Source organism: Pseudomonas sp. HB05 (genome assembly GCF_016756915.1).
Taxonomy (GTDB): Bacteria; Pseudomonadota; Gammaproteobacteria; order Pseudomonadales; family Pseudomonadaceae; genus Aquipseudomonas; species Aquipseudomonas alvandae.
Map to the genome: position 1 here is coordinate 115,343 of NZ_JAESPG010000006.1, position 115,343 is coordinate 230,685.

Here is a 115,343-nt window from a genome sequence, read left to right on the forward strand (position 1 = left end):
TCGTCGCAGCCCAGCAGGAGGTTGTCTGCCGCACAGCGCACGGCATCGCCAAGGCGCGCCGGTGGAAGTGGCGGCAATTCGATGCAGGCAAGCAACGTGTCTTGAGGATGCAAGCAGAGCTCCATGGCTTTGCCTTGGGCCGCGCCGCTCAGCTCGAGCAGGGGTTGCCTCCCCTGTTCGACCAGCGCGCCCTTGCGATCGAGCCAGGCGAAGTCCAACGGGCTGTCGGCCGTCAACTGGGCCAGCGGCGCCAGCGCTATCCGTAGCAAGGTGCTCATGCGCCCACCCGCGACCAGACCACTTGCGGCCTGCGCTGCTCGCTGCGATAAAACAACGCTTCGACGCCGAAGCGGCGCTGTTCGACCGTGGCCTGCCCCCGCAATAGAAACCACTCGCTGGTAATGCCCAGGCGCAGCTGCTCGGTGCTCATCTGCGGCACGCGCAAGCGGTTGAGGAAATCCCCGCTGTTGATGAACCACTGGCCGCGGTCACGCTCGGTAATCAGCGCCTGCGCCTGCGCCACGCTCATGCCGGGCACTCGCGCGGCCAAGACCTGGGCCGTGGTGGTATTGCCATTCACCCAAGTGGGCGCCGGCAGCACCGTGACATAGGGGCGCAGGCGCTCAAGGGCCGCGAGGTCGATCCCGGGCAGGCCGGCCAGGTCATCGAGACCGCGCAACATCGGCCGGGTGGCGGGCAGCGGCTGGCTTTCGGCGTCCGGCGATGTCAGGCGACCGCTGTCGAACCCGGGTGCCGCGCTGGAGGCTGGCGGCGGTGGACGCAAGCGCTTGGGGTAGGCCTCCACCACGCGTTGGACGATACGGTTGGCCTGGGCCACGGGCACGCCCAGCTCGGCGCACAGGCGTTCGAATACGGCGACTTCCAATGTGTCGAGTTGGCCGTCGAGGATCAGGTTGCGCAGGTTGAACTTGCTTTGTTCATCGCTGACATGGCCGTCGAACACCCCGCTTTCAGCGTCCAGGCGCACCCCACGCAGGGGCAGCGCCCACGCCTGGTCCAAACGCGTCATGGGCTCGCGCAGGCGTTGCTGCCAGAGCGCCTGGCGGGTCCATTCCAGTACGCCATTGGACAGCCAGGCGCCCCGCACCCGCTGGCTTTCGCTTTCCACGCTGCGAGTCACCTGGACCTGTCGGGCGATCATGCCAGCGGCGATTACCGCGACCACGGTCGCCACCAGCAAGGCGCTGATCACCGCCATGCCACGCTGGGCTGAGCGATTCACGACTAGAGCTGCCAGGAGCCGATATCAGCGTTGACACCTTCGCCGTCGGGCTGCCCATCGGCGCCGAGGGAAAACACATCGACCTCACCGTTAGTGCCCGGATTGAGGTAGTTGTAGGCGCGGCCCCACGGGTCCTTGGGCAGCCGTTCCAGGTACGCGCGCCAATTGGCGCTGGTGGCGTTGGCGGGTTTTTCCGCCAGGGCCTTGAGCCCTTCGTTCATGGTCGGGTAGCGCCCTTGGTCGAGACGGAACAGCTTGAGCGCCTGCATCAGCCCCGCAACATCCTGGCGGGCCGCCGTGGCCCTGGCCTGGTCCGGGCGATCAAGCACCTTCGGCACGACCATGGCGGCAAGGATGCCGAGGATGACCACCACGACCATGATCTCGATCAGGGTAAAACCTTGCTGCCGGCGAGGGCCACGTGTGGGACGGCCAGACGATGCGACACCCATCTCGACACTCCTTGGCTGGCGCCGCGTTCTGGCGCTGGTTGAGGTTTCCATTCGCTGCGGATTGTTCCAGCGGCATATGTCACTGGTATAAAAATTCCTCAGGAGCTTTGGTCAGCAATCCGTAAAACGCGGGCATTAGGCTGAAGCACATTTCCCCGACGATGCTCATTGCCATGACCCGACAGGTACCCCGGCAACGCGGCTTTACCCTGATCGAAGTATTGGTGGCGCTGCTGATCGTGGCGGTGGCAATGTCAGCGGCTGTTCGCGCCAGTGCACAAATGAGCCAGAGCAACGCGCTGTTGCGGGATCGCTCGATGGCGCTGTTGGCGGCCCAGAACAGCCTGGCCGAATTGCGTCTGCGCGGGGCCACAGATAAGGGCAGCGCCATGCAACGCTGTGATCAAGGACGCTTGAAACTCAGCTGCGAGCAGCAGGTAACCCGCAGTGGCGACCTGCTGAGAGTGAAAGTGCTGGTGCATGAACGTGAACATGACGGACCGCCGCTGGCGCGCCTGGAAACGCTGCTCAGCCGCCCTGTCACCCCGCCATGAATCAGCGCAACGACGGCAGCGCCACCGGCAGACGAGCCATCGACAGGCGAGATTCAACGCCGGCCCGCTCGATGACCACGGCATCAGCCTCGATTCCGCGCAGTCGCACACCTTCGCCCAATGGCTCACCCGCACGAAAAGCCCGCGGCGGCGAGTCCTCGATGCTGAGAATTGCCACCGCGCCATGGGGTCCGGCCAGCAGGCCACTGAGCTTGATCTCCAGGTTCTGCGGGGAACTGGCGAACCATTGCGCCGCGGCTTGGCCAGTCGCTGCCAAGGGCGGCAAGGGTTCGCTATTGGCCTGGGCTTGCACGGGCGCCGAATCGTTGAGCAAGAAGCCCCAGGTGACAAGCCCCGCCACGCTGGCCAATACGGCGACAGCCTGGACCAGCGTGGCCGGATCGAGGCGATGGAAATGGCGCATGAGCGGATCCTCCGTGACGTCCAGTGCTTCAGGCTACCAGCGCTTTCTCACGGTTTTATTGCAAATTCACCCCAGCGAAAGGCGTAGCGACCATGAATGAATGGCGGCACCGACAACGCGGCTTCACGCTGATCGAATTGATGGTCGTGCTGGTGATCATCGGCATCGCCAGCGCCGCCATCAGCTTGAATATCCACGCCGACGCGGCAAGCGGCCTGCGCGAAGATGCCAAGCGCCTGGCCTTGCTGCTGGAAACCGCCCAGGCCGAAGCGCGCAGCGACGGTCGTCGCATCGCCTGGGTCGCCGACAGCCAGGGTTACCGTTTCGTGCGGCTGGACGCTGTCGGCGCACAGGATCGGGAGTTCATCAATGACCCGCAACTGCGCCCCAGGCATTGGAGCGCGGGACCGGTGCAGGTGCGCATCCACCCGGGCAAAACGCTGGTGCTCGATGCCGAATGGATTGCCGCGCCCCTGCAAGTCATTCTGTCCAGCAACCAGGCCAGCGTATCGGTGACGCGCACGGCGGCTGGCCGCATCGAGGTGCATTGATGGTCCGGCAGAACGGCTTCACGCTGATTGAAGTGATGGTCGCCATCCTGCTGATGACCATCGTCAGCCTGATCGCCTGGCGCGGGCTCGACGGCGTGACCCGCGCCGACGCCCACCTGCAGGACAGCGCCGAACAGCACGCGCAACTGATGCGCGCATTCAACCAGCTGCAGCGTGACTTCGCCCTGCGCGCCACCACTGAACTGGCCGAGCCGCCACCGCCCGATGAACCCGCCGCCACCCGCCCCCCGGCGCCTGCCGCGATCAGCATTCGCAGCAGCGACAGCGATCCTTTGCAGTTGGAATTGATACGCGCCGCGGCGGACCAGGACGGCAAGATGCAACGGGTGAGGTGGTGGATTGAAGGCGGCACGCTCTTCCGTGCCTCGGGCTTCGCCCGGTCACGCTATCCCCTCCCCGCGCCCAAGGAGCGTGTCGCGGTGTTGAGTGAGCTTGAGCGCGTTGATGTGCGTGTATGGCGCGCCGACCGGGGCTGGCGCCATCTGACTGGCAGCAAGGAGGAAAATCCTGCGGGTCTGGAAATCAGCTTCAGCCGCCGCACGGCGCACGGCACCGAGCGCTACCGCCAGGTGCTGGCACCGTTTCAATAGCAGCCCACTGGAATGAAAACGCTTAGCTGACCAGCACCACGCCGCCCGGTAGCTCGGTGATGGTGGCGCCGTAGGCATCGCGAATCAGTACGGCGACATTCGCCAGTTGCGCCAGGCTGAAGCGCGCCTGAACCTTGCGCCGCCCGAGCTCAGCGTTCATCAGCACGATCATGCCGGGACGGTAGCGGTTGATCTCATCGATCACGCTCGCGAGGGGGGCATCGTTGAACACCAGCATTTGCTGACGCCAAGCCATGACTTGCTGGGTATCGAAAGGGGTGGGTTGGCCTTGTCGCTGCGCGGTATAGGTCAATTGTCGGCCCTGCTCCAGGTTCAAGCGCCGCCCCTGATGCTTCAGTTGCAAGCGGCCCTCCAGGCACGTCACGCACACGCTACCCTCGGTGGCCCGCACATTGAACCGCGCGGCATCGGCGAACAACTCGCCATTGCCGGCAAGCACACGCAACGCCGTGCTGGCCTGGATTTCCACTTCACCGCTCAGTACTTCGATGGCGGCGTCACCAGGGGCCTCGCTGCGCTGGCTGATGCGCGTCTGGGTATTGAGTTCAAGCACCACGCCCTGCGTCAGGTCGACGTGGCGTTGCTCGCCGACACCGGTATGAAAATCCGCGCCCAAGGGCCAGCCATCCAGCAGTGACGGACGCGCGACCAGCACCGCAACCGACGCGGCAATCGCGCCGCCGAGAAACGCTCGGCGCCCGAAACGCCGCGGGTGGCTGACGACCTTTGCCGCCTGCTCCTGGCGGAGCTTCTGCTCCGCGGGCGCCATGGCCTGCCACAACTGGCGGGCCAGGAAAAAGGCACGGGCGTGCTCGGAACTTTGCGCACTCCAGCGCCGAAAAGCCTCGGCGTCGGCGTGGGTGGCGTGCCCTGAAGTCAAGCGCACCAGCCAATGGAACGCTTCTTCCCGGAGCTGGTTAGCCGTGGCACTGGCCGATTCAGATGCGCTTATAGACATGTTTTTCAAACGTGAAATGACTCAAGAAGGAATGCGCGACGAGCGCCTTATTACCTAAGACTGTTTTCCCGCGCCGGGACCGAACCGCTGAATCACTTTTCTTTCCAGGCGATCGGCACAGTATTGCAGCGCAGCCTTGAGTTCCTTCTCGACCATCCGGGTGGAGATGCCGAATCGCTGGGCGATCTCCTGATGCGGTGTCTGCTCCATGCGTGATGCCATCAATATTTGCCGGCGCCGGGGCGCAAGCTCGGTCAGCGCCTGCATCAGCGCGCGAATTTCAATCTGGCCACCGACGATCACCGCCGGGTCCTGATGTTCGTCGGCGGTTTGCATCAGTTCTTCGATTTCAGTGCCGGTGAGCAAGCGTGCATCCTGCGCACGACGGTCAGCCGCGATGTTCAGGGCCATGCGGAACAGGTAGGCGCCCGGCTTCTGCACATCTGCCGGAGGTTCCATGCGGTCTACCCGAAGATAGGTTTCGTGCAATACGTCGTTGGCCAGGTCATCGGAGCCCAGACGTCGGCGCAAGCGTGCGCGAAACACATCATAGGAAGCCAGGAACACCTTGAGCATGGCGCTCTGCTCCTTTTCCGTCATGGCTTTACCGCTCCTTCCCATGGGTTGCATTCCGTGCCTGCCGAAGCGGCGCCCGGCACCACCAGCACCGTCACCGGCTGCGGCAACGAAGACGGCGGGACACGGCCGATGTCCAATGTGCTCAGGCCCTCGATAATCGCCGCATCGCGCCGGGCGTCACCGGTGGACGCCAGCAAGCGACTCTTGCGCACTTCGCCCGATCCTCCGACCCACAGCTGTAGCGCCGCTCGATAATGGCCCGGACGCGTCACCGCAGAACGGCAAAGCGCCTGCTCCAACGCGACCTGCAACGCACGGGCAAAGTTATCCTCGCGCATAGGACCACCGTTGCGCGAAGACGCATCGGCGCGGCGGGTCAGCTTTGCCTCTTTCACGGTGAAAGCATCCGCACCGGTATAGAGCGCCGCCAAGCCGCTACCGGCCAGCAACTGTTCCAACGCCTGGCGGGCATTCAGACGCCCGTGCACCGCCGTCGACCGTCGCCCGTGCGCAAGTTGACGGTCTACCAGGATCGCCATCCCGCTGGCCCTGCTGTACAGGTCAAGGGCGACGGTCATTTCCTGGGCGGGTATCGCAAACTCGACAGAACGCGCCAGCCTGTCGCCCGCCTCGTGGGGCGCAGGCGTGGCAGACCACGCGTCGCGTTGCGGCATCAATGCGTGGAGCAACAGGAACAGTACCGTGGGCGCGAGGCAGCACCTGCTCAGCGCTTCTCTTGACATAGACATCTTCCGGCCCGAACGGCGTGTCGACGCCCTGCGTTGGCGCATCATGAGACGTGTACATGTCGTTTGTGTGACTGGCGCTGCAAAAAAAACATCGTCATACCTTGCTCCAATACGAGGTAGATTCAGGCTTCTACCGTTGGAAAAGGAGCTTCGCCATGGACTGTCGTGTATACGCGCTGCTGCTTGCTGCCCTTCCCTTGTGGGCCCAAGCCGCCGAGCCGGCGAATGAGGGATGCATCAATGTCGAGGTGAACGGCTACAAGGCGCTGTCCTACGAATGCCTGAGCGAACAGATGGCCAACCCGAAGGGTACGGCGGCAGCGCGCAAGAACCAGGAAGCGTTGAACGTGCCGATAGAGCAGCGAGCGCCGAACAAGCTGGGTCTGTACAACCAGTCGGCCACGCGGATTCGCATGGGCAATACGTTCGGCCACTCGGCGTTGCCGCAACGTCCGCCGCAGTAGGATGGACGTTTAATCCAGCGACAGAGTACCCGGTGTGTTTGCCCCCCTGATCGAATCGATCAACCAGGCCCTGAACGCCTCGACCTTTTTCGAGTGGGCTGCTTCGACGGGTGTCACCAGATAGAAACCGAGATCGGACTTCAACCTCAGGGCAAACGGCGCGACCAGTCGACCCGCCTTCAGATCGTCGTCGACGTAGGTCGAGCGGCCGATGCAAACGCCCAAGCCGTCGATGGCCGCCTGCACGGCCATCATCGCCAGGTCGAAGGTCAACCGTGAGCCTTCGGCCAGGGCGCTCGGTTGGCCGGCGGCCCCCAGCCAGAGGCTCCAATCGTCCCGCGTCATGCCACTGACCTGCAACAAGGTGTGATGGGTCAGATCGCCGGGCGCCTTCAGCGCATTGGGTCCCACCAGCAGATTCGGACTGCACACTGGAAAAACCTCATCGGACATTAGCCAGTCAGCGCGCAGGCCCTTCCAATCTCCGGAGCCGTAACGAATGGCCGCGTCGATTCCAACCTTGCGAAAATCCACCAGGTCGGTGGAAGCCGAGACACGTACATCGATGTTGGGATAGGCCTCCTGGAACGAGGCCAATCTAGGCAGCAGCCATTTTGATGCGAAGGACACCAGGGTACTCACCGTCAGCGCACTGTCATGGACCGAATCCAACAAGGTTTCGGTGCAATGACGCAACTCATGGAATGCCGAACGAACGCCTGGAAAATAGGCGCGACCTTCATCGGTCAATGCGAGGCCGTCCTTGAACCGCAGGAACAGGCGCACGCCCAGTTCGTCCTCCAGCCGCCGGATCTGATGACTGATCGCTGTCTGGGTGACATTCAACTCGAGGGAAGCCTGGGTGAAGCTCATGTGGCGCGCGGCTGATTCGAACGCCTTCAGGCCGTTGAGTGAGGGGATTTTGACAGCCATGGAGGTCAACGTTGCTCATGAGATTTTGTCATACGCTAGCACTCGAAATGTCCTTTGAAAATCTTCCGGTTCGCGCCGATCCTCAGCGGCACTCAACGCCATCAGGAAAATCCCATGAAATTGTATTTCGCGCCCATGACCTGTTCATTGTCCCCGCACATCGTGCTGCGGGAGCTGGGCATTGCCTTCGAGCTGATCCGCGTCGACAACAAGACCAAGCGAACCGTCGGCGGGCAGGACTTTCTTGCCATCAATCCCAAGGGCTACGTCGCGGCGCTGATGCTGGATAACGGTGAAGTGCTGACCGAAGGTCCCGCCATCGTCCAGTACCTGGCCGATCAGGTTCCGGGCAATCACTTGGCACCGGCCAATGGCACCTGGGAGCGGGTTCGGTTGCAGGAGTGGCTGAACTTCATCAGCTCGGAAATCCATGGCGGCTGTGCCCCGCTGTTCAACGCCGAGATCCCGGAAACGACCAAGGCCATCTTCAAGCAGAAGCTGTTCAAGCGGCTTGATTACCTGGCCGGCGCTCTCGAACAACACAGCTATTTGCAGGGGGATTTCGGCCTTGCCGACGCGTATTTGTTCACGGTGCTCAAATGGCTGCCGTTTTTCGCCATCGACATCGAGCATTGGCCGGCGCTGGCGTTGTATATGGCTCGGATCGAGACGCGCCCCAGCGTCAGGGCTGCGATCGAAGCCGAGGCGAACGCCGGCCAAGGCTGATCATTGGGCCACGAAAGGATAATGCTCGATACGACAAGGATGTTCGTTGCCGTCGCCTTTGCAGATGCCGTCCAGGTAGCGGTATTTGATCCGGATCGCCTGGTCTTTTACAGGCCATTTGCGCCGGGCAAGCGTGGCCTGGTAGTCAGCGGTTTCCGGGATGAAACTGATCACCGCACCCTCTTCCGGACATTCCACGTCGGGCGAGGCAGGGCTGGTTTTCAGAACCTGGGCGCGGAGACCGGGGAACGGCTGCTTCACCACCTCAGTGACCCGCAATTGCATGTCGCAGATTTGCCACGTCGCGGCGTGCACCGGGGCGCACAGGGCAGCGAACGTCAGGAGGAATGGCACGGAGTGCGCTGGGAACAGGTTCATCTCAGTCCTTTTTGTCGAGGGTGGCGTCGAATGCGCCATCCTCTCACACCACGATACGCAAGGCGCGCCGGACAAAAAAAGCCCCGCGACCGAATACGGTGCGGGGCAAGGGAATTGGTTGGTTGCGGCCAACCAAAGGAGCACGGAGAAAAGCGTTTACGGACCGGTCAGATGCAATCCTGGGCGGCGCGCTCAAAATTCGAAGGCAGGAAGTTGGAAGCCAGCAAATGCCGCTCATAGACGAACACCTTGCCGCCGCTACCCGCCTTGTAGGCTTCCAGCACGTTGTCCGCCGCCACTTTGCTCGGCACGACGATGCGATAGCTGCGCTGGGTCTGCGAGACCGTCGGATTCAGCGCGCGGTCCTGCAATTTCGGTACGACGCATTCGGCGTATTCGGCCGGCGTCTTGCTGGTCTGCAAGGTCAGGGTCGGATCGTTCGGAGCCGAGGCACATCCGGCCAGCAACAACGGGGGCAAAGCCAGGGCAAGGAAAAATAAGGGGCGCATGTTTCAGGTCCTGCGGTGTTGGGCTGCGTTTCGATGGGGCTGATTCTCCAATGAACGCCGGCAAAGCAGAACTTGCATTTCGTAATGGTCACTATTACTGATGGCAATAGTTGCAAGCCCTGAAAAACCCTATGAGGTATCTGATGAGAACATTTGATCTGATTCGCGGTGCGGTTTTGCCCGACTTCCGGGAACGGGTGGCGGAGTATCTGGTCCCGTACGAAACCGTGCTGCTGGGCGACACCGAAGCCGACCCGCAACTCAACCGGGACACGGCGAATCAACTGCGCGGTTATCTACGCGGCCTGAATACCACGCGAGTGTTGGGCATGGCGGACTGGGAGGAGCTGGACCGGCGGGTCGTTAATACCTGGCTATCCAGCTGAATGGCTGGCCCTCGGTGGAGAGAATCCGTCACTGGCCAAACGCAGGTAAACCTCTTAATCTGCGCCCCCCTGAAAGCGCTCGGCCAGGATGGCACCGATGGACCTCCCCGACGCAGTTGACTGACTCCACACTGATCAAGGACGTTCATGCTTCATCTATCCAGAATATCGACCGCCACGCTGCTGGCTGCCCTCTGCGCCTCGGCCCTGGTGGGCTGTGCGTCTCGATCCGATAAAATCGCCGAGCACAACAAGCGCGTGGCTGCCGAACGCGACGCGCAGAACCTGGCCATGACGGCCCGTGTACTGGCCCAGCCCCTGCCTTTGGATAACACCTTGCGAATGGGGCCCACCGCAGTGCTGATGGTCGACGTGCCCGCCGCGGGCACCCAGCCGGCCACCCAGGCGCGACTCTTCGCCAATTGCGAGGCCCTGATGTTAGCGATGGACTATCGCCAGGCAGAAGGCTGGTACAAGCCTTTCGTGTTGCCGGCGGACCGGCAGCAACCAGCACGCACCACGGCTCAGCAAATGTGCCAAGCAGTGGAGGACGGCGGATGGAGGCAGCTTCCTGGCGATGGTGAAGACATCTTAATGGTCGACTCCGGCAGCCTGGACCTGGACAATGCTCGACGCTCGATATGGGCAGGCATCGACTTTGCTCGCCTGCGCCTGGAGGCAAGCAAGACCTACGACCGTCAGCTTGAGCGAGTCGAGATCAATTGCTCTACACAGCAGGCCAACACCCGCCAGGTCTATCGCATGAGCAACCAAGGCCTGTTGCCGCCGCCTCTGCAGCCGCTCGACAGCGCTTTGAATGCGAAGCAACGTACGCGCTTGGTTGGCGCTGTTTGCGCCGAACCCGCCAAGCTGGCAAAACTCGACACAGTGGGCGCACTGCGCAAGAAACTACCGCCGGACATGCCTACACCAGAAATACCGTCAGCGTTGCTGGCACAAGTCAGCGCATTGCCCCAAGGACACCCGACCCGCACGCTCAGTCACCTGCAATTTACCTATGACGCCACTTCGCCCATGGCGCCGGGCGCCGTGGTCAAGAACACCCCTATGGATCTCTATTTGCAGCCAGGCCCGGCTCGCGGCATCTGGCGCGAGCAGGCCATGGGCGCATTGGGCAGCGAAAAGCTCAGCGTTCGCTGGCGCGGCCTGATCGAGCTTGCCTCGGCGAGTAGCGCTGAGCCAAAGGTTCCAGCCGAGCGAACAAGCCGTCTCATGCGGATCGATTTGAAGGGGGATTGGCAAAACCTCAAGCCAGGTAGCGCCATCGGCTACAGCAAGAGCTTTGTGAGCAGTGAGGGCAAGCCTTTCGAGCAGACCTTTGAATGTTCAGTCGGTGAGTCCTTTCCCGCCGCGCAGAAAGTTGCTTCGTTGCAAGGGTTGGCGCTTGACGTGAAGTGCAACGCGGACAATGGACTCAAAACCAGCAGTTCGTACCTCTATCTGGAGGCTTATGACCTGTTCGTGGAAACCGCCTATCGCTCCATGCTGCTTGTCCAAGAGAAAACCCTCAAGGCAGCGGATTGATGCCTCACGAAAATCCTGTGGCGAGGAAGCTTGCTCCCGCTGGGCTGTGCAGCAGCCCCAAAAAGGCCAGTCGGGATCAGCCTGGCTCACCGCAGTGATTGGCTCAGGGGCCGCTTCGCGGCCCAGCGGGAGCAAGCTCCCTCGCCACAAGAACCCCTCGTACTACTCGCCCGCCATATTCGTGCCTTGCTGATATTCTCGTGGCGTACAACCGAACTCCCGACGAAACACCGTGTGCAGGTACTGCGCCGACTTGAAGCCACAATTGCGGGCGATGTCGGCGATCGCTGAGTCGGTATTCTCCAGACCACTGGCCGCCGCAGCCAATTTGAAGCGCAGGATTTCGTCGTGAACGCTGCACCCGCGCACCTTGCGAAAATGCGCTTCCAGGGATGAACGCGACACGCCGACATACGCCGCCACCTGGGCGGTCTTGATGCCCTGGCAGGCGTATTGGCGGATGAACAACAGGGCCTGCATGACATAAGGATTGCCCAGCGGCTGGTGCAAGCTCGACGCCTGCACGTTGATCGCCTCCGGCGGAATCAGCACCTGCGTGCCCGTGGATGGCATGCCATGCAGCATCTGATGGAGCAGTCGCGCGGCGGTCCGGCCCATGGTTTCGGTGCCCTGCACCACCGAGCTCAGCGGCACTCGGGTCAGGCTGCGGGTCAGTGGATCGTTGTCGATGCCGATCAACGCCACCTGCTCCGGCACGGCAATGCCTGCGGTCAGGCAGGCCTGCAGCAGCTGCCGGGCCCGCGCGTCGCTGACGGCGATGATGCCGATGGGTTTGGGCAGGCTTTGCAGCCAGGCGATCTGCTGCTCGACAGCGCTGTCCCACAGCGGCGCGCTGGTGCCCATGCCGCGATAGACCTCGGCTTGCAGGCCGTCGCGTTGCATCAATCGGCGAAAGGCCTTCTCCCGTTCCTGGGCCCAGCGATTGGCTTGGGATTCCGGCAGGCTGAAGCAGGCGAAGCGCGTCAACCCGGCTTCGATCAGGTGCTCGTAGGCCAATTTGATCAGCGCATGGTTGTCCGTGGCGACATAGGGAATGCCCTTGGGATAGGCGCGCTCGTCCTGGTACGAGCCGCCCACGGCTACCACCGGCATCTTGATCCCGGCCAGCGCCTCGCCGATCAGCGGGTCGTCGAAATCGGCAATGATCCCGTCGCCCTGCCAGCGCTCGATCCCCTTCAACCGACAGAGGAAATCTTCCTCGAGGAACAAGTCCCAGGACGCGCGGGTGCTGCTCAGGTAGTTGCCGATGCCGCTGATGATGCCGCGGTCGTAGATCTTGCTGCCGTTGAACAACAGGGCGATGCGGTGGACGGGCGGGACGATTTTCATTATTTGAACCCTGGGCCGATGGACAGAGCCTAGGCGCGCCAGCGGCGAATCTCAATACTCAAAATCGAACTGCCTCTTGGTGATTTTCATAATCAGCAGGCCCAGGGCCGGCGTTAGTATCGGGACACCGCCAAGAATAAAAAGGAATCCGCCCATGTCGTACTTTCCAGATGTCCAGCCCATTCGCTTTGAGGGCCCAGGCAGCGATTCGCCGCTCGCTTTCCGCCACTACGACGCCAACAAGCTGATCCTCGGCAAACCCATGCGCGAACACCTGCGCATGGCTGTCTGCTACTGGCACACCTTTGTCTGGCCAGGGTCCGATGTGTTTGGCGCCGGCACCTTCAAGCGCCCCTGGCAGCACGCCGGCGATCCGATGGAGTTGGCGATCGGCAAGGCCGAGGCGGCGTTCGAGTTTTTCTCCAAGCTGGGCATTGACTACTACTGCTTCCACGACACCGATGTCGCGCCGGAAGGCCAGTCGCTGAAGGAATACCGCAACCACTTCGCGCAGATGGTCGATCACCTTGAGGGCCACCAGGAACGGACCGGGATCAAATTGCTCTGGGGCACCGCCAACTGTTTCAGCAACCCGCGTTTCGCCGCCGGCGCCGCCAGCAACCCGGACCCGCAAGTCTTCGCCTGCGCCGCCGCCCAGGTGTTCAGCGCCATGAACGCCACCCAGCGTCTCAAGGGCTCGAATTATGTGCTGTGGGGCGGTCGCGAAGGTTATGAAACCCTGCTCAATACCGATCTCAAGCGTGAGCGGGAACAGTTGGGCCGGTTCATGCGCATGGTGGTCGAGCACAAATACAAGATCGGCTTCAAGGGCGACCTGCTGATCGAGCCCAAGCCCCAGGAGCCGACCAAGCATCAGTACGATTACGACACCGCCACGGTGTTCGGCTTCCTGCAGCAGTTCGGCCTGGAGAAGGAGATCAAGGTCAACATCGAGGCCAACCACGCGACGCTCGCCGGGCACAGCTTCCACCATGAAATCGCCACCGCGGTCTCCCTGGGAATCTTCGGCAGCATCGATGCCAACCGGGGCGATCCGCAGAACGGCTGGGACACCGATCAGTTCCCCAACAGTGTCGAGGAAATGACCCTGGCCACTTATGAAATCCTCAAGGCCGGGGGCTTCGGCAACGGCGGTTTCAACTTCGATTCCAAGGTCCGTCGCCAAAGCGTCGACGGCGTCGATCTGTTCCACGGCCACGTTGCAGCCATGGACGTGCTCGCGCTCTCCCTGGAACGCGCGGCGGCCATGGTGCAGGACGATCAGTTGCAGAAATTCAAGGACCAGCGCTACGCCGGCTGGCAGCAGCCGTTTGGCAAGGCGCTGCTCGCAGGTGACTACAGCCTCGAAACCCTGGCCGAGCACGCATTTACCAACGACCTGAATCCGCAAGCCGTCAGCGGTCGCCAGGAGATGCTCGAAAACGTCGTCAACCGCTTCATTTACTCCTGACAGCGGACAACGTTGCGGGCGCGGCAAGGCTGTTACATTCGCGCGACAAATCTGTGCCCGCAACGCCAAGCAACGCTCTACAGTTCTACCGGCATCACGTTCATCGTCAGGCAGTGTCTTTCAAAAAACAATAAAAGGACGCACCACCATGAAAACATTCAAACGTACCCTGCTCGCCGGCGCGCTCGCCCTGCTATCGCTTCCCGTCATGGCCGACGCCGCCCACCCGAAAATCGGTTTCTCCATCGATGACCTGCGCCTGGAACGCTGGTCGCGGGACCGTGACTACTTTGTCGCGGCGGCGGAAAAACTCGACGCCAAGGTCTATGTCCAATCCGCCGATGCCAACGAGCAGAAGCAGATCTCCCAGATCGAAAACCTGATTTCCCGTGGCGTCGACGTGATCGTCATCGTGCCGTTCAACGCCACCGTGCTGACCAACGCCGTCGCCGAAGCCAAGAAAGCCGGGATCAAGGTCGTCTCCTATGACCGGCTGATCCTCAACGCCGACATCGATGCCTACATTTCCTTCGATAACGAAAAAGTCGGCGAGATGCAGGCCGGCGGTGTATTGAAGGCAGCGCCCAAGGGCAACTATTTCCTGCTAGGCGGCGCACCGACCGACAACAACGCGAAGATCCTGCGCGAAGGCCAGATGAAGGTGCTGCAACCGGCCATCGACAAGGGCGACATCAAGATTGTCGGCCAGCAATGGGTGAAGGAATGGAACCCCACCGAAGCCCTGAGCATCGTGGAGAACGCCCTGACCCGGAACAACAACAAGATCGATGGCATCGTCGCCTCCAACGACGCCACCGCCGGCGGCGCGATCCAGGCCCTGGCCGCGCAAAAGATGGCCGGCAAGGTGCCGATCTCCGGGCAGGACGCCGACCTGGCGGCGGTCAAGCGGGTGATCGACGGCACCCAGACCATGACCGTCTACAAGCCGCTGAAACTGATCGCCTCCGAGGCCGCCAAACTCTCGGTGCAACTGGCGCGCAATGAGAAACCCACCTACAGCTCCCAATACGACAACGGCAACAAAAAGGTCGACACCATCCTGCTCACGCCTACTGCGCTGACCAAGGACAACATCGACCTGCTGGAAAAGGACGGGTTCTACACCAAGGCGCAGATCGCCGGGCAGTGACCTGACCAGGCAATCAAGTGAAAAACTGTGGGAGCGAGCTTGCTCGCGATGACGGTGGTTCAGCTTGCATCAATGCTGGATGTACTGCCGCTATCGCGAGCAAGCTCGCTCCCACAGGTTCAGTGACGCCCGGAGCCCCTTTTTTACGAGCCCTCGCCATGTCCGAATACCTGCTGCAAATGAACGGCATCGTCAAGACCTTCGGCGGTGTCAAGGCCCTCAACGGCATCGACATCAAGGTCAGGCCGGGTGAGTGCGTCGGCCTGTGCGGCGAGAACGGTGCCGGCAAATCCACCTTGATGAAAGTCCTCTCGGCGGTCTATCCCTATGGCACCTGGGAGGGCGAAATCCTCTGGGACGGCCAGCCGCTGAAGGCGCAATCGATCAGCGAAACCGAAGCCGCCGGCATCGTGATCATCCACCAGGAACTGACCCTGGTCCCCGACCTGTCCGTGGCCGAGAACATCTTCATGGGCCACGAACTGACATTGCCCGGCGGCCGCATGAACTACCCGGCGATGATCCACCGCGCCGAAGCCCTGATGCGCGAACTCAAGGTGCCGGACATGAACGTCTCGCTGCCGGTCTCGCAGTACGGCGGCGGCTACCAGCAACTGGTGGAGATCGCCAAGGCCTTGAACAAGCAGGCGCGCCTGCTGATCCTCGACGAGCCCTCCTCGGCCCTGACCCGCTCGGAAATCGAAGTGCTGCTGGACATCATCCGCGACCTCAAGGCCAAGGGCGTGGCGTGTGTCTACATCTCCCACAAGCTCGATGAAGTGGCTGTCGTGTGCGACACCATTTCAGTGATCCGCGACGGCAAACACATCGCGACCACGGCCATGGCCGACATGGACATTCCGAAGATCATCACGCAAATGGTCGGGCGGGAAATGAGCAACCTCTACCCCACCGAACCCCATGAAATCGGCGAGGTAATCTTCGAGGCGCGCCACGTCACCTGCTACGACGTCGACAACCCCAGGCGCAAACGGGTCGATGACATTTCGTTCGTGCTCAAGCGCGGCGAAATCCTCGGCATCGCCGGGTTGGTCGGCGCCGGCCGCACTGAGCTCGTGTCAGCGCTGTTCGGCGCCTACCCCGGCCGCCATGAGGGCGAAGTCTGGCTGGACGGGCAGCTTATCGACACCAGCACGCCGCTCAAGTCGATCCGCGCCGGCCTGTGCATGGTCCCCGAAGATCGCAAGCGCCAAGGCATCATCCCGGACCTCGGCGTGGGCCAGAACATCACCCTGGCGGTGCTGGAAAATTTCTCGAGGATGACCCGCATCGACGCAGAAGCCGAGCTGGGTAGCATCGACCGGGAAATCTCGCGCATGCACCTCAAGACCGCGAGCCCGTTCCTGCCCATCACCAGCCTTTCCGGTGGCAACCAGCAGAAAGCCGTGTTGGCGAAGATGCTCCTGACCAAGCCCCGGGTACTGATTCTCGACGAGCCCACCCGAGGTGTGGACGTCGGTGCCAAGTACGAGATCTACAAGCTGATGGGCGCGCTGGCCGCCGAAGGCGTGTCGATCATCATGGTCTCCTCGGAGCTGGCCGAAGTGCTTGGGGTGTCCGACCGCGTGCTGGTGATCGGCGAGGGGCAACTGCGCGGCGATTTCATCAATCAGGAACTGACCCAGGAACAGGTGCTTGCCGCCGCGCTCAGCCATCCCGAAAGCAATAACAACAATGATCGGAAGTCCGCGTAGATGAATCAGGTCAAACAAGTCTTCACCCGCTACAAAATGCTCGCCCTGGTGATCGCCGTGGCGGTTATCTGGCTGTTCTTCAGTTGGCAGACCGAGGGCGGCTTCCTGACCCCGCGCAACCTCTCCAACCTGCTACGGCAGATGTCCATCACCGGCATTCTTGCCTGCGGCATGGTGCTGGTGATCATCAGCGGCGAGATCGATTTGTCGGTGGGTTCATTGCTCGGTTTGCTGGGGGGGCTGGCGGCGATACTGGATGTGGTCTATCACATTCCGCTGCTGGCAAACCTGAGCCTGGTCGTCCTGTGTGGACTGATGATCGGCCTGGCCAACGGCTATATGACCGCCTACCTGCGCATCCCCTCCTTCATCGTCGGCCTGGGCGGCATGCTGGCGTTTCGCGGGATCCTGCTGGGCATCACTGGCGGCACGACCATCGCCCCGGTGTCGCCGGAGCTGGTGTATGTGGGCCAGGGTTATCTACCTCACGCGGTCGGCACCGGCCTGGGCGTGTTGCTGTTCGCGCTGACGCTGTTCCTGACCTGGAAACAGCGCCGCAATCGCGCCCTCCACGGCCTGGCAGCTCATTCGCTGGTGCGTGACGTGGTGCGGGTGGTGTTGATCGGCGCGGTGTTGGCCGGGTTCGTCTACACGCTCAACAGCTATGACGGGATTCCGGTTCCGGTGCTGCTCCTGCTGGTCCTGCTGGGGGTGTTCAGCTACGTGACCAGCCAGACCGTGTTCGGCCGGCGCGTCTACTCCGTGGGCAGCAACATGGAGGCCACGCGCCTGTCCGGGATCAACGTGCAGGCGGTGAAACTGTGGATCTTCGGCATCATGGGCGTGATGTGCGCCCTCGCCGGCATGGTCAACACCGCGCGCCTGGCAGCCGGTTCGCCCTCGGCCGGCAATATGGGCGAACTGGACGCCATCGCCGCCTGCTTCATCGGCGGCACGTCCATGCGCGGTGGCTCGGGCACGGTCTATGGCGCGCTGCTGGGGGCGCTGGTCATCACCAGCCTGGACAACGGCATGTCGATGCTCGATGTCGACAGCTACTGGCAGATGATCGTCAAGGGCAGCATCCTGGTCCTGGCGGTGTGGGTGGACGTCAGCACCCGCACCGCCCGACGCTGATCCACGCCGGTTCGGGCGGCCATGGAAGGGCCGCCCCGCTCGCCCGTCATGATTGATCACAATCCGTGTGCAACGCCTTCACTCCCGTGCGCTTGATGCGACGGCGGCAGTCAATATGCTGTGTGCAGACCCGCCAGGAATGAAGAAGAGCCTGCATGAACAGCCCCCGAACGCTTTATCAGAAGCACATCGACAGCCATACCGTATGCTCGCTGGATGACCAGGGCCACGTGCTGCTGTACATCGACCGCCAGGTCGCCAACGAATACACCAGCCCTCAAGCCTTCAGCGGCCTGCGTGAAACCGGCCGCAGCGTGTGGCGGCCGAGCGCGACGCTGGCGGTGGTCGATCACGTCAACCCGACGTCGCCCCAGCGCATCGCAGCCATGCCGGATGCCGGCGGCGCCCGGCAGGTGTCGTACTTTGCGGAGAACTGTCGCGACTTCGGCATCGAGCTGTTCGATGTGCTGGACAAACGCCAGGGCATCGAGCATGTCGTCGCCCCTGAGCAGGGTTTCATCCTGCCGGGCATGGTGGTGGCCGCGGGCGACAGCCACACCACCACCTACGGTGCGCTGGGGGCTTTTGGCTTCGGCATCGGCACGTCTGAAATCGAGCATTTACTGGCGACGCAGACGCTGGTCTACAAGCGCCTGAAAACCTTGCGCGTCACGGTCAACGGCACGCTCGGGGCAGGCGTCACCGCCAAGGACATCATCATGGCGCTGATTGAAAGAATCGGTGCCTCGGGCGCCACCGGTTATGCGATCGAGTTCACCGGCCCGGCGATCACCGCCCTGAGTGTCGAAGCCCGCATGACCATTTGCAACATGGCCGTTGAAGCCGGCGCGAGGGGCGCGTTCATGGCGCCGGATGACAAGGTGTTTGACTATCTGCAAAGCAAACCCCGCGCCCCCCGTGGCGAGCTGTGGGAACGGGCCGTGACCAAATGGCGAGCGCTGCACAGCGATGCAGGTGCAGTCTTCGACCGGGAAGTGACGCTCGATGTTGATGCGCTGGAGCCCATGGTCACCTGGGGCACCAGCCCTGATCAGGCTGCAGCGATTGGCAGTCGTGTACCTGACCCTTCGACAGAACCCGACCTGATCCTGCGCCAAGGCCTGCAGCGCGCGCTCGATTATATGGGCCTTGAGCCAGGCATGCCGCTCGCCGACGTGGTGATCAACCATGCCTTCATCGGCTCGTGCACCAATGCGCGGATCGAAGATTTGCGCGATGCGGCATGGGTCGTACAGGGCAAGCACGTTGCCGCCCATGTGCGGGCGATGATCGTGCCCGGCTCGACCTTGGTCCGTGAGCAGGCCGAAGAGGAAGGCCTGGCGGCGATATTCCGCGACGCCGGTTTCGAATGGCGCCAATCCGGCTGTTCGATGTGCCTGGCGATGAACGATGACGTTCTCGCGCCTGGAGATCGCTGTGCCTCCAGTACCAATCGCAACTTCGAAGGACGCCAGGGCGCAGGCGCGCGCACCCACTTGATGAGCCCGGCCATGGTGGCCGCCGCCGCGATTGCCGGTCACTTGACCGACGTTCGTCCACTGTTGCCGGAGGCCTGAAGCATGCAACCTTTCACCATCGTACGCGGCACCGCCGCGCCGCTGCTGGCCGCCAACATCGACACCGACGTGATCATGCCCAAGCAGTTCCTCAAGGGCATCGACCGCAACGGGCTGGACCGTGGCGTGTTCTTTGACTTGATGTGGCTGGAGCCTGGCGTTCCCAACCCTGAATTCGTCCTCAACAAACCTGGCTGGCGCGGTGCAACGTTCCTGGTGGTGGGTGAGAATTTCGGCTGCGGCTCAAGCCGGGAACACGCGGTGTGGGGCCTGAAGCAAATCGGCATTCGGGCGCTCATCGGCAGCAGCTTTGCGGGGATCTTCTACGACAATTGCCAGCGCAACGGGGTGTTGCTGATTCAACTGCCTGAAGCGCAGCTCAGGAAAATCACACAAACGGTCAGCCGCGCCGAAACCGCCAGCATCAGCGTCGATCTGCCAGCGCAACAGATCAGGTTGTCCGGTGGCGAGGTGATTGCCTTCGAGATCGATGAACTGCGCAAGCAATCCTTGCTGCTCGGGCTGGATGCCATTGGCACGACGCTTCAACGAGCGGAGCAGATACGCCGCTTCGAAAGCAGGCACCTGGCGGAGAATCCCTGGCTGTAGCGCAAGGAAGACTGTGGGAGCGAGCCTGCTCGCGAAGAGGCCGGCATATCCAACATTGAAGTTGGCTGACAGACCGCTTTCGCGAGCAAGCTCGCTCCCACAGGGGTTGCGGTGCCCCTGCAACGCGTGGTCTGCCATAAATTCAATGTGGGAGCGAGCTTGCTCGCGATGGCGGTTTCGCTGTCGCCTCTACCCCTACCCAGCCGACAGATCCCGAAAATACGTCTCAAGAAACTCGACACACACCCGCAGCTTCGCCGACTGGCTGAGCCGGGTCGGATACACCGCCCAGACATTGGCACTTTGCGAATACGCCGGCAGCACCTGAACCAATCGCCCCTGTTCAAGCAGGGGCCCGGCGTCCCACATCGAGCGCAGCATGATGCCGCCGCCGCTCAACGCCCATTCCAGGACAATCTCACCATTGTTGGAAGACAACGGGCCACCGACGCGCACCGTCTCCTCCCGCCCGTTCTTGCTCAACGTCCAGATACCGAAGGCGTTGTCGCGCTCCTTGAGCACCAGGCAATCATGGCCCTTGAGGTCTTCCAGCGACTGCGGCGTGCCGCGTCGTTGCAAATATTCGGGAGCCGCGCAGAGCACGCGCCGATTGCTCACCAGCTTGCGGCCCAGGTGCTGGCCCGGCAGGTCATCGCCCACGCGGATTTCCAGGTCGAAGCCCTCGCCAACGATATCAACGACGCGGTCAAACACATCCAGGCGGATGTCGAGGCCAGGGTACGTCTGTGACAGCTTGCCGATGGCCGGCGCGACATGATTGCGGCCGAAACCGAAACTGCTGCAGATGTTCAGCGAGCCGGTGGGTTGATGACGTGCGTTGGCGATTTCGCCGACGAACTCTTCGAAATCCCCCAGCAGCCTTTCGGCCCAGATCCACACACGCTCGCCGTCGCCGGTCAAGGCAATGCGCCGGGTCGTGCGATGCAGTAACCGCGTGGACAACGTCGACTCCAGGACAGCAATGCGCTTGCTGACATAGGCCGGGGAATACCCCAGCGCCTCTGCGGCGTTGGCAAAGCCGTTTTTCCGAATGACGGTCACAAAGACCTTCAAGTCTTCCGGCGAGGGGAACTGGTGACGATTCGTGTTCATTGATCCAATCTCGGCGCTATTCTTCACGGATTTCGCGAAGAATAGCACCGAACCGGCACGGCTCAACCGCCGTATTTACCGAGCAGTTTCAGCGTTACCCCGTTCGTCCAGCCGAAGCCGTCCTGCAATTCATATTCACCGCCGCCTCCGCCGCTGCCTTGTCCGGACACGTCGTATTTCTCCACCAGCTTGTCTTCCTTGCGATAGAGCGCCTGGACCTGTTGCAGGAAGCGGCGGCCAATTTCCCGGGCCAGATCCGTTTGGCCGTAGCGCTCCAATCCCTCGACGGCGACCCATTGCAGAGGCGCCCAGCCATTGGGTTCGTCCCACTGCTGGCCGTTATTGACCTGGGTGGTGGCGATGCCGCCCGGACGCAGCAAGCCCTTGCGCACGGCGTCGGCGGTACGGTTGGCCCGTTCGCTGGAAGCCAGGCCGGTATAGAGCGGGAATAGCGTCGCTGCGGTGAGCGCCGGGCGCTGGCGGTTCTGCTGCCAATCGTAGTCCACGTAGTAACCGCCGTCGGCGTTCCACAGGTGCGTCTCGATAGCGCGTTGACGCTGCTCGGCGCGCTGCCCATAGGCGTTGACGCACGCGACGTTCTCTACGGTTTCACAGGCCTTGGCGATGGTGCGCTCCAGGTGATACATCAGGCTGTTCAGGTCCACCGGCGCGATGGACGTCGTGCGGATGGTCGCCAGGTCCTTGCCATTCCCCAACCAACGGGAACTGAAATCCCAGCCGCTTTCGGCACCGGCACGCAAGTCGCGCCAGACTTCGTCTCTGGGTCGGTCGGCTGCCTGTTCAGCGGTCTTGACGTCCTGCAACCACGACTCCTGGCGAGGCGTCGGGCTGGCGTCCCAATAACGGTTGAGCACGCTGCCGTCGGCAAGCTTGACGACATGGCGCCCAGCCTCGCCCGGCTTGAGGGTCTGCGCCCCTTCCATCCAGTAGGCGTATTCCTTTTGCAGTTGCCCAAGGTAGCGCCCGTAGGCCTGCTCGCCTTCGATGTGCGCCTGCAACTCCACCATGTAGGCGAAGAATGGCGGCTGCGATCGACTCAGGTAATAGCTGCGATTGCCGTTGGGAATGTGCCCGTAGGTGTCGATCATATAGGCGAAATTGTCCGTCATCTGGCGGACCTGCGCCCTGTCACCGCTTTGCTCCAGCCCCAGCATGGTGAAATACGAGTCCCAGTAATACATCTCGCGAAAACGTCCGCCGGGCACCACGTACGGCTGCGGCAAGGGCAGCAGGCTGCTGTACTGCGGGACTTGCGTGTAGGTTCGGCTGAGCACCGGCCAGAGGTTATCGATGTGCTCGTCGATCGGCGCGCCGGGCTTCGGCGTCGGACTTTCCGCCTGGCCGGATTCGATGAAGTTGTCCTTTACGAAGGCGTCGAGATCGAAGTCAGCGCTGCCCCGGCGGGCCAGGTAATCCGCGCGGATCTGCGAGGGGTCGCGCTTGGGCAGCGCGTCGACGAAATGCTTCTGGTCGGTAAAAAGCTGTTGCCCTTGTACCGCTTCAAACAGCTCGGGGTATGCCTGGTCGGGCGGCACCGGGGTGCGACTTCGCGCGTCCTCGTAACTCCAGGTCGCAGGCGGTTGGCTTGAACACGCGACGCAGAGCAGCGCGGTGAAGGACAGGCTGGCGAGATAAACAGAACGCATCTCAGGCTCCTTGATGGGGTGACTTCCTGAAAAAGTGACTGACGGGAACGAACCTCGGTTCACTCGGATTTCCTTTCCTCACTTCGATGGAACCCCGGTTTCACCCCCGCTCTCTATCGCAGAACCAACAGAGCGGAGGTATTGATCATGATTTCCCCGGCAACCGGCATGAGGACGGGCGAGCGCTACGCCGTCGAAAGCGTCGAGCGTGCGCCGCATTTCCCCGGCTTCTTCCTCGATGGAAAGTATTACCTGGGCCCTGAACTGAACACGGCGGTGGGTTGGCTGGAAGGCCAGACATTTATCTACGACCAACTCGATCCCGAGGGCGAACCGGTGTACCCCAACAGGGTCGCCGGCACCATCGAGGACCTGACGCTGGTCATGGCTGACGGTGTGCGCCTGCAGCTGACGCCGTTGCAGCCCGAAATCGACCGGCCTGCGGTCGGCGCAGGCCCCTCCGGACAATCCAAGTCGTCTCCCTTGGCCGAAAAACTCGTGGTCATCACCGGCGCCTCCAGCGGCATCGGCCGCGCCACCGCGCAAGCGTTCGCCCGGCAGCGGGCGCGCCTGGTCCTGGCGGCGCGCGACCGTGCGGCGCTCGATGAGGTCGTCGCGGAATGTCAGGCAGAGGGAGCCCGCGCGCTTGCGGTGTGCACCGATGTCACCAGCAGCGAGCAGATGCAGGCGCTGGCCGCCGAAGCCGCGACGTTCGGTGACGGTCGCATCGACATCTGGATCAACAATGCCGGCGTGGGCGCGGTGGGCGATTTCGAGCAAACGCCGCTGGAAGCCCATGAGCAGGTCTTGCAAACCGATTTGCTCGGTTACCTGCGTGGCGCCTACGTGGCCTGGCCGTATTTCAAGAAGCAAAAACGCGGCATCCTGATCAACACGCTGTCGTTGGGCAGTTGGGTCGCCCAGCCTTATGCCGCTGCGTATTCGGCGAGCAAGTACGGACTGCGCGGTTTGTCCGAAGCCTTGCGCGGTGAGCTGGGGGAATACCGGGACATTCACGTTTGTGACATCTATCCCGCCGTCATGGATACGCCGGGCTTTCGCGATGGCGCCAATTTCACCGGCCATGCGCTCAAGCCACCACCACCGGTGTACGACCCGCATCGCGTCGCCGAGGCAATGGTCAGTTGTGCCCTCAACCCCAAGCCCACCACCACCGTCGGCAGTGCGGCGGTACTGGCGAGAGCCGCACACTTTCTGCTGCCGGGTTTCCCGCAACTCTCGGGCTGGCTGACGCGCTGGGGACTGAACCGCAGCCCGGCATCGGACACGTCCTCGGGCAACCTGTTCGCCCCACCCAGCGGCCAGCGACGTGTCGAAGGCGGTTGGCGCAAGCCGGCGCGGCGACCCACGCCCTTGCTGGTGGCGGGTGCCGCGTTGTTGCTGGGCGGTTGCCTGGTGGCGTTGGGTCGCGAACGAGGTCGAGGCTGAATCAGCCTATTTCGGATCAGTCCAATCCCGAACGGAACGCTTCGACCTTGAGCCCGAATCGGCTCATCTTGTTGTACAAACCGCCACGGGACACGTTCAACTGTCGGGCGGCCAGGCGGATATTGCCTCGCGTGTCCCTGAGGGCGGCGATGATCGCGTTCATTTCATGGGTGCCAAGATCCACGGCCGCTCGTGGCGCGGGAGCGGAATGCCGCGCCAACGGCTGGCCTCCCTGCCTGATGTCCAGTGCAAGATCGGTCGCCTGGATCAGCTCGGTGGCGGCCAGGTTGGTCGCGCGCTCGATGACGTTTTCCAGTTCGCGGACATTGCCCGGCCAGTGGTACGCGCCCAAGCGTTCCAGCGCCTCGGCTGACAGGTCACGCATGGGTTTCCTCAGCGACCGGGCGCAACGCGCGAGAAAATGCCGTGCCAGCATCGGCACATCTTCAAGGCGCATCCGCAGGGGCGGCACCGTCAGGCCCAGCACGTTGAGTCGGTAGTAAAGGTCCTCGCGAAAGGCGCCTTCGGCCACGGCCTGGCTCAGGTTGCGGTGGGTCGCGGCAATGATGCGGACGTTGACCCGCAACGATTTCTTCGCCCCCACGCGGGTGATTTCGCCTTCCTGCAGGACGCGTAGCAAGCTGACTTGCGCATCGAAGGACATGTCACCGATCTCGTCGAGGAAAATCGTCCCGCCGTCCGCCAGTTCGAACTTGCCCGCCGAGCCGCCGCGCGCCGATCCGGTGAACGCGCCTTCGACGTGGCCGAACAGTTCGCTCTGCACCAGGTCGCGGGGAATGGCGCCGCAATTCACTGCGACGAAAGGCCCGCCGCGACGCTCGCTGGCATTGTGGATGGCTTGGGCGAACAGCTCCTTGCCAGTGCCGCTCTCACCGAGAATCAGCGTGGTCGAGTCGCTGCGGCTGGCGATTCGGCCCAGGTGCAACGCGTCCTGGATAGCGCGTGAATGGCCCTGGATGGTTTCGAAGGTGTAGCTGGCCTGGGTGCCGATGATGCGGCGGGTGATTTCGCGGATGCGCCGGTTCTCGCGCAACGAAACAACGCGACCGCCCTGCTCCAGCGGACAGACCGACACCAGGCAGGCGAGGTGGCTTCGATCGTGCAGCTCGAACGTGCAGTCCAGGTCCCGCACCCCTTCCCCGGTGCTGCGCAGGATTTCACCGCTCAGTTCGGTCTGCCCCAGGCTCTGGAACGGCTTGCCCAGCCAGGCAGGGTCGACACGAAACAACTGCCGGGCGTAATGGTTGAGGGCCTTGATGTCGCCGTTTTCGTCCAACACCACCAAGCCTTCGTTGAGCACTTCCAGGACCGTTTGCTGTTCTTCCAGCAACGCATGCAGCGTCATTTGCCGGGCGACGGCTTCGGCCGCGGCCTGGACGGTGCCCAAGGTGTGGAAGTGAAACCAGCCGGGTTCGGCGGTCAAGGTCAACATCGCCAGGGTCCGACCGTGGGCGTCGCGGATCGGCGCGGCGGCGCAATGCATATGCCGCTGGCGCAGGCCGACGCCGAAGTTCTCGCCAGCCAGCACATACACCAGACGGTCTTCAACCAGCGCCAGTCCGGTGCAGTTGGTGCCTTGTACCGTCTCCAGCAACCGACTGCCGATGGGCGTGAGGTCCAAGCCGCAGAAGTACAAGGTGGTGCCTTCGGCATCCGTCAGGTTGATATGCCCGTTGGGGTTGTAGGCAAGCAAGCCGCGCATGACCTGCGCCGCCGCGGCAATCAACAGTCGATTCGCCGCCAACGTCTCGGCCAACTCAGCGGGCGCGACGAAACGGTACTCGCCGTCCTCCGGATCGAGGCCGGCATCGACGCTGCGCCGCCAGGAGTTCCAGATCACCTGCCTGACACCCGCGGGACGCTCGGTGACGCCCTTCAAGCAGGCGCGCCAGGCCTTATCCAGCGCCGGGCTTGATCCGCCATTCAACGACGCGGGGCCAAGGGCGGTCAGGTAGTCACGGTCTTCAACGTTCAAGGCCATCGGCTGTGTGTTCATGGCGGGCTCTATGTTCATATTTTCGACATGTCAGTATAGACATGTCATTCAAATGAACACCCCTGCGCATCAATTACCAATAAAACTCATAGGTTTCAGCCAGTTAGAAACTGGCACAGCGCTTGCTCCCTACCTTGTACCGACAACGAGTCGCGAACAACAATAAAAGGGAGTCATTCATGAGTACATCAAACACCCTCCGCCTCGGCCTTATCGGTGCGGGTCGCATGGGCAGCTTTCACGGCCTGACCGCCGCTCGATACATCCCCGGCGCATGCCTTGCCGTCATTGCCGACCCTACGCCGGGCCAGGCCGCACGCCTGGCGACGGAACTGGGCGTGCAGAAGGTCTACACCGATCCGAAGCAGTTGCTGGACGACCCTGACATCGACGCCGTGCTGATCGCCGCCCCCGCCCGCAGCCACGCCGAACTGGTAATCAGCGCGGCGCAGGCCGGCAAAAGCGTGTTCTGCGAAAAACCCATGGCCATTACCCTGGAGGAAGCCGATCGCGCCATTGCCGCCGCTGCCGATGCGAGGGTGACGCTGCAAGTGGGTTTCAACCGGCGCTTCGCCAAGAGCTTCCGCACGGCCCACCTGGACGTGGTCGCTGGCCGGATCGGCACGCCACAATTGCTACGCTCGCTGACCCGCGATCCGGCGCTGAACAATCCCGCTGCCTCGCCGCAATGGGTGATTTTCCTGGAAACGTTGATCCACGATTTCGACACCTTGCGTTATCTCAATCCGGGTGCTGAAGCGGTCGAGGTGTTTGTCATGGCCGACGCGTTGATTGCGCCGGATTTCAAACACAAAGGGTTCCTCGACACGGCAGTGGTCACGATTCGATTCGACAACGGCGCCATCGCCACGGCCGAGGCGAACTTCCAGGCGGTGTACGGCTACGACGTCCGTGGCGAAGTGTTCGGCAGCGCCGGCATGCTGACCATGGGCAGCGTCAACGACTCCGATTTACTGCGTTACCTGGCCAATGGCGTCCAGGCCGATACCCAGCGCATGGACACCGACTTGCTGCGTGACGCCTACGTGGCCGAGCTCAACCACTTCGTCGATTGCGTGCGCAGCGGTGAAAAGCCCCTCGCCAGCGGTGAAGACGCCCGGGCCGCGCTGGCGATCGCCCGCGCCTGCATCGAGTCGTTCCAACAAGGCAAGGCGGTGCGTGTGCAAGGAGCACTTTCATGAGTTTCATACCGTTCAAGCTCGCGGTCAGCGCCGAGATGGTGTTCCTCGACCTGCCCTTTGTCGAACGCGTCAAACGCATCCATGCGCTGGGTTTCAGCGTCGAGATCTGGAACTGGACGACCAAGGACATCCAGGCCCTCGCTGCCACTGGCGCTGACTTCACGTCGATGACCGGCTACATCGCAGGCAACCTGACCGACCCCGAGGACATCCGGCAATTGCTCGAAAGCGCCCGGGAATCCTTGGCCGTCGCGGCACAATTGGGGTGCCCGAGCCTGAACCTGCACGGCACCGGCCTGGGTGACCAGGGTCTGCCGGTCAAGCCCGTCGCCCAGGCCACCGGCCGCATGTGGCTGAGCGCCTGCAAGACCCTGGAAAAAATCGCCCGCCTGGGGGAAGACGCCGGTCGGGTGTTCCTGCTGGAAAACCTCAACACTGAAGTTGACCACCCCGGCACGCCTTTCGCCCGCGCCGACGACACGTTGGCGCTGATCGAGGCCGTGGGCAGCCCGCACTTAAAGATGAACCTGGACCTTTATCACGCGCAGATTGGCGAAGGAAACCTGATCGAGCTGATCCAGCGCGCCGGCGCCGCCATCGGCGAGATCCAGGTCGCCGATGTGCCTGGCCGCATGGAACCGGGCACCGGTGAAATTCATTACCCCGCCGTTGCCAAGGCTTTGTTCGGCATGGGATACAGCGGTGTGGTCGGCCTCGAAGGCTGGGCCAGTGGGGACAGCGAAGTCGCGCTTGAGCGCTTCAGGCAGGCCTTTACGCTGGATGGGTGAGGTCCGTGCAGGAAAATTCTTGATGACGTTCACTTCATAACAACAAAAGGAAAACCATCATGCGTCGTTGCACACTGCTGTTCGCCACGCTGCTCCTGATCTTCAGCCAATGGGCCGCCGCCGACTATCGCATCGGCGTCAGCATCGCCAGGGTCGACGATAACTTCATGACCTACGTGCGTAACGGCCTCGACGAGGCCGCCAAGAAGGACGGCGTCCAGATCCAGTTCGAGGACGCCCAGGGCGATGTGGTTCGCCAGCTCAACCAGGTCCAGGGCTTCATCAACCAGAAAGTGGACGCGGTCATCGTCCTGCCGGTGGACACCTCCGCCACCGCCAATATCACCCGCGCCGCGGTCGAGGCGAAGACGCCGCTGGTCTACGTCAACCGTCACCCCGACGAACGTACGCTGCCCAAAGGCGTGGTCACGGTGGCGTCCAATGACATCGAGGCCGGCCAACTGCAGATGCGTTACCTCGCCGAAAAACTGGGGGGCAAGGGCAACCTCGCGATCATCATGGGCGACCTCGCGCAAAACGCCACCCATGACCGCACCGAAGGGGTCAAGCAGGTGCTCAAGGACTTTCCCGACATCAAGGTGGTCGAGCAACAGAGTGCCGAGTGGCAGCGCAACAAAGGCATGGACCTGACCAGCAACTGGCTGCTCGCCGGCAGCCGTTTCGATGCCATCGTCGCCAACAATGACGAGATGGCCATCGGTGCGGCCATGGCGTTGCAACAGTCCGGCAAGGCCAAGGGTGAGGTTGCGATTGTCGGCATCGACGGTTTGCCGGACGGCCTCGCGGCGATCAAGCGCGGAATGCTGGTCGCCTCGGTGTTCCAGGACCCCAAGGCCCAGGCGACCAGCGCAGTGCAGGCCGCCCTCAAGATGATCAAGGGCGAGCCGGTGGAATCCGAGGTGTGGGTGCCCTTCCAGTTGATCAAGCCTGAACAACTGGCGGTGTTCGAGCAGCGTTACAAGTAGCAACCTCGATACGGTGATGTTGTTCAGATGGCAAGACGATGGGTGGCGAGGGAGCTTGCTCCCGCTGGGCTGCGCAGCAGCCCTAAAAATCCTACGGTTGCTACGCAACCGAGCGGGAGCAAGCTCCCTCGCCACGGGTTGGTCGACTGCCTTGATGAACAGCAGTGGATCAAGCGATGTGCAACGCCCTGCCCTTGGTCTCGGCGAGGGCATTGTTCAATGCCACGCGGAACAGTTCGACCAGCACATCGATTTCTTCGGCCTGGATAATCAGCGGCGGCAGGAATCGCACCACGGCGCCGTGACGCCCGCCCAGTTCCAGGATGACACCCAGGCGCAGGCATTGACGCTGGATGGCCTGGGCCAATGCGGTGTCCGCAGCGGGAACGCGGCTGTCGCTCGGCGTGTCGCTGACCACTTCCACGCCCACCATCAACCCGCGGCCGCGCACCTGGCCCAGGCAAGGGTATTCGCCCTGCAACTGGCGCAGTTGCTCCATCAGGCGCTGCCCCATGACCTCGGCGTGCCCTGGCAGGTTCTCGCTGATGATATGGCGCAACGTCGCGGCACCCGCGGCCATCGCCATCTGGTTGCCACGGAACGTGCCGGCATGGGAACCGGGTTTCCAAGTGTCCAGCTCTTCGCGGTAGACCATCACGGCCAGCGGCAGGCCGCCGCCGATGGCTTTGGAAAGCACCAGGATGTCCGGCTCAATGTCGGCATGCTGGAAAGCGAAAAGCTTGCCGGTTCGACCCAGGCCGGTCTGCACTTCGTCGATGATCAGCGCCACGCCATATTTGCGCGTCAACTGACGCAAGCCTTGCAGCCAGCGTACCGGCGCCGGGATCACCCCGCCCTCGCCCTGCACCACTTCCACGACCACCGCCGCCGGGGGCAACACGCCCGACTCCGGGTCGCTCAACAGCTGTTCGATGAAGTGCAGCCCGGCATCGATGCCGGCTTCACCGCCGATGCCGAACGGGCAACGGTAGTCATACGGGTATGGCAGGAACTGCACGTCGGCCATCAGCGAGCCCAGCGCCTGTTTCGGCCCCAGGTTGCCCATCAGGCTCAACGTGCCCAGGGTCATGCCATGGTAGCCGCCGGAGAACGTCAGGATCGGCTTGCGCCCGGTGGCGATCCGCGCCAGCTTCAGCGCCGCCTCGATGCCATCGGCACCGGTCGGGCCGCAGAACTGGATGCGCGCGTGACGGGCGAAGTTCTCCGGCAAGGCGTTGAACAGGTCCTCGACGAAGCGATCCTTGACCGGCGTCGTCAGGTCCAGGGTGTGCAAGGGCAAGCCGGAATCGAGCGTCTGGCGCATGGCCGCAATGGCCACCGGGTGGTTATGGCCCAGCGCCAAGGTGCCCGCGCCGGCGAGACAATCCATGAACAATTGACCCTGGGTGTCGCGCACATAAAGACCATGGGCTTCCTGCAGGGCCAATGGGATACGTCGCGGATAGGAACGCGCATTCGATTCCCGGGCCGCCTGGCGTTGCAGGTACGGATTGGTATTCAGTTCGCGAGGCGCCTGGTGGCGGAACTGCTCCAGCGTGAAGGTGGCGCTGGAGGATGAACGGGGCTGGACACTTTCCATTTTGACTCCCTGAAATGAGAACGCGGTCTTGGGCGATCAGCCCTGTCCTTGTGCCTGCATGGCCTGGCGCAGGCTCAGCGGGCGCATGTCGGTCCAGACCTTTTCGATGTAGGCCAGGCACTCTTCCTTGCTGCCCTGCATGTCCACGGTGCGCCAGCCCTCGGGCACGCTGCGGTAGTCCGGCCAGATCGAGTACTGCTCCTCTTCGTTGACGACAACCAGAAACCGCGTATCCGGGCTATCCAAACTCATTGCTTGCTCCTTGACTGGCATGACGGGAAAGATCGCTACGATACAATACTAATGGTAGCGATTCTCATTAATATTTTAAAAAACTTACATGGCTCGTATATTTCAGGGTCGGCGAACAGTCGCAAGACGCTGGTGCGCTGTTTATACTTCGCCCCCTCTGAACGATAACCCCTCTCAATTCGCGGTCACGGATGAGTCAATGATTCCCAGCCTTGCTCCGCTGTTCACCGGGCCGCTCGCTGCCTTCGAAGAGAAGCTGCAACTGCGCAGCCATCCGCAAACCGACCTGTCGGCGGACCTGTTCTTCCAGCCCGAGACGTTCAGTGCGTTCGTCGACGAACTGCTGGCGCGCTACAAGACCGATGAACGCCTGGCCCTGGTGTCGCTGTGGTCCAAGTGGTATTTCAGCACCTTCCTCGCGCCGGTGATGGCCGCCAATCTGCTGCTGCAACGGGATCTGCCGCTCGCCCTGGACGACGTCGGGTTGGAACTTGGCGACGACGCCAGGCCACACGCCTTGCATCTGCGCGACGCCGGGCAACCCCTGCCGGAATGCTCGGCCTTCGAACGGTTCCGTACGCTGATCGAGCAGCACCTGGAACCGGTCATCGACACGCTGGCCAGCGTCAGCCGCGCTTCGCCCCGCTTGTTCTGGAGCAACGCCGGCAACACCTTCGAGTTCGTCACCACGCGGATCGACCTGCATCCCCTGGCCAACTCCGACAGCACCCTGCCCGCCCGGGAAATCCTCAGCGCCCGCCTGCGTCCCGATGGCCGGCGCAACCCGCTGTTCGCCCCCGTGCGCTATCACGACGTCGGCGAAGACGAGCCCCAGCGCCTGCGGCGGATCTGCTGCATTCGCTACCGCCTTCCCGGCGTAGGCTATTGCAGCAGTTGTCCCCTCGATGAATGCAAACGGCAGGATCAGGACGCCTGAGCGCGCCGATCATTTCGCCAACTGAAAGGGGTTCTCCGTCGCTCGGTCGTAATCAACGAGGTGACCGTAGTCGAGACGATAGATCCGGTCCGCGACGTCGAAATAACGGTCGTCATGGGTAATCGCGATCACTGTCTTGCCGGCCGCCTTCAGTTCGGGCAGCAACTCGTTGTAGAACACATGGCGGAACACCGGATCCTGGTCGGCCGCCCATTCGTCCAGCAGGAACACTTCACGGCCTTCCATCATCAGCAGCAGCAACGCCAGGCGTTTGCGCTGGCCTTGGGACAACGCGGTGGTGGACAGGCGTCCGGCGGCGAATTCGACCTTGTGGGCCAGCCCCAGGCGGTCGAGATAATGATCCACCCGAGCCTCCAGTCCTTCATGGTCGCCCGCCTCACCCAGCACATCGGCGAACAGATAGAAGTCGGCGAAGATCGCGGCGAAGTGCTCGCGGTGCCATTCGCTGGTGCTGGCATCAAGCACCACGCCATTGAGTGATACCTCGCCAGCAGCGGGCACATAGAGCCCGGTCAACAGCTTGGCCAGGGTCGATTTGCCGCTGCCGTTGCCACCGACGATGAAAATCAACTCGCCGCGCCGGATCGTCAGGTCGATCGGCCCCAACTCAAAAGCAAACTCCTCGTTCTTGCCGGCGTAACGGTAATGCACGTCCGACAGGCGCAGCTCGCGAAACGGCTGCGCCGCTTGCGCGGGGGTCTTGAACTCCACCGTCTCGCCCAGCGCCAGGGCGTCGATGGCCTGCAACGCGACATGGCCGCGAATGACCGCGGGAATGGCGTCGAGGATCATCGAGATCGGCGTGCGCAGGAACATGATCGCCAGGACGTAGCCGACCACCACCTGCTGGCTCAGCAACCCCAGCCCCTGGCCGAGGAAAAACAGCGTGCCGATCAGTACGAACACCAGCAACGTCGTCCAGTTCAGGTTAACCGCCCACAAGGTGTCGGCGCGTACCGATGCGTCCAGCGAGGCCCGGGCGATGGGTTCGAGCTTGCGTTGATAAAGCAGGTGCCGGCGCTCCCGGCTCAGGCCCAATTCGCAACGCCCCTGGATCGCGGCTTCGAACTGCTCGGTGAGTTGGTCGTCCTGTTGCCGGACGGCCTGCATCAAGGTCTTGACCTTGCGCCCGAGCAGCACATCAAGGCCGACGCCGGCGGCGATCACCGCTAGCGTCAAGGCGAAAAACGGCAGGCTCAACCAGGCCATGTACGCCAGCCCCGCCAACAACAGCAAGCCGTTGTACAAGGAAATCGGCAGTTGCTTGAACGCAGTGGCGACGGTGGTCACGTCCTTGGTCAAGGCGTTGTAGATGCGTGGGCTGCCCAGCCGCTCGATGCGTTCCAGCGCAGTGCCCAGCACCTTGCCCACCAGCCGCAGGCGCAGCTGGTACACCAGCCGATGGCCGATCTGCACCAGCAACCATTGCGAAGTGACTCCGCTGATGAACAACAGCACCAGCAGACCAGCGAACAGCAGCAAGCCCTGGCCGAGATTATCCAGGCCTTGTTCCAGGCAACGGTTGATGTAGCCGATCAGGCCGATACTGGTGGCCGCGCTCAAGGCACTGCTCAGCACCGCGAGGAAAATGCGCCACCGCGCGTTATGCAGCAGTTCTTTCAATAACATCATGGGACCGACACCACCTTGGCAGAGGTTTGCAACAGTAAAGGCAGCAGGTTTTCCGCCAGTCGCGGCTCGCCGAGCATCTCATGATGCCCAACGTCCAGCGTCCACTGGCTGACGGGTTGTCGTGCGAGGGCTTGCCACTGCGAGCGCAAGTCGCCGTGGGCATTGCCGCGCCATAGCCAGACCGGCACGTCGACGATGGGCAAGGCCTGCTCATACAAACGGGTCTTGATCGCGCGATATTGCGTCATCAGCGCCAGCAGCTCAGCATCCGCCGCTGCCCATTGCAGATGCCCGCGCACCTGCTCATCGTCCAACAACCGAGCGACACCCTCGGCATAGTCAAGGCCGGCCAACAGGCCAGTCAATCGCTCCCGTAGCGATTCTCCGATCGGCTGGCCGTGGCTGCGGCAATAAAACGCGAAATCGGCAATCAACTGACCGGCTTCGTCGCCCTCGCCGGCCAGGCTGCGCTGAGCATCATGATCGAGCACCACCAGGCCTTCGACGCTGAAGCCGCTGGCTTGCAGATGCGGCACCAGCAACAAGGCCAGGCGCGCCGCCAGGCTCCAGCCCAACAGCACCAGCGGACGCTCCTTGAGCTGGACCGGGATACTCGCCACGTATTGCCGCAACAGCGCGTCCATATCGTCGTCAGCCCAGCCATTTTCCAGGGCGGCAAGGCCAAAGACCGAAACTTCGCCGCGCAGGTTGTCCACCAGCGGCTGGTACGCCTGCAGGTGCCCTTGCGCACCATGCACCACCAACAAGGCCGGTGCCTGCGGATCGGCATCGTCGAGGGTCTTCCATGGACTGCTGCCCGTGTCGCCCAGGCCTTGGATGAGGTCACGCACCGTATGCCGCTCGAACAAGAGGTTGGTCGGCAGGCTGAGACCCAGCCGTTCGCGGATCAGCGACACCACTTTGATCGCCGCCAATGAATGCCCGCCGACGGTGAAGAAATTGTCGGTGACGCCCAGGTCATCGACACCCAGCACGTCGCACCAGATCGCGAGCACGGCGGTTTCCAGTTCGCCCACCGGCGCCACGCGGGTGTTCTGCAGGCGCTGCCGGGCGCGTTCGAGCAGGTGCTTGCGATCGAGCTTGCCGTTGCTGTTCAGCGGCAAGGCCTTCAGCGCAAAGATACCGCTGGGCAGCATGTAGTCCGGCAGTTGGCGAGCCAGGCTGGCGCGCAACGGGTCCGTCCCCTGGAACTGAACATCGTCCGTGACCACGAAGGCCAGCAACCGAGCGTGATCGCCTTCGCCATCCAACAGCACAGCCGCCTGCGAGACGCCCGGCTGGGCCAGCATCGCTTGCTCGACCTCCGCCAGTTCAAGGCGGAACCCGCGGATTTTCACTTGCTGGTCGTTGCGACCCAGAATGCGCAGGGCTCCGTCGGCCTGGCGCAAGGCCAAGTCACCGGTGCGGTACAGGCGTTGACCGCTGGCGGGATCGACACCGAAGGCAGCGCCGCCGACACTGCCGACGTAACCCCTGCCGACACTGGCGCCGCTGATGCACAACTCGCCGGCCTGACCGGATGGCACTGGCCGTTGCTGCTCGTCGAGCAACTGAACGCGGTTGTCCCCCAGCACCTGGCTCAACGCACAGCCATTCACGCCCTGCGCAAGATCGATGGCTCGCCACAACACGCCGACGGTGGTCTCGGTCGGGCCGTAGTGGTTATACAGCCGGCAAGTCGGTCCGGCTTGGGCCAAGCGTGTCATCAACGCCTCGCCGATCGGTTCTCCGCCCAGCACCAGCACTTGGCGCGGAAGAACGTCGGCGGCCTGCTCGCCCATCAAGGCTGCGAGGTGCGACGGGACGATTTTTAAAACGTCGAGGGGATAACGCCGCAGCTCTTCGGCAAAGGCCTGGGCGTCGGTCACGGTCGATTGCGCCAGCACATGGACGCAGCCGCCCTGCAGCCACGCCGGGAACAACACGGTGTTGCCCAGGTCCGCGAGCAGCGAGGACACCAGCCCGTAATGCCCGCCCTCGGGCAGTTGCAGCACACGGGTCACTTGGGTGACGTAATGACGCAATTGTCCTTGTTCGATCTGCACCCCTTTGGGCTTGCCGCTGGTGCCCGAGGTATAGAGCACGTAGGCCAGGTCTTGTGCAGTGCCGGAGTACGGCGTATCGAACAGCGGCCCGTTGCTCGCCTGGGACCAGCACAGCGTGCGCGCCGGCGTTTCCGGCGCCAAACCTTCCAAGTGCAGCAGCAATGCCGGTTGAGCATCGTCGAGTATCCCGGCCAGGCGCAGCGGCGGCTGCTGGGGATCCAGCGGCAGATAGGCGGCGCCGACCTTGAAACAGGCGAGCATCGCCACCAGCATCTGCGCGCCGCGTGGCAGATACAGCCCCACCACCGCTTCACGGCCCACACCCGCCTGATCCAGGCTGCCGGCGACGCGGTCACTCAGGGCATCGAGTTCAGCGTAGGAAAACAACTGGTCGGCATAACGCAGCGCCGGCCGATTCGGGTGTGACTGGGCGTGCCGGCGCAGGGCCGCGACGATGTCCAGGTCCGCTCCGAACTCAGGACGCGTCGACGACGCCAGGGACTCCTCGGGCAGACACGCATCGAAGCCATCGATAAGGCCATTGGGTGATTGCACCAATTGGCCGAGCCAATGTTCGAGACGCTTGAGCAACGCCTGCATTTGCTCGTCGCGGTACACCCCGCAATCATAGGCCAGCGCCAGCTCGCCATTGCCCTGGGCGTCAAGGCTCAATTGCAGTTGCAGCTCGACCGGCGTGTCGAACGACAGCCACTGCAACGCGCCCAGTTGCGGCACGCGCACAACCTGCAACCCGGCCTGGAAACTGGCCCGCCACTCCGGCAACAACTGCGCCTGGCCGACGTATTCCTGCCAGTCGACGGCACTCTCCAATTGCCGGGCCAGTTGCCGGGCCAGGTTCACCAAGGTGCTGTGCTCGGACAGTTGCACCACCATCGGCAACGTCTGTTCGAACACCCCAAGCGCGCCGGTCAATTCCTCGTAGTTGTCACGGGGGTCGTGCTGCACACCGAGTTGGCCTTGGCGTTGGCCGTTGAGCCTGCCTAGCAGCGATCCCCAAGCGGCTAGCACCAGCTGTTCGATGGCCACGCCTTCACGATCGGCCAATGCCGTAAGCAGCGGCGCAAGAGTCGGCGCCAGTGGCTGGCGGACCACCGCGTGACGTCCGCTGGCAATACCGTAGCGCTCGACGAGGCGCATGCCCGGGATGTCCTGCAAGGCCAGGTTGCGCCAGAACTGCGCGCCCTGCTCGGCGTCTTCATCCAGTTGCAGGCCATTGATCCACTCGACGTAGTCCGCGTACTGCATAGGTTCGTCATCGAGCAACGCGGCGCGACCGAGCAAGTGCTCGCGCAACTGGACCAGGCTGCGCGCGTCCAGCGAGTACACCGGGACCGCCAGCAACAGCTGATCATCGAGCTGCCAGGCGAGCATGTCGGGCTGTTCGGCCTGGCAACGACGCTGGGCCTCGTCCAACCATTTTTGCCCATCGTGGCCGTCGACCGTGCGCCCCTGGCGCCAGTCCAGGCGCAATGCCTGGGGCTCGATCACACGTTGGCGCAACCCGGTGGCGCCCAGCGGACGCTCGTAGCGCAGGCACAGCGCCTGGTGCTGCGCCAGGCTGTCGCGCAAGCATTGCTCGACGGTGCCTTCGGCAACGCCTGTCAATGACATGCGCACCCAGCGCCAGGCGTGCGGATTGGCCTGGGCCAGTTGTTTCTGCTGGGGTGAAAGCGTGAGTCCAAGGTCCATCATGGGGTCAACTCTTCAAGTGTTTCTTCGATCTGCGCCGGGGCGGCCATGACTTGGTGGCGGGCATAGATTTCACCCATCGCCACGACGATTTTGCGCTCGCCCTCGAACGGATCCCGGGCGTGCGCCGCCAGCATGTTATCGAGCATCACCACGTCGCCCTGTTGCCAGTCGAAGCGCACCGCGCAACGGTCGTAGGCGGCATTGATGGCGTCGATCGCCGCCGGTTCGAGCTCCGAGCCGTCACCGTAGAACACTTGCCTCGGCATGGCGGACTCGCCGTCGCGCAGGAACTGTTCGCGGATATCCGCATCGAGAAATGCCGGGTGGTACAACTGGATCTGGTTGAAGAAGCTCTCTTCGCCCGTCAACGGGTGCAGGATCACCGCCGGGCACACCTGGCGGGTGTGCAGGTCGTTGGCGCCGCGCCATTGGAACTCTATGTTGCTCTCACGGCAGATCCGCTCGACCTCGGCCCGATCTTCGGTCTGGAAGAAGTGCTGCCAACTGACGTCCAGGCTGGTGCTGAAATTGCGTACATACATCAGTTGCTTGCGGCGCAGGTTGGCCTGCAGCCAGGCCGGCAGGTCACGATAGACCTGGCGGCTGTCGACGATCGGGGTCGCGCCACCGGACGTCGCCGGCGTCTCGCAGTAGAACCACTGCCGACGTGGCCAGCGGTGTTGGTGCGCACTCTCGTTATGGAACAGGATCATCCGATCCTTGGGGTATGGCGTCGACTTGTAGATGTTCTTGCCGCCCTCTTTCTTCGGCAAGTCACCGTACTGCCCGTACAACTGCGGACACAGCGCCTGGCAGAACGCCTCGAAGTCCGCCGGGGTCGGCAGGTCGAAGCCACGGAACAGGATGCCGCCATGCTCACGCAACCAGTTCTCGACCTTGTCGCGGTTGGCTTCGGCCCAGATGGCCGGGGCCAGCTCGCGGTCGCGCAGGGAAACCAGCAACGGAAACTTCGAGTCCTCTCGCAGAGGTCGGGCTTCGATGGGCTCCCGGGTCGCCGCCGATCCGCTCTGGCGCATCTTGCCCAATTTGCTCATTTTGCGTTGCAGCGGATTGTCCGTGGACATGGCAGCAGCTCCTTTTACAGTCGCAATCATGGTATCGATGGGGGTGTCCGGCGCGCCAAGGGCCAGTTCCAGCAGCGACTCGAAAGCGCCGCGCAAGCGTTCGACGGTGGCCGGGCGGAACAGGCTGGTGCGGTACACCCAGCGCAGGCTGATCGCATCAGCGTCTTCGCTGGCGAACAGCGCCATGTCGAACTTGGAATGGTGTTGCTCGCCCGTCAGCGGCTCGACCTGCAGATTGCCCAGTTGGCGCTGCTGGCGCGGCGTGTTGTCGAGCACGAACAGGGTCTGCAAGAGCGGGTGCACATTGGCCACGCGCGGCAGCTCCAGGCATTCGACGACCCGTTCGAACGGCGTGTCCTGCCAGGCGAACGCTTGCAGGCACAGCTCGCGGACTTGCAAGGCTTGCTCACGGAAGCTCAATTCCGGTTGCACACGGATACGCAAGGCCAGCAGGTTGACGAAGAAGCCGATCAGCGATTCGGTGGCCGGATGGTCACGGTTCGCCACGTCCGTTCCGATCACCAGGTCGCGGCCCTGCGTCTCGCGTTGCAGCACAGCGGCGTAGCACGTCAGCAGGACCATGAACGGCGAAGTGCCGCTGTCCTGGGCGAAGGTTTTCAAGCGGCCCACCGTGGCGGGCGACAATTGGAAATCCACCGCCGCCCCGGCGCCGCTGTCACGCTCCGGACGTGGAAAATCGAACGGCAGTGGCACCTGCGCGGGGATGCCCGCCAGGGTCCGTCGCCAGAAATCCAGGCCTTCGCGCTGACGCAACTGGACCGCGGCCGAACCTTGCCAAACGGCGTAGTCGACGTACTGGATCGGCAATGCTTGCTGGGTCGGCAGCACGCCGGTGCTGTAGGCCTCGTAGCCTTCGATCAGCTCATCGACCAGCACCGCGCCGGACCAACCGTCGGAGGCGATGTGGTGCATGACCATCTGCAACACATGATCCTCTTCGCCAAGGCGATACAGGACCACCCGCAGCGGTGCGTCGTTGCCGAGGTCGAATGGTCGCAACGCCATGTCCCGGGCGTCGACTGTCCACTGGTCTTCAGTCGACGCAACGGCTTCCAGGACCACCGTCGACTGCGGGTGGATGCGCTGGCGCAACTCGCCGCCACGGGAGTGATAGGTGGTGCGCAGGATGGCATGGCGATTCACCAACCGCTGCAACGAACGCTCCAAAGCCTGGGCATCCAGTTGCCCACGCAAACGGACGTTGCTGCTCATGTTGAAGCTGCTGTCGGCCAGATCCAGTTGTTGCATCAACCAGACCCGTTGTTGCGCCGAGGACAGTGGCTGTTCGATGCCTTGGTCAACCGCCGGAATCGTCAGGGAAGCCAGATCCTGCTCGGCGGCGAGGCCCTCGATTCGCTCGGCCAGTTGCGCCAACACGGGTGTTTCGAACAACCAGCGCAAGGGCACCTCGAAGCCCTGCTCACGCAGGCGGCCGCGCACCTGGGCGGCCATCAGCGAATGCCCGCCCAATTGGAAGAAATGTCCATCGGCCGGGACGTCTTGCAGGTTCAGCACCGAGGCCCAGATCTGCGCCAGCACGTCCTCGCTGGCCGACAGCGCTCGCCCGGTCGCTGGCACGCTGCCGACAACCGATTGCAAGCGCGGCAGTTGTTTGCGATCGACCTTGCCATTGCTGTTGAGCGGCAGTCGGTCCAGTGCTTGCAGGTGCGTCGGCACCATGTAGACCGGCAAGCGCGCCTGCAAATACTCGCGTACAGCCGCTTCATCAGGTGCAGCGTCCGGATCCGCGACCCAGAACGCGACTAGGTGCTCGCCTTGCACCGCCACGACAGCTTGCAGCAACTGGGGATGGCTGAGCAGGACGGCCTCGATTTCACCGAGCTCGATGCGATAGCCACGCAACTTGATCTGGTCGTCGGTGCGTCCCAGGTAGTACAGCTGGCCGTCAGGCTGCCAGCGCGCCAGATCGCCAGTGCGGTACAAACGACCGCCGTGACCGAACGGGTCGGCAATGAAACGCTCGGCGGTCAGCCCCGGCTGCCCGGCGTAACCCCGGGCCAGGCCGTCCCCGGCGATATAGAGTTCACCGACGCAGCCTGGAGGCACTTCGCACAGGTGTTCATCGAGGACATGGCAGCGGGTGTTGAGGAGCGGCCGGCCTATCGGCGCCACTGGCAATTGCAGCGCGTCGATGGGCGTCTGGGTCGACCATACCGTGGTCTCGGTCGGGCCGTAGACGTTGATCAATCGAGCGACATGCTGCTTCAGTTCGCTGGCCAGTTCCGCCGACACCGCCTCGCCGCCGGCCAGGGCCAATCGCCCTTCCAGCACCTGGCGATCACCTTGCAACAACATCGCCCAGGTGGCGGGCGTGGCCTGGATCAGATCGACCGATTGTTCCTTGATCAAGCGTGCCAGCAACTGCGGATCCTGGCGCTGTTCCTCGTCCGCCAGTACCACGGCGCCACCACGCACCAGCGGCAGGCATAGCTCCAGGCCGCAAATATCGAAGGTGACGGTGGTCAAGGCCAGGTAACGCTGCACATTGTCCAACGGCAAGGCCTGCTCCATGGCCAACAGGAAGTTGGCGAAGTTGCCACGACTGATCTGCACGCCCTTGGGCTGTCCGGTGGATCCCGAGGTGTAGAGGGTGTAGGCCAATTGCCCGAGGTGCGTCGGCAGTCCCGGCGCCTGCGCGGCGAATTGCGCCAACGGCAGGTCCGTCCACGCGCAAACGCGCAGCTCGGCAGGCCAATCGGCCGTCGCCGAATCGCAAAGCAGCAAATGCGGCTGCGCCCGGTTGAGCACCTGCGCCTGGCGGGCCGGGGGATGGGCTCGATCAAGCGGCAAATAGGCGGCACCGGCCTTCTGGATGCCCAACATACACACCAGCAAGCGTTCATCCCGAGGCAGGCAGAAGGCAACCAACGATTCGCGCCCGACGCCCTGGGCCAGCAACCAATGGGCCAAGCGGTTGGCTTGGGCCTCCAGCGCGGCGTAGCTCAGTTGACGGTCGGCGCAGTACACGGCGATGCGCTCGGGATGCACGGCGGCTTGCACTTCGAAGCGCGTCACCCAATCCGCTTCGCCATGCAATGGCAACGACTGCCCTTCAGTCGCCAAGGCCGCAACCGAGCACAGCGGGATCTCCAGCAAGCGCGCATCAAGATCCAGGCTCGCCAGGCTGGCGAGCAACGCCTGGTAATCCTCCACCAGACGCCGAGTGATGTCGGGTCGCAACAATGCCGTCGCGTATTCGACGATCAAACCGGTGCTCGCCTCGGCACCGCGCCCTTGGGTGAACAGGTTGAACGTCAGGTCGAACTTCGCGCTCACCACGCCACCCGGCAGCGCCAACGCCTGGGCACTGATGCCGGGCAGGTCCAGGCTGCGGGAATCCTGATGATCGACCTGATAGTTGAACATCGTCTGGAACAGCGGTGTGCGATCCAGGCTGCGCTCGACATCCAGCACGTCCAACAACTGCTCGAACGGCAGCGATTGATGGGCCAGGTCCTCGCTCAGCTTGCTGTTCAGGGCTTGGACGAACGCTTGCAGGCTCTGGCGGCCATCGATCTGCACACGGTGGGCCAGGGTGTTGACGAACAGCCCGACCAACGCCTGGCTCTCGACTGATTCACGCCCCGCCACCGGCAAGCCCACGGCAAAATCATTGCGCCCGCCGTGGCGCCAGAGCAGCAGCTGATAAGCCGCGAAATACAGCACGAACGGCGTGACGCCAAGCGCCCTCGCCCGGGCTTCGACCGCAATGCTCAGCGAGCCGGGCAGGACATATTCGTCTCGCGCGCCAGCGTACGCCTGCACCGCGGGACGGGTGGGTTGCTCGGGCAGTTCCAGCGGCTCGTTGCCCAGGCCTTCCAGGCGCTGTTGCCAATAGGCCAACAAGTCCTTGCCATGCGTGCCCTCCAAGCGTTGCCGCTGCGTCTTGATCAGCGGCAGCAAAGCGCTTGCCGCCGGCAGGCTCCTCTCTTGATAAAGCGCTGCCAGGTCCTGGACCAGCAAGCCCATGGACCAGCCGTCCACGGCGATGTGGTGCACGTTGAACAGCAGGCGGTACTCAGCGGGTGCAATACAAAACACATCGATGGCCAGTAGCGGCCCCTGCGTGAGGTCGAACACGCGCTTGGCCGCGCTGGCAATGCTCGCTTGCTGTTCCGAGTCACTCAGGGCGCCGATGTCATGGACGTTGAAGATCGGCGCGGCCATATCGTCCAGGCGCTGCCAGACTTGCCCTCGTTCTTCGAAGAAACGGCAGCGCAACGCGTCATGACGGGCCACCAGCGCCTGGCAGGCGCGTTTCAGCCGAGGCACATCCAGCTCGCCGCGCAAGGCCAGCAACTGGGTGACGTTGTAGGCGGTTTCAGCCGGCTCGAACTGCTGCATGAACCACACCCGCTGCTGGGCATGGGACAGCGGCTGCGGTTGCTCCCCATCGCCGTTCGACTCAACGGCTTCAACGACCGGCGCGACGACCGGCGCGAGCACTTTGGCCAGTTGCCGAGGGGTCGGGTTTTCCAGCAATTGCCGCGGCATCAGGCGCAGGTCGGCCTGACGCAAACGCGCGATCAACTGCAAGCTGAGAATCGAGTCGCCGCCCATGGCAAAGAAATCGGCGTCCGGCCCCAGGCCAGGTTGTCCGAGCATCTCGCGAAAAGCCGTCAGCACGGCAAGCAATGCCGGCTCGGCTCGGCAGTCGATGCACAGGGCCATGGCTGCCAGGGTCGGATGCTGCAAGACATCCCGCGGTTGCAGCTTGAGGCCTTCCCGGGACGCCAGGCCGATCAATTGCAGACTGAGGATCGAGTCCCCGCCGAGGGCGAAGAAATCGTCCGTGCGGCCGACCTGCGCACACCCGAGGACCTGGCACCACAGTTGCGCCAGGCGCTGTTCGGTGGCGCCGCTCGGTTGCTCGGCGGCTTCGGCGGCTGGTTCATCGGTGGCCGGATCAGGCAATGCACGCCGATCCAACTTGCCGTTGGCCGTCAATGGCAGCGTGTCCAGTGCCAACCAATGGGCCGGCACCATGTGCTCCGGCAGTTGACGCTTGGCTTCGGCTTGCAGTGTGGCCAAGGTTTCGGTGGTCATCGTAGGGCTGAGATAGGCCACCAGTTGCGTCCGCCCTTTTATCTCACACGCCAGCACCGCGCCTTCGCGAACCTGAGGCTGGCCATTGAGCCAGGCACTGATCTCGCCCGGTTCGACACGGAAACCGCGGATCTTCACTTGATCGTCCTGGCGCCCGAGGAACACCAGGCGCCCGTTGCGATCCAGGCGAACCCGGTCACCGCTGCGATAAAAACGCTGGCCGTGGGCAGTGGAGCCGAACGCGCGTGCGGTCAACTCAGGCTGACCGAGGTAGCCTTGGGCAACCTGCGGACCACCGATCAGCAGCTCACCCGCGACACCGAGCGGCACCGACCGGTCGTGGCCATCGACGATGCGTAATTCGCAGCCGGGCAGCGGCTGGCCCAACGGCAGATACTGCCCCGCTTCGAACACGTCGGCGTCGAGGATTTCTCCGCAGACCACACCGACCGTGGTTTCCGACGGGCCATAGTGGTTGAAAACGCGCAGTTGCGGCGCCAGTTCACGCACCTTGGCGAACAACGCCTGGTCGAAACCTTCGCCACCGAGGATCAACAGGTCCTTGGGCAAGACACGACGGGCGTCGTCCAGTGCCAGCAAGCCACGCAGATGCGAAGGGGCGATCTTCAGGCAGTCCACCGGATGCTGGTCGAGGAAATCCGCCCAGCCGGGCGGATCGAAGGCCAACGATGCCGGTGGCAAGACCAGCACGTCGCCCGCATTGAGGGCCGCGAAGACAGAGGTCAAGCCGAGGTCGGCGGCGACGGTTGCCAAGGTCGCCCAACAACTGCCCGGTTTGGCTTGCAAGCGTTGGCCGACGGCATTGGCATAATGCGCGAGGTTGGCATGAGTGACCTGCACGCCTTTCGGCTGGCCGGTCGAGCCCGAGGTGTAGATCAGGTATGCGGGCAACTGCGGCTGGCTGAGGCTTTCGTCCTGGCCGATATTCGCGTCAAGCGACCAGTCGGCGGCGCTCAACGCCAGGCGCGGGATGTCCACACCGGTCTCGGGCGCTTGCGCCAATGTCAGCCACAGGCTCGCGCCGCTGTCTTGCAGCAGTTGCGCGAGTCGCCGGGCCGGTTGCGCCGGATCGAGAAACAGACAAGTCGCACCACGCTGCCAACACGCCAGGGTCGCCAGCAGTTGTTCGGCACAGCGCGGCATGCACAGCGCGACCACCTGCCCCGGCCCAATGCCCTGCCCGGCCAGCCGTGTGGCCATCGAGCGACTGGCAGCGCCGAGCGTGGCGTAATCGATGCTCTGCTCCCCACTGCGCAACGCCATCGCGTTCGGCGTGTGCGTGGCCCAGTGCAGCACTTGCTGGTCCAAGGGCAACGCAGTCGCTTCCAGGACAGGACCGCGCAGTTCGCTCGGCGTGGACACCAGTTGCAGGTCCGACAGACGTCGCTGCGGATGAGCCGAACCCTCGTGGAAAATCGCCAGCAAATCGTCGAGCATTTGCTCGACCGTGGCCGCGTCGAACAATTCGTCGCTGTATTCCAGTTCGCAGCGCAGCTGTGCATCGGCGGTGCGGACCATCCGCAGGGTCAGGTCGAAACGCGCGTGGCGTTGCGGCGGGTCGAGCACTTCGACCGCCACGCCGGGCAAGGCCAGGGTGCGGCTTTCGGGCAGATCGACCTGGACGAACATGACCTGGAACAGCGGACTCGAACGCGGGCGCTCAAGGCTTTCGAGGATGTTTTCGAAGGGCAACTGCTGATGGTCGAACGCCGCCGCAACGGTGTCGCGAGTGCGCACCAATGCACTGCCGAAGTCCGGGTTGTCTTGCAGGCGCTGGCGAATCACCAGGGTATTGAGCAATGGGCCGATCAACGGTGCGAGTTCCGGACGGTCACGTTGCGCCGCCGAGGTGCCCAGGCACAGGTCCGTCTCGCCGCTGTAGCGCGACAGCAGGCAGCTGAACGCTGTCAGGCCGTAGATGTACAGCGTCACCCCGTGATTACGGATGGCCGCCTCGATCGCCGTTGTGAGGTGCGGCGGGAGTTCCCGGGCCAGGACCGCGCCACTGTGGCGGCGTTGTGTGGTCAAGGGGCGCGGGCGGTCCAGCGGCAACGCCATTGGCGCCGGTGCATCGGCCAGTTGATCGCGCCAAAAATCGATGTGCTGTTGGCAACTGTCGCTGTCCAGCCATTCACGCTCCCACGCGGCGTAATCGGCGTATTGGATGGCCAACTCGGGTAGCGCGACAGCCTGGTTCGAGGCGAGCGCCCGGTAAGCCTCGGCCAATTCGAGGGTGAGTTGCTGGGCCGACCAGGCGTCATAGGCGACGTGGTGAATGGTGAAAAACAGCCAGGTGGAATGCTCCTGGGCGTCGCTGAATGCTTGCCAGCGCCAAGGCATCGACTGCGCCAGGTCGAAGGGTTCGGCGAGTTGGCGGGCGTATTCATTGGCGCACCATTGCTCGTGTTCGGATGCGGCGACGGTCAAGCGCTCGACGCCCGGCAACTGGACCCGCTGTGGCTCGCAATGGGGCTGCAACTGTCCGCTGGCATCAGGGCTGTAGCGTGTGCGCAGGATCTGATGGCGATCGACCACCTGCTGCATCGCCTGCTGCAAACGTGCGCCGTCCAGGCGTCCATCGAAGCGCAGCACCGAGCACAGGTTGTAGAGCGCGCGACTGCTCAGCGCTTCAGCCGACAGGAAACGCCTTTGCGCCTGCGCCAACGGCCTGTGCTCGCCGTCGTCGAGCACGGCGGGGACAATCGGTAGGCGCCAGCTGTCGATGCCCTTTTCGGCCAGGCGCTGGCGAAAGACCTTCTTCTTGTCCGCGGGCAAGGATGCCAGCCGCTGCGCAATCTCCAGGAAAGCTTGTTGCGTCATCGTACTCATCCTTACATTTCCATCTCGGCCAACAGGCGCTGCATTTCGTCCAGGGCTTCGTCGGTCGACGGCCCCTGGGGTTTTTCGATCTGTTCGGCGAGCGCGGCGATCGTCGGGTTCTGGAACAGGCTGCGAAGTTCGAGCTTGACGCCGAAACGGCTCTCGACTTGCGTCATCAAGCGCATGGCCAACAACGAATGACCGCCCAGCTCGAAGAAGCTGTTGAACACCCCGACCTGCGGCAACGCCAGCAGCTCCTGCCAGATGTCCGCCAATTGCTGCTCCAGCTCGCTGCGCGGCGCTACACCCTGGATCGCCACCGGCTGCGGTGCCGGCAAGGCCTTGCGATCGATCTTGCCGTTGGCGTTAAGGGCCAGGCGCGGCTGTTCGATGAAGCCAGCCGGAATCATGTAGCCCGGCAACACGCCTTCCAGATACCGACGCAGCGCCGCCTGATCGACCGGGTTCGGTGCCTGCAACCAGGCAAACAGACTCTGACTGCGGGCATCGATCATTACCACGGCTTCTTCCACGCCGGGGTAACGGCGCAGCAGCGATTCGATTTCACCGGGCTCGATGCGGAAACCGCGCACCTTGACCTGGAAATCACCGCGACCGACATAAGCCAGCCGCCCGTCGTTGCGGCGGCGTACCAAGTCGCCGGTGCGGTACATGCGGCTACCCGGTTCGCCGGCATAAGGGTCCGGCAAATATGCCGCCGCCGTGATGGCTGGCGCGTGCTGATAACCCCGGGTGACGCCGGAGCCGGCGATATACAGCTCGCCCGTCGCCCCCAGCGGCACCGGGCGGAGCATGTCGTCGAGCACGTAGCAGAGGGTATTGAGCAGAGGCATGCCGATGTCGGCGACGCCGGACGGCACGTCCTGCAATGCCTGGGTGGTCGACCAGACGGTGGTTTCCGTCGGGCCGTAGGCGTTGATCAGCGCCACGCCACGGCTGCGCAGTTCATTCACCAGCTCACCGGGCACCGCCTCGCCACCGATCAGGCCACGCAGCGGCGGCCAATCGACCTGGCCGGTTTCCAACAGGATCTGCCAACCCGCAGGGGTGGCCTGGAATACCGTGGCCCGGCGCAGCAGCCCGAACAACTGATGTCCATCGACCACCTGCTCGCGGCGCGCCAGCAGGATGGCCGCGCCGTTGACCAGCGGCAGGAACAGCTCCGGCTTGCACATATCGAAAGCGTACGTGGTGCTGGCGAGCCAGACATCCTCGGCGCCGAGCGGCAGCAAGCGATCGAGGCCGGCCAGCAAGTTGCTCAGGTTGCCCCGGCTGACCTGCACGCCTTTCGGTGTGCCGGTCGAGCCCGAGGTGTAGATCACATAGGCGCGCTGCTGCGCATCGATCGGCAACGCAAGGTTGGCGTCGCTGCGGGTGTCCAGCGCCAACCCGTCGAGCAGGACGTGATCGACGTCGCCTAAAGCCTCGGCGCACAGGCTTTCGCTGAGCACCAGGGCCGGACGCGCATGCCCGATGATGAAGCCCAGCCGCTCGCTCGGGTGCTGCGGATCCAGTGGCAGGTACGCCGCGCCGGCCTTGTGGATCGCCAGCAGAGTTGGCAGCAGCCATGGGCCACGACTCAGGCAGACGGCAACCAGGTCATCGGTGCCGACACCTTGCGCACGCAGCCAATGGGCGAGGCGATTGCTGATGACGTTGAGTTGCGCGTAGGTCAGTTGCTGGTCCTGGCAATCCATCGCCAGCGCTAGAGGCGTCAGGACGACCTGCTGCTCAAAACGGGCGATGACGTCCACCACCGGCGCCAAGGATTGCGCCGGGCGATTCCATGGGCGCTGGGCCAAGGCATGATCGGCGTTGGCCAGGTCGATGTCCCAGAGACGCGCATCCGGTTGTTGCAACATGCCTTCGAGCAGGTAGCGGAACTCATCGGCATAACGTTGTGCGGTGTGTGCCAGGAACAGGTCGGTGTTGTATTCCAGCACGCATTGCCAATCCTCGCCCTGCTGCTCGATGTGCAGGCCGATGTCCACCAGGGCGCTGTCGCTTTCAACGTTGAGCCGCTGTGCCGGCAAGCCGGCGAAATGCTCTTCGAGCGTTGCATTGGCATCGCGCTGGATCAGGTTGAACAACGCCTGGAACAGCGGTGTGTGGCTGAGATCGCGGCGCACTTGCAAGGCTTCCACCAAGCGCTCGAACGGCACGTCGGCATGCTGTTGCGCCGCCAGGTGCGTGGCTTGCAACTGCTGCCAGAACTGCTCGACCGATTGCTGGGGATCGAGGTGGCTGCGCAGGACCTGGGTGGTGGCGAAATAGCCGATCAGGTTGTCGGTATGGGCCTGATGTCGATGGGCGACCGGCAGGCCGATCCAGATGTCCCGTTGGCCCGAGTGTCTGGCCAACAAGGTTTTCCAGGCAGCCAGCAACGGTGCGAAAGCGGTCAGGCCATGGCGTTGCGCCGTCTCGCGCAGGTGCTTGACCAGGCTCGCCGGCAGGTTGAAGCGCAGGCGCTGGCCCTTGTAGCCCTGCTCGGCGGGCCGCGGCATGTCGGTCGGCAGGTTCAGCACCGGCGGTTCGCCCGCCAGGGTGCGTCGCCAGTAATCAAGCTGCGACTCGATCCGCGCCTGCCCCGCCGGGCTTTGCCAACTGGCCGCGACGTCGGAAAACTGCAGCGGCAAGGCTGGCAGGCAAGCGTCGCATCCTTCCAGCAAGGCTTGGTAGATGTGTTGCAGTTCGGCGAAGAGGATTTCCAATGAGCGCGCATCGGCAATGATGTGGTGCAAGGTCACTTGCAGCACGCTTCGGCCCGGGCCTTGGTACACCCGCACCCGCCACAGCGGCGGCGCGGTGAGGTCGAACGGACGCTGCGCCTCCTGGCTGAGCTTCTGGGTGAAGCCGCTGGAATATTCGTCGTTTTCCAGCGGTTCGAAGCTCAGCGGCATCGCGCCGAGGTCTTCGACATGCTGGCGTGCGCCCTCGGCGGTGTCGCTGAACACCGTCCGCAGGCTGTGTTGGCGAACCACCAGGTGCGCCAGCGCCTGTTCCAGCAATGCGGGTTGCAGGAGGCCGTCCAGGCGCAAGGCCAGGGACAGGTGATAGGCCTGGGTATCGCCCTGCAAACGGTCGAGGAACCACAAGCGTTGCTGAGTGAAATGCAACGGTGCGAGGGGGGCTTCGAACGGACGCAGAATGCCGTCGGCCTCGGTGCTGGCCTCGGCCAATGTCGCGGCGAGGTCGCGCAGCACCGGTTGTTCGAACACGCTGCGCAACGGCAGGCGCCGACCATGCTGTTCGGCGATTCGTGCCACCAGCCGCGCCGCCAACAGCGAGTGCCCGCCCAGGGCAAAGAAATTATCGTCCGCGCCAACGTCGGTGCATCCCAGCAGCTCTTGCCAGAGGCCAGCCAGGGTCTGCTCCCACTCGCTCGACAATGCGCCCTGCTGGCCGTCACGCTGCTGCGGTGCTGGCAGAGCCTTGCGGTCGACCTTGCCGCTGGGGCTCAACGGCAGGGTGTCGAGGCGAACGAATTGGCTGGGCAGCATGTAGTCCGGCAACTGTGCGCCGAGGCTGGCGCGCAGCGTCGTTTCGTCCAGCGCATCGCCAGCGTAGTAACCCACCAACCGCGCCGATTCCCCGCTGCCGAGCAGCACCACGGCCGCCTCGCGAACCCCGGGGACGCGGGACAACAGCGCTTCGATCTCACCCAGCTCGATACGGAAACCCCGCAGCTTGACCTGGAAGTCCAGGCGCCCGAGGTAATCCAGGCTGCCATCGCTATTGCGGCGCACCCGGTCACCGGTACGGTACATGCGCGCGCCGGCCACGAAAGGATCCGGCAGGAACGCCGCGGCGGTCAGGCGCGCGGCAGCGAAATAGCCGCGACCCAGGTTGGCCCCGGCCAGGTACAGCTCACCGGGCACGCCGGCGGCGACCGGTTGCAGGTCGGCGTCGAGCACGTACGCAGCGGTATTGGCCACCGGTTGCCCGATCGGCACCTCCACTGCGCTTTCATTGCCACTGCGCACTTCGAAGGTGCTGTAGACGGTCGCTTCCGTCGGCCCGTAGCCGTTGATGACCTTGGCGCCCCTGCCCTCGATGGCTTCGGCCAGCGCGCACGGCAGGGCTTCGCCACCGGAGACGGCACGCACGCCCTGCCAACTGCGCGAGGTGTGCGCCACCAACATCCGCCAAGTGGCCGGCGTGGCCTGCATGACGGTGGGTTGTCCGGTCAGCAACAATTGATCGATCGCTTGCGGATCCCGCGCCTGCTCCCGATCGGCCAGGAGGATGCTGGCGCCATGGGCCAAGGGCAGGAGCAACTCGACGATGGCAATGTCGAACGTCGCGGTGGTCAGGGCCAGGACCCGGTCGCGGGGCGTCATCGGCAAGACCTGATCGACGGCCAGCATCAGGTTCATCAGGTTGCCACGGCTGATCGCCACGCCTTTGGGCTGGCCGGTGGAACCCGAGGTGTACAGCACGTAGGCGAGTTGACTGGCGATGCAGGCCACAGGCTTGCACGGGACGGCCGAGCCGCTGGCGTCGATGTCCAGCAACGGCAGCCCGGTGTTCCACTGCGCCAATACGTTAAGGCTCGCGGCGGTGCCCAGGCATAACGTGGGCTGCGCCGCTTCGAGAATGTAGCGGCCACGCTCCGGCGGCGTGTCTTCGGCCAGCGGCACATACGCCGCACCGGCCTTGAGCACCGCCAGCATGGCCATGGGCAGGCGTGCGTCGCGGGGCAGGCTCAACGCCACGCGGTCTTCGACACCGACGCCATGGGCTTGCAACGTCGCCGCGAGCGCCTCGGCGGCCTGGTCCAGCTCGGCGTAAGTCAGTTGTTGATTGCCGGCCACGACGGCAATCGCCTCCGGCTGGTGGGCAACCTGAAGCGCGAACGCTTCGAGGATGTCCCGTTGACCGGCCACCGCGCGGCCATCGATCCGCGCCAGCGCCCGTTCGGCGGGCTGCCATGCCAGTTCACCCAGCGGCTCGGCAGCTTGCTCGATCAGCGCATCGAGCAAGGCCAGGTATTGCTCGGCCATGCCTTGCACGGTCTGCTCGCGGAACAGATCGCTGCTGTATTGCAAGCTGAGGCTGATGCCATGCTCGCTGTCGCGCACGTCCAGGTGCAGGTCGCACAAGGCGCTGTCGGGGCGGTTGTCCAGCGGTTCGGCGATGACGTCGGTGAGTTCGAAACGCTCCAGGGCGTTGCCCGGGAAGTAGTTGAACATCACTTGGAACAGCGGGTTGTAGCTCACCTGCCGGACCACGCCCAGTTGTTCGATCAAGTAGTCGAACGGCAAGTCCTGGTGGGACTGGACCGACACCGACAAGGCCTGCAACTCGTTCATCAGTTGCAGCGGGCTGCGCTCGCCAGAGATTCTCTTGCGGTACACCAAGGTGTTGACGAAGCAACCCACCAGCGGTTGCAGCGCCGCATGGTGCCGGTTGGCCGCCGGTACACCGACGAGGATGTCGTCTTCGCCGCTGCGACTGCGCAATAACAATTGGAAAGCGGTCATCATCGGAATGAAGTTGCTCCAGCCATGACACGCGCTGAAGGTCCTGAGCCGTGCCGCCAAGTCCTCGGACAAGCGACACTCGACGCGTCCACCAGCCTGGCTGGCCTGGGCGGGACGAGGAAAATCGGCGGCCAGGTCGAGCACCGGCAGCTCGCCGGCCAGTTGCTCGCACCAGTAGGCCAGCTCTTGCTCACACGCCTTGCTGCCCATCCATTGGCGCTGCCACACGGCGTAGTCGGCGTATTGCATTGCCGGGGCGGGCCGTGGGGTCGCGACGCCCTTGCGACGATTGCGGTACTGCTCGCAGAGCCCGTCGATGATCAGTTGCAGGGACCAGCCATCGGCAACGATGTGGTGGCAATTCAACGACAAGACGAACGTCTCCGGCGCCAGGCGATACAGCCTGGCGCGCAGCAGCGGCGCCGCGTCGAGGGCGAACGGCGTCATGGCGTCTCGGCGCAGTCGTTCGTGCAGCGCGTCTTCGCTCGCCACATCGATGACCGGCAACTCAATCTCGCTGTGCGCCAGGACAACCTGGCTCGGCCCTTGAGCCGCGCCGATGAACCCGGTGCGCAGCACCTCGTGCTGGTCGAGGACCGCTTGCAAGGCCGCGTGCAGGTCAGCGACGTGCAGCTCGCCGGTCAGGCGCACGGCGCCGGCCAGGTTGTACGCCGGGCTGTCGGGGTCGAGTTGTTGCAGGAACCACAACCGTTGCTGGGCAAACGAGAGCGGCAGCGTTTCCGGACGCGGCAGCAACGTCGGCGACGGCTTTACCGCGCCGGCCTGGTTCTCCAGCCAATCGGCCATGGCGGTGATGGTCGGACGTTCGAAGACCACGCGCAACGGCAGGTCCTTGCCGCTGAGCTTGCCGATCAGGCCGATCAACTGGGTCGCCAGCAGCGAATGGCCGCCCAGCTCGAAGAAGTTGTCCTCGACACCCACCTGGCCCAGACCGAGCACGCTTTGCCAGGCTTCCACCAACTGGCCTTGCAGCTCGCTGCTCGGCGCCACATAGCGGGCCTGGCTTTGCGCGGCAAAATCCGGCGCGGGCAACGACTTGCGGTCGATCTTGCCGTTGCCGTTGAGCGGGAAACGCTCCAGGAATACGAATGCGCTCGGGATCATGTAGGCCGGGAGATTGCCCAGCACATGCTCGCGCAACGCCTCGATGCTGCAGGCGCCATCGGCCACGACGTAAGCCACCAGCACCTTGGCGCGCTGCTGGTCGTCACGGGCCACGACCACGGCTTCGCGCACGCCGGGGTAACGGGTCAGGCAAGCCTCGATCTCGTCCAGCTCGATGCGATGGCCGCGAATCTTGACTTGGTGGTCGGTGCGTCCGACGTATTCCAGGTCGCCGTTAGGCAGGAAGCGCGCCAGGTCACCGGTGCGGTACAGGCGAGAACCGTCGTTGGCGATCGGATCCGGCAGGAAGACTGCCGCCGTACGCGCCGGGTCGGCCATGTAGCCGCGCCCGACGCCGACGCCGGCGACGAAGATCTCCCCGACCGCGCCCACTGGTATCGGCTGCAGATCGGCGTTGAGTAGGTACAAGCGATTGTTCAGCGTGGCACGGCCGATCGGCACGTTGATGCGTTGTTCCGGCAAGCGTTCGAGCAGCGGATGAAAAGCCACGTCATCGGAGCATTCCGCCGGCCCGTAGGCATTCATCAGCGGGATCGCCGGGTAGCGCTCGAACCAACGACGCGCCAAGGCTGGCGGCAAGGCCTCGCCCGTGGCGAGCACCCAGCGCAGGGGGGACGTTTCCAAGCCGGCGTCCAACAGACTTTGCATCAGGGACGGCACCGCTTCGAGGATGCTGATGCCGTGGCGTCCGATGGCCGAGGCCAGTGCCTCGGGATCCTGCACGACGCAATCGCCAAGGATCACGGTGCGGGCCCCGAGCACCAGCCCGGCGAGGGTCTGCCAGACTGAAATGTCGAAGCACTGCGGCGCAGTCTGGGCGATCACGTCGTTCGCATCGAGCCCCAGCCCCGGCAACTTGCCGAGAATGTTATTGAGCATGCCCGCCTGCGCCACCATCGCGCCCTTCGGCGTGCCGGTGGAGCCGGAGGTGAAGATGCAATAGGCCAACGATGTGTCGTGCACGGCGATGTTCAGGTCATCGTCGCTGTAGCTGCCCAGTACCGAGGGGTCGTAGCGCACGGCCTTGGGCCGCTGGTCGAGCAGGTCGAGGGCCTGCATCGCCAGTTCGCCCTGCCCTGCGCTATGAATCAGCAACGGCGTGCGGCTCTGGCGCAGCACCTGGGCCAGGCGCTGGGCCGGGTTGCGCGGATCGAGCGGCAGCCAACCGGCACCGGCCTTGAGCGTGGCGACGATCATCACCACCAGGTCCAGGCCCCGCTCGTCGAACACCGCGATCAAGTCGTCACTGCCCACACCTTGGGCGCGCAAGTGCCGGGCCAGTCGGTTGGCGGCGCGGTTCAACTGATCGAACGTCAGGCTTTGCTCACCATGGACCATGGCGACGCGCTCTGGGGTCTGGCGAACCTGCTCCTGGAAACGCTCGACATACAACGGCTGCAGCAGTTGCTCGTCGGGTTCCAGCCCGCCACCGGCCCAAACCTGGTGCTGGTGAGTGATTTCACTTGCATCGAGCATCGCCAGTTGATGCAACGGCGTGCCGGCGTTTGCGCCGAGGGCTTCGCCCATGTTCAACAATAAGGTGCGGAAATGCCGCAGCATCTGCTGGACTTCTTCGCGCAGGAACCAGTCGGTTTGATAGGTCAACTGCAGGTGCAGGCGCTCGCCCGGCACGATCACCACCGTGATCGGGTAGTTGGTGTGGGTGCGGTTGGCCATGTCACTGATCAGGTAGTCCAACTGCCCCTGGCGCAGGTCGGCGGCAATGGGCGCGTTCTCGAACACGAACAGGCTCTGGAACAAGTCCTGGCGCTGCACATCGCTCCAGCGCTGGATGTCCGCCAGGGAAACACTCTCGTGCTCGCGCAGGCTCAGGTTCTCGGTCTGCAAGGCTTTCAGCCACGGGCCAAGCCCATCCTCCGGGCCACAACTCCAGCGCAGCGGCAAGCTGTTGATGAACAGGCCGACGATGCTTTCCATGCCTTGCAGGTGCACCGGACGGCCGGCAACCGTAATGCCGAACACCAAGTCGCGATCGCCGCTGTAGCGCGCCAGCAACAAAGCCCAGGCGCCTTGCACCAGGGTGTTGAGGGTCAGGCCATGCCGGGCCGCGACGTTCTGCAATGCCTGGGTCTGCCCGGGCTCCAGGAATTCGACACAGTCCTCGACCGGTTCGGCAGCGCCTTGGACCCGGCCGATGTGACCGAAGCCAAACTCGTTGGGCGTGTCGAAGCCCGCCAAGCGCTGTTGCCAGAAAGCTTGGTGATCTTCCGGTTTCTGGGTTTCCAGCCAGCGAATGAAGTCGCGATACGGGCGCGGTGTCGGCAAGTTCAGTCGACGTCCTTCCCGGGCGGCGCGATAGCCGTTGAGGAAGTCCATCATGATGATCGAGAAGCACCACGCATCCATGAGGATGTGGTGGTAGCTGCGCACGAACTGGTAGGTGTCGGGCGCCAGCTTGTACAACCGGACGCGCATCAGTGGCGCCTTGGTGAAATCCAGCCCTTCGGCGCGTTCTTCGCCGAGCAATTGCTCGAGGCGGTCCTGCTGCTCGCCTTCGCTCAGGAGCGACCAATCCTCGTAGGTGATCGGCAGTTCGACCTGCTTATGCACCACCTGCATCGGGCGCTTCTGCTGCTTCCAGACGAAGGAGGTGCGCAGCAGTTCATGGCGCTCCACCACCTGCGCCCAGGCCTGGCGGAAGGCCGCGAGGTCGAGGTCCGGCATGACCATGACATGGCGATATTGCAGCAGATACATGCCCTTGCCAGGGTGCATCAAGCTGTGGAACAGCAATCCTTGCTGCATGGGAGCCAGCGGGTAGATCGCTTCGATGTTGCGCGAAAGAGCCTTGACCTTGTCGTTCATGCTGACGGTATCCGAACCTGTAATGTTTGGGACGCGGGGGCTCATTGCTCGAGTTGTTCGAGCAGCCCCAGGAATTCATCGTCGGACAGGCCTGAGTCGGCGAAATCCGAAGCCGTGGCGCGGCCCACCGAGGGGGCCTGGCAGTGCTCCAGCAAGGCGCTGATCCGCTGCTGGAACTGACGCGCCAGTTCGTTCACCAACACCGGGTCGTGGACCTGCGGTGCGTAGCGCCACTCGACATGTAGCTGGCCTTCGTTGACCAGCGCCGTCACATCCAGCCAGTGCGTGCGGTGGGTGCTCTCGGCGCGCATGCCGGGGCACATCGGCCGCGCGAGACGCCAGAGGCTCGATGCGCCGATCCATTGGTCGACCCGCCCCAGGTAGTTGAAGGTCAGCAGCGAGGCGGCACCCAGGCCGTGGGCCGGATCCTGGCGCAACAGGCCGTAGCCGATGCCTTGTTCGGGGACGCGGCGCAGGGCTTCCTTGGCCGCGATGATCGACGACTCCAGGTCCCACGAAGTTTCGACCGCCAGCGGGTAGCGGCTGGTGTGCCAACCGATCGAGCGCGACAGCTCGGGGCCTTGCTCCCAGCCGCTGCGGCCGTGGCTTTCCAGCTCAAGGGTGACGCGCTCGCGGCCCTGCCATTGGCCGATGACACCGGCCAATGCGGCCACCAGCAGATCCTGGACCTGGGTGCCGTAGGCCGCGTGGCAATCGCCCAGCAATAACTGCGTTTGCTCCACCGACAGTTGCATGTCCAGTGTCCGGCTTTCGCCGTATGCATTGGGCTGTTGAAGAACGTTATGTTCGGCGGGCAACTGCTCATGCCAATAGCCGACCTGGGCCAGGACGGCGGGCTCCAGGCGATGTTGCTGCAAGGCCTCGCTCCACACATGGAAACCCGCCGAAACGCCAGGCAACGCCACGCTTGGTTGCAGGTAGAGGCTTTCCAGTTCTTCCAGCAGCACCTGCCAGGACACGGCATCGACAAGCAAGTGATGCGCCGTGCACAACAATGCCTGGCTCTGGGAGAAATACACCCAGCGAATCAATGGCGCCTTGCCCAGCTCGAAGCCTTGTTGCCAACGCTGCAACAGCGCGTCGTCCAGCGGTTGGTCCTCGACCTGGAATAACCCGTCGAGCAGGCTCGGGGAAAAGGCCTGGTAGCGTTGCTGCCAGCCTTGCGGCGAGGTTTCGAAGACCAGGCGCAAGCTCGCGTGACGCTGCAGCAACGCGCCCACGGCGTGGATAAATCGCGGCTTTTCCAATGGCGCGTTCAACGCCAGCAGCAAGGATTGGTTCCAGTGCCCGGATTCGGTTTGCTCCTGGGCGAAGAACCATTGCTGGATCGGCGTCAGGGCAAATGCGGTGGCAGGTTCAAGCACGGCTGGCGTAGCGCCCGCCTTCACCGCGCCAAGATCAACCACCTGCTCGGCCCAACCGCGCACGGTGGGGAACTCGAAAATCTGCTTGGGCTTGAGTTGCAGCCCCTGCTGCTTGGCCCGGGCGATGATCTGCAAACTCAGGATCGAGTCGCCACCGACACTGAAGAAGTTGTCATCGACCCGCAGGTCGGGGTTATTGAGGATCTCGCGAGCGATGTCGAGCAGACGCTGTTCAAGGCTGCGCTGTGGCGTTTGCACCACTCGGGCCAAGGCGCGTACGGTCTGTTCGGCGAACAGTTGCTTGGGCGTCATCAGGATATGTTGCTGGCGCGCCAACGCGATGATCTGCAGGCCGAGGATCGAGTCGCCGCCCAAGGCAAAGAAGTTGTCATCGGGCCCCAGGTCAGGATTGCCGAGCAGCCCGCGCCAGATGCCGAGCAACGCGCTTTCGACCGCGTCCAGAGGCTCCACGATTGGAGACATTTCCTGCGCGGTGGCCGGCGCTTGCTCGGCCAACTGCAGCAATGCCTTGCGATCCACCTTGCCGTTGGGCAACAAGGCAAACCCATCGAGGCAATGCCACTGGGCCGGCTGCATGTAGTCCGGCAGTTGCGCTTGCAGGGCGGCTTGAATATCCGGCAACGCGCTCGACGGTGCGACCAGGAACGCCACCAGGCGGTTGCCCGTCAACGGCGACGGGCTGTTCAGCACTTGTACATCGCTGACGTGCGGCATCGCCCTCAGCCGTGCCGCGACTTCCGCCGGCTCTACCCGGTAGCCACGAATCTTGACCTGCTCATCGAGCCGGCCGAGAAACTCCACCTGCCCCAGATGATTGAGCCGCACCCGGTCGCCGGTGCGATAGCCATGGGCTCCGAAGCGGGTGCGATCGGCGTCGCTGGCGCTGAGATAACCCAGCGCAACGGTCTTGCCCTGCACGCAGAGCTCGCCGCTGACACCGATCGGCAACAGACGGCCGTCGGGCGAACGCACGCTGACCTGGACATTGGGCAGCGGTCGACCCAGCGGTGCCGCGCCATCGATATCGACCTCATGGGTCAACACCCCGACGGTGGTTTCACTGGGTCCGTAGTGGTTGACGATACGCAGGTCCGGCTTCAATGCCCGCAAGCGCGAGACCAGTTCATGGCCCAAGGCTTCGCCACCGGTTACCAGGCATTGGCGCGGCAGCAAGCGTTGCGGATCGTTGGCGACCAGCAAGGCGTTGAGGTGTGAAGGCACGATTTTCAGCAGGTCCACGGGCTCGCGCTCAAGCACGGCCGCCAGCTCCTCGGCGTCGAACGCCAGTTCCTCGGCCAACAGTCGCAGGCGACGGCCGCTGAGCAATGCACCGAACAAGGCCGTGTGCCCCAAGTCGGTGGCGCAACTGGCCAGGCTCGCCAGGCTGGCATCGGCTGGCAGGGCGAGGCGTTCGAGGCAGCCCGTCACGTAATGGATCAGATTGCCCTGGCTGACCGCCACGCCTTTCGGCCTGCCGGTGGAGCCGGAGGTGTAGACGACGTAGGCTGGAAGGTCCGCAGCCAGGGATGCGCGCAACGGCGATCCATTCGACAACCCGGCACTGGGCAACGACAGCCAGCGCACCGCTTCCGGCAGCCATTCCGGTCGCAGGCCCTCGCCGACCCAGACCTTGGGCGCAGCGTCCTGGCAGATGTCCTGCAAACGCGACTGCGGCCATTGCGGATCGAGGGCCAGGTAGGTGGCGCCGCACTGCCAGGCCGCGAGCATGTGCATCACCAGCTCGCGGCTGCGGGGCAGGCACAGGGCGATGCGCGCGCCCTCCAGGTTCGCGCTTGCCTGCAAGCGCTCGCCACGGGCCGCCACCGCCTGGCCGAGTTCGACATAGCTGAGCGTACCTTGCTCGTCTTGCAGGGCAATCGACGCCGGCTTGTGGGCGCACTGCTGGGTAAATGCCTGCCAGGCGTTGCTGACCGGGACCGACATGTCCTCGCCGCTGAGGAGCGACTGCTGCGCCGGTGCCAACCAGTCGAGCTGGGCAAACGGTACGCCCGGCTGTTCGATGACCGCGTGGACCAGGGCAACGAATTGATCGCAATAGCGCTCGACCGTTTCACGGCGATACAGCGCCTTGCTGTAGCGCCACCGGCAAAGGAAGCCCTCCTCCTCGTCGATCACCACCATGTTCAGCTCATGGGCCGCGCCGCGCTGCTCCGACAGCAGGCGGTCGACATACTGCTCGAACGGCGCGATGCGCTCCTTGTTGAGGGTGAACATGTGCTGGAACAGCGGCGCCCTGCCCATCTGCCGTGGCAGGTCCAGCTGTTTGACCAGGCGCGAGAACGGATAGTGGCGGTGCTGCAAGGCCTGCTTGACGGTGGCGTCCACCTGCCTGGCCCAATCGCCGCTGGACAGCTCGCGTTGCAAGCGGCAACGGATCGGCAACGGGTTGACCAGATACCCCGGCAGGTTGACGTGCTCGCGCCGCAAGCGCCAGCCGCTGGGCGTGCCCAGGACAAAATCATCCTGCCCGGACAGCACGCCGAGGAACTGCTGGAATAACGAGAACCAGCAGATATAAGGCGTCACACCCCATTGGCGGGCCACGGCACGAATCCGCGCCGCAGTGGCCGGGTCGAAACGAACCGACAACTCTCCGCCCTGGAACGCCTGGTTGCTGCCGTAGTGAAAATCGGTCGGCAATTCCAGTGCCGGGGCATCGGCCAATTGCGCTTGCCACCACGCCAACTCCACCGGTTCGGCGGCTTCGCTGCGCACATGCAGGTCGCTGCAATAGTCGCGATACGCGTCCGGATTCACAGCGGGCAGCGCTTGCTCATTGATCAATGCGAACAATTCGTTGAGCACGATGTAGAACGTGGCCAGGTCGGCGGCGATGTGATGAATCACCAGCAGCACACTGTGCTCGACATGACCGGCCTGGCCATTGCTCAACAGGACGACCCGACTGACGTCGCCGGCCTCCAGGTTGAACGGCTTATCGGCCCACTCGGTGATGTGCTGCTGCAATGCCTGGGCATCGGCCGCCTGCAACGCCACGCGCTCCAGCGGCCGGACGTGCTCACGATGGCTCCACTGCAACAGGTCACCATTGCGCTCGGCATAGGCGGTGCACAGCATCGGGTAGCGCCGCTGCACCGTTTCCCAGGCGTCTTGCAGGCGCTGGGGCAAATCCTCGGTGACGAACTGCGCCTTGATGCGTCCGGCGTAGGCGATGTTATAGGCGCAGCTGTCCGGCTCCAGGCGCTGGAGAAACCAGAGCGCCTGCTCGTTATCCGTCAACGGGCGCGCCGCAAAATAATCGGGGTGCAAGGCCAGCCATTGCAGCACCTCGGCGCTGCGCGCCGTCAGTTCGCGAGCCAATTCATCATCCAGCGCCTTGGTTGATCCGGGCGTGACAACCAGTTGGCCTTCGGCTTCCGACAGGCGAATTCCACGCAGCCAGCAGCGATGCATCAGGCGATCGAGCATTTGATGTCCTTCATTTTGCTTGTTTGGAATAAGCCGCCCAATGCGGCGGCTTAATGCAAGAGCGTCGGGCTCAACCCGCGGAAGCAGGCTCGGCCATGGCGACCACGACCTTGCGCGCGCCCTGGAATGTCGAGCGGCCGTGGGCCACCAGCATGTTGTCGAGCATCAGCACGTCACCCGCCTGCCAGGGGAAACTCACCTGGCAGCGCTGCAATACCGCACGGACATGCTCCAGGGCTTCGAGCTCGATAGGCGAGCCATCGCCGTAGAACACGTTACGCGGCACGCCCTCCTCGCCGACGATGGAAATCAGCGTCTCGCGCACGGGCGCGGCGAGATTGGAGATATGGAACAGATGCGCCTGGTTGAACCACACCCACTCCCCGGTCACCGGGTGCTGGGCCACGGCCTGGCAGACTTGGCGTGTGGACAGCTCACCGTCATCCTTCCATTGGAACTGGATCTGGTTGGCGCGGCAGAAATGCTCGACTTGGGCGCGATCTTCAGTACTGAACGCCTGTTGCCAGGGCAAGTCGAGGCCATTGCCATAGTTGCGCACGTACATCAGGCGCTTCTCGGCAAAGCGCTGGCGGATTACGGGGTCGAGTTGCTGGTAGACCTTGCGGCTGTCGGCGATAGGGGTTTCGCCGCCCACCGGAGACGCCTGCACGCAATGGAACCAGATTTTCATTGGCCAGTTGAGCGAGTAGGACTGCTCGTTGTGCAGCGGGATGACCTGGTGGGCGGGGTATTCGGTGGAGGTGTAGACCCGGTTGTTGAGTTTGGTGCGCGGCGTCGAGGCGTAGTCGTAGGTCAGCAGTTCGTGACCGAAACTGCGGGCGAACTCTTCAAAATCCGCTTCGCCCTTGAACGCAAAACCACGAAACAGAATGCCGCCCGCAAGCGGCAACTCGGCCTCAACCGCGTGCAGGATCTGCGCCCGGCTATCCTGCCAGACAGCCCCCGCGCCTGGCGCCTGGAAAATGAACGGCAAGGTCAGTTCGTCACCCGGTACGCCTTCCATGGATTGAACCTGTGCACGCGCCAAACCCGTTTCCATCTGTGATCCCTCGCCATTCCGATGAGCGTGTTTTTTTCGAGAGCACAAACTAATACAAACGAGTAACAACCGCAATAGAGAATCATTGTCATTAATGACTTTTGTATGACAATCGATACAAAGTCACTTGGCCTGAAGCACGCGTTCTCGCTCAGCAATATGGGACATCAGCAGGTAGGCGGAACCCAGCAAGCCCTGCATCGTATCGGCATAGCGGCTGCGGTTCAGGTAGAGAAACTGGCGGTTCTTCACCGCAAACAGATTCTGCCATTGAGGCGACTGGCGAAACGCAGCCGTGCTGGCTTCCGAATCGAGCAGTTCCTCATAGGTATCGATAATGAAATCACTGTCGAAGTCGCCGATTCGCTCCAGGCTGTAAGGCACGTTCTGGCGCGCCTCGCGATACGCGGCGACACGGCCCAGGCCGAAGTCCTTGATAACGTCATCCATACCGCCACGACCGATCAGCTGGAAACCATCGGTATAGACTTCGAGCGTCGTGACCGTGATGCGCGAAGGGTCCTTGACGCGCTTCTTGAACTCGCTGACGACCCATTCGTATTCGTGGAGCATTTCTTCGTAGCGCTGCTGCTTGCCGACCAGTTCGGCGAGCTGCCTGGCGTAGGTCTTGATGTCGCTTTCCCGCGAGGGCAACAGCACGACCGGTGCGATTTTGCTGAGCTTTTCCTTGAGGTCCGCGTGGTACGACAGGCCGATGATCAGGTCCGGCTTCAACGCAGCGATGGCTTCCAGGTCGGGGGCCTGGTGCGAGCCGATGTACTGGATGCCCGTCACGTCGAAGCGCTCCTGCGCACCCCGGAACACCACGTCCGAGAACAGCTTCTTGCGGCCGGTCGAGCCGCAGGGCTTGATACCCAGCTCCAGCAACTGATCGGTCAAGCTGAAATCGTGCAGGGAGACGATGCAGTGAGGTGAAACAGGTACTTCGACCCGCCCGAAACTGTTCTCGAACACCTTGGTTTCAGCCGCGCCGGCGTGCATCGACATCAATGCCAACGGCACGCACAGCATGCCGAGCAATCCCTGGAACATTCCCTTCACTCTTCCCCGCACGCGTTTTTCTCCAATGTTTTCAAGATATGCATCGCTGTGTCTTCAGCGACTGCGTTGACGCGCCAACAATAGGATCAGATAAGGCGCGCCGATGATGGCGACCACCAGCCCCGCCGGCAACTGCAACGGCGGGAAAAGCCCCCGCCCCAGCGTATCGCCCGCCAATACCAGCAACGCCCCCACCAACGCCGACAACGGCATCAGCGCACCGTGACGATCACCCGCCAGTTGGCGCGCCAGGTGCGGAGCCACCAGCCCGACGAAGGTCATGGTGCCGACATTCGCCACGGCGGCCGCCGTCAGCATGACGCTGCACAGCAACAGGAAAATCATCACGCCGGTGACGTTCAGGCCACGGCTGAGCGCGACTTTTTCGCCCAATTGCAACAGGTTCAACTGACGGTGGAAAAACAGCAACGGAGCCCCCGCCAGCAGCAGCCAGATACCGAGGCTGCGGACCTGAGGCCAACCGGCCCGGTGCAAGCTGCCGCCCAGCCACATCAGCGCCGATTCCACCTGATCGATGTTGCCGTAGGTGATCAACAGGTCGGCCACCGCACTGAGCATGGCAGTCAGCCCGACGCCGACAAGAATCAACCGCAGCGGTGAAATGCCCTGGCGCCACGACAGCAATGCGACGAACAATGCCACGGCCAACCCGCCCGCCAGTGCCGCCAACGGATAGAGTTCCAGCGGCAGCAGCGTGGGCCAGAGCACGATGATCAGCAGCATCGTGACACTGGCGCCCGATTCCACGCCCACGAGGCCCGGCGCCGCCAGCGGATTGCGCGTCAACGACTGCATCAACAGGCCGGCCAGCGACATGGCCATGCCGGCGAGGATCGCCAGCGCGACACGCGGCAAACGCAACTCCCAAAGCAGGTTGCGCATCGCCGAGTCGACCCGCCCAGGGGACCACAAGGCTTGCCAGGCCTGGGCGACACCCAACGAATAGCTACCGACGGTCAAGGCGTACAACGACACGGCCACCAATGTAAACATCAACACCAGCACCCAGATCACATCGATCGGCCGGGCCACCCAAGGCAACAAGGGCAGCGTCCTGGGCAAGGTCAGTCCCAGGCGCGTCATTTGACTTTCCTCAACACCAGCGCAACGAAAATCGGCCCGCCAATCAGTGCCGTGACAATCCCGGTGTTGAGCTCGAAGGGACGCACCACCGTTCGTGCGGCGATGTCCGCCAGGATGAGCAGCAGCGCGCCGAGCAAGGGCGCGGCCAGCAACAGCCGTCGATAATCGTCGCCGAACAACAGGCGCGCAGCGTGAGGCACCACCAGCCCGACAAAGCCGATCGGCCCCGCCAGAGCGACCGCGCACCCCGACAGCAGGACCACGGAGGCCAGGCCGAACAGGCGCATTTTCAACAGGTTGACGCCCATGCCGGCGGCAGCCTGTGGACCCAGTCGATGGGCATTCAGTGCTCGGACATTGACCAGGCACAGAAGCATGCCCAACACCACGTACGGCCAGACCCACGCCTGCATCGAGCCGCCGGTCACGCCAATCGACCCGGTGAGCCAACGGCGCAGGCTGTCGAGCCCCTGCTGGTCGAGCAACAGCAGGATCGAAGTGATGGCGCTGAACAATGCCGCAATCATCGCCCCGGACAAGGTCAGCCGGATCGGGTTATGCCCGCGGCCCGCCAGCAGCAGGACGCCGACGGCTGCCACCAGCGCGCCACTGAACGCGAACAGCGGGATCATCGACAGGTCGTGCCCCGGCAACACCAACAAGCCGAACACCACGAACAATGCCGCGCCGCTGTTGATGCCGAGGATGCCCGGATCGGCCAATGGGTTGTCGCCCACGGCCTGCATGATCACCCCGGCCAGGCCAAGGCTGGCACCCACCAGCATGGCCACCAACAGGCGCGGCAAGCGGCTGCCGCGAATGACGCTCTGGTCGGCGTTGTCCGGCGCATAAGCCACCAGCGCCTGCCACGCTTCGCTCCAAGGGATGCTCTTGGCGCCAACCGCGAGGTGCAGCAGCGCGGCCAAGCCGATGGCGACCAGCAGGCCCAGCCACACCGGCAATCGCAAACCGTGACTCACATCGCCTCCCGCACAGCCGAGGGCTGGCTACGGGTGGTTTGCGGCACACACAGCGGATCGCCCGAATAAGGGTCGGTGATGATGTGCGCGTCCAGGTCGAAGACTGCCTTGAGATTTTCGCGGGTGAAGACTTCAGCGGGCGCGCCCTGGGCCAGCAAGCGGCCTTCACGCATCATCACCAAATGATCGGCATAACGCGCGGCCTGGTTGAGATCGTGAAGCACGGCGACGACGGTCTTGCCTTGCTCGCGCAGGTCCACCAGCAGTTCGAGCAAGGTGATCTGATGGGCGATATCGAGAAACGTCGTGGGCTCGTCCAACAGGATCACTGGGGTGTCCTGGGCCAAGGTCATGGCAATCCAGCATCGCTGCAATTGGCCGCCCGACAGCGTGGCCAGCGAACGATCGAGCAAAGGCGCGATGCCCGCCAGGTCGATGGCACGGTCAATGGCCTGCTGATCCTGCCCGGACCACTGGCGCCACCAGCTCTGCCAGGGAAAACGCCCCTGCATCACCAATTCCCGGACGCTCATGCCGGCCGGCGAGGTGGTGCGCTGGGGTAACAACGCCATGCGTTGCGCCAGCGCCCGGCGCGAATACTGGCCCAGGGCCTTGCCGGACAGCTGCACCTCGCCCGCGCTGGGCCGCAGCATGTGCGCCAACACATTAAGCAGCGTGGTCTTGCCGCAGCCGTTCGCCCCGATCAACGCCGTGAAGCAGCCTTCGGGAATATCCAGGCTGACACCGTTGAGAATCTGTTGCTCGCCATAGCTCAGCCGCACGTTGCTGGCTTTCAGCATGACCGTCCCTCCACCGCCCTAGAGGGCCTGATCGAATCGTCCATCGTACCGAACCCTCGCAATCGTTTCCCGGTGACAGCACCGCGAAACCCATCGAGGGCCAAAAAGTGGGGCACAGAATATGTCGAAACTAAAATAATTTCCCTACAAGACTGACAATATTAATGCAAACCCTTATCATTCACAGTCAGATTATGGCCAGTAGACACTAACCTCGCTTGCCTGCCTGACGCCGCTGGACCGGGACAGCAGGCTCGCGAAGATGAAAAACAACCCCAAGGACTTCCTCGATGCTCGAAAGAAAAACAACAGTTGGCACCGATAAACGTTACGTCTCGCGTCACCCGGCTTTTCACCTGAGCACTCTGGCCCTGGCCTTGGGGAGCATCTTTTCAACCCAGGCGATCGCCGCACAGGAAGAGGCCGCCGCCAACGCCCCTCTTCAGCTGGGCGAAATCAACATCAATGCCGCCGCGGTGGAAAACCCCACGGCTCCGCTGGCCGGCAAGGTCGCCCTGCGCAACGGCAGCGCCACCAAGTCCAACGCGGCCATTACCGAAACGCCGCAGTCGGTGTCCGTGGTCACCGCCGATGAAATGCGCGATCGCAAGTCCGACACCCTGGCGGACGCCCTCAGCTACACCCCGGGCTTCACCAGCCAGCCAAGCAGCTTCAACCGTACCTCCGACCGGTTCCGCATGCGCGGCTTCGACGTCGAGTCCGCCACGGGCGGCTCGCTGCGCGACGGCATGCGCCTGCAATACAACTCTTATGACGGCGTCCAGGAGCCCTATGGCCTGGAACGCGTGGAAGTCGTCCGTGGCGCGGCTTCGGTGCTCTACGGCCAACTGTCGCCTGGCGGCTTCGTCAACGGTGTCAGCAAACGACCGACCGAAACCCCGCTCCATGAATTGGGGCTGCAATACGGCAACCACGATCGCAAGCAACTGACCGCCGATTTCAGCGGCCCGCTCGGTGACAGCGATGTCCTCAGCTACCGCCTGACCATGCTCCAGCGTGACAGCGACACCCAGCAGGACTACATCAACGACGACAAGCTCTACATCGCCCCGGCCCTGACCTGGCGCCCCGATGAAGACACCTCGCTGACCCTGCTCTCGTTCTATCAGAAGAGCGACACCCGCTTCTCCGCCCCACTGCCCTATCAATTGGTCAAGGGCGTGGGCAACGGGCCGGTCAAGATCGGCCGACACGATTTCATCGGCGAACCCGACTACGACGACATGAATGGAGAGATGTCCGCCATCGGCTACGAATTCGAACACCGGTTCGATGAGCACACACGTATCAGCAACAAAGTGCGGTACTACGAAGGGGATGTTAAATGGAAATATCTGCAAGCCGGAGCGGTTACTAACGGCGTACTGGCTCGTCAGTACAGCGACCGCCGTGAGCGCTCTCGAGCGCTGGCCAGCGATACCAACATCGAGACACGCTGGAACATTGGTGGGGTGGAAAACACTTTCTTGGTGGGTGCCGATAGCTACGACGCTTCGTACGACTCGCACAATTTCCGGAGGGCTGCTCCTTCTATCAATATTGGGGACTACAACTATGGGCAGCCGGTTGTAGTGGACAAGAGCCTGAACCGTGAGCGAGGTTCGCAGATCGACACATTCCAAACAGGCATCTACCTGCAAGACCAGATCAAGTTCGACGATCACTGGCTGTTGCTGCTAGGTGGCCGCCACGACTGGGCGGATCAGGATCAGGAAGCGTTCAGGACGGGGCTGAAGGAGAGCCGGGACGACGAAGCCACCACCTGGCGCACCGGCCTGGTGTATCAAGCAGATAACGGCCTGGCCCCTTACATCAGCTATAGCGAATCGTTCTTCCCGGTCGCAGTGGCTGAAGCAACGGACCAGACCTTCGATCCTACCGAAGGCAAGCAGTACGAAGTCGGCATCCGCTACCAACCCCCTGGCAGCAATATATTGCTCAGCGCAGCGGTCTATGAGCTAACACAGGAAAATGTCGTGAAACGCGACCAGGCTGGCGGCAATCCCCAGCAGATTGGCGAACAGCGTTCTCGTGGTTTGGAATTGGAAGCCAAGGCAGACGTCACACCTCAACTGACGGTTATCGCGTCGTACGCTTATACCGATGCACGTATCACCAAAAGCCAGGTTCAAAGCGAGGTAGGCCAACGCAGCGAGGATACGCCTTACCATCAGGCGGCTCTTTGGGCTGACTACAACTTTGCCCTCTTCGGCGTGCCACAACTGAAGGTGGGTGGTGGAGCTCGCTACAAAGGAACTACCCAGGCCTCGCTTATCGATTCCCAACTACCCGCCTACACGCTGTTCGATGCCATGGCGAGCTACCAGATCGACAAGAACTGGGACATCGCCCTCAACGCCAACAACGTGACGAATAAAAAATACGTCTACTGTGAAGCATCCACCTGCCGCTACGGCGACGAGCGTGAATTGGTGACCTCCGTCAACTTCCGCTGGTAAAACCCCTGACCCGGTCGGCGCTGACAAGCGTCGACCGGGTCATTTCACACCGTACAAACACCTCTCTGCGCCCGTTCGAATTCCCTTCATCGCACCATCCTCCTGAATCCTCTTTTGACCTTGACGCATCGGATGACGATCGTCATATTACGATCATCATAAGCCAGACAAAAACCGGCCAAGGGGATTGATCCATGGAAACTGGAACTGCATCAGCGATTGCAGACGCGCAGCCACACGCATCGAGTCCAGCCCTGACCGGCCGAATCGTCGCGTTGCTCGCCGGCCTCGCGGCCATCGGCATGCTCTCCACCAATATCATCCTCCCGGCGTTCCCGGTCATCGGCGACGACCTCGGCGTGACTGCCCGCGAACTGGGCCTGACACTCTCCAGCTACTTCGTCACGTTTGCCCTGGGCCAGTTGGTGGTCGGGCCGCTGGCTGATCGTTATGGGCGGCGCAAACTGGTGCTGGGCGGACTCTTGGTATTTATCGTCGGCACCGTCATCGCAGGACTCGCCACCACGCTCGATGTCATGATCGCCGGACGCATCGTCCAGGCATTGGGCGTGTGCGCGGCCTCGGTGCTGTCGCGCGCCATCGCTCGGGACCTGTTCGAAGGCGAGACATTGGCCCGCGCCCTGTCGTTGACGATGGTCGCCACCGCGGCCGCACCCGGTTTTTCGCCGCTGGCCGGCAGCGTCCTGTCCGTCACGCTCGGATGGCGCGCCATCTTCATCCTGGTGGGATTGGCCGCCGTGGTGCTGGCGTTCTTCTATGTACGCGATCTTGGCGAAACCCATCCCGCCGACCGCCGCGCACCGCACTCCACCGCCAGCGTCGTGCGCGCTTACGCAAGGCTGATGGCGGACAAGCGCTTCATCCTCCCAGCCCTGTCGATGAGCCTGTTGCTCAGCGGCCTGTTCGCCTCTTTCGCCGCCGCCCCGGCCATTCTCATGAAAGGCATCGGCCTGACCTCGGTACAGGCCGGCCTGTATTTCGCTTCGACGGTGTTCGTCGTATTCGCCGCCGGCATGGCCGCACCGCGCCTGGCCCACCGCTACGGCCCGCAAAACATTGCCTTGCTGGGGATTACCTGCGCCATGGTCGGCGGGGGACTGCTCATCATCGGGCCGGCCCATCCAGGTCTCGGCTGGTATGCCGTTTCGATGGTGACGTTCCTCTGGGGCATGGGGCTGGCGAATCCGTTGGGTACGGCGATCACCATGGGGCCTTTCGGCAAAGAGGCCGGGATGGCCTCGGCGCTGCTGGGTTTTCTCTCCATGGGCGCAGCCGCGTTGACCACCTGGCTCGCCTCCGTGTTGAGCTTTTCGCCCATCACCACGCTGGGCGCGATCCAGGCGTTGACCTGCCTGGTCGCGCTGGTCCTGTTCTTCCTGCGCCGCTGACGCGGCGTCAGTCTTCCCAACGACGGAACAACACGCTGGCATTGACACCACCGAAGCCGAACCCATTCGACAACGCATGGGTGATCGGCATTTTCCGCGCCTTCAGGCCGACCAGGTCGAGCCCGTTGGCCGTCTCATCGGGATGGTGAAGGTTCAGCGTCGGCGGCACGACCTGATCGCGTAGCGCCAAGACCGTGAAAATCGCTTCGATGCCGCCCGCCGCGCCTAACAAATGGCCGGTGGCGGATTTCGTCGACGTAATTGCCACGCCCGCGCCTGCCCCGAACACCGCACGAATCGCCGCCAACTCACCGGCATCGCCGACCTGGGTGGATGTCGCATGGGCATTGATGTGTTGCACCTCGGCGGGACTGATATTCGCCTGGCGCAACGCCTGCTCCATGGCGCGGCGGGCGCCGTTGCCATCTTCCGGACCTGCGGTGAGGTGATAGGCATCGGCGCTGGTGCCATAACCCACCAGTTCTGCCAACGGCTTGGCGCCACGGGCCAGGGCGTGTTCCAGTGACTCGATCACCAGCAACCCGGCACCTTCGGCCATGACGAAGCCGTCGCGATCTCGATCGAACGGCCGCGAGGCCTCTTGCGGACGCTCGGCAAATCCCGTGGACAGCGCCCGGGCCGCGGCGAAACAGCCCAGGGTCACACGATCGATCGCCGCCTCGGTGCCACCGCAGATGGCAATGTCCGCCTCGCCACTCCTGATCAGCCGGGCGGCGTCGCCAATGGCTTGTACGCCAGCAGCGCACGCCGTGACCGGCGCACCGAGCGGCCCCTTGAAAGCATGCCGGATGGAGACCTGCCCCGCCGCCATGTTGGCCAGGAAAGCCGGCGCGGTGAACGGCGACAACCGCCGCGGACCGCGCGCATCGGTGGTGCGCACCGCATCGGCAATCGTGGCGAAACCACCGACGCCCGAGGAGATGATCGTGGCGGTCCGCTCCTGATCGACGGCTTCGACCGGATGCCAGCCCGCCTGCTCCAGGGCTTCGTGAGCCGCCACCAGGGCGAACTCGATGAAACGGTCCATCTTCTTGCGATCCTTGGGCGCGATAAGGCGCTCCGGGTCGTAACCGGCGACACCATCCTCTTCCAGCGTTGGCACCTGCCCGCCCACGGCGACGCCCGTGCCTTCGATGACATCCGCGGACAGGTTGCGAATGCCGGAATGCCCGGCCAGCAACCGCTTCCAGACCTCTTCGACAACGCAGCCCAGCGGTCCGACCATGCCAACGCCGGTGACGACGATGCGTTTTTGACCTTCGCGATTTTTCATGAAGCCCTCTTCGTCTCAGGACGGATCTTGAACCAGATGGAATACATCGCTGGCAGGAACACCAGCGTCATGATGGTGCCGACGAACGTGCCGCCGATCAGGGTGTAGGCCAGCGTGCCCCAGAACACCGAGTGCGTCAGGGGAATGAACGCCAGGATCGCCGCCAGCGCCGTGAGCAGCACCGGCCGCGCCCGCTGCACCGTGGCTTCGATCACCGCGTGGAACGGATCGAGACCTTCGCTGGCGTTGTGATGGATTTGCCCGATCAGGATCAGCGTATTGCGCATCAGGATCCCCGACAAAGCGATCAGGCCGACCAGCGCGTTGATACCGAAGGGCTGGTTGAAGATCAGCAACGTCGGCACCACGCCGATCAGCCCCAGCGGCGCGGTCATGAACACCATGATCATGGCCGAGATCGAACGGACCTGCAGGATGATGATCAGCAACGTCATCGCGACCATGATCGGCACCAGCGGCACGATGGCCTTACCGGCCTTGCCCGACTCCTCGATCGCGCCCGCCTGCTCGATCCGGTAACCGGCGGGCAGGCTGTCGATCACCGGCTGCAATTGCTTGATGATCGCGCTGGAGACGTCCGGTGGTTGCAAGCCCTCGGCGATGTCGCCGCGCACGGTCATGGTCGGGGTGCGATCACGACGGCGCAGGATCGGGTCCTCCATGCGCACATCGACTTCGCCGACCTGGGACAGCGGAACACGCTGGCCCGTCGCGCCCACCAGGGTGAAGCCTTCGATCTTGGCCGGATCGAGGCGGATGTCCCCCGCGGCACGGCCGACCACCTGCACCGAACGGATGTCCTCGCGAACCGCGGTGATCGGCACGCCGGTGAGCAGGAATTGCAACTGCTGGGCGACCGCGTTGGAGGTCAGCCCCACGGCCTGCAAACGGTCCTGGTCCAGGTTGAAATGCAGGGTCGGCACCAAGGGTCCCCAGTCGGTGTTGACGGTCCTCATCAGCGGGCTCGCCTGCATGATGCCCTGGACCTGGCTGGCGATCTCGCGCAGCTTCGAAGGGTCGGGCCCCATCACCCGATACGCCACCGGGAACGGTGAGTACGGGCCAAACACCAGTTGCGTCACCCGCACCCGCGCCTCGGGCGCGAGCCCATCGGCGACCACTTGGCGGAGGCGGAACTTGAGGGCTTCGCGCGCCTCCTGGCTGTCCGTCAGCACGACAATCTTCGCAAACGACGGATCGGGGAGTTCCGGCGCCATCGCCAGGTAGAAACGCGGCGCGCCTTGGCCGATATAAGCTGTGACGATCCGAGCCTCTTCCTGCTGATGCAGCCAGGCCTCGACCTTGGCAGTGGTGGCGCTCGTCTGCTCGATGGAGGTGCCGTACGGCATCTGCACTTCCACCAGCACCTCCGGCCGGTCCGAGGTCGGGAAGAACTGTTTCTTGACCAGGCTCATGCCGAGGATCGCCACCACGAATGTCGCGATCACCGTACCGGCCACCCACCATTTGCGCGCGATGACCCGCGTCAGCACCTGGCGGAAGCGGTTGTAATGGCGGGTGTTGTAGATGGCTGCGTGGCCGCCTTCGACCTGCTTGATATCGGGCAACAGTTTCACGCCCAGGTACGGCGTGAAGGCCACCGCGACCACCCAGGAAGCGATCAGGGCAATGCCGACGATCCAGAACATGTTGCTGGTGTACTCGCCGGCGGTCGACTGCGCGAAGCCGTTGGGCATGAAGCCGATGGCGGTCACCAGCGTGCCGGAGAGCATCGGCGCGGCGGTGTGGCTCCAGGCATAGGCGGAGGCCTTGATCCGGTCGTAGCCCTCCTCCATCTTCACCACCATCATTTCGATGGCGATGATCGCGTCGTCCACCAGCAACCCGAGCGCGAGAATCAGCGAGCCGAGGGTGATGCGGTCGAAATTCTTGCCGGTGGCAGCCATGACCACGAACACCACGGCCAACGTCAACGGCACAGCCGCCGCGACCACCACACCGACGCGCCAGCCCATGCTGAGGAAGCAGACGATCATCACCACCAGCAGCGCGACGAAGAACTTGACCATGAACTCGCCGACCGCGGAGTCGATGTTCACCGACTGGTCGGTGACTTTGCTCAAGGTCATGCCCAGCGGCATGCCCTCGTTGATCTTGCCCGTCTCGGCGTCCAGCGCCTTGCCCAGGTCCAGGCCATTCCAGCCCTCGCGCATGATGACGCCCAGCAGCAGCGCCTCTTCGCCGCCGCTGCGCACCAGGAATGAGGCCGGGTCTTCATAACCGCGCTCGACGGTGGCCACGTCCGACAGTTTCAGCGAGCGCCCCTGGACCGTGACCGGCGTGTCGCGAATCTTCTGCAGCCTGTCGAAGGCACCGTCCAAGCGCAGGAAAACCTGCGGCCCGGCGGTTTCGATGGAGCCGGCGGGTGTGAGCATGTTCTGGCTGTTGAGGGCGGCGAAAATATCCTGGGGCGAAACACCGAGGGTCGCCAGGCGATCATGGGAAAACGACACGAAGATCCGTTCGGCCTGCTCGCCAATGATGTTGACCTTCTTCACGCCCGGTACGTGCAGCAACCGTTGGCGCAACGCCTCGGCATCGCGCACCAGCAAGCGCTGCGGCTCGCCCTTGGCTTTCAGCGCGAATAACGCGAAGGTCACGTCGGCAAACTCGTCGTTGACCATCGGCCCGATGACACCCGCCGGCAGCTTGATCGCCTCGTCGGCCAGTTTCTTGCGCGCCTGGTAGAACTCTTCCTGCACCTGCGACGGCGGCGTGCGATCGACCAGCGACACCATGGTGAAGGCAAGTCCGGGGCGGGTGTAGGTTTCCGTGCGGTCGTACCACTTCAATTCCTGCAGGCGTTTTTCCAGCGGTTCGGCGACTTGGTCCTGCATCTCCTGGGCCGTCGCGCCCGGCCAGGCCGTGATGACCGTCAGTTGCTTGACCGTGAACGGTGGATCCTCGGCGCGGCCCAACTGGAAGAACGCGAGGACACCCGCGACGGCGATCAGGAACAACAGGAAAACGGTGATGGAGCGCTCGCGAACGGCGAGCGCGGACAGGTTGAAGCTCATGGGTGATTCCCCGCAACCTTGACGTCGCCCGGAGGAGCCACATTCACCGCCTCGGCTTCGTGCAACAGATGCGTGCCCAGCGCGACGATCCGCTCACCCATTCTCAAGTCGCCGGAGACCTGCGCGGCATCGTCGCTCAAGCCGAGGACCTGGACGGGGCGCCAGGCGACTTTCGCCGGCTCACCCGTGATAACCCAGACGCCGGTGCCCTTGCCTGCATCATGCACGGCGGCAATCGGTACTTGCAGCACCTGCCCTTGCCGAGCGCCCGTGGCGATCCGAAGCGTGACGGTCGAACCCAGCGGCGCATTGCCCAGCGCGCCCTCCAATACATACCGCGCCTCAAAGGTACGCGTCACGCGGTCGGCGGAATCCGACAGCAACCGCAACTTCGCGCTGACCACTTGCGAAGCGTTGCCATACAGCGTTGCCTGCGCAGTGGCCCCCGGGGCGGGCCGCAGCGTTTCGGGCAATTGCACAACGGCTTCGCGTTGACCGGCCCGCGCCAGTCGAACCACGATTTGTCCTGGGGCAACGACTTGCCCGGGCTCGGCCAATGTCTCCATCACCACGCCATCGGCGTCGGCGAGCAGCACGGCGTAGCCGGAAGCGTTGCGGGCCACATCGGCCTGGGCCTGGGCCGCGCTGAGCTGTGCCTTTGCAGTATCGGCGGCGGCCTTGATCTGGTCGTAGCCCGAGGCAGAGATGGCGCCGGCGGCGACCAGTTCCCGATAACGAGCCTCATCGTCGGCGGTCTGCTTGGCCCTGGCCCGGGCGGCGGCGACAGCCTCTTCCTGGGCCCGCGCCTGCAGGCCGAGATCGATAGGGTCCAGGCGCATCAGCGGTTGCCCGCGCTTGACGGTCTGGCCGGTATCGACCAGGCGCTCCAGCACCTTGCCCGACACGCGAAAGCCCAGGTCGCTCTGGACCCGGGCCGTGACTACGCCGGTGAAGGAACGTGAGATCTCGGGGGAACCCAATACTTCGGCCACCCTCACCAAGGGCGCCGCCGTGCGGGGATCTTTCTCGGTGGATGACTCGCCACACCCCGTCAGGACGAGAGGCAACAGGCAAGCGGCAAGGGTGACAGGTCGACGCCGGAGCATAGGATCCCTTTCTTGAACGGACAGGATGGAGAGCGCATTCTCATTCTCGTGACCATTTCTGTCAATCGTCACAAACCAGCCAATTTACCTCCCTTCCAAGGATCCCTTGTTACCGGGACCTCCATTATCATGAATCCCATCGACGCCTTAACGAGCACGATTGACAGGATGTGACCATACCGTAATATGGTCACAATCTACGTCCCCCAAGGAAACGCCATGCCTCCCCTCCGCCCACTTGCTCTTCTACTGGGCACCTGCTTGATGGCAGGGTGCGCAGTCGGCCCGGACTACCATCGTCCGGTCGCCCCGCTTTCGAGTCGGTACCTGGGCCAACCTTCGGTCGAACAGCGGTCCTCGACCAGCCAGGCCGATTTGATTGCCTGGTGGGAAAGCTTTGGCGACCCCATGCTTGCCGGCTTCGTCGTCCAGGCATTGGAACAGAACCTGGATCTGGCGCAGGCATCTGCGCGGGTGATGCAGGCTCGGGCGGGACTGGGTGCGGCGAACGCCGCTTTACTGCCCTCGGGCAACATCAACGGCCAGGCCGCGCGCGCCTACCAATCGGTCGAGACGCCGCTCGGCCAGGTGCTGGATTCCACGCCTGGCTATGATCGATACGGAAGTTCCTACGAGCTCAACCTCGGCGCCAGTTGGGAGATAGACGCCTTTGGTGGCCTGCGGCGCGGACGCGAAGCGGCGCTGGCCGATTACCAGGCTTCCGAGGCAGGCGCTGTCGCCACACGACTGGCCATCGCCGCGCAAGTCGCCGATACCTACATCACGGTTCGTGGATTGCAGGCCCGGCTGGACATTGCCAACCGACAGGTCAGGACGCAGCAAGACCTGCTGGAAAAAGTCCAGTTGCTCTATGAAAAGGGCCTTGCTGCCAGTTATCAGGTTCGCCAGGCCGAGGGGCAATTGGCACAAGTCCAGGCAACGGTACCGGTCCTGCAGACCGGGTTGGATGCAGCGATGAACGCCCTGGATGTCATGCTCGGCACGCCGCCCGGCACTCATCGACCACAACTGGCCGAGCGCCGCGAGATTCCCCTTGCGCCGCAAGTCACTGCCATGGGAACCCCTGCGGACCTGCTGCGCCGCCGGCCAGACCTCATCGTCGCCGAGCGCCGCCTGGCGGCGTCCAATGCTCGCATCGGCGAAGCCGTCGCCGAGTACTATCCGAAGTTCTCCCTGAGCGCCCTGCTCGGCAGCGCCACGGCCGTATCGAGCGGTAACCTGTTCAGTGGCGGCGCCAGCCAGTCGGCGGGCGTGCTGGGCCTGCGTTGGAGGCTGTTCGATTTTGGCCGCATCAACGCCCGGATCGACCAGGCCAAGGGACAGGAAGCCGAAGCGCTGGCCGCTTATCGCCAATCCGTGCTGCGCGCCACCGAAGACGTCGAAAATGCCTTCAGCGCCCTGGTCAATCGCGAAGCCCAGGCAACCACCCTCACCCAAGGCGAAACATCCTTGAGCGAGGCCCGCCAGTCATCCTTCGTCGCCTATCAGAAAGGCACCGCGAGCCTGATCGATGTGCTCAATGCCGACGAGACGCTGTTGCGCACCTCCGATACCCGGGCGCAGGCGCGAACGGAATCGGCACGTGCAGCGGTCGCGGCATTCAGGGCGCTTGGCGGTGGTTGGCAGTCGCCAGGGGAAGGTTCGCTGGCGACTCGGTGAGCGTGGAGCGTCCTGACTGCAAAACAGACTTGAGAACGAATCCGTAGCCACAAGCGTGACCATCACACAAAATGGTCACGCTTCTGTTCAATCTGCTTTAGGACCGCATGGACGCACCGTCAGTCGAAGCCTCAGGGCATCAGGCTGCGCAAAATAAGATTGGCGGTCAGCGCTGGGCCCTCTTCGACGAAGTCCAGGCTGTGCTGCAGCAATAACGGATTGACGAAAGGCCGCAGGGTCAAGTGGATGGCATCCACGGTTTCGTCCAGTGGCGTGCGACGTTCAAACTCACCGAGTTCGCGGCCCTCGCGAATGATCTGCAACACGAATTCCTTGATCCTGGCGTCGTAGACGCGGGAGCTGGGCCAGCGTTCCGAAGCAGAGAAGGCCGCGATGTCGTAGAGCTTCCGGTCGTTGAAGAACAGGCTCACCCCGGTAACCACCAAGGTCTTGACCAGCCGACGAAAACGCTCGGTCGCCGAAATTCCTTCTTCATTGATGGCCTTGTCCACGGCGTCGACGATCGTCGACAGACAATTGGAGCAGATGGCTTCGCCAATTGCCTGCTTGGAGTCGAAGAACTTGTAGATGTACGCCTTGGAAAATCCGATGGCCTTGGCCAGGTCGGAAACCGTGGTCTTGCCGAAGCCGTACTGGCTGAAATGTTCGTGGGCAGCCGCGATGATCTGGTCACGAATTTCGTGATCGGCTGGGCCGCGGGCGCTGGGCGGTGCTATCGATGGCTGGTTCATGGGGGCAGCTTACGCATCCCAAGGAGGGTTGACAACTTATGACCAAATTAAGATTAAGTCACAAGCTGACCGACAGTTGCTTCGATAAACCGCCATACCGCAGCTACCCGATCACCCGCGCATACACCGACCTGTCGACATTGCCACCGGACAGAATCACCCCGACCTTTTTCCCCTCCATCTCCGCGCGCTCCTGGATAAGCGCTGCCAACGCCGCGGCCCCGGCACCTTCGGCCAGATTGTGGGTGTCGGTGTAATAGACGCGCATGGCCTCGGCAATCTCCTCATCGTTGACCGCTACGATCCGCGCCGCCCCGGCGCTATAGATGGCGAAGGCTTCTGGAATCGGCTTGCGCACAGCGAGACCGTCGGCGAAGGTATTGGCCGAGGGGGTTTCGTGGATTTCAGCCGCTTCAAACGATCGTTTCGCCGCCATCGCCTCGGTGGAGACCACGCCCACGATTTGGCTCTGCAAGCCGAGGGCATCGCGGGCGGCGATGACCGCGCAGATTCCCGAGCCACAGCCAATCGGCACGTAGACGGTGTGCAGGTCAGGCGCAGCCTTGAACAACTCCAGCGCATAGGTGGCGACGCCCTTGACCAGCTCGGGGTGAAACGGTGGTACGAGATAGAGCCCATGGGTTTGCGCCAGGCGCGCCGCCTCTTCCCGGGCCTCGTCAAAATCGCGGCCATATTCGACCACCTCGCCGCCGAAGCCGCGCATGGCTTTGTTCTTCTCGATCGAGTTGCCCTCCGGCACCACGATCAACGCCCGCAGCCCCGCCGCGCTGGCCGCCAGCGCCAGGCTCTGGCCGTGGTTGCCCCGGGTCGCGGTGACGATCCCGTTCACGTGCGGATGCTCGCGCTTGAGCCACTGCATGAAGGTGATGCCGCCGCGCACCTTGAACGCGCCCGTCGGGGTGTGGTTTTCATGCTTGACCCACACCGTGCAACCCAACCGCTGCGCCAGCAAGGGCCAGGCATACTGCGCGGTGGCGGGCATGACCTGATAGACCTGGCGAGTCGCTTGTTCGATATCGTCGTACGTCAATGTGTGCATGGTCGGTCTCCTGTGGTTTTGCCCAGTCTAGGCAGGGTCATCGAACCCAGGCTTTCAAAAAACCGACCTGACTTTTATGCCGCCCCTTCACTACTATGGACACCATGAGCCATCGAAACCGCCCCCAGCCACCACGCCCGACTGAATCGACCCGTCGCATCGAGGCCGGCCCGTGGTTGATCGAATTGCTCCCCGGCAGCGCCTACGCGGCCCGATACGTCGCGACCCAGGCGGCGATCGGCTTTGCCTTCGACAGCCAGCGCGGCCAGCACGCCATCGGCAGTGATCGGGTACTGCCTTTCAATGCGATGCCCAACGGCCTGGCGTTCGTCCCGGCCCAGTGTGATGTGTATTCCGAGTCGCCCCACGGCGGTGAATACCTGCGGGTGATGCGCACCGACGGCGTCGTGTTGGCGGGCGATCGAGCCTTCAACAACCGCATCGACCCGCGCGCCATCGCCCTCGCGCAACGCATGCGTCGTGCGCTGCTGCTCGGCTCGTTCGACGACGATTGGGAAGCCTGGGCCCACGCGCTGGCTGAACGCGCAGCATCGGAAAAAGCCCTGTCGGCACGGCCCCAAGGCTCTATCACCGACAGCCGCATGCGTCTGCTGGATGAGTTCATCGATGCCGGCCTCGACCAACCGTTGGGCGTGCGAGCCATGGCGCAACTGCTGGGATTATCCGAGGGGTATTTCATGCGGGCCTTCAAGATCGCGACCGGTAAAAGCCCCCACGGCTACCTGATCGACCGACGCCTGGCCAAGGCCCGGGCGCTGATACGAGACTCCTCGGCGACCCTCGCAGAAATCGCCCACGCCTGCGGCTTCAGCTCACAGGCACACATGGCAACGACGTTCAAGCAGCGTCTTGGGGTGAGCCCGACACGATTGCGTTAAATGACGAAGTGCATTTGACGCCTTTGACTTAATGGTCCAGTTTTTAAAAGAAGCTACAAATTGCATTCCATTCGTTAATCAGAGGGCCACTGCCGCCTATGAGTGATGTACGAAGGACCTTCCCCACAGTTGAACGTCGTTGGGCATGCCAGTGCCGTTGATTCCCCTGGTTGTGTGTGACGACTCCACCATGGCGCGCAAGCAAGTGCTGCGTGCGCTGCCGCAAGACTGGCCGGTTTCAGTCACCGAGGCGGTCAATGGCCGCCAGGCCATGGATGCCATACGCCAGGGCCTGGGCCACGTAGTACTGCTCGACCTGACCATGCCGGAGATGGACGGCTACCAGGTTTTGAGCGCCTTGCGCGCCGAGGGCCTCACGGCGCAAGTCATCGTGATTTCAGGGGACGTCCAGGACGAGGCCGTGCGCCGCGTCCATGAACTGGGCGCCTTGGCCTTCCTGAAAAAACCGTTCGACGAAAACGAACTGCGCCAGACCCTCAACCGGTTGGGACTGCTGACCCAACCCGGCAAGACGCCGCTGCAGAACCGGCCGGCGTCGAACGCGACCATCAGCTTCCAGGACGCGTTTCGCGAAACGGTCAACGTTGCCATCGGCCAGGCGGCGGCGCTGATTGCCAAGGTGCTGGGGGTCTTCGTGCAACTGCCAGTGCCGAACGTCAACGTTCTCGAGGTGGGCGAATTGCACATGGCCTTGAACGACGTCGGCAACTCCCAGCAACTCACGGCCATCTGCCAGGGATTCATCGGCAGCGGCATCGCTGGCGAAGCCCTGCTGATCTTCCATGACTCGGAGATTGCCGACATCGCGCAACTGATGCAGCGCCAGAGCGCCGATTACTCTGACCTGGAAATGTTGGTGGACCTGTCGAGCATCCTGATCGGCGCGTGCCTGAGCAGCATTGCCGAGCAGATCGATGTGATTTTTTCCCAGGGCCATCCGCAGATTCTTGGCCAGCATGCGGCTATCGAAGAACTGATCCAGACGAACCGCGTCCGTTGGAAAAAGACCTTGGCGGTGGAAATCAGCTACAGCCTGGAAGGGCAGAACATCCGGTTCGATCTGTTGCTGCTGTTCACGGAAGACTCCATCGAGCGGCTGACCCACAAACTCGCCTACCTGATGAACTGAGCCATGAACGAATCCATCGATCTGAACGAATTCCACTGGTTGCTGGCCATCGTTCAAAGCATCGACGTCGGCGTGGTGGTGCTCGACCGCGAGTACCGCGTGCAAGTCTGGAACACCTTCATGGAGAACCGCTCCGGGGTCCAGCCCAAGGACGCCCAGAACCGGAATTTCTTCAGCCTGTTCCCGGAAATCGACCGCCAGTGGTTCAGCCGCAAGGTGGAAAGCGTCGCGACCCTGGGCACGCCCGCGTTCACCGTCTGGGAGCAGCGCCCGTACTTGATGCGCTTCAAGAGCTACCAGCCGATCACCGGCCAGGAAGAGTTCATGTACCAGAACACCACGCTGCTGCCGCTGCGCTCGCCGGACAACCGCATCAACCACATCTGCCTGGTGATCTACGACGTCACCGATGTCGCCACCAATCGCCATCAGATCCAGGCTGCCAATGCTCAGCTGCAGCTGCTTTCCAGTACCGATCGCCTGACGGGCCTGTACAACCGCGGCCATTGGGAAGGCAGCTTGAAGGCCGCGTACGCCCGACACCAGCGCTACGGCAATGCGCTGAGCCTGGTGATGCTGGACATCGACCACTTCAAGCACGTCAACGACACCTACGGCCACCAGGCCGGCGACAAAGTCATCGAGCAGCTCGCCCAACTGCTGCGCGAGCATGCTCGCGAGTCCGACGTGGCCGGGCGTTACGGCGGCGAGGAGTTCGGCGTGGTGCTGTCGGACACCGACCGGGCCGGCGCACGGATTTTCGCCGAACGCTTGCGACAGGCCGTCGAGCACTTGTTGGTGCAGTACAACGGCCAGGACATCCGTTTCACCATCAGCCTGGGCGTGGCCGACCTTAGTGCGCCGGCGAACGACCATGCCGAACTGATCGCTCGGGCCGACCAGGCGTTGTACACGTCGAAGAAAACCGGACGCAATCGCGTGACAGTCCACGATCACTGACCCACCAAGACTTTGTGGGAGCGAGCCTGCTCGCGAAGACGCCGGCATATCCAACATCACTGCAAGCTGATCCACCGCTTTCGCGAGCAGGCTCGCTCCCACAGGGATCTTGGGTGTCCAGGAGCTTTGCATTCAGCGCAGGACTATTGTGAGAGCGAGCTTGCTCGCGAAGACGTCGGCACATCCAACATCACCGCAAGCTGATCCACCGCTTTCGCGAGCAGGCTCGCTCCCACAGGGATCTTGGGTTTCCAGGAGCTTTGCATTCAGCGCAGGACTATTGTGGGAGCGAGCCTGCTCGCGAAAGCGGTATATCAGTCAATATTAATGCTGACTGACCTGACGCTTTCGCGAGCAGGCTCGCTCCCACAGGGGACAGCGGTGTGTCAGTCGATAGACTCAATCGTCGAACTGGCGCCGTTCGTTTTCGATCGCTTCAGCCAGGGCGCGGGCCTCGGCCTCTTCATCGCTCAGTTCGGGCTCAGGCGGCGCAAGGGCGGCGACGGCGGCCAGCAATTTTTCCCGGGCTTCGGCGACGCCAAGGATGTCCTCCTCCGGCTCGGGCTCGATTTCACTGAGCGGCGTCGGTTCATCCGCTTCTTCTTCGAGGCCCGGCTCCTCACGCAGCAGGTCGTCGAAGTCGGTCTTCAAGCCCTCCTCCATCGTGTCCAGTTCCAGCAGCAACGAATGGAAACTGGTCTCTTCCTTCGGCTCCTCAGGCTCGGCACTGGCGTCGGCCAGTTCCTGCAAGCCCTGGGGCACCGGAGCGTCGTCGAATTCCAGCATCGGCTCGGGTTCCAACTCCCGCAGTTCCGCCAGCGGCGGCAGGTCGTCGAGATTCTTCAGGTTGAAGTGATCGAGAAAGGCCTTGGTGGTGGCGAACATCGCCGGCTTGCCCGGTACGTCGCGATAACCGACGACGCGAATCCACTCGCGCTCCAGCAAGGTCTTGACGATGTTGCTGTTGACCGCCACGCCGCGCACATCCTCGATCTCGCCGCGAGTGATCGGCTGGCGATAAGCGATCAGCGCCATGGTTTCGAGCAGCGCCCGGGAATAGCGCTGCGGCCGTTCTTCCCACAGGCGCCCGACCCACGGGGCAAACTTCTCACGGATTTGCAGGCGGTACCCGGATGCCACTTCCTTGAGCTCGAAAGCCCGACCCTCGCAGGATTTTCCCAGCAATGTCAGGGCTTTCTTGAACACGGCCGGCTCGGGCCGCTCGCCTTCTTCGAAGAGTTCGAACAGACGCTCCATCGATTGTGGCTTTCCCGAGGCCAACAGGAAGGCTTCAAGCAAGGGGGCCAGCTCGCGGGGTTCAGTCAGATTCATTGATTTGCTCGTTATTCGGCTCGGGCTCGCACGTGGATCGCTGCGAACGGCTCATTCTGCACCAGCTCGACCAAGGATTCCTTGACCAATTCCAGGATCGCCATAAACGTCACCACCACGCCCAGCCGCCCTTCCTCGGCGGTGAACAGCTCGACGAAGGGGACGAAGCCGCCGCCCTTGAGCCGTTCCAGCACATCGCTCATGCGCTCGCGGGTCGACAGTGCCTCGCGACTGACCTGGTGGCTTTCAAACATATCGCCCCGGCGCAGGACCTCGGCCATGGACATCAGCAACTCTTCCAGGCTCACGTCCGGCAGCAACTTGCGTGCCCGCGCCTCGGGGGCATCGAGCTTGGGCACCACCACATCGCGCCCGACCCGGCTCAGGCCGTCGATGCCCTCGGCGGCCACCTTGAAGCGCTCGTATTCCTGCAAGCGGCGGATCAGCTCCGCCCGAGGATCGTCTTCTTCCTCCTCGACTTCGGCCGAGCGCGGCAGCAGCATGCGCGACTTGATTTCGGCAAGCATGGCCGCCATCACCAGGTATTCCGCCGCCAGCTCCAGGCGCACCGACTGCATCAGCTCGACGTAGCCCATGTACTGGCGGGTGATTTCCGCCACGGGAATGTCGAGGATATTGATGTTCTGTTTGCGGATCAGATACAGCAGCAGGTCGAGCGGACCTTCGAAGGCTTCAAGGAAAACCTCCAGCGCATCCGGCGGAATGTACAGGTCCAGGGGCATTTCCATGACCGCCTGGCCATAGACCATCGCGAAGGGCAGCTCCTGTTGCGCGCCAGCCTGGCTGTCCACGCTGTCGACGGCGGTCTCCACAACGGACATTCAGGCCTCGACCATGAACGGCGTCGGGTCGCCGCAGCCGACGCGCACCACCTGCGGCTCGCCGTCGGCCAGATTGATCACCGTGGAGGCCTTCATGCCACCGAAACCGCCGTCGATGATCAGGTCGACCTGATGTTCGAGCATCTGGCGGATTTCGTAGGGGTCAGTCAGCGGATCGGTCTCGCCGGGCATGATCAGCGTCACGCTCATCAAAGGCTCCCCCAGCTCCGCCAGTAGCGCCAAGGCAATGGGGTGGCTCGGCACGCGCAGGCCGATGGTGCGTTTTTTGGGATGCAACAACAGCCGCGGGACTTCCCGGGTGGCATTCAGGATAAAAGTATAAGGGCCCGGTAGATGGGCCTTGAGCAGGCGGAAAGTGCCGGTATCGATCTTGGCGAACAGCCCCAACTGCGAAAGATCGCTGCAGATGAGTGCGAAGTTGTGCTTGTCATCCAGCTGACGCAGGCGTCTGACTCGCTCGACGGCATTCTTGTCGCCGATCTGGCAACCGATGGCGTAGGACGAGTCGGTGGGATAAACCACCACGCCACCGCCACGGATGATTTCCACGGCCTGTTTGATCAGGCGCGCTTGCGGGTTTTCCGGATGAATCTGGAAAAATTGACTCACGTGTTCTACCTGTTCAGACGGCGGCGATAACGGGATCATGTTTGAATCTACACCATAGTGGTGGCAGATCTTCCGGCAACGGGCGATATTCGCCTATCTCGGACCAGCCCCCCGGGCCATGGAAATCGCTGCCGGCGCTCACCAGCAATCCAAACTCCCGGGCGAGGATCGCCAGGCTGCCGACCTGCTCGGCCGGCTGATGGCCATTGACCACTTCGATGGCATGGCCCCCTGCTTGAATATAGTCGGCTATCAGGCGGCGGCGCTTGCTGCGGGTGAAATCGTAGTGCCAGGGATGCGCCAGGCTGATCCAGGCGCCGGCGGCCCGCAGTGTCCCGACCGTCTCCTCGAGTGTCGGCCAGTGCTGCTTGACGTCCCCCAGCTTGCCGGCCCCCAGCCATTTGCGGAAGGCTTCGGCGCGGTCCTTGACGAAACCTTCGCGCACCATCCAGTCGGCAAAATGCGGCCGGGCCGGCGCGTTGCCGCTGTCGCCCAATTCCTGCTGGATCTGCCGGGCCCCTTCCAGCGCACCGGGCATGCCCTTGAGGGCGAGCTTGCGGCTGATCTCCTCGGAGCGCAGCCAACGACCATCGCGCAACTCGGCGATGGCCTGGACCAAGGGCGGTGCCGTCACATCAAAACCGTAGCCCAATACATGAATGGTCGCCCCGCCCCAGGTACAGGACAGCTCGACCCCGTTGACCAACTGCATGCCCAGCGCGGTCGCGGCACTGCGGGCCTCGTCGAGGCCTTCGAGGGTATCGTGATCGGTCAGGGCCAGGACTCGCACGCCGTGCTCGAACGCCCGCGCCACCAGAACCGCAGGCGCCAGGGCCCCATCGGAGGCCGTGCTATGGCAGTGCAAATCAACATTCACGGGACTTTGTTACCTCAAATCAGCTGGCCCTATCGCGGCCAAGGATGTTTGTTATTATGCCGCCACATCCTGCTCCTGGCTGCCACTGTGAAACAATTCATCGATTTCATCCCGCTCCTGCTGTTTTTCATCGTCTACAAACTTGATCCCCGGACCGTCGATATCGCCGGCCACTCCTTGACTGTAGGCGGTATCTACAGCGCCACCGCGGTGCTGATCATCAGTTCCCTGGTGGTCTACGGCGCGCTGTTCATCTCCCAGCGCAAGCTGGAGAAGAGCCAGTGGCTGACCCTGATCGCCTGCCTTGTATTCGGTAGCCTGACCCTGGCCTTCCATAGCGAGACGTTCCTCAAATGGAAAGCCCCGGTGGTCAACTGGCTGTTCGCCCTGGCCTTCATCGGCAGCCACTTCATCGGCGACCGCCTGCTGATCAAGCGCATCATGGGCCACGCCATCAACCTGCCCGAGCTGATCTGGACCCGCCTGAACATCGCCTGGATAGCGTTTTTCCTGTTCTGTGGCGCCGCCAACCTGTTCGTTGCGTTCACGTTCCAGGAATACTGGGTCGACTTCAAGGTGTTCGGCAGCCTGGGCATGACGTTGCTGTTCCTGATTGGCCAGGGCATCTACCTGTCCCGTCACCTGCACGATGCCGACCCCACCACGCCAAAAACCGAGGACTGACATGCTCTACGCCATCATCGCCACCGACGTCGCCAACTCCCTGGAAAAACGCCTGGCTGCCCGCCCTGAGCACCTGGAGCGCCTGCAACAGCTCAAGGCCGAAGGCCGCATCGTGCTGGCCGGTCCCCATCCGGCGGTGGACAGCAACGACCCAGGCGCCGCCGGTTTTACCGGCAGCCTGATCGTGGCCGAGTTCGAGTCCCTGGCCGCCGCACAAGCCTGGGCCAAGGCCGACCCGTTCGTGACAGCTGGCGTCTATGCCAATGTCGAGGTCAAGCCGTTCAAGCAAGTCCTGCCGTAAATTTCCCCGGCGCGATGAGCCTTCCTGGCTCATTGCGCTCAATGGCTCATTGTTCTCGTCCGCCTGCCGACAACCTGTCTAATCTGCTAAATCTCGATTGGAATTCAGGAGCTGCAATGCGCAAAGGTCCGTTGTGCCTGTTGTTGGTCACGTTGGCGATCGGGGCGCCCGCCCATGGCGAGGAAACCTCCGAAGCCGGCCATTCGACGCCCTTGTCGCTGAGCGCAGGCGGCCAGATCGCCGAATTGCAGCAACGCTTGAAAGACAGCGAGCGCATGCGTGAAGAGCTCACCCAACAATTACAGAACACCAACGGCGAACGCGAAAGCGCGCTGGTGGGACGGTTGCGCCAGGAAAACCAGCGCTTGAAATTGCAGCTCAAGGAAGCCCAGGCCAATCCCCTGCCACGCCTGCTGACCGATCAGCAGCAATGGTTCGTGGTGGGCGCCGGGGTAGCGCTATTGGCCCTGCTCTGCGGTATCTTTGCCAGCGGTGGACGTAGACAACGTCGGCAATGGCTAAATTGAGTGAGTCATGAGCGAGCTGTTACTGATAGATGATGACCAGGAGCTGTGTGAGCTCCTCGGCAGTTGGCTGGGCCAGGAAGGTTTCCAGGTCCGCGCTTGCCACGATGGCCTGAGCGCCCGCAAGGCCCTGGCCGAAACCGCCCCGGCGGCGGTGGTGCTGGATGTGATGCTGCCCGACGGCAGCGGCCTGGAATTGCTCAAGCAATTGCGCAACGATCATCCGGAGCTGCCGGTATTGATGCTCTCGGCCCGTGGCGAGCCGCTGGACCGCATCCTCGGCCTGGAATTGGGCGCCGATGATTACCTGGCCAAACCCTGCGACCCACGGGAACTGACCGCCCGCCTGCGCGCCGTGCTGCGGCGCAGCCACCCGACGGCCGTGTCCAGCCAGATCGAACTGGGCGACCTGACCTTCAGCCCGGTACGCGGCGTCGTCAGCATCGACGAGCAGGAACAAACCCTCACGGTGTCCGAAAGCCGCCTGCTCGAAGCGCTGCTCAAGCAACCGGGCGAGCCGTTGGACAAGCAGGAGCTGGCGCAGCTCGCCCTGGGCCGCAAGCTGACCCTGTACGACCGCAGCCTCGATATGCACGTGAGCAACCTGCGCAAGAAAATCGGCCCCCACCCCGATGGCCGGCCACGGATCGTGGCGCTGCGTAGCCGGGGTTATTACTACAGCCTTTGAGCAACACTGATCACCCTGTGGCGAGGGAGCTTGCTCCCGCTCGGTTGCGCAGCAACCGCAAGATCTTTGGGGCCGCTTCAGCCCAGCGGGAGCAAGCTCCCTTGCCACGGGGATTAGTCTTCGCCCGCTGGATTTGTCAGGTCCGCACCAAACCGTCTTTACCCAAGCTTTACCCACCCCTGACCGCCGCTGACCTTGATCTCCGTAATCTGGACACATCCGGAACTGACCGGGAACGAGACAAGGAGAAACACCATGCGCAAGACCCTCACCGCCCTGATGTTCGCCGCAGCCCTGCCGACCGTCGCCATGGCCATGCCCGAAGGTCCTGGCCCGATGGGCCCGATGGACGGCCCGCGCCACGGTGGCCAGATGCATGACAGAGGTCCCTACAGCCAACTGGACCTGAGCCACGAGCAACGCCAGCAGATCCGTCGGATCATGGGCGAACAACGCCACGAACAACGTGAACTGGTGGACAAATACCTGGCCAAGCTGTCGCCAGCCGACCAGAAAGCCATGCAGGACGAAAGGGAGGCTCGGCACCAAAAAGTCGATGCGCAGATCCGCGCACTGTTGAAGCCGGAACAACAGAAAGAATTCGACGCGATCCAGAAGAAGCAGGCCGAACGTCGGGCCGAGTGGGCCGAATTCAAGGCCTGGAAAGCGCAACAGCCGCAAAAAGCGCAATAATGCCCTGAAGTACCACCAGCCCAACGGCACACCGCCGTTGGGCTTTCTTTGTTTTCGAGGATAAATCCGTGCGTTCATTGTTCTGGCGCGTCCTGGCCAGTTTCTGGCTGGCCATCGCTCTGGTGGCGGGACTTTCGATTCTGATGGGCCACATGCTGAACCAGGACGCCTGGATCCTCAGCCGTCATCCAGGCCTCAATACCCTGGCCGAAGAGTGGACGCAGACTTACGAAAGCCAGGGCGAAGACGCCGCGCAGGCCATCCTCCAACAGCGCAAGCGCCAGTATCACATCGACGTCCAAGTGCTCAACGAAAGTGGCGACCCGGTGGTGCGCGGCACCTTTCCGCACCGTGCCGCCGCGTTCGAGGCGCGCCAGAACAACGACGACCGACGCCTGCCCTGGCGGCGCCTGACCGACGAGTTCACCAGCGCCAAGACCGGCGACACGTACCTGTTCATCTACCGCATCCCCCACCCCGAATTGGACGCCTGGCACCGCGGCAGCTTGCTCTGGCCCCTCAGTGCCCTAGCGATTGCCCTGGTAGTACTGACCTTGTTCAGCCTGTTGGTGACCCTTTCCATCACCCGTCCGCTGAGCCGACTGCGCGGCGCGGTGCATGACCTGGGGCAAGCGGCCTATCAGCAGAACAGCCTAGCCAAGCTGGCCAACCGACGGGACGAATTTGGTGTGCTGGCCACGGATTTCAATCGCATGGGCGCGCGCCTGCAAAGCCTGATCGCCAGCCAGCGCCAACTGCTGCGCGACGTTTCCCACGAATTGCGCTCGCCCCTGGCCAGGCTGCGCATCGCCCTGGCACTGGCGGAGCGCGCGAGCCCCGAGGAGCGCGAAAAACTCTGGCCGCGACTGACGCGTGAGTGTGATCGACTGGAAGCGCTGATCAGTGAAATCCTGGTCCTGGCTCGCGTCGATGCCGACAACGCCAGTGCCGAAGAGGTCGATCTCAACGGGCTACTGATCAATCTACAAAAAGATGCCCAGATGGCTTCGCCGGAGCAAATCGTGCAGCTGGAAACCGAGCCGAACCTGGCCCTCAAGGGTTGGCCGACGATGATCGAGCGTGCCGTGGACAATTTGTTGCGCAACGCCCAGCGCTTCAGTCCGGACGGGCAGCCCGTCGAAATGCGCGCGGTGCGCCAGGGGGAGCGAATCCTGGTCAGCGTGCGCGATCACGGGCCGGGCGTCGAGGCCGAGCATCTGGGCCAACTGGGCGAACCGTTCTATCGCGCGCCCGGCCAGACCACTGCCGGTCATGGCCTGGGCCTGGCGATCGCCCGCCGCGCAGCCGAACGCCACGGCGGAGCGCTGGTATTGGCCAACCATCCCGAGGGCGGGTTCATCGCGACGCTGGAATTGCCGTTGGTGCCGGGGGCAGTAGTCCCCCCTACAGACCAACAGTGAACCCCGTGGCGAGGGAGCTTGCTCCCGCTCGGCTGCGCAGCAGTCGCAAACTGGTTGGCGGGATTTACCTGTTGCACCGCGGCGCCTGGTTTTGGGGCTGCTTCGCAACCCAGCGGGAGCAAGCTCCCTCGCCACAGGAAATCAAGCGCCCCGATCAAACCAAACGATAATTCCTCTTATTCAAACCGCCCCGCCCTGTTAGACTTTGCGCCCGCGTTTCACTCGTCCCGCAGGATTTCCAATGCCGTCGTTGCCTCTTCGCTTATGCGCTCTGCTGTTGGCCTTGGGCCTGAGTGCCTGCGATGACGCCCCGCGTTTCACCCAGGCCGAGCCCGGCGAAGCCAAGTCCGGTGGCAACGCGACGGTACGCAAGGCCGACCAGAATGCCTTTTCCCTGCCTTCGGCCAACCTGCCGCCCTCGCGGCGCGTGGATTTCAGCGTCGGCAACAGTTTCTTCCGCAGCCCTTGGGTGATCGCTCCTTCGACGACGACTGCCCGCGATGGCCTCGGTCCCTTGTTCAACACCAATGCCTGTCAGAACTGTCATATCAAGGACGGTCGCGGCCACCCGCCCGCACCAGACGCAACCAGCGCGGTATCGATGCTGGTGCGCCTGTCGATTCCGGACGCGCCACCCTACGCGAAGGTCATCGAACAGCTCGGCGTCGTGCCGGAACCGACCTACGGCGGGCAATTGCAAGACATGTCCGTGCCAGGCGTTGCGCCGGAAGGCAAGGTGCGGGTCGATTACTCGCCAGTCCCGGTGCGTTTCAACGACGGCACCGTCGTGGAACTGCGCAAGCCGAACCTGCAGATTACCCAGCTGGGTTATGGCCCGATGCACCCCGACACGCGTTTTTCGGCCCGCGTCGCACCGCCGATGATCGGCCTGGGTTTGCTCGAGGCCATCCCCGACGACGCCATCCTGGCGAATGCGCAGGCTCAGGCACGGGACAAAAACGGTATTGCTGGCCGTCCGAACAGGGTCTGGGACGATATCCAGCAAAAGACCGTGCCGGGGCGTTTCGGCTGGAAGGCCGGGCAGCCGAACCTCAATCAACAGAACGTCCATGCGTTTTCCGGCGACATGGGCCTGACGACCAGCCTGCGTCCGTTCGACGATTGCACCGAGGCCCAGGTCGATTGCAAGCGCGCGCCCAACGGCAACGGTCCGAAGGGCGAGCCGGAGGTCAGCGACAACATTCTGCGCCTGGTGTTGTTCTACAGCCGCAACCTCGCCGTGCCGGCCCGTCGCGACGTGAACTCGCCCCAAGTGCTGGCGGGCAAGAATCTGTTTTTCCAAGCGGGTTGCCAGTCCTGTCACACCCCCCAATACACCACGTCCGCCAACGCTGCCGAGCCGGAGCTGGCGAACCAGGTCATCCGCCCCTACTCCGATTTGCTGCTGCACGACATGGGTGAAGGCCTGGCTGACAACCGCAGCGAGTTCCAGGCCAGCGGCCGCGACTGGCGGACTCCGCCGTTATGGGGTATCGGCCTGACCGAAACCGTCAGCGGTCATACCCAGTTCCTGCACGACGGTCGCGCCCGCAACCTCCTCGAAGCCGTGCTCTGGCATGGCGGCGAGGCCCAGGCGGCACAGCGACAGGTCTTGGCTTTCAACGCCGAGCAGCGCGCTGCGCTGTTGGCTTTCCTGAATTCCCTTTAACGTTATTTCCTGAAACGGGAGCCCGACATGTTCCGTCCCAAGCTGTTGTTCACCAGCCTCGCCGCCATCGCCCTCGGCGCCTGCTCGCCCCAGGATCCCCAGGCGGTCACGTCGGCTGCCATTGCCAAGCAAGTGATCCTGCCGACCTACAGCCGCTGGGTCGAGGCAGACCGGCAATTGGCGAGCAGTGCCTTGGCGTTCTGCCAAGGCAAGGAAACCCTGGAGACCGCCCGCGCCGACTTTCTCAAGGCACAAAAAGCCTGGGCCGAACTGCAACCACTGCTGATCGGTCCACTGGCCGAGGGCAACCGCGCCTGGCAAGTGCAGTTCTGGCCGGACAAGAAAAACCTGGTCGGCCGCCAGGTCGAGCAATTGGTCAACAGCGAGCCGCAGATCGACGCCGCCGGCCTGGCCAAATCCAGTGTTGTCGTGCAAGGGCTCTCCGCCTACGAATACCTGCTGTTCGACGCCAAGATCGACATGGCCGACAGCGCCCAGAAAGCCAAGTACTGCCCACTGCTTACCGCCATTGGTGAACGCCAGAAGCAACTGGCCGAAGAGATCCTGTCCCGTTGGAACACCAACGACGGCATGCTCGCCCAGATGAGCAAGTTTCCTAACCAGCGCTACGCCGATTCCCACGAGGCAATCGCTGATCTGCTGCGGGTCCAGGTCACTGCCCTGGACACCTTGAAGAAAAAACTTGGCACTCCAATGGGCCGCCAGAGCAAGGGCGTGCCGCAACCGTTCCAGGCCGATGCCTGGCGCAGCCAATCGTCACTGCAAGGCCTGGAAGCCAGCCTGAGCGCCGCCAGGACCGTGTGGGTCGGCGTCGACAACAAAGGCCTGCGCGGTCTGCTGCCAAGCGACCAGAAGCCATTGGCGGACAAGATCGATGCTGCCTACGATGCCTCGTTGAAGCTGTTCGCCAGCAGCCAGCGCTCACTGACCGACATGCTCAACGACGACGCCGGGCGCCAGCAACTCAACGATTTGTACGACAGCCTCAACGTCGTCCATCGCCTGCACGAGGGCGAACTGGCCAAGGCGCTAGGCATTCAACTGGGCTTCAACGCCAACGACGGTGACTGATCATGTTTCGACGTCAGGCTCTGGCACTCGGCAGCATGCTGCTGGGTGCCGTTACCCTGGGCGGCTGGACGCTGTTCAAGCAAAAGGACAAGCGTGCGCTACTGCTTTCAGCACGGGACGATGGCGATGGCAATCACTTCGCCGTCGGCTATCGACTGGACGGCACCCGGGTGTTCGCCACCCGGGTCGGCCAGCGTTGCCATGACATCATCAACCACCCGACGCTGCCGATCGCGCTGTTCGTTGCCCGCCGTCCAGGCACCGAAAGCTATCTCATCGACCTGCGCGACGGGGCGCTGCTGCAGACCATCGCCTCGTTGCCGAACCGGCATTTCTACGGTCACGCGGTGATCCACAAGAGTGGCGAGTGGTTGTACGCCACAGAGAACGACACCCGCGACCCGGGGCGCGGCCTGCTGGGCGTGTATCGTTTCGAAGGCGAGCGGCTGGTCCACAGCGGCGAAATCTCCACCCACGGCATTGGCCCCCACCAAGTGTCATGGATGCCCGACGGCGAGACATTGGTCGTTGCCAACGGCGGCATTCGCACCGAGGCCGAAAGTCGGGTCGAAATGAACCTTGACGCCATGGAGCCGAGCCTGGTGTTGATGCAGCGCGATGGCACGCTGCTGAGCAAGGAAACCCTCGCCCAGCAGATGAACAGCGTGCGCCATTTGGGCATCGCCAGCGACGGGACCATCGTCTCCGGCCAGCAATTCATGGGCGCCGCACATGAGCCGTCGGAACTGCTGGCAATCAAGCGACCGGGCCAACCTTTCCAGGCGTTCCCGGTGCCCGAACATCAGTTGCAGGCCATGGGGCACTACACCGCCAGCGTCGCCGTGCACAGCGAACTGCGCCTGGTGGCCCTGACGGCGCCACGGGGCAATCGCTTTTTCATCTGGGACCTGGACAGTGGCGAGGTTCGCCTGGACGCGCCTTTGCCGGATTGCGCCGGGGTGGGCGCGGTGGCCGACGGTTTCGTCGTGACATCGGGCCAGGGGCGTTGCCGCTATTACGATTGCCGGCAATCACAATTGGTTGCAAAACCGCTGGACCTGCCGGCGGGGCTCTGGGACAACCATCTGCATCTGGTCTGAGCGGGGGGCGGTGCCGGGCGCTATGACTTTTCAGAAGAGTCCTACGCCCCACCGTCCCGCCAGCATCTGGAATACCCCGAGCGCACAGGGTAATGTGCCCGCCTATCTGTATTTTCTCTCAGCTCTTTTCCAAGGAAGTGGAACATGCTGCGACGCCGCATGCTGATCATGTTGGGTGTTGTCCTGCTGGTGGTGCTGTTGCTGGCAGGCTACAAGGCCTTCTCCATCTACCAGCAGATCCAGATGTTTTCTGTCCCGAAGCCGCCCGTCAGCGTTGCCGTGGCCAAGGCCACCGAGCAACCCTGGCAGTCTCGCCTGCCCACCGTCGGCAGCCTGAAGGCCTTGCAAGGCGTTGACCTGAGCCTGGAGATCGCCGGCACGGTGCAAAAGCTGCAGTTCGAATCGGGGCAAAAGGTCAAGGCCGGCCAACCGCTCCTGCAACTGGACAGCGAAGTCGAAAGCGCCCTGCTGGAAACCGCCCAGGCCGACCTTGGCCTGTCGCAGCTGGATTTCGGCCGGGGTCGACAACTGGTCGGCAGCCAGGCGATTTCCAAAGGCGAGTTCGATCGGCTTGCGGCCCAGTTGAAGAAGAACCAGGCCACGGTCAACCAGCTCAAGGCATCGCTGGCGAAGAAACACATCGTCGCGCCGTTCAGCGGCACCATCGGCATTCGTCAGGTGGACGTTGGCGATTACCTGGCCAGCGGCACGGTGATCGCCACCCTGCAGGACCTCAGTAGCCTGTACGTGGATTTCTATGTCCCGGAACAGACGGTGCCTCGGCTCGCCGTTGCCCAAACGGTCAACGTCAGTGTCTCGGCCTACCCAGGCCAGACATTCGTCGGCACCATCAGCGCCATCAACCCCAAGGTCGAGGACAGCACCCGCAATGTGCTGGTGCGCGCCAACCTTGCCAACCCCGATGGCAAGTTGTTGCCCGGCATGTTTGCCAACCTGCAGGTCGTCTTGCCAGACGTGGCCACCGGCATCGTCGTGCCGGAGAGCGCCGTGACCTACACGCTCTACGGCAACTCGATGTACGTGGTCACCCAGAAGAAAGCCGCCGATGGCAGCGTCGAGAAAGATGACAGGGGCCAGCCGGTCCTGATCGCCGAGCGGCGCTTCGTCGAGACGGGTGAGCGTCGCGACGGGCAGGTCCTGGTGACCAAGGGCGTGCACAGCGGTGAAGACGTGGTGATTGCCGGCCAGCTCAAGCTCGACAACGGCACGTCCATCGCCATCAGCGACGACAAGACCCTGACCGAACAGAACAGCACGCCGCGCGCGGACTGATCAAGGAACCCCCATGGCTTTTACCGATCCGTTCATCCGCCGCCCGGTGCTCGCCACCGTGGTCAGCCTGTTGATCGTGCTGCTGGGCTTCCAGGCCTGGAGCAAGTTGCCCCTGCGCCAGTATCCGCAGATGGAAAACGCCCTGATCACGGTGACCACCGCCTACCCCGGCGCCAATGCCGAGACTATCCAGGGCTATATCACCCAGCCAATGCAACAAAGCCTGGCCAGTGCCGAAGGCATCGACTACATGACCTCGGTCAGCCGACAGAATTTCTCGGTGATCTCGGTCTATGCCCGTATCGGCTCCAACAGCGACCGGCTCTTTACCGAACTGCTGGCCAAGGCCAACGAGGTCAAGAACCAGCTGCCCCAGGACGCCGAGGACCCCGTTCTCAGCCGAGAGGCTGCCGACGCCTCGGCGCTGATGTACATCAGTTTCTTCAGCAAGGAATTGAACAATCCGCAGATCACCGACTACCTGTCACGGGTGATCCAGCCCAAACTGGCAACCCTGCCCGGCATGGCTGAGGCGGAGATTCTCGGCAACCAGGTCTTTGCCATGCGCCTTTGGCTGGACCCGGTCAAGCTCGCAGGCTTTGGGCTGACGGCTGCCGACGTGACCGATGCGGTGCGCCAGCAGAACTTTCTTTCTGCCGCCGGCGAAGTGAAAGGCGAGTACGTCGTTACCAGTATCAACGCCAACACCGAACTCAAGTCCGCCGAAGCGTTCGCCGCGATCCCCCTGAAGACCGCCGGGGACAGCCGCGTGTTGCTGCGGGACGTCGCTCGCGTGGAAATGGGCGCCGAAAACTACGACACCATCAGCTCCTTTGGCGGCACGCCTTCGGTATACATCGGGATCAAGGCCACGCCCGGCGCGAACCCACTGGACGTGATCAAGGAAGTGCGCAAGATCATGCCGGAGATGGAAGCCCAGCTTCCGACCAACCTCAAGGCCGAGATCGCCTATGACGCCACTTTGTTCATCCAGGCCTCCATCGACGAGGTAGTGAAGACCTTGTTCGAGGCGGTACTGATCGTCATCGTCGTGGTCTTCCTGTTCCTCGGAGCCTTGCGCTCGGTGCTCATCCCGGTAGTGACCATTCCACTGTCGATGATCGGCGTCATGTTCTTCATGCAGTTGATGGGCTACTCCATGAACCTGCTGACGCTGCTGGCCATGGTGCTCGCCATCGGCCTGGTGGTGGACGATGCCATCGTGGTCGTGGAAAACATCCACCGACACATGGAGGAAGGCAAGACCCCATTCGACGCCGCCATTGAAGGCGCGCGGGAAATAGCCATGCCGGTGGTCTCGATGACCATAACCCTCGCGGCGGTGTACGCGCCCATCGGCTTGCTTGAAGGCCTGACGGGGGCATTGTTCAAGGAGTTCGCCTTGACCCTGGCTGGCGCCGTGGTCATTTCAGGCATCGTCGCGCTGACCTTGTCACCCATGATGTGCGCGATGCTCCTGCGCCATGACGAGAATCCCACGGGGCTGGCCCATCGACTGGACGTGATTTTCGAACGCCTGAAAAACCGTTACCAACGCCTGCTTCATGGCACGCTCAACAGTCGGCCCGTGGTGCTGGTATTCGCGGTGATCGTGCTGTTGCTCATTCCCGTGCTGATCATGTTCACCAAGTCCGAGCTGGCACCCGACGAGGACCAAGGCATCATCTTCATGATGGCCAACGCGCCGAAGACGACCAACCTCGATTACCTGAACGCCTACACCGATCACTTCATCACGATCTTCAAGGAGTTCCCCGAGTACTACTCCTCTTTCCAGATCAACGGCTATAACGGCGTCCAGTCAGGCATCGGCGGCTTCTTGCTCAAGCCCTGGAACGAACGCAGCCGCACCCAGATGGAAATCCTGCCCGAGGTCCAGGCCAAGCTGGAAGGCATCCCGGGCCTGCAGATCTTCGGTTTCAACCTGCCCTCGCTGCCAGGCACCGGCGAAGGCTTGCCCTTCGAGTTCGTCATCAATTCGCCGAAGGACTACACGACGCTGCTGCAGATTGCCGAACGGGTCAAGAAACGCGCGCTGGAGTCCGGCAAATTCGCTTTCATGGACATCGACCTGGCCTTCGACAAACCCGAAGTCGTGGTGGATATCGATCGCGCCAAGGCCGCCCAGATGGGCGTGTCGATGCAGGACCTGGGCGGAACCCTGGCAACACTGCTGGGTGAGTCCGAGATAAACCGCTTCACTCTGGAAGGGCGCAGCTACAAAGTAATTGCCCAGGTCGAACGACCGTTTCGGGACAATCCGGACTGGCTGAACAATTACTACGTAAAGAATACCCAGGGCGAATCGCTCCCGCTGTCGACGCTGATCAAGGTCAGCGACCGGGCACGACCGCGCCAATTGAATCAGTTCCAGCAGCTCAATGCGGTGACGATTTCAGGCTTTCCAACCGTGAGCATGGGCGAGGCCATTGAAACCGTCCGCCAGATTGCCCGCGAGGAAGCTCCGGTGGGGTTCGCCTTCGATTACGCCGGAGCTTCGCGCCAATTCGTACAGGAAGGCAGTGCGCTGTGGGTGACCTTTGGCCTGGCGCTTGCGATCATCTTCCTGGTGCTGGCCGCGCAGTTCGAGAGTTTCCGGGATCCACTGGTCATCCTGGTCACGGTGCCGTTATCCATTTGCGGCGCGCTGATTCCGCTGTTCCTCGGCTGGTCGAGCATGAACATCTATACCCAGGTCGGGCTGGTGACGCTGATTGGACTGATCAGCAAGCACGGTATCCTGATCGTCGAGTTCGCCAACCAATTGCGCAAGGAACAAGGCCTGAGCCCGCGCGATGCCGTTGAGCAGGCCGCGTCGATACGACTGCGGCCCGTACTGATGACAACCGCGGCAATGGTATTCGGCATGGTGCCGTTGATCCTGGCCACCGGCGCCGGAGCGGTCAGCCGCTTCGACATCGGCACGGTCATCGCCACGGGCATGTCGATCGGCACCCTGTTCACGTTGTTCGTATTGCCTTGTGTCTACACCTTGCTGGCCAAAGCCGACAAACACTGAGACCTGTGACGGTGCAAAAAACAAAGGCCTCGCAAATGCGAGGCCTTTGTTTTGAATCAGGACGCTCAACTCTGAGGCTTCATGCCTTGGGACAGGCCAAACATGAACAGCAACAGATCGTTATCCGGTCGGATAGCATCCGTCGCCTTTGCTACTCGAGGCAAAGGGCAATGCGCGCCAACGGTGGAAGTATGGTTGGAGGCACTGAGGATCTGTGATCGGGGCTGCTCCCATACCGCGACCGCCATTGATGCAACTGCCAGGGCTCCGACTAGAAACAAACCTCTAGCAATTTCTAGTTTCATCGCTATAAACCTTTGATAGCGCTGCCAAACGCCGTCTCATAAAAGTAGACCAGTTTTTTCCAGTCGGAATCACGAAACGACGAATGGCGCCGCAGTTGCTTCATGTCGTGGGAGGCCGCGCTTCGGGCAGTCAGGCGTTGTCGGCATTTCTCGAAATCCAACAGGGCGACTTCGGCCTTCGCCGACTCGCCTTCTCCGGTCACGCGGACAAACACATGCTTGATGTAGAGGCATCCATGTTGCCAGCGGCCCTTGTGCATACGAGCCAGGTTTTCAGCCAACGACTGGAGGATATGGTCATGTACGGCCTCGCCGTGACGTTCGCGTCCGCCTCCGGCATACCAGTGTTCGATTTCCTGGAAGCCATCCATCGCGTGAGTCACCAATAGCGCACGCCACTTATGCAGCGGGTCTCTCTGGGCGCCGCAGAAAAAAATCTGGGGAACCGTGACGTTGAGCTCGCTCAGAGCCGACAACGCACGCTGCTCACGCAGCACAGTCGGGCGACCAAACGGATGCATCAGGCTGCGGTAGATGTGCCCCGTCTGACGCTTGGAATACAACAGTTCGCCATTACTGCTGATCCGTTGTACGCCACTTTCACCGCCACGGCGCGTATTGGGCTCTTCCACCCATTCGCCGCGCTGATTCCAAAAATGATCGAAGCAACTATGAGAAGCCGTTGGGGCTCCTGCTGCCTGCACTGCCATCCCGTTACCCCTTGCGCAATACATAAACTCGCCACATGGCATAAAGCGGTAGGAAATCCAATTGTTCCTGGATCCGAAACCCGGCCTGTCGAAATTCCTCCTCCACCGTAACAGCAGGTAACACAAATCGGTTTTGGTAGCCTTTCTGCCCACGCTTTCGCTCCGCGCGTTTGCGTTTCCAGGCCTTGAAATTGCCATCGACCCACAATGAAACGATCACGCTGTCCCGGCTGACACGCTCGAATTCCCGCAGAATCGCCAGGCGGTGCGCGGGTTCACCGATGTGGTGGAGCAGGCGAATGCAAAAAATGCTATCGACGGCGTTATCAGGCAAGGCGATGTCGAACGCAGAAGTCTGCAAAGGTTGTACCCGTTTTACGACATCGGCGGGCTGAGCGCTCATTGCGGTTTGAAGCATGGCTTCGGAATTGTCCGCACCGATAATGACCCGGTTCGGTTTTTCGGCCAGCAAGGGCCAGAAACGCCCCGCTCCGCATGGCAGGTCCAGCACCAAGCCAGGCTCACCCGCCAGGGTCAGGGCGCGGCGTGCTAGTTGTTGGTCGCGATGGTGGGAGAGACGACGGCTCAATCCACTGCGATGCTTGAGAAAATATTGCTTGGCGTGCTGCTCGTCGTATTTCTCGGAAAAATCCAGCTTGACGGTCTTCGACATGGGGGCACTCCGTTACGAATGCCCAACCTTATGAACCGGCATGTCATCTCTTTGTGAAAAATCCGTCGCGAAAATTGACGAATCGTTTCAAGGTTTTTCAAGTACCAGTGTCAGCCCTTCGGATTCAGTTCTACCTCGAAACGGCAGCCATTGGGTTCCATTGTGCTGAGGCTGACCGTCCAACCCTGGTTCTCGCAAATCCGTTGCACCAACGACAGCCCCAGCCCCAGGCCTTCGCCGCGCTTTTCGTTCCCTCGCACGAAAGGTTCGAACATCGCCTCGCGCTTCTCCTCGGGGATGCCCACGCCGCTGTCTTCGACCACGAAACCTGTCGCGGTCAGCGAAACACGAATGAACCCCTGATCGGTGTAATGCAAGGCATTGCGCAACAGGTTGCCCATGACAGCTGTGAGGAAGGTGGCGTTATACGGTGTATCAAGGGGCTGCCCCGGTTCGAAGATCAACGCCAGACCTTTGGATTCGATAGGAGCGCGCCATACACCGAGCAGGTTTTCCGCGACCTGACCAAGCGTCAGCCGGGGTGCCATTCCGTTGTCTTCGCGCTGGGCCCGGGCAAGCATCAGGAAGGTCTGCACCAATTCGCGCATTTCTTCACTGGCCCGGTTGATGCGTTCGACCTGAGTACGCCCCCGCTGGTCGAGTGCCGGATTCTCCAACAACAGTTCGCAGGACGTGGCCAAGACCATCAATGGCGTGCGCAACTCATGGCTGACGTCACTGGTGAATAGCCGCTCACGGGTCAAGGCTTGGCGCAGTCGGCCCAACGTAGCGTCGAACGCCACGGCCAGCTCGCCCACTTCGTCGGCGGCATAGTCCGGGGCCAGCGGTGGCGCGAGTCCGAGGAGCTGGTCGCGATGCCGAACCTGGCGGGCCAGGCGCACGACCGGCGCCATCACCCGACGGGCCAACACCCACCCCAGGAACACTGCCAATGCGAGGCTGAGCACGAAGCCCACCAACACCACGGCGAACAGGACCCGTTCACGCTCCTCGAAATCGCTCTGGTCCTGCAGCAACACGTAATGCCGACCGTCAACGATCTCCACCATGGCGTGGTAGGACAGTTGTTCGCGAAACACCTCATGAAAGCCACGGTCGAGGTGACGGAGATCCTTGGGCAGCTCGAAGTCACCCGGGCCGCCGCTGAAATAGAACAACTGGTCGGGTTCGGGCCGATGACTCCAGTCGGAAACGCTGTCCATCAACAGCAAGCGTTGCAAGTCGCCGCCGAGCCCGGCGGAAATCAGTTTTTCTTCCACCAGGTGGACCGTTGCCACGATGCCAAGGGCGAAGGCCCCCGCCACCAACGCGCTCATCAACGCGAACGCGATGATGATCCGCTGGGCAAGGCTTTGCTTAAACTCCATCGCGGCCCTCGGCCAAGCGGTAACCGACGCCGTGCACCGTATGCAGCAGCGGTTTTTCGAATGGTTTGTCGATCACTTGTCGCAGTTGATGCACGTGGCTGCGCAGGCTGTCGCTGTCCGGGCAATCATCGCCCCACAAGGCTTCCTCGAGTATCTCGCGACGCAGCACATGAGGACTTTTCTGCATCAGTACCGCCAGCAACTTCAGCCCTACGGGGTTGAGCTTGAGCAGCTTGCCTTCGCGGGTAACCTCCAGGGTATCGAGGTCGTAGCTCAGGTCGCCGACCTGCAAGGCGCGCCGACCACCGCCCTGGGCGCGACGCATGACCGCTTCGATCCGCGCCGCCAGCTCCGACAAGGCGAAAGGTTTGACCAGATAATCGTCGGCCCCGGATTTGAAGCCCTGCAAACGATCATCCAATTGGTCGCGCGCGGTGAGCATGATCACCGGCGTATCTCGCCGGGCATCTTCGCGCAGACGCTTGCACAGCGTGTAGCCGTCGATGCCCGGCAGCATGATGTCGAGCACGATCAAGTCATAGTGTTCGGTCGCGGCCAGGTGCAGCCCCGACAAACCGTCCTGGGCACAATCGACGGTGTAGCCCTTGAGCCCCAGGTAGTCGGCCAGGTTGGCCAGGATGTCACGGTTGTCTTCGACCAATAGAATTCGCATGGGCATCTCCTCTGCACACGTAGGCAATCGTCGTGGCCCGCGCAGCTTAAGGCCAAGCGTGTCTCGCGGCTAGGGTTGTATCTGCCTGTGTCGGGGCGAACCAGTAGAGCGCATTGCACGGACTGGACCGCATTGACGAGTTTTTCACCGAACATTCACACCTCGCCAACGCTGCGCGGCCCACACTTCGCGCGACGCGCTGTTCACGAACATTCCCTTAAAGGTACCGCCATGGTTTCCACCCTCCTGCGCCCCGCTTCCAGACCGCTGAACGTGCCGGTCGCCCTGGGTATTCCCGCCGTGGTCGCGGTCATTCTGGTGTTACTGGAACTGACCACGCTGGACATGGACCTGGCCCGTCTGTTCTACAACTCCGCTGGCGGGGGATTCATCGGCCGGCACAGTTTTTTCCTTGAAGATATCCTGCACGACCGGGCCAAACAGCTCGTTATCGCATTCTCTCTTCTGGCCGTCCTGGGGTTCATCGCTTCTTTTTTTATCGCCCGACTCAAACCTTTCAAACGCGAGCTGGGCTGTCTGGTCTTGTCGCTCGCGCTGGCAACGGCCTTTGTCACGCCCCTGAAGGCGGTCACCGCGGTGCAATGCCCCTGGAGCCTGAAAGAATTCGGTGGCAAGGAAACCTACAGTGAATTGCTGAGCCCACGTCCAGCCACCGACAAGCCTGGCCGATGCTGGCCCGGTGGACACGCCGCCACGGGTTTCACGTTGTTTGCGCTGTTTTTCGTGCTGCGCGACCGCCGTCCGCGCCTGGCCCGTCAATCGCTGATATTTGCCTTCTCACTGGGCACCGTTTTCTCCGTGGGCCGGATGATGCAGGGGGCGCATTTCTTTTCCCACAATGTGTGGACAGCGGTGTTCTGCTGGCTGATTTGCCTGGGGTGTTATTACTTCATTCTCTACCGGCCGGCCGCCAGGGCTGATCGCGTAGCGCTGAGCCAACCCGCCAACGCCTGAACATGGTGCAGTAACTCTGTGGGAGCGAGCTTGCTCGCGATGGCGGTGGGTCAGTCAATCAAGCATCGACTGATACTCCGCCATCGCGAGCAAGCTCGCTCCCACAGGGGAATGGGGTGTTGCTTCATGAATCCAGGGCAATAAAAAACCCCGCTTGCTTTCGCAGGCGGGGTTTTTCGCTACAGGGGTAAGGCTGGCTTACATCATGCCGCCCATGCCACCCATGCCGCCCATGTCCGGCATGCCGCCGCCAGCTGGAGCGTCTTCCTTGATTTCAGCGATCATCGCCTCGGTGGTGATCATCAGGCTGGCAATCGACGAAGCTGCTTGCAGAGCCGAACGAGTCACTTTGGCTGGGTCCAGGATACCCATTTCGATCATGTCGCCGTATTCGCCGGTGGCAGCGTTGTAACCGTAGTTACCCGAACCCTGCTTGACCTTGTCGACCACGACGCTTGGCTCGTCGCCGGAGTTGGCAACGATCTGGCGCAGCGGTGCTTCAACAGCGCGACGCAGCAACTGGATGCCGACGTTCTGGTCATCGTTGTCGCCTTTCAGCTCGCTGATGGCTTGCAGGGCACGAACCAGTGCCACGCCACCGCCAGGTACCACGCCTTCTTCGACGGCTGCGCGGGTTGCGTGCAGGGCGTCTTCAACGCGGGCTTTCTTCTCTTTCATTTCAACTTCGGAACCGGCACCAACCTTGATCACCGCAACACCGCCGGACAGCTTGGCCAGGCGCTCTTGCAGTTTTTCACGGTCGTAGTCGGACGAAGTCTCGGCCACCTGGGCGCGGATCTGGGTCACACGCGCCTGGATATCGGCATCGTTGCCAGCGCCGTCGATCACGGTGGTGTTTTCCTTGGACAGGATCACGCGCTTGGCGTTACCCAGGTGCTCCAGGGTGGTGCTTTCCAGGCTCAGGCCGATCTCTTCGGAGATAACGGTACCGCCGGTCAGTACGGCGATGTCCTGCAGCATGGCCTTGCGACGGTCGCCGAAGCCTGGTGCCTTGACGGCAGCAACCTTGACGATACCGCGCATGTTGTTCACGACCAGGGTCGCCAAGGCTTCGCCTTCGACGTCTTCAGCCACGATCAGCAGTGGGCGACCGGCTTTGGCAACGGCTTCCAGCACTGGCAGCATTTCGCGGATGTTCGAGATCTTCTTGTCGACCAGCAGGATCAGCGGGCTGTCCAGCTCGGCAACCATGGTGTCTGGCTTGTTGACGAAGTATGGCGACAGGTAGCCACGGTCGAACTGCATGCCTTCTACAACCGACAGTTCGTTTTCCAGGCCCGAGCCTTCTTCAACGGTGATCACGCCTTCCTTGCCGACTTTTTCCATGGCTTCGGCAATGATGTCGCCGATGGAGTTGTCGGAGTTGGCCGAGATGGTACCGACCTGGGCGATTGCCTTGGAGTCAGCGCATGGCTTGGCCAGGCCCTTCAGTTCCTTGACGATGGCGATGGTCGCCTTGTCGATGCCGCGCTTGAGGTCCATCGGGTTCATACCGGCAGCGACGGCTTTCAGGCCTTCGTTGACGATCGACTGGGCCAGTACGGTCGCGGTGGTAGTACCGTCACCGGCGTCATCGTTGGCACGGGAGGCAACGTCTTTGACCAGCTGCGCACCCATGTTTTCGAAGCGATCTTTCAGCTCGATTTCCTTGGCTACGGAAACGCCGTCCTTGGTGATGGTCGGAGCGCCGAAGCTCTTCTCGATGATCACGTTACGGCCTTTCGGGCCCAGGGTCGCTTTTACTGCGTCAGCCAGGACGTTGACACCGGCGAGCATTTTCTTGCGGGCGGAATCGCCGAATTTAACTTCTTTAGCAGCCATGATCGATATTCCTTAAATACTTTTTAGTAGCGGGAAAATGAGCGGGGGAATCAGCCTTCGAGAACGGCGAGGATTTCGCTCTCGCCCATTACCAGCAGGTCTTCGCCGTCGACTTTCACAGTGTTGCTGCCGGAGTAAGGGCCGAACACAACCTTGTCACCCACTTTCACGGCCAGCGCACGTACTTCACCGTTTTCCAGTGCCTTGCCTGGACCTACAGCGAGAACTTCACCGTGGTTGGCTTTCTCGGCAGCCGAACCTGGCAGGACGATACCGCCAGCGGTTTTCTTCTCTTCTTCGCTGCGACGGATGACGACGCGGTCATGCAGAGGACGAAGCTTCATTGTCGATCTCTCCTAATTTTGGTTTTCATCGGCCGGTGTAGTCCCGGCGGGTTTAACAAAAGCCGGCGGAGCCGGGGTGCGGTTCGTCAAGCGAACCGCGGAAGTCTGTCCAGTGTCGCCACCGGAAACCTTGCGGTGACCCATACATAAGGGCGTGCAAGGCGATTACAAGGGCAAGAGATGAAAATTTTTACTTCATCCGGGCAAAAACGGACACGGCACCCGAAGGTGCCGTGTCGCAGGATATTCACTTGGTATCGCGGTGCTCGAATTCACCTTCGATCACGTTCGGCTCGCGGCCTACGGGCTCCCTGGGGGCCGGGCCGCCACGAGGTTGGAGATCATCGGCAAAGGCTCGCTGACGCATCGCCTGATCTTCGGCGCGCTGGCGCATCTTGTTGGCCAGCAACCGGCGGGTAAACGGCAACAGCAGGACCAGGCCCAGCACGTCGCTGATGAAACCTGGCAGGATCAACAGGCCGCCGCCCAAGGCCAGCATCAGGCCTTCAAGCATGGTCTGGGCAGGCAGCTCGCCACGGCTCAGGCTTTCACGGGCCCGCAGCGCCGTGGCGAGACCGGCGATGCGCAGCACGAACACGCCGAGCATCGAACCGAGAATGACCAGCAACAGCGCCGGGAAGAACCCGATCGCACCGCTGACCTTGACGAATACGAACAGCTCCAACACCGGGAACAGCAGAAAGAGCAACAAAAAAGGGCGCATCAAAAGGTTCCTCAACGCAAGAATGCCTTGCTATGAAAACCTAGATGACGTCGCCCTTTCGTGAATTCAAGCACCAACCTCGGCATTTTTTGGCCATTGCTCGGCGTGGGCCAGATAAACCAAGGCCTCGCGAACTTGTGTCGGCGTGTTGCAAGGGTTCGGGAACGCGAGCCAATGCAATCCCTGCCCGATGCGCAGGTGCATGCCTTCGCTGTCGATGCCGACCAATTGCGCCGGTTCTGTTTTCGGCAGCCCCGTCAGCGCCACGTAATGGGCGATTGCCTTGGCGTGATCGGCATTCATGTGTTCGATCATGCTGGCTTCGGCCTTGCCGGCGAAAGGATTGGCCAGGGTGAGGTGGTCGATCCAGTGAATGGCGCCGAAACCGCCAATGTAGCGATGGCGCACCGGGTCCAGGACCCAGAAGTCGAAATCGTGGGCCTTGTGGTAGTTCTGCGACTCAGGGAAATAGCGGTAGTAACGCTCGGCTGCGGCCTCGATCGCGATGCTGTCTTCGAGTCTGCGGGCCTCGGCCAGATAGGTCAGGCGCCCCACCGCCTGCACATCCTCAGCGCCCCGCTCCCCTACCAGCATCGAGCACTTGGGATCTTTCTGCAGGTTGTGGGTGTGCTGGGCGATGCGGCTGATCAGGATCAACGGCCGGCCCTGCTCGTCCAGGCAATACGGCACAACGGAGCCGAACGGAAAACCCGGCATCGACTTGGAATGGGTGGAGAGCATCCCCCGGTATTCCTTGAGCAGCAATTCTCGGGCATGCTTGGCAACGTCAACGCTCAATTTATGACTCCTTTGAAGAAATCCGTTTAAAAAACGGACAGGCGACTGATGGATGTTTCAGTGCGCCGTCGGGGCAGTTCTCATGTGCAGCCGGGCTACACCGTCGCAGATCGAGAGGCCTCCATGAAGGTAATCCTCTAACGTTCTGCCACCGGGACATGCGAATGCAACTCACCGACAAAGTAATCATTATCACTGGCGGTTGCCAGGGCCTGGGCCGCTCCATGGCGGAGTATCTGGCTGGCAGGGGCGCGAAGCTCGCCCTGGTCGACCTCAATCAGGAAAAGCTCGACCAGGCGGTCGCCGCTTGTGCCGCCAAGGGTGTCGAGGCCCGTTCCTATGTGTGCAACGTGGCGAACGAGGAGCAGGTCAGCGACATGGTTGCCCGGGTGGCAGAGGATTTCGGCGCGATTCACGGCCTGATCAACAACGCAGGCATTCTGCGTGATGGGCTGCTGCTCAAGGTCAAGGACGGCGAAATGACCAAGATGAGCCTGGCCCAATGGCAAGCCGTGATCGACGTCAACCTCACCGGTGTATTCCTGTGTACCCGTGAAGTGGCGGCAAAAATGGTCGAGCTGAAGAACAGCGGCGCGATCATCAATATCTCGTCGATCTCCCGCGCGGGCAATATCGGCCAGACCAATTATTCCGCCGCCAAGGCCGGCGTCGTCGCCGCCACCGTGACCTGGGCCAGGGAACTGGCGCGTTATGGCATCCGAGTGGCAGGCATCGCGCCAGGTTTCATCGAAACCGAAATGACCCTGGGCATGAAGCCCGACGCCTTGGAAAGAATGACCTCCGCAATCCCGCTCAAGCGCATGGGCAAACCCGAGGAAATTGCCCATTCGGCCGCCTATATCTTCGAGAACGACTACTACACCGGTCGGATCCTGGAGATGGATGGCGGGATGCGCATCTAAACCCACCGCATAACCCATGTGGGAGCGAGCTTGCTCGCGATGGCAGAGTATCAGTCACATCAAGGCTGACTGAACCGACGCCCACCCGCGCCAGCGCGCTCCCCCCCGGGCTTGTGTTTCAAAGCATCAATCGTCGCTGACGGTGATGTTCGGCATCGCCGGTGACGCGGCTTCCTGCAACACGATCCGCGCGCCGACGTGGCGGGCCAGTTCCTGGTAGACCATGGCGATCTGGCTGTCCGGTTCGGCGATGACGGTCGGCTTGCCACCGTCGGCCTGTTCGCGGATCACCATCGACAGCGGCAGCGAGGCCAACAGCTCGACGCCGTACTGGGTCGCCAGTTTTTCCCCGCCACCTTCGCCGAACAGGTGCTCGGCGTGCCCGCAGTTCGAGCAGATGTGCACTGCCATGTTTTCCACCACGCCCAGCACCGGGATGTTCACCTTGCGGAACATCTCCACGCCCTTGCGCGCGTCCAGCAGGGCGAGATCTTGGGGCGTGGTGACAATCACCGTGCCGGCCACCGGGACTTTCTGCGCCAGGGTCAACTGGATATCGCCGGTGCCCGGGGGCATGTCGATCACCAGGTAATCCAGGTCGCCCCAGGCGGTTTGCGTGACCAATTGCAGCAAGGCCCCGGACACCATCGGCCCGCGCCAGACCATCGGCGTGTTGTCGTCGGTCAGGAAGGCCATGGACATGACTTCGACGCCGTGGGACTGCAGCGGCACGAACCATTTCTGGTCCTTGACCTGCGGGCGGGTACCCTCGGCGATGCCGAACATGATGCCCTGGCTCGGACCGTAGATGTCCGCATCGAGAATCCCCACCTTTGCCCCTTCGCGGGCAAGTGCCAGCGCCAGGTTGGCGGCCGTGGTGGACTTGCCCACGCCGCCCTTGCCCGACGCCACGGCAATCACGTTCTTGACGTTCGCCAGCCCCGGCACCTGGGCCTGGGCCTTGTGCGCGGCGATCACGCTGTTGATCTCGACTTTGGCGGCTGCCACGCCGTCCAGGCCTTCGATGGCCATCTGCAGCATTTGCGCCCAACCGTTCTTGAACAGATCGGCGGCGTAGCCGATTTCCAGCTGGACACTGACGCGATCGCCCTGGATGTCGATGGCACGCACGCATCCGGCGCTGACCGGGTCCTGGTTCAGGTAAGGGTCGGTGTACTGGCGAAGGACGGCTTCCACCGCTGCGCGATTGACGGCGCTCATGGGCAACTCCGATAGCAAGACTTGAAAAACAGGCCGCTATCCTACGCCGCACGCTCCCGCGTGGCGACCCGATTACAGCAGTGCGAACACCTTTTGTGGCGAGGGGATTTATGCCCGCTGGACTGCGCAGCAGTCCCAAAACATTCGATCCCGATCAGCCTGACTCACCGAGGCGCCAGGTTTTGGGGTCGCTTCGCAACCCAGCGGGGATAAATCCCCTCGCCACAAACAGGCCGGCGGGGTGAAATATATTTCCCGGCGCTTTATAGTGGCCGACCTCCGTTTCATCAAGTAGCCGAGCCCCATGTCCGAGCCACGCAAGATCCTCGTCACCAGCGCCCTGCCCTATGCCAATGGTTCGATTCACCTTGGCCATATGCTGGAATACATCCAGACCGATATGTGGACGCGCTTCCAGAAACATCGCGGCAACCAATGTATTTATGTCTGCGCCGACGACGCCCACGGTTCGGCCATCATGCTGCGCGCGGAAAAGGAAGGCATTACCCCGGAACAACTGATCGCCAATGTCCAGGCTGAACACAGCGCCGACTTTGCCGAGTTCCTGGTGGATTTCGACAACTTCCACTCCACTCACGCCGAAGAAAACCGTGAGCTGTCGAGCCAGATCTACCTGAAGCTGCGTGACGCCGGGCATATTTCCACCCGTTCGGTCACCCAATATTTCGACCCGGAAAAGAAGATGTTCCTGGCCGACCGCTTCATCAAGGGCACCTGCCCGAAATGCGGCACCGAAGACCAGTACGGCGACAACTGCGAAAAATGCGGCGCCACCTACGCCCCGACTGACTTGAAAGACCCGAAGTCGGCAATTTCCGGCGCTACCCCGGTGCTCAGGGACTCCCAGCATTTCTTCTTCAAGCTGCCTGACTTCCAGCAGATGCTGCAGACCTGGACCCGCAGCGGCACGCTGCAGGACGCGGTCGCCAACAAGCTCGCCGAGTGGCTCGATTCGGGCTTGCAGGAGTGGGACATTTCCCGCGATGCGCCGTACTTCGGCTTCGAGATTCCCGGCGAACCCGGCAAATATTTCTACGTGTGGCTGGACGCGCCGATCGGCTACATGGCCAGTTTCAAGAATCTTTGCGACCGCACGCCGGAGCTGGACTTCGATGCGTTCTGGGCCAAGGATTCCACCGCCGAGGTGTATCACTTCATCGGCAAGGACATCGTCAACTTCCACGCGCTGTTCTGGCCGGCCATGCTCGAAGGTGCCGGTTTCCGCAAGCCGACCGGTATCAATGTCCATGGCTACCTGACCGTCAACGGCCAGAAAATGTCCAAGTCCCGCGGCACCTTCATCAAGGCGCGCACCTACCTGGATCACCTGTCGCCGGAATACCTGCGCTACTACTATGCGGCCAAGCTCGGCCGTGGCGTCGACGACCTGGACCTGAACCTCGAAGACTTCGTGCAGAAGGTCAACTCCGACCTGGTGGGCAAGGTCGTCAACATTGCCAGCCGTTGCGCCGGCTTCATCCATAAGGGCAACGCCGGTGTACTGGTGGCAGGGAACGCCGCGCCGGAACTGACCGACGCCTTCCTGGCCGCCGCGCCAAGCATCGCCGACGCCTACGAGAACCGCGACTTCGCCCGTGCCATGCGCGAGATCATGGCCCTGGCCGACCGCGCCAATGCCTGGATTGCCGACAAGGCACCGTGGTCGCTGGCCAAGCAGGAAGGCAAGCAGGACGAAGTCCAGGCCATCTGCGCCCTGGGCATCAACCTGTTCCGCCAACTGGTGATTTTCCTCAAGCCGGTGCTGCCGTTGCTGGCCGCCGATGCCGAGGCGTTCCTCAATGTCGCGCCGCTGACCTGGAACGATCACCAGACCCTGCTGAGCAACCATCAGTTGAACGAGTTCAAGCCATTGATGACCCGCATCGACGCCACCAAGGTCCAGGCCATGATCGACGCGTCCAAGGAAGACCTGGCCGCCAGCCAGACCGATACCGGCGGCCCGAGCGGCAACGGTGAGTTGGCCAAGGACCCGCTGTCGCCGGAAATCGACTTCGACGCCTTCGCTGCGGTCGACCTGCGCGTGGCACTGATCGTCAAGGCCGAGGCAGTGGAAGGGGCGGACAAACTGCTGCGCCTGACCCTGGACATCGGCGGTGAACAACGCAACGTGTTCTCCGGCATCAAGAGCGCCTACCCGGACCCGGCCAAGCTTGAAGGTCGGTTGACGATGATGATCGCCAACCTCAAGCCACGCAAAATGCGTTTCGGTATGTCCGAGGGCATGGTGATGGCGGCGGGCCCCGGCGGTGAAGAGATCTACTTGCTGAGTCCGGACAGCGGCGCCAAGCCGGGCCAACGGATCAAATAATCCGATCGCGTACGGCACCGATCCCACAGTCGCCTCCCAGCGACTGTGGGATTTTCATATCTGGCCCACCCTCACGGCGTACCGGATAATGCCTAACCTTGCCTACAGGCTCCTCGTCACCAACGGACCATGACCGACATCCTCCTCTCCCTGTTCAGCGCCGCCCTGATCAACAACCTTGTGTTGCAATGGCCGCTGGGCATCGATCCGCTGCTAGAGGCCAAGGGCAGGCGCCAAGTCCACGCCTTGGGTCTGGCGACGGCGTGCCTGATGCTAATGGTCGGTACCTTCGGTTATATGGTCGACGCGTGGCTGTTGGCTCCGACACACCTGACATCGCTCCGGTTATTCGCCTGGCTGCCGCTGAGCGTGCTGCTGATCTCGCCGTTGCTGCGCCTGCTGGCGCGCTGGCTGCCCTCACTGCCGTTCGATGGCTTGTGGCCGCTGTTGCTCGGCAATGCCGGTGTCCTCGGTGTCGCGTTGCTCAACGGACGAAGTGATCAGGGGCTGGGGCCTGCGATGGCTTTCAGCTTGGGCGCCGGGTTGGGCTTCTGGTGGGTGCTGAGCCTGTTCGACGACTTGCGCCAGCGTACCTTCAACAATGATATTCCCCTGCCCTTCCAGGGCCTGCCGATTCAGTTGATCAGCGCCGGATTGATGGCGGTGGCCTTCCTCGGATTACGCGGGCTGGTCAAGACATGAACCTGATCCAAAGTATCGACGCCCTGCTGCCGCAGACCCAATGCGGCAAATGCGGCCATCCCGGCTGCAAGCCCTACGCCGAAGGCATCGCCCAAGGCGAGCCGATCAACAAATGCCCCCCCGGCGGCGATGAAACCATCGCGGCCCTGGCCGAGCTGATGAAAGTGCCCGTGCTGGAACTGGACGCCAGTCGCGGCTCAGCGCCGGCGCAGATCGCCTTTATCCGTGAGGCCGAGTGCATCGGTTGCACCAAATGCATCCAGGCCTGCCCGGTGGACGCGATTGTCGGCGCGGCAAAACTGATGCACACCGTCCTCATCGACGAATGCACCGGCTGCGATCTCTGCGTGGCGCCTTGCCCGGTGGACTGCATTGAAATGCGGCCACTGCCGATGGAGACCGTGCTGCCGGTCGTCGGCGGCCTGGCCTTCAGCATCGAAGCGCTGCAAGCGCGTGCCGCCAAGCGCAACCACGCCCGCCAGCGCTTTGAACAGCGCAACGCGCGTCTGCGTCGCGAAGAGGAGCAGCGTCAGGCCGAGCGCCTGGCGCGGGTCCAGCGCAACGCTCAGGCTCAAGCCCAGCCCCTGGATCCGGTGCAAGCCGCGCTGGAGCGAGTGCGCGCGCAAAAAGCCGCCAGTGCCGATGCCGCGTTGAAGAAGGCCAAGATCGACCTGGCCATGAGCCGGGCACAACTGAACAAATCCTTGAAGGCGTTCGGCCATCCGCCCACGTTCGAGCAGCAGTCGCAATTGATCGTCCTGCAACGCCAGTTCGAAGCGGCGGAACAGGCGCTGGCCCAACTGGAGAGCACTACGCCGCCAGCCGCTGCCCCAGCTCCTGCGCCGATAAACGACGCCGATCTCAAGCGGGCCAAGATCCAACTGGCGATGCGTCGCGCCGAGCTTGCCAAGGCCCGGGCCGCCTCCGCTTCGGATGAGCAATTGAAAGCGCTGGAGCAAGCCGTGGAAGACGCCGAACGGCAGGTGGCCGCCCATGCCGCTTCCTGAGCCGCTGGATGAGCGACTGCGACAGGCGATGGGCCGGGTATTACTGGCGACCCTGCCGGGCGTGCTGGCCTTGATGTGGGTTTATGGCTGGGGCGTGATATTCAATCTGCTACTGTCCGGCCTCACCGCACTGGCGGTCGAGGCGCTGGTACTGCGTTTGCGACGCCGCCCACTCAAACCGGCACTGGGCGATGGTAGCGCACTGGTCAGCGCCACCTTGTTGGCCGTTGCCCTGCCGGCCTATAGCCCGTGGTGGCTGACGGTCACAGCGACCGCCTGCGCCTTGTTGTTTGGCAAACATGTGTGGGGCGGGGTCGGCAGCAATCCGTTCAATCCGGCCATGCTGGGATACGCCTTGGTCCTGTTGGCATTCCCCCAACACATGAGCCAATGGCCGACGCTTCATGGCATCGGCCTGGGCGACGGGTTGCGGCACGTTGCTGGCATTGCCCAGGCACCCGACGGATGGGCTGGCGCCACTGCGCTGGACAGCCTGCAAATCAATCGAAGCCTGACCATCGACGAACTGTTTGCCAGTGACCCGGCGTTCGGTCGTTGGGGTGGGCGTGGTGTCGAGTGGGTCAACCTGGCCTTCCTCGCTGGCGGCCTGTTTCTGCTGCAACAACGCGTGTTCAGTTGGCACGCCCCGGTGGGCATGCTTGTCAGCCTGTTTACTGTGAGCCTGTTGTGCTGGAACGGGTCTGGCTCCGACTCCCACGGCTCGCCGCTGTTTCACCTGTTGACCGGCGCGACCATGCTGGGCGCGTTTTTTATCGTGACCGAGCCCGTGTCCGGGGCCAGGACGCCGCTTGCGCGGTTGTTGTTCGGCGCAGGCGCGGGTTTGCTGGTCTATCTGATTCGCACCTGGGGCGGCTTCCCGGATGGCGTGGCGTTTGCGGTGCTGTTGATGAACCTCGGTGTCCCGGCACTGGACCGCTTCGTCGAGGCGCGGCAAAGACGGTCGCCGACATGAAGAAAACCGCGGGCATTGCGATCCTGACCTTGCTGGCCGGCCTCGGTATCGGCGCCACGTACCTTGTGCAGATCAATACCACCGCGCGCATCGAAGCCCAGCGGCAAATCATCGCCAACAGAACGTTGCTCGACGTGTTGCCAGCCGGCCAATATGACAACCAGCCACTCGCGCAGTCTGTTGTCGCAGCCCCTGTGGTATTGCCCCACAGCACGCTGCTGAACGGTTACCTGGCGACCCGCGGCGGCCAGCCCACGGCTGTGCTCTTGCGCAGTCAGGCACTGGGTTATGAAGGCAGTATCGAATTATTGGTCGCCATCGACCCCACCGGCCGACTGCTGGGCGTGAAAACCCTGCGCCAGTCGGAAACCCCCGGCCTGGGCGCGGCGATCGCCGGTTGGCCGAACAGCTGGCTACAGATGTTCCAGGGCAAGACGCGCCAGGCGCCAACGGATGAAGGTTGGGCCTTGAAGAAGGACCAGGGCCAATTCGATCAACTGGCTGGCGCGACGGTGACGTCCCGGGCAGTCCTTGAAGCGGTCCACGATGCGCTGCGTTACTTCGACGAGCACACGGTTCAATTGACCGGAGCGATAGAGCATGATTAAGCCTGCGTCCTGGCCCCGCGGCCTCGTGCTCGTTCCCCTGGTAGGCGCCAGCGACTCGTTGGTCAATGCGCTGGCCCTATGGGTTGCCTGGGTTTTGATCAGCCTCGCCCACGGCTCGGCAATGACATTTTTAAGGACACGCCTCTCAGTCCGCCAGCAACTCCTCGCATCCATCGTCCTGGCAGCCACAATGACCGCTTGCGCAGACTTGCTGGCACAAGCCTGGATGTTGGAACGGCACGACGCGTTGAGTTTGTATATCGGATGGATCGCGCTGAGCTGCGTGACACTGGAACGCCTGACAGTCGTCGAGACCCGCATGCTTGCTCATCTCAGGCTGGCGGGACAATTCGGTCTGCTGATCATCAGCCTGGGCGCTCTGCGCGAGATGATCGGCGCAAGCGTCCCATTGGCCCTGCTCGTCCCCGGCGGATTCATCCTGCTCGGCCTGTTGCTCGCCGCCTACCAAGCTTGGACTTCCACTCCGCCCCGTTCACCTCTAGAGGAAAAGCCGCGCCCATGAACGCCGCAAAACGCCTGGAAATATTTCGTCGCTTTCATGAAGACAACCCGGAGCCGAAGACCGAACTGGCCTACTCCTCTCCGTTCGAGCTGCTGATCGCGGTAATTCTGTCGGCCCAATCCACCGATGTTGGCGTCAACAAGGCTACGGCCAAATTGTTTCCTGTGGCCAATACGCCACAAGCGATCCATGCCCTGGGCGTCGAAGGGCTGTCCGAATACATCAAGACCATCGGGCTGTTCAACAGCAAGGCAAAAAACGTGATCGAGACCTGTCGCCTGCTGATCGAGCGCCACGGCGGCGAGATCCCCCAGACCCGCGAAGAGCTGGAAGCCCTTCCGGGCGTCGGCCGCAAGACTGCGAACGTGGTGCTCAATACCGCTTTCCGGCAATTGACGATGGCAGTCGACACGCACATTTTCCGCGTCAGTAACCGGACTGGACTGGCCCCGGGCAAGGACGTAGTAGAAGTGGAAAAGAAGCTGATGAAATTCGTTCCCAAGGAATACCTCCTGGATTCCCATCATTGGCTGATCCTGCATGGACGTTACGTCTGCCTGGCGCGCAAGCCCCGTTGCGGGAGCTGCCGGATCGAAGACCTGTGCGAGTACAAGCACAAGACATCCGACGATTGATGCGCTATTGCTTTTGTTTATCCGTCGATTGAAAAAATCTTTTTTAC

The 115,343-nt window shown here is 62.8% G+C and carries 89 protein-coding genes (1 of these 89 cut by a window edge); 44 read left to right on the plus strand and 45 right to left on the minus strand.

The genetic code is table 11. The annotated features are described in order from the left end of the window. The 3 genes in view from gspL to gspG are tightly spaced (at most 26 nt apart) and all read right to left on the minus strand, a layout consistent with a single transcriptional unit that may run on beyond the window. On the minus strand, positions 1–278 hold the start of the coding sequence (gspL, locus tag JMN22_RS08730; RefSeq protein ID WP_198796768.1) for a type II secretion system protein GspL. Its footprint begins 886 nt before the window's first position; the window shows 278 of its 1,164 coding nt (coding positions 1–278); the start codon lies at positions 276–278; its stop codon lies beyond the left edge, outside the window. Then, on the minus strand, positions 275–1,219 hold the full coding sequence (gene gspK, locus JMN22_RS08735) for a type II secretion system minor pseudopilin GspK (RefSeq protein WP_198796830.1): 945 nt from the start codon (positions 1,217–1,219) through the stop codon (positions 275–277). Before gspK ends, gspL begins: the two co-directional genes overlap by 4 nt. Positions 1,220–1,245: 26 nt before the next feature. Then, the gene (gene gspG, locus JMN22_RS08740) at positions 1,246–1,695 is read right to left on the minus strand and encodes a type II secretion system major pseudopilin GspG (RefSeq protein ID WP_198796767.1); all 450 of its coding nucleotides are present in this window, start codon (positions 1,693–1,695) and stop codon (positions 1,246–1,248) included. A gap of 173 nt (positions 1,696–1,868) precedes the next feature. On the opposite strand from gspG, the gene gspI reads away from it, so the two are divergent. Next, positions 1,869–2,249 (plus strand): type II secretion system minor pseudopilin GspI, encoded by a 381-nt coding sequence (gspI, locus tag JMN22_RS08745; RefSeq protein ID WP_198796766.1) that lies wholly within the window; start codon positions 1,869–1,871, stop codon positions 2,247–2,249. A 1-nt stretch (position 2,250) separates the two neighbouring features. Here gspI and JMN22_RS08750 read toward each other — a convergent pair whose 3' ends face one another. Next, complete coding sequence (locus JMN22_RS08750; RefSeq protein WP_198796765.1) at positions 2,251–2,673, minus strand: type II secretion system protein N; 423 nt, start codon at positions 2,671–2,673, stop codon at positions 2,251–2,253. A gap of 92 nt (positions 2,674–2,765) precedes the next feature. Between JMN22_RS08750 and gspH the strand changes: the two genes are divergently transcribed. Continuing rightward, complete coding sequence (gene gspH / locus JMN22_RS08755; RefSeq protein ID WP_198796764.1) at positions 2,766–3,224, plus strand: type II secretion system minor pseudopilin GspH; 459 nt, start codon at positions 2,766–2,768, stop codon at positions 3,222–3,224. After that, positions 3,224–3,835 carry a prepilin-type N-terminal cleavage/methylation domain-containing protein gene (locus JMN22_RS08760; protein WP_198796763.1) on the plus strand — a complete coding sequence of 204 codons (612 nt, stop codon included), beginning with the start codon at positions 3,224–3,226 and terminating at the stop codon, positions 3,833–3,835. The genes gspH and JMN22_RS08760 overlap by 1 nt, the downstream gene beginning before the upstream one ends. 22 nt (positions 3,836–3,857) lie before the next feature. On the opposite strand, the gene JMN22_RS08765 is transcribed toward JMN22_RS08760, so the two are convergent. Genes JMN22_RS08765 through JMN22_RS08775 form a run of 3 tightly spaced genes read right to left on the minus strand, consistent with a single transcriptional unit; the run spans position 3,858 to position 6,136 of the window. Next, positions 3,858–4,814, minus strand: a complete 957-nt coding sequence (locus JMN22_RS08765; RefSeq protein ID WP_206768522.1) for a FecR family protein — start codon at positions 4,812–4,814, stop codon at positions 3,858–3,860. A 54-nt stretch (positions 4,815–4,868) separates the two neighbouring features. Next, a complete protein-coding gene (locus tag JMN22_RS08770) occupies positions 4,869–5,414 on the minus strand; it encodes an RNA polymerase sigma factor (protein WP_198796762.1) in 546 nt (181 codons plus the stop codon). Continuing rightward, positions 5,411–6,136, minus strand: a complete 726-nt coding sequence (locus tag JMN22_RS08775; protein ID WP_236010323.1) for an STN domain-containing protein — start codon at positions 6,134–6,136, stop codon at positions 5,411–5,413. The genes JMN22_RS08770 and JMN22_RS08775 overlap by 4 nt, the downstream gene beginning before the upstream one ends. 161 nt (positions 6,137–6,297) lie before the next feature. Here JMN22_RS08775 and JMN22_RS08780 point away from each other — a divergent pair, with 161 nt between their 5' ends. After that, complete coding sequence (locus JMN22_RS08780; protein ID WP_181289710.1) at positions 6,298–6,606, plus strand: hypothetical protein; 309 nt, start codon at positions 6,298–6,300, stop codon at positions 6,604–6,606. 9 nt (positions 6,607–6,615) lie between these two features. On the opposite strand, the gene JMN22_RS08785 is transcribed toward JMN22_RS08780, so the two are convergent. After that, complete coding sequence (locus JMN22_RS08785; protein ID WP_198796761.1) at positions 6,616–7,539, minus strand: transcriptional regulator GcvA; 924 nt, start codon at positions 7,537–7,539, stop codon at positions 6,616–6,618. A gap of 114 nt (positions 7,540–7,653) precedes the next feature. On the opposite strand from JMN22_RS08785, the gene gstA reads away from it, so the two are divergent. Further along, positions 7,654–8,265 (plus strand): glutathione transferase GstA, encoded by a 612-nt coding sequence (gene gstA / locus JMN22_RS08790; RefSeq protein WP_030140567.1) that lies wholly within the window; start codon positions 7,654–7,656, stop codon positions 8,263–8,265. Here gstA and JMN22_RS08795 read toward each other — a convergent pair whose 3' ends face one another. Further along, positions 8,266–8,643 carry a hypothetical protein gene (locus tag JMN22_RS08795; protein WP_051065985.1) on the minus strand — a complete coding sequence of 126 codons (378 nt, stop codon included), beginning with the start codon at positions 8,641–8,643 and terminating at the stop codon, positions 8,266–8,268. It abuts the gene before it with no gap. 167 nt (positions 8,644–8,810) lie between these two features. After that, positions 8,811–9,152: a hypothetical protein gene (locus JMN22_RS08800; protein WP_030140565.1), complete on the minus strand. Its 342-nt coding sequence runs from the start codon at positions 9,150–9,152 to the stop codon at positions 8,811–8,813. A gap of 143 nt (positions 9,153–9,295) precedes the next feature. Here JMN22_RS08800 and JMN22_RS08805 point away from each other — a divergent pair, with 143 nt between their 5' ends. Both JMN22_RS08805 and JMN22_RS08810 read left to right on the plus strand, forming a co-directional pair. Continuing rightward, positions 9,296–9,538 (plus strand): hypothetical protein, encoded by a 243-nt coding sequence (locus JMN22_RS08805; protein WP_033864527.1) that lies wholly within the window; start codon positions 9,296–9,298, stop codon positions 9,536–9,538. Between the two features lie 147 nt (positions 9,539–9,685). After that, the gene (locus JMN22_RS08810; protein WP_198796760.1) at positions 9,686–11,083 is read left to right on the plus strand and encodes a hypothetical protein; all 1,398 of its coding nucleotides are present in this window, start codon (positions 9,686–9,688) and stop codon (positions 11,081–11,083) included. A 162-nt stretch (positions 11,084–11,245) separates the two neighbouring features. Here JMN22_RS08810 and JMN22_RS08815 read toward each other — a convergent pair whose 3' ends face one another. Further along, positions 11,246–12,433, minus strand: a complete 1,188-nt coding sequence (locus JMN22_RS08815) for a XylR family transcriptional regulator (RefSeq protein WP_030140562.1) — start codon at positions 12,431–12,433, stop codon at positions 11,246–11,248. A 154-nt stretch (positions 12,434–12,587) separates the two neighbouring features. Here JMN22_RS08815 and xylA point away from each other — a divergent pair, with 154 nt between their 5' ends. The 6 genes from xylA (at position 12,588) to leuD (ending at position 20,092) form a co-directional block, all read left to right on the plus strand. Next, positions 12,588–13,904, plus strand: coding sequence for a xylose isomerase (gene xylA / locus JMN22_RS08820; RefSeq protein WP_198796759.1), 1,317 nt, complete (start codon positions 12,588–12,590; stop codon positions 13,902–13,904). A 148-nt stretch (positions 13,905–14,052) separates the two neighbouring features. Continuing rightward, on the plus strand, positions 14,053–15,054 hold the full coding sequence (gene xylF / locus JMN22_RS08825; RefSeq protein WP_030140560.1) for a D-xylose ABC transporter substrate-binding protein: 1,002 nt from the start codon (positions 14,053–14,055) through the stop codon (positions 15,052–15,054). Positions 15,055–15,212: 158 nt separating this feature from the next. Further along, positions 15,213–16,769 carry a D-xylose ABC transporter ATP-binding protein gene (gene xylG / locus JMN22_RS08830; RefSeq protein WP_198796758.1) on the plus strand — a complete coding sequence of 519 codons (1,557 nt, stop codon included), beginning with the start codon at positions 15,213–15,215 and terminating at the stop codon, positions 16,767–16,769. Continuing rightward, on the plus strand, positions 16,770–17,906 hold the full coding sequence (locus tag JMN22_RS08835) for a sugar ABC transporter permease (protein ID WP_030140558.1): 1,137 nt from the start codon (positions 16,770–16,772) through the stop codon (positions 17,904–17,906). 155 nt (positions 17,907–18,061) lie between these two features. Beyond that, positions 18,062–19,483: a 3-isopropylmalate dehydratase large subunit gene (gene leuC, locus JMN22_RS08840; protein ID WP_198796757.1), complete on the plus strand. Its 1,422-nt coding sequence runs from the start codon at positions 18,062–18,064 to the stop codon at positions 19,481–19,483. A gap of 3 nt (positions 19,484–19,486) precedes the next feature. After that, a complete protein-coding gene (gene leuD, locus JMN22_RS08845; protein WP_198796756.1) occupies positions 19,487–20,092 on the plus strand; it encodes a 3-isopropylmalate dehydratase small subunit in 606 nt (201 codons plus the stop codon). Positions 20,093–20,287: 195 nt separating this feature from the next. Here the strand turns inward: leuD and JMN22_RS08850 are convergent, their stop codons facing one another. Both JMN22_RS08850 and treA read right to left on the minus strand, forming a co-directional pair. Further along, complete coding sequence (locus JMN22_RS08850) at positions 20,288–21,205, minus strand: LysR substrate-binding domain-containing protein (RefSeq protein ID WP_030141551.1); 918 nt, start codon at positions 21,203–21,205, stop codon at positions 20,288–20,290. A gap of 62 nt (positions 21,206–21,267) precedes the next feature. Continuing rightward, complete coding sequence (gene treA, locus JMN22_RS08855) at positions 21,268–22,872, minus strand: alpha,alpha-trehalase TreA (protein WP_198796755.1); 1,605 nt, start codon at positions 22,870–22,872, stop codon at positions 21,268–21,270. A 147-nt stretch (positions 22,873–23,019) separates the two neighbouring features. Between treA and JMN22_RS08860 the strand changes: the two genes are divergently transcribed. Continuing rightward, a complete protein-coding gene (locus tag JMN22_RS08860; protein ID WP_198796754.1) occupies positions 23,020–24,321 on the plus strand; it encodes an SDR family oxidoreductase in 1,302 nt (433 codons plus the stop codon). 16 nt (positions 24,322–24,337) lie between these two features. Here JMN22_RS08860 and JMN22_RS08865 read toward each other — a convergent pair whose 3' ends face one another. Then, positions 24,338–26,338 carry a sigma-54-dependent Fis family transcriptional regulator gene (locus tag JMN22_RS08865; protein ID WP_198796753.1) on the minus strand — a complete coding sequence of 667 codons (2,001 nt, stop codon included), beginning with the start codon at positions 26,336–26,338 and terminating at the stop codon, positions 24,338–24,340. 179 nt (positions 26,339–26,517) lie between these two features. On the opposite strand from JMN22_RS08865, the gene JMN22_RS08870 reads away from it, so the two are divergent. The 3 genes from JMN22_RS08870 to JMN22_RS08880 are packed head-to-tail and all read left to right on the plus strand — an operon-like array spanning position 26,518 to position 29,314. Beyond that, positions 26,518–27,540 carry a Gfo/Idh/MocA family oxidoreductase gene (locus tag JMN22_RS08870; RefSeq protein ID WP_198796752.1) on the plus strand — a complete coding sequence of 341 codons (1,023 nt, stop codon included), beginning with the start codon at positions 26,518–26,520 and terminating at the stop codon, positions 27,538–27,540. Then, the gene (locus JMN22_RS08875) at positions 27,537–28,328 is read left to right on the plus strand and encodes a TIM barrel protein (RefSeq protein ID WP_198796751.1); all 792 of its coding nucleotides are present in this window, start codon (positions 27,537–27,539) and stop codon (positions 28,326–28,328) included. The genes JMN22_RS08870 and JMN22_RS08875 overlap by 4 nt, the downstream gene beginning before the upstream one ends. A gap of 59 nt (positions 28,329–28,387) precedes the next feature. After that, a complete protein-coding gene (locus JMN22_RS08880) occupies positions 28,388–29,314 on the plus strand; it encodes a sugar ABC transporter substrate-binding protein (RefSeq protein WP_030141556.1) in 927 nt (308 codons plus the stop codon). 169 nt (positions 29,315–29,483) lie between these two features. Here the strand turns inward: JMN22_RS08880 and JMN22_RS08885 are convergent, their stop codons facing one another. After that, positions 29,484–30,914: a diaminobutyrate--2-oxoglutarate transaminase gene (locus JMN22_RS08885; protein WP_198796750.1), complete on the minus strand. Its 1,431-nt coding sequence runs from the start codon at positions 30,912–30,914 to the stop codon at positions 29,484–29,486. A 36-nt stretch (positions 30,915–30,950) separates the two neighbouring features. Then, complete coding sequence (locus JMN22_RS08890; RefSeq protein WP_030141558.1) at positions 30,951–31,166, minus strand: MbtH family protein; 216 nt, start codon at positions 31,164–31,166, stop codon at positions 30,951–30,953. A gap of 199 nt (positions 31,167–31,365) precedes the next feature. Here JMN22_RS08890 and fhuF point away from each other — a divergent pair, with 199 nt between their 5' ends. Next, positions 31,366–32,103 carry a siderophore-iron reductase FhuF gene (gene fhuF / locus JMN22_RS08895; protein ID WP_198796749.1) on the plus strand — a complete coding sequence of 246 codons (738 nt, stop codon included), beginning with the start codon at positions 31,366–31,368 and terminating at the stop codon, positions 32,101–32,103. Positions 32,104–32,112: 9 nt separating this feature from the next. Here the strand turns inward: fhuF and JMN22_RS08900 are convergent, their stop codons facing one another. The 10 genes from JMN22_RS08900 to JMN22_RS08945 form a co-directional block, all read right to left on the minus strand. Next, complete coding sequence (locus JMN22_RS08900; RefSeq protein ID WP_198796748.1) at positions 32,113–33,756, minus strand: cyclic peptide export ABC transporter; 1,644 nt, start codon at positions 33,754–33,756, stop codon at positions 32,113–32,115. Continuing rightward, the gene (locus JMN22_RS08905) at positions 33,753–37,535 is read right to left on the minus strand and encodes a non-ribosomal peptide synthetase (protein ID WP_198796747.1); all 3,783 of its coding nucleotides are present in this window, start codon (positions 37,533–37,535) and stop codon (positions 33,753–33,755) included. Before JMN22_RS08905 ends, JMN22_RS08900 begins: the two co-directional genes overlap by 4 nt. Then, on the minus strand, positions 37,532–46,549 hold the full coding sequence (locus tag JMN22_RS08910) for a non-ribosomal peptide synthetase (RefSeq protein WP_198796746.1): 9,018 nt from the start codon (positions 46,547–46,549) through the stop codon (positions 37,532–37,534). The genes JMN22_RS08905 and JMN22_RS08910 overlap by 4 nt, the downstream gene beginning before the upstream one ends. 11 nt (positions 46,550–46,560) lie before the next feature. Further along, complete coding sequence (locus JMN22_RS08915; RefSeq protein WP_198796745.1) at positions 46,561–56,025, minus strand: non-ribosomal peptide synthetase; 9,465 nt, start codon at positions 56,023–56,025, stop codon at positions 46,561–46,563. Positions 56,026–56,066: 41 nt separating this feature from the next. After that, positions 56,067–60,881 (minus strand): non-ribosomal peptide synthetase, encoded by a 4,815-nt coding sequence (locus JMN22_RS08920; RefSeq protein WP_198796744.1) that lies wholly within the window; start codon positions 60,879–60,881, stop codon positions 56,067–56,069. Positions 60,882–60,951: 70 nt separating this feature from the next. Continuing rightward, positions 60,952–61,905: a TauD/TfdA family dioxygenase gene (locus JMN22_RS08925; protein ID WP_033864612.1), complete on the minus strand. Its 954-nt coding sequence runs from the start codon at positions 61,903–61,905 to the stop codon at positions 60,952–60,954. Between the two features lie 159 nt (positions 61,906–62,064). Next, the gene (locus tag JMN22_RS08930; protein ID WP_030141567.1) at positions 62,065–62,994 is read right to left on the minus strand and encodes an iron-siderophore ABC transporter substrate-binding protein; all 930 of its coding nucleotides are present in this window, start codon (positions 62,992–62,994) and stop codon (positions 62,065–62,067) included. Between the two features lie 63 nt (positions 62,995–63,057). Then, positions 63,058–64,107 (minus strand): FecCD family ABC transporter permease, encoded by a 1,050-nt coding sequence (locus JMN22_RS08935; protein ID WP_198796743.1) that lies wholly within the window; start codon positions 64,105–64,107, stop codon positions 63,058–63,060. After that, complete coding sequence (locus tag JMN22_RS08940) at positions 64,104–65,087, minus strand: FecCD family ABC transporter permease (protein WP_030141569.1); 984 nt, start codon at positions 65,085–65,087, stop codon at positions 64,104–64,106. Before JMN22_RS08940 ends, JMN22_RS08935 begins: the two co-directional genes overlap by 4 nt. After that, the gene (locus tag JMN22_RS08945) at positions 65,084–65,887 is read right to left on the minus strand and encodes an ABC transporter ATP-binding protein (protein WP_198796742.1); all 804 of its coding nucleotides are present in this window, start codon (positions 65,885–65,887) and stop codon (positions 65,084–65,086) included. Before JMN22_RS08945 ends, JMN22_RS08940 begins: the two co-directional genes overlap by 4 nt. 290 nt (positions 65,888–66,177) lie before the next feature. Between JMN22_RS08945 and JMN22_RS08950 the strand changes: the two genes are divergently transcribed. Further along, complete coding sequence (locus JMN22_RS08950; RefSeq protein ID WP_198796741.1) at positions 66,178–68,367, plus strand: TonB-dependent siderophore receptor; 2,190 nt, start codon at positions 66,178–66,180, stop codon at positions 68,365–68,367. A gap of 194 nt (positions 68,368–68,561) precedes the next feature. Continuing rightward, on the plus strand, positions 68,562–69,776 hold the full coding sequence (locus tag JMN22_RS08955) for a multidrug effflux MFS transporter (RefSeq protein WP_030141572.1): 1,215 nt from the start codon (positions 68,562–68,564) through the stop codon (positions 69,774–69,776). Between the two features lie 7 nt (positions 69,777–69,783). On the opposite strand, the gene fabF is transcribed toward JMN22_RS08955, so the two are convergent. The 3 genes from fabF to JMN22_RS08970 are packed head-to-tail and all read right to left on the minus strand — an operon-like array spanning position 69,784 to position 75,235. Then, positions 69,784–71,070, minus strand: coding sequence for a beta-ketoacyl-ACP synthase II (gene fabF, locus JMN22_RS08960; protein WP_198796740.1), 1,287 nt, complete (start codon positions 71,068–71,070; stop codon positions 69,784–69,786). Next, on the minus strand, positions 71,067–74,129 hold the full coding sequence (locus JMN22_RS08965; protein ID WP_030141574.1) for an efflux RND transporter permease subunit: 3,063 nt from the start codon (positions 74,127–74,129) through the stop codon (positions 71,067–71,069). The genes fabF and JMN22_RS08965 overlap by 4 nt, the downstream gene beginning before the upstream one ends. Then, positions 74,126–75,235, minus strand: a complete 1,110-nt coding sequence (locus JMN22_RS08970; RefSeq protein ID WP_198796739.1) for an efflux RND transporter periplasmic adaptor subunit — start codon at positions 75,233–75,235, stop codon at positions 74,126–74,128. Before JMN22_RS08970 ends, JMN22_RS08965 begins: the two co-directional genes overlap by 4 nt. Before the next feature lie 219 nt (positions 75,236–75,454). Here JMN22_RS08970 and JMN22_RS08975 point away from each other — a divergent pair, with 219 nt between their 5' ends. Continuing rightward, entirely contained in the window at positions 75,455–76,915 is a 1,461-nt protein-coding gene (locus tag JMN22_RS08975) for an efflux transporter outer membrane subunit (protein ID WP_198796738.1), read from the plus strand. A gap of 131 nt (positions 76,916–77,046) precedes the next feature. Here the strand turns inward: JMN22_RS08975 and JMN22_RS08980 are convergent, their stop codons facing one another. Next, positions 77,047–77,667, minus strand: coding sequence for a TetR/AcrR family transcriptional regulator (locus tag JMN22_RS08980; protein ID WP_030141577.1), 621 nt, complete (start codon positions 77,665–77,667; stop codon positions 77,047–77,049). A 103-nt stretch (positions 77,668–77,770) separates the two neighbouring features. Beyond that, complete coding sequence (locus JMN22_RS08985; protein ID WP_198796737.1) at positions 77,771–78,727, minus strand: threonine dehydratase; 957 nt, start codon at positions 78,725–78,727, stop codon at positions 77,771–77,773. A gap of 104 nt (positions 78,728–78,831) precedes the next feature. On the opposite strand from JMN22_RS08985, the gene JMN22_RS08990 reads away from it, so the two are divergent. From JMN22_RS08990 to JMN22_RS09000, 3 genes are all read left to right on the plus strand, one after another. After that, the gene (locus JMN22_RS08990; RefSeq protein ID WP_198796736.1) at positions 78,832–79,626 is read left to right on the plus strand and encodes a helix-turn-helix transcriptional regulator; all 795 of its coding nucleotides are present in this window, start codon (positions 78,832–78,834) and stop codon (positions 79,624–79,626) included. Between the two features lie 145 nt (positions 79,627–79,771). Then, positions 79,772–80,776, plus strand: a complete 1,005-nt coding sequence (locus JMN22_RS08995; RefSeq protein WP_198796735.1) for a response regulator — start codon at positions 79,772–79,774, stop codon at positions 80,774–80,776. A 3-nt stretch (positions 80,777–80,779) separates the two neighbouring features. Beyond that, positions 80,780–81,736: a sensor domain-containing diguanylate cyclase gene (locus JMN22_RS09000; RefSeq protein WP_198796734.1), complete on the plus strand. Its 957-nt coding sequence runs from the start codon at positions 80,780–80,782 to the stop codon at positions 81,734–81,736. Positions 81,737–82,135: 399 nt separating this feature from the next. Here JMN22_RS09000 and scpB read toward each other — a convergent pair whose 3' ends face one another. The 4 genes from scpB to JMN22_RS09020 all read right to left on the minus strand — a co-directional run bounded on the left by scpB (position 82,136) and on the right by JMN22_RS09020 (position 85,417). Continuing rightward, entirely contained in the window at positions 82,136–83,068 is a 933-nt protein-coding gene (gene scpB / locus JMN22_RS09005; protein WP_030142494.1) for an SMC-Scp complex subunit ScpB, read from the minus strand. A gap of 11 nt (positions 83,069–83,079) precedes the next feature. Beyond that, positions 83,080–83,778: a segregation and condensation protein A gene (locus JMN22_RS09010; protein ID WP_187293367.1), complete on the minus strand. Its 699-nt coding sequence runs from the start codon at positions 83,776–83,778 to the stop codon at positions 83,080–83,082. A 132-nt stretch (positions 83,779–83,910) separates the two neighbouring features. Then, on the minus strand, positions 83,911–84,540 hold the full coding sequence (locus tag JMN22_RS09015) for an L-threonylcarbamoyladenylate synthase (RefSeq protein ID WP_030142496.1): 630 nt from the start codon (positions 84,538–84,540) through the stop codon (positions 83,911–83,913). Between the two features lie 13 nt (positions 84,541–84,553). Further along, a complete protein-coding gene (locus tag JMN22_RS09020; RefSeq protein WP_030142497.1) occupies positions 84,554–85,417 on the minus strand; it encodes a PHP domain-containing protein in 864 nt (287 codons plus the stop codon). Positions 85,418–85,504: 87 nt separating this feature from the next. Between JMN22_RS09020 and JMN22_RS09025 the strand changes: the two genes are divergently transcribed. From JMN22_RS09025 to JMN22_RS09075, 11 genes are all read left to right on the plus strand, one after another. Beyond that, positions 85,505–86,101: a septation protein A gene (locus JMN22_RS09025; protein ID WP_030142498.1), complete on the plus strand. Its 597-nt coding sequence runs from the start codon at positions 85,505–85,507 to the stop codon at positions 86,099–86,101. Position 86,102: 1 nt separating this feature from the next. Beyond that, positions 86,103–86,402 (plus strand): YciI family protein, encoded by a 300-nt coding sequence (locus JMN22_RS09030; RefSeq protein ID WP_030142499.1) that lies wholly within the window; start codon positions 86,103–86,105, stop codon positions 86,400–86,402. Between the two features lie 116 nt (positions 86,403–86,518). After that, the gene (locus JMN22_RS09035) at positions 86,519–86,929 is read left to right on the plus strand and encodes a translation initiation factor 2 (RefSeq protein WP_030142500.1); all 411 of its coding nucleotides are present in this window, start codon (positions 86,519–86,521) and stop codon (positions 86,927–86,929) included. A gap of 7 nt (positions 86,930–86,936) precedes the next feature. Next, complete coding sequence (locus JMN22_RS09040) at positions 86,937–87,614, plus strand: response regulator transcription factor (protein WP_030142501.1); 678 nt, start codon at positions 86,937–86,939, stop codon at positions 87,612–87,614. Positions 87,615–87,869: 255 nt separating this feature from the next. Next, positions 87,870–88,307: a Spy/CpxP family protein refolding chaperone gene (locus JMN22_RS09045; protein ID WP_030142502.1), complete on the plus strand. Its 438-nt coding sequence runs from the start codon at positions 87,870–87,872 to the stop codon at positions 88,305–88,307. 68 nt (positions 88,308–88,375) lie between these two features. Beyond that, positions 88,376–89,728 (plus strand): sensor histidine kinase, encoded by a 1,353-nt coding sequence (locus tag JMN22_RS09050; RefSeq protein ID WP_030142503.1) that lies wholly within the window; start codon positions 88,376–88,378, stop codon positions 89,726–89,728. A gap of 241 nt (positions 89,729–89,969) precedes the next feature. After that, on the plus strand, positions 89,970–91,397 hold the full coding sequence (locus JMN22_RS09055; RefSeq protein ID WP_198797936.1) for a di-heme oxidoreductase family protein: 1,428 nt from the start codon (positions 89,970–89,972) through the stop codon (positions 91,395–91,397). Positions 91,398–91,424: 27 nt separating this feature from the next. Beyond that, positions 91,425–92,489, plus strand: a complete 1,065-nt coding sequence (locus tag JMN22_RS09060; protein WP_030142505.1) for an imelysin family protein — start codon at positions 91,425–91,427, stop codon at positions 92,487–92,489. Between the two features lie 2 nt (positions 92,490–92,491). After that, a complete protein-coding gene (locus JMN22_RS09065; protein ID WP_030142506.1) occupies positions 92,492–93,589 on the plus strand; it encodes a DUF1513 domain-containing protein in 1,098 nt (365 codons plus the stop codon). 144 nt (positions 93,590–93,733) lie between these two features. After that, complete coding sequence (locus tag JMN22_RS09070; RefSeq protein WP_198797937.1) at positions 93,734–94,882, plus strand: efflux RND transporter periplasmic adaptor subunit; 1,149 nt, start codon at positions 93,734–93,736, stop codon at positions 94,880–94,882. A gap of 13 nt (positions 94,883–94,895) precedes the next feature. Next, positions 94,896–97,922, plus strand: coding sequence for a multidrug efflux RND transporter permease subunit (locus JMN22_RS09075; protein WP_030142507.1), 3,027 nt, complete (start codon positions 94,896–94,898; stop codon positions 97,920–97,922). A 65-nt stretch (positions 97,923–97,987) separates the two neighbouring features. Here JMN22_RS09075 and JMN22_RS26530 read toward each other — a convergent pair whose 3' ends face one another. The 5 genes from JMN22_RS26530 to colR form a co-directional block, all read right to left on the minus strand. Further along, positions 97,988–98,227 carry a hypothetical protein gene (locus tag JMN22_RS26530; protein WP_030142508.1) on the minus strand — a complete coding sequence of 80 codons (240 nt, stop codon included), beginning with the start codon at positions 98,225–98,227 and terminating at the stop codon, positions 97,988–97,990. Positions 98,228–98,229: 2 nt separating this feature from the next. Further along, positions 98,230–98,937 carry a lipopolysaccharide kinase InaA family protein gene (locus JMN22_RS09080; protein ID WP_198797938.1) on the minus strand — a complete coding sequence of 236 codons (708 nt, stop codon included), beginning with the start codon at positions 98,935–98,937 and terminating at the stop codon, positions 98,230–98,232. Positions 98,938–98,941: 4 nt separating this feature from the next. Then, the gene (locus tag JMN22_RS09085; protein WP_030142510.1) at positions 98,942–99,610 is read right to left on the minus strand and encodes a class I SAM-dependent methyltransferase; all 669 of its coding nucleotides are present in this window, start codon (positions 99,608–99,610) and stop codon (positions 98,942–98,944) included. Positions 99,611–99,720: 110 nt separating this feature from the next. Then, complete coding sequence (locus JMN22_RS09090; RefSeq protein WP_030142511.1) at positions 99,721–100,998, minus strand: sensor histidine kinase; 1,278 nt, start codon at positions 100,996–100,998, stop codon at positions 99,721–99,723. After that, a complete protein-coding gene (colR, locus tag JMN22_RS09095) occupies positions 100,988–101,671 on the minus strand; it encodes a two-component system response regulator ColR (protein WP_030142512.1) in 684 nt (227 codons plus the stop codon). Before colR ends, JMN22_RS09090 begins: the two co-directional genes overlap by 11 nt. Before the next feature lie 231 nt (positions 101,672–101,902). On the opposite strand from colR, the gene JMN22_RS09100 reads away from it, so the two are divergent. Then, the gene (locus JMN22_RS09100) at positions 101,903–102,646 is read left to right on the plus strand and encodes a phosphatase PAP2 family protein (protein WP_030142513.1); all 744 of its coding nucleotides are present in this window, start codon (positions 101,903–101,905) and stop codon (positions 102,644–102,646) included. Positions 102,647–102,844: 198 nt separating this feature from the next. Here JMN22_RS09100 and groL read toward each other — a convergent pair whose 3' ends face one another. The 4 genes from groL to JMN22_RS09120 all read right to left on the minus strand — a co-directional run bounded on the left by groL (position 102,845) and on the right by JMN22_RS09120 (position 106,354). Further along, the gene (gene groL, locus JMN22_RS09105; protein ID WP_030142514.1) at positions 102,845–104,488 is read right to left on the minus strand and encodes a chaperonin GroEL; all 1,644 of its coding nucleotides are present in this window, start codon (positions 104,486–104,488) and stop codon (positions 102,845–102,847) included. 50 nt (positions 104,489–104,538) lie between these two features. Then, positions 104,539–104,832 (minus strand): co-chaperone GroES, encoded by a 294-nt coding sequence (locus tag JMN22_RS09110; protein ID WP_030142515.1) that lies wholly within the window; start codon positions 104,830–104,832, stop codon positions 104,539–104,541. Positions 104,833–105,079: 247 nt separating this feature from the next. Beyond that, on the minus strand, positions 105,080–105,556 hold the full coding sequence (locus JMN22_RS09115; protein WP_030142516.1) for an FxsA family protein: 477 nt from the start codon (positions 105,554–105,556) through the stop codon (positions 105,080–105,082). 66 nt (positions 105,557–105,622) lie between these two features. Continuing rightward, positions 105,623–106,354 carry a HugZ family pyridoxamine 5'-phosphate oxidase gene (locus tag JMN22_RS09120; RefSeq protein ID WP_030142517.1) on the minus strand — a complete coding sequence of 244 codons (732 nt, stop codon included), beginning with the start codon at positions 106,352–106,354 and terminating at the stop codon, positions 105,623–105,625. A gap of 164 nt (positions 106,355–106,518) precedes the next feature. Between JMN22_RS09120 and JMN22_RS09125 the strand changes: the two genes are divergently transcribed. Continuing rightward, positions 106,519–107,277, plus strand: a complete 759-nt coding sequence (locus tag JMN22_RS09125; protein WP_030142518.1) for an SDR family oxidoreductase — start codon at positions 106,519–106,521, stop codon at positions 107,275–107,277. 126 nt (positions 107,278–107,403) lie between these two features. Here JMN22_RS09125 and apbC read toward each other — a convergent pair whose 3' ends face one another. After that, positions 107,404–108,498 carry an iron-sulfur cluster carrier protein ApbC gene (gene apbC / locus JMN22_RS09130; protein WP_198797939.1) on the minus strand — a complete coding sequence of 365 codons (1,095 nt, stop codon included), beginning with the start codon at positions 108,496–108,498 and terminating at the stop codon, positions 107,404–107,406. A gap of 304 nt (positions 108,499–108,802) precedes the next feature. Between apbC and metG the strand changes: the two genes are divergently transcribed. The 7 genes from metG to nth all read left to right on the plus strand — a co-directional run bounded on the left by metG (position 108,803) and on the right by nth (position 115,296). Next, complete coding sequence (metG, locus tag JMN22_RS09135) at positions 108,803–110,848, plus strand: methionine--tRNA ligase (RefSeq protein ID WP_198797940.1); 2,046 nt, start codon at positions 108,803–108,805, stop codon at positions 110,846–110,848. Between the two features lie 129 nt (positions 110,849–110,977). Next, complete coding sequence (locus JMN22_RS09140; protein ID WP_198797941.1) at positions 110,978–111,550, plus strand: Rnf-Nqr domain containing protein; 573 nt, start codon at positions 110,978–110,980, stop codon at positions 111,548–111,550. Next, positions 111,547–112,557: an electron transport complex subunit RsxB gene (gene rsxB / locus JMN22_RS09145; protein WP_198797942.1), complete on the plus strand. Its 1,011-nt coding sequence runs from the start codon at positions 111,547–111,549 to the stop codon at positions 112,555–112,557. The genes JMN22_RS09140 and rsxB overlap by 4 nt, the downstream gene beginning before the upstream one ends. Then, positions 112,544–113,530 (plus strand): RnfABCDGE type electron transport complex subunit D, encoded by a 987-nt coding sequence (locus JMN22_RS09150; protein ID WP_198797943.1) that lies wholly within the window; start codon positions 112,544–112,546, stop codon positions 113,528–113,530. Before rsxB ends, JMN22_RS09150 begins: the two co-directional genes overlap by 14 nt. Then, entirely contained in the window at positions 113,527–114,138 is a 612-nt protein-coding gene (locus tag JMN22_RS09155; RefSeq protein ID WP_198797944.1) for an RnfABCDGE type electron transport complex subunit G, read from the plus strand. Before JMN22_RS09150 ends, JMN22_RS09155 begins: the two co-directional genes overlap by 4 nt. After that, positions 114,131–114,661, plus strand: coding sequence for an Rnf-Nqr domain containing protein (locus JMN22_RS09160; protein WP_198797945.1), 531 nt, complete (start codon positions 114,131–114,133; stop codon positions 114,659–114,661). Before JMN22_RS09155 ends, JMN22_RS09160 begins: the two co-directional genes overlap by 8 nt. Continuing rightward, a complete protein-coding gene (gene nth / locus JMN22_RS09165; RefSeq protein WP_030142526.1) occupies positions 114,658–115,296 on the plus strand; it encodes an endonuclease III in 639 nt (212 codons plus the stop codon). The genes JMN22_RS09160 and nth overlap by 4 nt, the downstream gene beginning before the upstream one ends. Positions 115,297–115,343 lie beyond the last annotated feature (47 nt).

Excerpts from the sequence above, each read along its gene's own strand:
- JMN22_RS08810 (WP_198796760.1), top strand. The coding sequence starts at position 9,686 with ATGCTTCATCTATCCAGAATATCGACCGCCACGCTGCTGGCTGCCCTC.
- JMN22_RS09100 (WP_030142513.1), top strand. The coding sequence starts at position 101,903 with ATGGTTTCCACCCTCCTGCGCCCCGCTTCCAGACCGCTGAACGTGCCG.
- gstA (WP_030140567.1), top strand. The coding sequence starts at position 7,654 with ATGAAATTGTATTTCGCGCCCATGACCTGTTCATTGTCCCCGCACATC.
- JMN22_RS08770 (WP_198796762.1), bottom strand. The coding sequence starts at position 5,414 with ATGACGGAAAAGGAGCAGAGCGCCATGCTCAAGGTGTTCCTGGCTTCC.
- JMN22_RS09115 (WP_030142516.1), bottom strand. The coding sequence starts at position 105,556 with ATGCGCCCTTTTTTGTTGCTCTTTCTGCTGTTCCCGGTGTTGGAGCTG.
- JMN22_RS08975 (WP_198796738.1), top strand. The coding sequence starts at position 75,455 with ATGCCTCCCCTCCGCCCACTTGCTCTTCTACTGGGCACCTGCTTGATG.
- fabF (WP_198796740.1), bottom strand. The coding sequence starts at position 71,070 with ATGAAAAATCGCGAAGGTCAAAAACGCATCGTCGTCACCGGCGTTGGC.
- groL (WP_030142514.1), bottom strand. The coding sequence starts at position 104,488 with ATGGCTGCTAAAGAAGTTAAATTCGGCGATTCCGCCCGCAAGAAAATG.
- JMN22_RS09040 (WP_030142501.1), top strand. The coding sequence starts at position 86,937 with ATGAGCGAGCTGTTACTGATAGATGATGACCAGGAGCTGTGTGAGCTC.
- JMN22_RS09155 (WP_198797944.1), top strand. The coding sequence starts at position 113,527 with ATGAAGAAAACCGCGGGCATTGCGATCCTGACCTTGCTGGCCGGCCTC.
- JMN22_RS09140 (WP_198797941.1), top strand. The coding sequence starts at position 110,978 with ATGACCGACATCCTCCTCTCCCTGTTCAGCGCCGCCCTGATCAACAAC.
- JMN22_RS08885 (WP_198796750.1), bottom strand. The coding sequence starts at position 30,914 with ATGGAAAGTGTCCAGCCCCGTTCATCCTCCAGCGCCACCTTCACGCTG.
- JMN22_RS09000 (WP_198796734.1), top strand. The coding sequence starts at position 80,780 with ATGAACGAATCCATCGATCTGAACGAATTCCACTGGTTGCTGGCCATC.
- leuC (WP_198796757.1), top strand. The coding sequence starts at position 18,062 with ATGAACAGCCCCCGAACGCTTTATCAGAAGCACATCGACAGCCATACC.
- gspI (WP_198796766.1), top strand. The coding sequence starts at position 1,869 with ATGACCCGACAGGTACCCCGGCAACGCGGCTTTACCCTGATCGAAGTA.
- xylG (WP_198796758.1), top strand. The coding sequence starts at position 15,213 with ATGTCCGAATACCTGCTGCAAATGAACGGCATCGTCAAGACCTTCGGC.
- apbC (WP_198797939.1), bottom strand. The coding sequence starts at position 108,498 with ATGAGCGCCGTCAATCGCGCAGCGGTGGAAGCCGTCCTTCGCCAGTAC.
- nth (WP_030142526.1), top strand. The coding sequence starts at position 114,658 with ATGAACGCCGCAAAACGCCTGGAAATATTTCGTCGCTTTCATGAAGAC.
- JMN22_RS08920 (WP_198796744.1), bottom strand. The coding sequence starts at position 60,881 with ATGCTCGATCGCCTGATGCATCGCTGCTGGCTGCGTGGAATTCGCCTG.
- JMN22_RS08850 (WP_030141551.1), bottom strand. The coding sequence starts at position 21,205 with ATGAACACGAATCGTCACCAGTTCCCCTCGCCGGAAGACTTGAAGGTC.
- JMN22_RS08865 (WP_198796753.1), bottom strand. The coding sequence starts at position 26,338 with ATGAACACACAGCCGATGGCCTTGAACGTTGAAGACCGTGACTACCTG.
- JMN22_RS08750 (WP_198796765.1), bottom strand. The coding sequence starts at position 2,673 with ATGCGCCATTTCCATCGCCTCGATCCGGCCACGCTGGTCCAGGCTGTC.
- metG (WP_198797940.1), top strand. The coding sequence starts at position 108,803 with ATGTCCGAGCCACGCAAGATCCTCGTCACCAGCGCCCTGCCCTATGCC.
- JMN22_RS09070 (WP_198797937.1), top strand. The coding sequence starts at position 93,734 with ATGCTGCGACGCCGCATGCTGATCATGTTGGGTGTTGTCCTGCTGGTG.
- gspH (WP_198796764.1), top strand. The coding sequence starts at position 2,766 with ATGAATGAATGGCGGCACCGACAACGCGGCTTCACGCTGATCGAATTG.
- JMN22_RS08950 (WP_198796741.1), top strand. The coding sequence starts at position 66,178 with ATGCTCGAAAGAAAAACAACAGTTGGCACCGATAAACGTTACGTCTCG.
- JMN22_RS08870 (WP_198796752.1), top strand. The coding sequence starts at position 26,518 with ATGAGTACATCAAACACCCTCCGCCTCGGCCTTATCGGTGCGGGTCGC.
- JMN22_RS08925 (WP_033864612.1), bottom strand. The coding sequence starts at position 61,905 with ATGGAAGGCGTACCGGGTGACGAACTGACCTTGCCGTTCATTTTCCAG.
- treA (WP_198796755.1), bottom strand. The coding sequence starts at position 22,872 with ATGCGTTCTGTTTATCTCGCCAGCCTGTCCTTCACCGCGCTGCTCTGC.
- JMN22_RS08795 (WP_051065985.1), bottom strand. The coding sequence starts at position 8,643 with ATGAACCTGTTCCCAGCGCACTCCGTGCCATTCCTCCTGACGTTCGCT.
- gspK (WP_198796830.1), bottom strand. The coding sequence starts at position 1,219 with ATGGCGGTGATCAGCGCCTTGCTGGTGGCGACCGTGGTCGCGGTAATC.
- leuD (WP_198796756.1), top strand. The coding sequence starts at position 19,487 with ATGCAACCTTTCACCATCGTACGCGGCACCGCCGCGCCGCTGCTGGCC.
- JMN22_RS09060 (WP_030142505.1), top strand. The coding sequence starts at position 91,425 with ATGTTCCGTCCCAAGCTGTTGTTCACCAGCCTCGCCGCCATCGCCCTC.
- JMN22_RS08815 (WP_030140562.1), bottom strand. The coding sequence starts at position 12,433 with ATGAAAATCGTCCCGCCCGTCCACCGCATCGCCCTGTTGTTCAACGGC.
- JMN22_RS08995 (WP_198796735.1), top strand. The coding sequence starts at position 79,772 with ATGCCAGTGCCGTTGATTCCCCTGGTTGTGTGTGACGACTCCACCATG.
- fhuF (WP_198796749.1), top strand. The coding sequence starts at position 31,366 with ATGATTCCCAGCCTTGCTCCGCTGTTCACCGGGCCGCTCGCTGCCTTC.
- JMN22_RS08965 (WP_030141574.1), bottom strand. The coding sequence starts at position 74,129 with ATGAGCTTCAACCTGTCCGCGCTCGCCGTTCGCGAGCGCTCCATCACC.
- JMN22_RS09065 (WP_030142506.1), top strand. The coding sequence starts at position 92,492 with ATGTTTCGACGTCAGGCTCTGGCACTCGGCAGCATGCTGCTGGGTGCC.
- colR (WP_030142512.1), bottom strand. The coding sequence starts at position 101,671 with ATGCGAATTCTATTGGTCGAAGACAACCGTGACATCCTGGCCAACCTG.
- JMN22_RS08980 (WP_030141577.1), bottom strand. The coding sequence starts at position 77,667 with ATGAACCAGCCATCGATAGCACCGCCCAGCGCCCGCGGCCCAGCCGAT.
- JMN22_RS09055 (WP_198797936.1), top strand. The coding sequence starts at position 89,970 with ATGCCGTCGTTGCCTCTTCGCTTATGCGCTCTGCTGTTGGCCTTGGGC.
- JMN22_RS09030 (WP_030142499.1), top strand. The coding sequence starts at position 86,103 with ATGCTCTACGCCATCATCGCCACCGACGTCGCCAACTCCCTGGAAAAA.
- JMN22_RS09160 (WP_198797945.1), top strand. The coding sequence starts at position 114,131 with ATGATTAAGCCTGCGTCCTGGCCCCGCGGCCTCGTGCTCGTTCCCCTG.
- JMN22_RS09110 (WP_030142515.1), bottom strand. The coding sequence starts at position 104,832 with ATGAAGCTTCGTCCTCTGCATGACCGCGTCGTCATCCGTCGCAGCGAA.
- rsxB (WP_198797942.1), top strand. The coding sequence starts at position 111,547 with ATGAACCTGATCCAAAGTATCGACGCCCTGCTGCCGCAGACCCAATGC.
- JMN22_RS08780 (WP_181289710.1), top strand. The coding sequence starts at position 6,298 with ATGGACTGTCGTGTATACGCGCTGCTGCTTGCTGCCCTTCCCTTGTGG.
- xylF (WP_030140560.1), top strand. The coding sequence starts at position 14,053 with ATGAAAACATTCAAACGTACCCTGCTCGCCGGCGCGCTCGCCCTGCTA.
- JMN22_RS08880 (WP_030141556.1), top strand. The coding sequence starts at position 28,388 with ATGCGTCGTTGCACACTGCTGTTCGCCACGCTGCTCCTGATCTTCAGC.
- scpB (WP_030142494.1), bottom strand. The coding sequence starts at position 83,068 with ATGAATCTGACTGAACCCCGCGAGCTGGCCCCCTTGCTTGAAGCCTTC.
- gspG (WP_198796767.1), bottom strand. The coding sequence starts at position 1,695 with ATGGGTGTCGCATCGTCTGGCCGTCCCACACGTGGCCCTCGCCGGCAG.
- JMN22_RS08860 (WP_198796754.1), top strand. The coding sequence starts at position 23,020 with ATGATTTCCCCGGCAACCGGCATGAGGACGGGCGAGCGCTACGCCGTC.
- JMN22_RS08970 (WP_198796739.1), bottom strand. The coding sequence starts at position 75,235 with ATGCTCCGGCGTCGACCTGTCACCCTTGCCGCTTGCCTGTTGCCTCTC.
- JMN22_RS09045 (WP_030142502.1), top strand. The coding sequence starts at position 87,870 with ATGCGCAAGACCCTCACCGCCCTGATGTTCGCCGCAGCCCTGCCGACC.
- JMN22_RS08805 (WP_033864527.1), top strand. The coding sequence starts at position 9,296 with ATGAGAACATTTGATCTGATTCGCGGTGCGGTTTTGCCCGACTTCCGG.
- JMN22_RS08985 (WP_198796737.1), bottom strand. The coding sequence starts at position 78,727 with ATGCACACATTGACGTACGACGATATCGAACAAGCGACTCGCCAGGTC.
- JMN22_RS08785 (WP_198796761.1), bottom strand. The coding sequence starts at position 7,539 with ATGGCTGTCAAAATCCCCTCACTCAACGGCCTGAAGGCGTTCGAATCA.
- JMN22_RS09075 (WP_030142507.1), top strand. The coding sequence starts at position 94,896 with ATGGCTTTTACCGATCCGTTCATCCGCCGCCCGGTGCTCGCCACCGTG.
- JMN22_RS09035 (WP_030142500.1), top strand. The coding sequence starts at position 86,519 with ATGCGCAAAGGTCCGTTGTGCCTGTTGTTGGTCACGTTGGCGATCGGG.
- JMN22_RS08890 (WP_030141558.1), bottom strand. The coding sequence starts at position 31,166 with ATGAGTTTGGATAGCCCGGATACGCGGTTTCTGGTTGTCGTCAACGAA.
- JMN22_RS08800 (WP_030140565.1), bottom strand. The coding sequence starts at position 9,152 with ATGCGCCCCTTATTTTTCCTTGCCCTGGCTTTGCCCCCGTTGTTGCTG.
- xylA (WP_198796759.1), top strand. The coding sequence starts at position 12,588 with ATGTCGTACTTTCCAGATGTCCAGCCCATTCGCTTTGAGGGCCCAGGC.
- JMN22_RS08990 (WP_198796736.1), top strand. The coding sequence starts at position 78,832 with ATGAGCCATCGAAACCGCCCCCAGCCACCACGCCCGACTGAATCGACC.
- JMN22_RS09090 (WP_030142511.1), bottom strand. The coding sequence starts at position 100,998 with ATGGAGTTTAAGCAAAGCCTTGCCCAGCGGATCATCATCGCGTTCGCG.
- JMN22_RS26530 (WP_030142508.1), bottom strand. The coding sequence starts at position 98,227 with ATGAAACTAGAAATTGCTAGAGGTTTGTTTCTAGTCGGAGCCCTGGCA.
- JMN22_RS09085 (WP_030142510.1), bottom strand. The coding sequence starts at position 99,610 with ATGTCGAAGACCGTCAAGCTGGATTTTTCCGAGAAATACGACGAGCAG.
- JMN22_RS08930 (WP_030141567.1), bottom strand. The coding sequence starts at position 62,994 with ATGTTCCAGGGATTGCTCGGCATGCTGTGCGTGCCGTTGGCATTGATG.
- JMN22_RS08875 (WP_198796751.1), top strand. The coding sequence starts at position 27,537 with ATGAGTTTCATACCGTTCAAGCTCGCGGTCAGCGCCGAGATGGTGTTC.
- JMN22_RS08900 (WP_198796748.1), bottom strand. The coding sequence starts at position 33,756 with ATGATGTTATTGAAAGAACTGCTGCATAACGCGCGGTGGCGCATTTTC.
- JMN22_RS08760 (WP_198796763.1), top strand. The coding sequence starts at position 3,224 with ATGGTCCGGCAGAACGGCTTCACGCTGATTGAAGTGATGGTCGCCATC.
- JMN22_RS08775 (WP_236010323.1), bottom strand. The coding sequence starts at position 6,136 with ATGTCAAGAGAAGCGCTGAGCAGGTGCTGCCTCGCGCCCACGGTACTG.
- JMN22_RS08945 (WP_198796742.1), bottom strand. The coding sequence starts at position 65,887 with ATGCTGAAAGCCAGCAACGTGCGGCTGAGCTATGGCGAGCAACAGATT.
- JMN22_RS08955 (WP_030141572.1), top strand. The coding sequence starts at position 68,562 with ATGGAAACTGGAACTGCATCAGCGATTGCAGACGCGCAGCCACACGCA.
- JMN22_RS08765 (WP_206768522.1), bottom strand. The coding sequence starts at position 4,814 with ATGTCTATAAGCGCATCTGAATCGGCCAGTGCCACGGCTAACCAGCTC.
- JMN22_RS09125 (WP_030142518.1), top strand. The coding sequence starts at position 106,519 with ATGCAACTCACCGACAAAGTAATCATTATCACTGGCGGTTGCCAGGGC.
- JMN22_RS09150 (WP_198797943.1), top strand. The coding sequence starts at position 112,544 with ATGCCGCTTCCTGAGCCGCTGGATGAGCGACTGCGACAGGCGATGGGC.
- JMN22_RS08905 (WP_198796747.1), bottom strand. The coding sequence starts at position 37,535 with ATGATGGACCTTGGACTCACGCTTTCACCCCAGCAGAAACAACTGGCC.
- JMN22_RS08935 (WP_198796743.1), bottom strand. The coding sequence starts at position 64,107 with ATGACGCGCCTGGGACTGACCTTGCCCAGGACGCTGCCCTTGTTGCCT.
- JMN22_RS08915 (WP_198796745.1), bottom strand. The coding sequence starts at position 56,025 with ATGAACGACAAGGTCAAGGCTCTTTCGCGCAACATCGAAGCGATCTAC.
- JMN22_RS09080 (WP_198797938.1), bottom strand. The coding sequence starts at position 98,937 with ATGGCAGTGCAGGCAGCAGGAGCCCCAACGGCTTCTCATAGTTGCTTC.
- JMN22_RS08835 (WP_030140558.1), top strand. The coding sequence starts at position 16,770 with ATGAATCAGGTCAAACAAGTCTTCACCCGCTACAAAATGCTCGCCCTG.
- JMN22_RS08910 (WP_198796746.1), bottom strand. The coding sequence starts at position 46,549 with ATGACGCAACAAGCTTTCCTGGAGATTGCGCAGCGGCTGGCATCCTTG.